Here is a 112,340-nt window from a genome sequence, read left to right as displayed (position 1 = left end):
CTACACCGCGGACGTGGGCGACCCCGGCGTCGAGGCCGAGCTCCCGCCGGCCACGGCAGGAGCCCCGGGCGGTCACTGACCGTTCCGGCCCGGCGCGACACTACATGTGGGGGCTGCCTCAATGGGCAGCCCCCACATGTATGCTCAAGCTCGCTGTCGCCGCAGGGGAATCCGGTGCGAATCCGGAACTGTCCCGCAACGGTGTGATCGGTGTGCTTTCGTGCACCGCGGAGTCCGAAGACCTGTCGACAGTGCGTCCGGCTCGACCGAACCGGACGCCGAGACGTCCGGGCCCCGCGGAGGGCCGGTGGACGCCGTGCGCACCGAGCCGCCCCCGGGTGTCCTGGTGCACGGCTGCCCCGCTCCCGCAGGCCCTCAGCCCAGCGAGGACAGCCCCAGTGACCATCGCGCCAGCCGATCCGGTTTCAGCCACGGAATACGAAGGCCGCACGACCGACGCACCCGGGACCGCGCTGCTCCGGACCCTGACCGGTCTGACAGCCGACCTGCCCGACACCGACCCCGGACGGGTCGCCGCCGCCGCGCTGCGCGGCCGCAACGCACGGTCGGACGAGGCGGAGCTGCGCTCACTGGCCACCGAGGCCGCCGCGGGTCTGATCTCCGAGGACCCGGCATACTCCCGGCTCGCCGCCCGGCTGCTCACCCGCTCCGTCGCGGACGAGGCGGCCGGCCAGGGCGCGGTCTCCTTCTCCTCGTCGGTCGCCGTGGGGCACCGTGAGGGCCTGATCGCGGACCGTACGGCGGAGTTCGTCACGCTGCACGCGGTCGCCCTCGACGCACTGGTCGAGCAGTCGCTCGCCGACGGCGCGGACGACCGCTTCGGCTACTTCGGACTGCGCACGCTGCACAGCCGCTACCTGCTGCGCCACCCGCTCACCCGGCAGGTCATCGAGACCCCGCAGCACTTCATGCTGCGGGTGGCCGCCGGGCTGGCCGAGGACAGCTCCGAGCGCGCCCTGGAGGAAGTGGCCGCGCTCTACCGCCTGATGAGCCGGCTCGACTACCTGCCGTCCTCGCCGACCCTCTTCAACTCCGGCACCAGGCACCCGCAGATGTCCTCCTGCTACCTGCTGGACTCGCCGCTGGACGAGCTCGACTCGATCTACGACCGTTACCACCAGGTGGCCCGGCTCTCCAAGCACGCGGGCGGCATCGGCCTCTCGTACTCCCGCATCCGGGCCCGGGGTTCGCTGATCCGGGGCACCAACGGCCACTCCAACGGCATCGTGCCGTTCCTCAAGACGCTGGACGCCTCGGTCGCGGCCGTCAACCAGGGCGGTCGCCGCAAGGGTGCGGCCGCCGTGTACCTGGAGACGTGGCACGCGGACATCGAGGAGTTCCTGGAGCTCCGCGACAACACGGGCGAGGACCAGCGCCGGACGCACAACCTCAACCTCGCGCACTGGATCCCGGACGAGTTCATGCGGCGGGTCGACGCCGACACCGAGTGGTCGCTGTTCTCCCCCGCCGAGGTGCCCGAGCTGGTCGACCTGTGGGGCGACGAGTTCGACGCGGCCTACCGCGCGGCCGAAGCCAGGGGGCTCGCCCGCAGGACGATGCCGGCGCGCGAGCTCTACGGCCGCATGATGCGCACCCTCGCGCAGACCGGCCAGGGCTGGATGACGTTCAAGGACGCCTCCAACCGGACCGCGAACCAGACGGCCGAGCCCGGCCGCGTCGTGCACTCCTCGAACCTGTGCACCGAGATCCTGGAAGTCACCGACGACGGCGAGACGGCCGTCTGCAACCTCGGTTCGGTCAACCTCGGCGCGTTCGTCGCCGACGGCACCATCGACTGGGAGCGGCTGGACGCCACCGTCCGCACCGCCGTGACCTTCCTGGACCGGGTCGTCGACATCAACTTCTACCCGACCGAGCAGGCCGGCCGCTCCAACGCCCGCTGGCGTCCGGTGGGCCTGGGCGCGATGGGCCTCCAGGACGTCTTCTTCCAGCTGCGGCTGCCGTTCGACTCCCCCGAGGCGCGGGCCCTGTCGACGAAGATCTCCGAGCGCATCATGCTCGCCGCCTACGAGGCCTCCTGCGAGCTCGCGGAGCGCCCCCGAGCATCTTCGACGGGCTCCGGCACGGAGGGGACCCCCAGGGGCCCGCTGCCCGCCTGGTCCGAGACCCGCACCGCCCGCGGTGTGCTGCACCCGGACCACTACGGCACCGAGCTGAACTGGCCCGAGCGCTGGGACGCGCTGCGCGCCCGGATCGCGAGGTCCGGGATGCGCAACTCCCTGCTGCTGGCCATCGCGCCGACGGCGACGATCGCCTCGATCGCGGGTGTGTACGAGTGCATCGAGCCGCAGGTCTCCAACCTCTTCAAGCGCGAGACGCTCAGCGGCGAGTTCCTCCAGGTCAACGGCTACCTGGTGGAGGAGCTGAAGCAGCTCGGCGTGTGGGACGCCCGCACCCGCGAGGCGCTGCGCGAGGCGAGCGGCTCCGTACAGGGCTTCGCCTGGATCCCCGAGGAGGTGCGGGCGCTGTACCGCACGGCGTGGGAGATCCCCCAGCGCGGCCTGATCGACATGGCCGCCGCCCGTACGCCGTTCCTCGACCAGAGCCAGTCGCTGAACCTGTTCCTGGAGACGCCGACGATCGGCAAGCTCTCCTCGATGTACGCGTACGCCTGGAAGCAGGGGCTGAAGACGACGTACTACCTGCGCTCGCGCCCCGCCACCCGGATCGCCCGCGCGGCGTCCGGGAAGGCTGCCGCCGCGCCCATTCCCGTACAGCAGGCTTCGGCGCCCGACGCGGACGCGCTCGCCTGCTCCCTCGAAAACCCCGAATCCTGCGAGGCCTGCCAGTAATGAGCTCGAACGAGAACAAGAACCTGCTCGACCCGGGCTTCGAGCTGACGCTGCGCCCCATGCGCTACCCGGACTTCTACGAGCGCTACCGGGACGCGATCAAGAACACCTGGACGGTCGAGGAGGTCGATCTCCACTCCGACGTCGCCGACCTCGCCAAGCTCTCACCGGGCGAACAGCACATGATCGGCCGGCTGGTCGCGTTCTTCGCGACGGGTGACTCGATCGTCTCCAACAACCTCGTGCTGACGCTCTACAAGCACATCAACTCGCCCGAGGCGAGGCTGTACCTGTCGCGCCAGCTGTTCGAGGAGGCCGTGCACGTCCAGTTCTACCTGACGCTGCTCGACACCTACCTGCCCGACCCGGCGGACCGTGCGGCGGCCTTCGACGCGGTCGAGGAGATCCCCTCGATCCGCGAGAAGGCGCAGTTCTGCTTCCGGTGGATGGACTCGGTGGAGAAGATCGACCGGCTGGGGACGCGGGCCGACCGCCGTCGCTTCCTGCTGAACCTCATCTGCTTCGCGGCGTGCATCGAGGGGCTCTTCTTCTACGGCGCGTTCGCCTACGTCTACTGGTTCCGCTCGCGCGGTCTGCTGCACGGTCTCGCCACGGGCACCAACTGGGTGTTCCGCGACGAGACGATGCACATGAACTTCGCGTTCGAGGTCGTGGACACGGTCCGCAAGGAGGAGCCGGACCTCTTCGACGACGAGCTCCAGCAGCAGGTCACCGACATGCTGAGGGAGGCGGTCGAGGCGGAGCTGCAGTTCGGCCGCGATCTGTGCGGCGAGGGCCTGCCGGGGATGAACACCGAGTCGATGCGCCAGTACCTGGAGTGCGTCGCCGACCAGCGGCTGACCCGGCTGGGCTTCCCGCCGCTCTACGGCTCGGAGAACCCCTTCTCGTTCATGGAGTTGCAGGGGGTGCAGGAGCTGACGAACTTCTTCGAGCGCCGGCCCTCCGCCTACCAGGTCGCGGTGGAGGGTTCCGTCGGCTTCGACGACGACTTCTAGATCCTCGCCCAGGACCTGATGTGCGGGTGCCGTGCGGCCGTGACCGGCCGCGCGGCGCCTGCCGTCCGCGGGGGTTCCGCCTGCCTCCGCCGTTGCGCGTCCCGCAGTTCACGGTCGATCCGGCGCTCCCGTGCCAGGCCGATCAGCGCGGGCAGCAGGACGAGGGCGAAAAGTGCTGCTATGACCAGGTAGCTCAGGAATGTGTTCATGCCTCTACTGTCGCCCTCGCGAAGGGATTCGGGCAGTGGCAGGACTGTCATACAGCATCGAATTACTGCCACACTGACGTCATGCTGAAGAATGTCGCCGTTCTACTGCTCGACGAGGTCCACCCCTTCGAACTCGGCGTGCTGTGCGAGGTGTTCGGGCTCGACCGCTCCGAAGACGGCCTGCCGGTACAGGACTTCGCGGTCGTGTCGGCCGAGGGCTCCGTCCTGCAGACACATGCCGGGTTCACCATCAGCACGTCCCACGGGCTGGACCGCCTGGAGGAGGCCGACCTCGTCGCCGTACCCGCGGGGAGCCACTTCGTGGACCGGGAGTACCCGGAGGAGGCCCTGGAGGCCCTGCGCCGGGCCGTGGCGCGCGGCGCGCGCGTCCTGAGCGTCTGCTCCGGCGCGTACGTCCTCGGCGCGGCGGGGCTCCTGGACGGCCGCCGCTGCACCACCCACTGGCGGCACGCCGAGGAGCTGGCCCGCCGCTACCCGAAGGCCTGCGTGCAGCCGGACGTGCTCTACGTCGACGACGGCCCCGTCATCACGTCGGCGGGCACGGCCGCCGGGATCGACGCCGCCCTGCACCTGGTGCGCCAGGCGCACGGCCCCGCCGTCGCCAACGCCATCGCCCGCCGCATGGTGGTCCCGCCGCACCGGGACGGCGGGCAGGCGCAGTACGTAAAGCGGCCACTGCCCCGCACCCGGTGCGACACCGTCGGGGACACACTCGCGTGGATGGAGCACCACCTCGACGAGGAGATGACCGTGGAGCAGCTGGCGGCGCAGACCCACATGTCGCCCCGCACCTTCGCCCGCCGCTTCCAGCAGGAGACCGGCACCACGCCGTACCGCTGGCTGCTCGGACAGCGCGTGCTGCTGGCACAGCACCTGCTGGAGACCTCGGACGAGACCATGGACACGATCGCGGGACGGGCGGGCTTCGGGACCGCGGCGGCGCTGCGCCATCAGTTCGTACGCTCGCTGGGTACGACGCCGAACGCGTACCGCCGGACCTTCCGGGGGCCGGACGTGCTGGCCGAGGCCTCCTGAGCGGCCGGCCCCCGGAACGCCGTCAGATGCCGCAGCCGGAGGCCGACCAGTAGTGGCTCGGTCCCTGGTTCACGTGGATGTGATCGCTGTGGCCGGGGTAGCCCGGGCCGAGGATGCCGTTGAAGCCGTGGTTGCGGGCCTGCTGGGCGATGGTGCACAGCGAGTGCGGCCCTGAACCGAGGTCGACGGCGTCGCCGTAGAGGTGCCGGCTGTTCGTGGCTCCGCCGACCGCCGAGTTGCAGGGGGTGGAGCGGAAGCCGCTGGTGACCCGGATGGACTGGTCACCGAGGGCGTGCCGCAGCGCCTCCAGCTTCCACATGCTGCTGAGGGCGTTGGCCTTGGCCGTGCCCGCGGCCACCGCGCCGCCCGCCCAGGTGCTGTTGCACTTGTTGAGCTCGGGGTAGGTGAAGTGGATCGGCGTGCAGTCGTCGTCCTGCAGCGCGTAGATCTTCGACTGCGTGGCCGCGCCGGCGACACCGTCCGCGGCGAGCCCGTAGGCGGACTGGAAGCGCTTGACGGCGGCCGTGGTGGCCGGGCCGTACGAGCCGTCGATGGCCAGGACGGAGTTGTATCCCGGGTAGCCGGAAACCCGGATCTGGAGCTGGGTGACGTCGGCGCCGGTGGCACCGGGCGACAGGGTGCGGGTCCAGGTGTAACAGCCGTCGGCCTGCGCGGTGCCCGCGGTGACGACGGCCCCGCCGACTGCGAAAGCCATGGTCATGACAAGGCCGAGCAACAGATGTGCGGTACGTCTGATCATGGGGGGTCTCCCTGCACGATGAGGTGTAGACGTCGGGTGCACGGGTGAGCCTGTCGGACGGGTCGACGCGCGTCAACTACGCACCGGGGAAGACTGGTTGGAGACCCAGTCGATCGCCGCGACGCCCCGTTCGCACGCCCCCGGCACGCCGGAGGGGCCCCGCCCGCGGCGAGGCCCCTCCGGCGGAGACGCGGGATCAGTCGTTGGGGACGACCTCGTAGCGGGGGGTCCCCTCCGCCATCTGCTTGAGCGCGTCCTTGCGCTCCCGCTTCGAGAGCCGGTCGATGTACAGGTAGCCGTACAGGTGGTCCGTCTCGTGCTGGAGGCACCGCGCGAAGTACCCGCTGCCGCGCACCTTCACGGCGTTGCCACGGGCGTCCTGACCGCGCACGACCGCGTAGTCGGGGCGCGCGAGTCCGGCGTACGCCGTCGGGACGGAGAGGCAGCCCTCGTTGGAGTCGTCGAGAATCCGCTGCTCCGGTGCCAGGTCCTCCAGCACCGGGTTGCAGATCGCACCGACGTGCCGCACACCGTCGTCGTCCATGCAGTCGTAGACGAAGACCTTGCGGTCCACACCGATCTGGTTGGCGGCCAGCCCCACGCCCTCGGCCGTCCGCTGGCTCGCGAACATGTCGTCGATCAGCCGCGCGAGCTCGTCGTCGAACTCCGTGACGTCGCTGCACTCCTTGTGCAGCACCGGGTTGCCCACGACCGTGATCGGACGGGAGGTGCCGCGCTCGCGGTACGCCGCCTCACGCGCCTCGCAGTCCTCGGTGTCCACGAGGAAGCCCTCGTCGTCCACACCGGTCCGCTCGTCCGTCTCCTGCTGCGACATGTCCGCCGTACGCCTTCCTGCAAACCTGAAACCCGTGAGTACCGCACCGGAATCGGTGCGCGTACAGCCTACGGGCACCGCTCAGCAGACTTCTTCCAGATCCCGCCATTCGCGACTGTCCGGGCTGTCCGCCACCCAGCCGTCCAGCAGCCCTCGCACCAGCCCGGCCGGCGCCGCTATCCCGCATTCGCGCTCCGCGACCCACAGCTCACCGGCGGTGCGGTGCCCCAGCGGGCCGGGATGGCCCGGCTCGCTGTGGTCGTGGGGATCCACGTGTTCGCCGTCGCCCTCGTCGCTCTCCATCCGGCTCTCCGAACAGGCGCGGCAGAGCAGCCGCACGGAGGACGACCAGTCCTCGGCGGCGAAGCCGGCGTCGGAGGCGAGCTGCTCCAGCGCGTCCCGGTCCGTCTCAGTGGCGGCCTCCAGGAGCACCACCCAGGTGGGGACGGGCGAGGGCGCCCACAGCTCGATCTCGTCGAAGACCGGGTAGGACGGCCCGGCCGCCGTGACCCGCTCGCCGTTCGGCACGCCGTCGTGCAGCACGACCTCGCCCCAGCGCCGCCCCGAGGACGGCAGGGGGATCGACAGGACCTCCAGCCGTGCCGGGTCGAGCCGGCGGCCCCACACGACCTCGGCCTCGCCCTCGGGCGAGAGCCGCACGGCGGCGCTGCCCAGCTCCATGTCCGTGGGCTCGCTGTTCGCCGCCGCGTTGTACTGGCCGCTGCCCGGCACCTTGAGGCCGTAGGCCTGCCAGGCCCGGCGCGCCAGCGGCCAGTCCTGGAGTGCGGTGGCGGCGATCCCGACGTTCCACCAGTCGGGAGCGCCGGACTCCCGGTCCAGCAGGGCCACCGCCCGCAGCCCCGCCGCCCTCGCCTGCTCCCAGTCGTGCCGGAACTTGTGCAGCAGCGCCAGATTGAACCAGGACTCGGCGAGCCAGGGCTCCAGGTCCGCCGCGCGCGTCAGCAGCGCCCCCGCGTCCTCGTACCGGCCGTCGCCGATCAGCGTGAACGCGCGGTCCGTGGCCTGCCGCCAAGAGGCGGACGGCCGATGCCGTACCTTCCCGAAGATCCTCACGATTCCCGCCTGTCCCGACTGGACACCCTCGTCTGCCACTCTCTTCGCATCCAACCATGCCGGGGCGGGCGCTCGCTCATTACCCGTGGGTTACCCGGCCCGTACCGGCAGCGGGCCGCCCCGCGCCAGGACCCTGGCCAGCGCTTCCACCACCTGTGGCTGGTAGTCGCGGCCGGTGCCGAGCCGCAGCTGCTCCAGCGCCTGCAGGGACCCCTTGCCGCCTTCCCCGCACAGGTCGTCGTACGCGTTGACCGCACGGACGATCCTGGCGGCGGTCCGCTGTTCCCGGTACGGATCCGCCTGCCGCTCCACCACCACGGCCACCGCGGGATCCACCCCGGTCTGCCGCACCACCGCCCCGCCGAGCAGTGCGATACGGCGCTGCTGGGACACCGGGAGCCCGGCGGTGGCCCCGTGCGGCACCGGATCGACGAGCGCCAGCTGACCGATGTCGTGCATGAGCGCCGCGTACTCCAGGACGGTCAGCTCGGGGCCGCCGAGCCCCAGCTCCCGCCCCACGGCCGTCGAGAGGTCGGCGACCCTGCGGGCATGGCCGTGCGGGGTGTAGCCCGCGATCTCCGTGGACCGGGCCAGCGAGGCGATGGTCTGCCGGTAGGTCGTACGGACGGCGGCGTACCGGCGGAACGACACCTGGGTGAGCAGCAGCGGGACGCAGAGCACGGGCAGCGCCCACAGCCCGGCGACGGCGACCCCGAGGGCCATCACCGCACCGGTGGCGCAGACGGCCGAGCCGATGCCGCTGAGCGCGCGGAGCTCGTCGCGGAGCCGCGGCCCGTACGGCCGGTCGGTGCCCGCCGTGAGGGCCGCGAGGACCGCGTCGCACAGGGCGGTGAGGAGCAGCAGCAGGAGAAGGAGGAGGGCGACGTACGGTCCCTCACCGAGCCAGCGCTCGGACAGGCCCGAATGGTGGAGCGGCTGGAAGCACACGGCGGCGAACGCCGCGGTCAGGACCCGGCGGGCTGCCTGGTCCGGCCCGGGGCCGCTGCCGCGCGCCAGGTGGGGCACGGAGGCGAGCAGCTGTGCGGCGACGACGACGGTGACCACCTGGAGGGCGCCGTGCGTCGTGGTCTGCCCGGCGCTCTGCCCGAGCAGGGCGTACGCCAGCGCCCCGGCCGCTCCCAGCGGCGCGGGCTCGCGCTCTCCCGGCAGCGCTCCCCAGCGGGCCAGCTCGCCGACGGCGACCAGCAGTCCGAAGGCGAGCGCGTGGCCGGGCTGGGCGACCCCGTTCCACAGGGTGTGCCCGAGCGCGACGGCGGCGAGGAGCAGCGCGGCCCCCCGGACCACGCGGGCGGCCGGCTGCCCCCGGCGGTCCGGGCTCACAGCCGGCTCTCCGGTGCCCCGGCGGGCGGCCGGTCCCCCGGCCGCTTCTGCCTCGGCAGCCCCGCCGGCTCCTCGTCGGCCGTGACGGTGTTGGCCGCCGCGGACCAGCCGTGGCGGTCGAGTGCGTGTGCCAGGGCCCGCACCATGCGCGGGTCGAACTGGCTTCCGGCGCAGCGCCGCAGCTCGTCGACGGCCGCGGGGACGGGCCGTCCGCGACGGTAGGAACGGGTCGAGGTCATCGCGTCGAAGGCGTCCGCGACGGCGACGACCCGGGCGAACTCGGGGATCTCGTCGCCGGTCAGGCCGTACGGATAGCCGCTGCCGTCCAGCCGCTCGTGGTGGTGCAGGATCGCCGCGCGCGCCTCGTCCAGGAAGCCGATGCCCCGTACGATCTCGTGCCCGTACTCGGGGTGCAGCTCGATGACCCGGCGCTCCTCGGGCGTGAGCGGCCCGTCCTTGCGCAGGACCCGGGTGGGGACGCCGAGCTTGCCGACGTCGTGCAGGATGCCCGCGAAGCGCAGGGCCTCCATCCGGCTCTCCTCCATGCCGAGTTCACGGGCGATGAGCTCGGAGGCACGGCCCACCCGCTCGCTGTGCCCTCGGGTGTACCTGTCCTTGATGTCGACCGCCTGGACGAGCGCCCTGATGGTGGCGCGGTGAGCGGCGTGCTGGCGGTGGTACTGCGCGAACACCCAGCAGGAGATGTACATCGGCAGCAGGACGACCAGCGCGGACAGCGGCCCGTACGAACTGCGCCACAGGACGGCCATCATCAGCCCGGCCAGCGCGTGCACCAGGTGGGGGGCGACCGAGCGGGCCGGCAGCCCGCGCCAGGCGTGTCCGACCGCCACGCGCTCGGCGGTGACGAGGATGCCGCCGTCCAGCGCGGCCAGTACGAGGCTGAAGACGAGCGCCGTCGCGCAGGCGGGGAGCAGGGCGTACGGGAGGTCGGGAACGGCGGCGTCCACCGCGCCTCCGAGGGTGGCGGGCCCGCCCAGGAAGGCGTAGGTCCACGAGGCCGCCCCCACGGTCAGGGCGAGTTGCGCGGCGCGCCAGACCCGGCGGGCCGCGGCGGGGGGCCGGTCGACCCGGCCCACAAGGGAGCCGGGTACGGCGACGAGGACGGCGGCCGAGGGCGGCAGCAGGAAGGCCGCGGCCAGCAGCAGCGGAAAGAACGATCCGGCACCCGCGGGCAGCCAGCTGCCGATCATCGGGACACGCCCCGCGAGCTCACAGGCCAGGTAGAGCGCGGCGAGGAGGGCGAGTGTGCCCCACGGGGTCGCGGCGCCGGGCGACAGCGTGTGCGACCCCCAGGCCGCGGCGCAGACGGCCACGCACAGGATGTGGACGCGCGCGGCCCCCGGTGTGCCCCTCACCCGTAACGCCCGCCCCCAGCCTGGTCGATGGAGGCGCCAGGCTAGCGAGTTGGACCCGGTGGAGGGCCGGAACGGGCCTGATTAGCACATTCGGGTGACAACGACCGGACAGCCGTGCTCAGCGCGAGAGGGCGTCGCGAGGGTCGTGGCCCGTCACTCCGCGGCGGCGGCCGGGCGGTCGGAACCACCGGCGCCGGCAGTCGACCGGTCGCCGCCGCCGACGGTCACGTCCTGTTCGGGAACGGCCTGCCCCGAACGGATGAGGTCGATCCGCCCCATCACCTTCGAGCGCAGGTCGGCGGGGACGTCGTCCTGCCCGCAGCAGCGCTTGACCAGCTTCTTCACGGCCTGCTCCAGGCCGTACTTCTCGAGGCACGGGGAGCACTCCTCGAAGTGCACCTCGAACTTGGTGCAGTCGCCCTCGGGCATCTCATGGTCGAGGAACTCGTAGAGATGATCGAGAACCTCTGAGCAATCCGTCTCGTGCGGCTCTCCGCAGCTCATGAGGCCGAGCCTTTCGTTTCGTCCGACTCACCGGCACCGGCCGGGACGAGTCCGCGCTCACGCGCGTAGTCCTCCAGCATGCCGCGCAGTTGACGGCGTCCCCGGTGCAGCCGGGACATCACCGTACCGATGGGGGTCCCCATGATGTCCGCGATCTCCTTGTACGCAAAGCCCTCGACGTCGGCGAGGTACACGGCGATCCGGAACTCCTCGGGGATCGCCTGCAGCGCCGACTTCACGTCGGAGTCGGGCAGGTGGTCGAGCGCCTGCGACTCCGCCGAGCGCAGACCGGTCGACATGTGCGACTCCGCACGCGCCAGCTGCCAGTCCTCGATCTCCTCGGCCGCGCTCCGCTGGGGTTCGCGCTGCTTCTTGCGGTACGAGTTGATGAAGGTGTTCGTGAGGATGCGGTACATCCACGCCTTGAGGTTCGTGCCCTCACGGAACTGGTGGAAGGAGCCGTACGCCTTCGCGTAGGTCTCCTGGACCAGGTCCTCGGCATCCGCCGGGTTGCGCGTCATGCGCAGCGCCGCGGAGTACATCTGGTCGAGATATCCGAGGGCGTCCCGCTCGAAGCGCGCGTTGCGCTCGGCGGTCGTCTCCTGCGCACGGCCGTCGTCGGTCCCTGTGTCGGTCCCTGTGACCGGACCCACCTCCTCCAACGATGTGGCGGGGCCGAGACCGGACCCACTCGCCTCGGAGAATAGTCGACCTTGCTGCTGAGCGGGCTGTCGCTCCGCCGCGCCCGGCTCACGCCCGGACGTGCTCCTGGCCGCGCGAAGCACCGTCCACTCGAGTTCGGCGGCGTTCGAGCGGCTCGGGCAGATGGTCGAACCCATGCGACGGACCCCTTCTCCACGTACGACGTTGTTGTACCGACACCAGCCACAACAGCCGCCCCGCATCCCGCATTCCCGGGGTCCGCGCGGGTGGCCGGAAGGACGCGGACCGAGGGGGACGGGCCTCAGCGCAGCCCTTCCAGCCACTCGGCCACCGCGCCGGTGAGCAGGTCCATCGCCCGGTCCTGGGTCAGCGGCGCCCTCTTCAGGACGGCGAAGCCGTGATCCGCGTACGGCACCTCGACGAGCCGGTGGTCCCCCGCCGGGAACTCCTCGGGGCGGCCGAACGGGTCACGGCCGCCCTGCACCACGAGGGTGGGTACACCCGCGCCGAGCAGTTCGTCCGCGCGGGACCTCTCCGGCTTCCCGGTGGGTCCTCCCCTGCTCGAACCGGGTCGAGAGCTCGGGGAAGGAGGGTGCAGCGGAAAGCTCAGCGCGAGCACGGCGCGGGCACCCAGGCCGGTCGCCGTGCGGCAGGCCACCCGGGCCCCCGCGCTGCGGCCCCCCGCGACGACGGGCAGCCGGGGCGCCGTCAGCGCGGGCCACAGGCCGCGCCATCCGGTGTCCAGGGTGCGGGGGGCCGGCGCGAGCTTCTTCCCGGCCACCCTCCACGGCTGCTCGACCAGGGCCACGGTCACCCCGCGGTCCGGAAGCACGCCGGCGAGGGCCTGGAGGTCGCGGGCCTCGACACCGCCACCGGCTCCGTGACCGACGGCGAGCACGAGACGCGCCTCCTTCGCCGGGAGCCAGGTGATCCTCGCCTCCCCGGCGTCCGTCGCGACGGTCTCTGTCCTCTTGGCTGTCCCTGCGGTACGGCTCACGGAGGCCATCCTGCCGGTTCAGAAGAGCGTGGCCACCTCAGGCGCGGCCAGCTCGTCCAGCAGTTCCGCGCCGTTGTTACGGACGTTGCTGACGGCGGTGGCCACCGGATAGGCGCGCATCAGCCCGCCGGGCGGCGGCTCCAGCAGCGCCCTCAGCTCCTCGACATCGGTGTGCGACGGGTCGAGCCAGTCGTCCCAGCGGTCGGGCGTGAGTATCAGCGGCATCCGGGGGTGGATGTCGGAGAGCGAGGCCGGGCCGTCGGCGGGGGCCACCGCGAGCGGCGCCGTCTCCGCCTCGGTGGTGATCACCGAGCAGGTCACCCACCAGGCCTGCGGATGGTCGTCGGGCAGCGTCCGGTCGCGCCAGAACTCGTACAGGCCGGCCATGGCGAACACGGAGCCGTCGGCGGGCGTCACGAAGTAGGGCTGCTTACGGGGGCGCTTCTTCCGCCCCTTCTCCTCCAACTGCCGCTCGTCCGCGCCCGTGACCCACTCGTAGTAGCCGTCGGCCGGGAGGATGCACCGTCTCGAAACGAAGGGGCGGCGGAAGGACGGCTTCTCGTGGACGGTCTCCGCGCGGGCGTTGATCATGCGCGCGCCGCCCTCCGGCGTCTTCGACCAGGACGGCACCAGCCCCCACTTCAGGGTGCGCAACTGGCGAACCGGCCGCTGGTCGTCCGCGTCCTTCACAGGACGGTCGAGGACCGCGTAGACCTCCTTGGTCGGCGCGACGTTCCAGTCGGGCTCCAGGGCCTCGGCCGGTTCCCACTTCTCGACACCGAAGAGCCCGGTCAGGTCCTCGGGCCGCCGACTCGCTGCATACCGTCCGCACATAAGTGCCAGACTGCCACGACCCGCCGGTCGGGTGGACGTGAATCCCTCGAGCATCCAAGGAGCCGCCCGCACATGGACAGCACCGAACTGGGCGATCTGTGGGATCGCGTCTTCGGCACCCAGTCCGCCCCCGAGCAGTGGCTGGTGGTCGTCACGGCCACCGTGGCGCTCGTCGCCGTGGTGCCCAACCTCCTGTGGAGGCTCTCCCGCAACGCGATCACCATCGCGCACGAGGGCGGCCACGGACTGGTCGCCCTGCTCACCGGGCGTCAGCTCTCCGGCATCCGTCTCCACTCGGACACCAGCGGGCTGACCGTCAGCCGCGGCAAGCCCACCGGCATCGGCATGATCCTCACCGCGGCGGCCGGATACACCGCGCCACCGCTGCTCGGTCTGGGCGGCGCGTGGCTGCTGGCCAACGGCCGGATCACCCTGCTCCTCTGGCTGGCGACCGCGCTCCTGGCCGTGATGCTGGTCATGATCCGCAATCTGTACGGGGCCCTGACGGTCATCCTCACGGGTACGGCCTTCCTGCTGGTGTCCTGGCTGACCTCGGCCGACGTCCAGGCGGCGTTCGCGTACACCGTGGTGTGGTTCCTGCTGCTCGGCGGCGTACGCCCGGCGTTCGAGCTGCAGTCCAAGCGCCGGCACGGCGGTGCTCCCGACTCCGACGCGGACCAGCTGGCCCGGCTGACACACGCACCGGCCGCGATCTGGCTGTTCCTCTTCCACGCGGTGTCGCTGTGCTCGCTGATCGGAGGCGGGCGCTGGCTGCTCGTCCTGTGAGGGCCCAGGAAGCCTCCGGCTGGGCACAGGCCCCGTACCATCCTTGTATTACGCCCCGGTTTCACGGCTTTTGATCAGGATCTGGTTTCTCGGTGAGCCACTAAAGTGAGGTCCATGACCGAAAGTGCCGTGCACCCTGCTCTCTGGCCCGCCCCCCGTGCGACCGGGGCCGTCGACGCGACCGTCACCGTGCCCGGATCGAAGTCGGTCACCAACCGCGCCCTGGTGCTCGCCTCGCTGTCCTCGGAACCCGGCTGGCTGCGCCGCCCGCTGCGGTCCCGCGACACCCTGCTGATGGCACAGGCACTGCGCGCGATGGGCGTCGGGATCGAGGAGGGTGTGGGCCCCGACGGCTCCGGCGAGGCCTGGCGCGTCATCCCGGCCGGCCTGCACGGCCCGGCCCGGGTGGACGTCGGCAACGCGGGCACGGTCATGCGCTTCCTTCCGCCGGTGGCCTGCCTCGCGGACGGACCCGTGCACTTCGACGGTGACCCCCGTTCCTACGAGCGCCCCCTGCACGGCGTGATCGACGCCCTGAAGGCGCTGGGCGCACGGATCGACGACGACGGCCGGGGCACGCTGCCGCTGACCGTGCACGGCGCGGGAGCGCTGGACGGCGGACCGGTGTCGATCGACGCCTCCTCGTCCTCCCAGTTCGTATCCGCGCTGCTGCTGTCCGCGCCCCGCTTCAACCAGGGGGTCGAGGTGCGCCACACCGGCTCGGCACTGCCCTCCATGCCACACATCCGGATGACCGTCGACATGCTGCGCTCGGTCGGCGCGCAGGTCGACGAGCCCGAGTCGGGCGGCGAGCCCGACGTCTGGCGGGTCTCGCCCTCCGCGCTGCTGGGCCGTGATCTGACCGTGGAGCCCGACCTCTCCAACGCACAGCCCTTCCTGGCCGCCGCACTGGTGACCGGTGGCCGCGTCACCGTCCCCGACTGGCCGCTGCGCACCACTCAGCCGGGTGACGCGCTGCGCGAGATCTTCACCGCGATGGGTGGCGTCTGCGAGCTGACCGAGCGCGGTCTCACCTTCACCGGCACGGGCTCGGTCCACGGCATCGACGTCGACCTGAGCGAGGTCGGCGAGCTGACGCCGGGCATCGCCGCCCTCGCCGCCCTCGCGGACTCCCCGTCCACGCTGAGCGGGGTCGCCCATCTGCGGCTGCACGAGACGGACCGGCTGGCCGCGCTCACCAAGGAGATCAACGGCCTCGGCGGTGACGTCACGGAGACGGCCGACGGACTGCGGATCAACCCGCGTCCGCTGCGGGGCGGCACCTTCCACACGTACGACGACCACAGGATGGCGACGGCCGGCGCGATCATCGGCCTCGCCGTGGCCGGGGTGGAGATCGAGAACGTCGCCACGACCGCGAAGACCCTGCCGGACTTCCCGGCGATGTGGACCGGCATGCTCGGGGAGCCCTCCGGTGCGGTCGGGGTCGCTCCCGGGGCGCTCGGCGTCTCCCCCGGAAGCCGCGGGGTCTGAGGCCATGCGCCGCTACGGGAAGAACCCCGACGAGGACGACATCCGCGTCCGCCCCAACCCCAAGGGCAACCGGCCCCGTACGCACACCCGCCCCAAGCACGAGGACGCCCAGGAGGGCATGGTCCTCACCGTCGACCGGGGCCGGCTCACCTGCCTGGTCGACGACCGCACCGTGATGGCCATGAAGGCCCGGGAACTGGGCCGCAAGGCCGCCGTGGTGGGCGACCGCGTCTCCCTGGTCGGTGACCTCTCCGGCGACAAGGACACCCTCGCCCGCATCGTCCGGATCAGCACCCGCACCTCGGTGCTCCGCCGCACGGCGGACGACGACGACCCGTTCGAGAGGGTGGTCGTCGCGAACGCCGACCAGCTGGCCATCGTGACGGCCCTGGCCGACCCCGAACCACGGCCCCGCATGATCGACCGCTGCCTGGTGGCGGCGTACGACGGCGGGCTCACCCCGCTCCTGGTGCTGACCAAGTCGGACCTGGCGTCGGCGGACAAGCTGCTGGAGGCGTACACCCCGCTGGGTGTTCCCTACATCGTGACCAGCCGTGAGGAGCTGGAGAACGGCAACGCCGCCGACCGGGTGCGCGAACTGCTGTACGACCGGGTGACCGCCTTCGTCGGGCACTCCGGGGTCGGCAAGACGACGCTGGTCAACGCCTTGGTCCCGAAGGACAGGCGCCGCACGACGGGCGTGGTCAACGCCGTCACCGGGCGTGGCCGGCACACCACCACGTCGGCTCTCGCCCTGCCGCTGCCGGACGACCGCGGCTGGGTGGTCGACACCCCGGGCGTGCGCTCCTTCGGTCTGCACCACGTCGACCCCTCCCGGGTCATCAACGCCTTCCCGGACCTGGAGCCGGGCACCGAGAACTGTCCGCGCGGCTGTACGCACGACGGCCAGGAGCCGGAGTGCGCCCTGGACGCCTGGGTAGCCGACGGACACGCCGATCCGGCCCGGCTGGATTCGCTGCGGAGACTCCTCGCGACCAGGGAGCGGCGCGAGGGCGACTGATCCGGGTCGTCGGCGCGGGCCGCCCGACTCGCGCACGTTTGCGAGGTCCCACGGCTGGTAAGGGCATAATCGCGTCGAGCGGGACGAAGCGTCACCTACGTGGGAGGCACCAGACGATGGCGTGGTTGCTGGTCGTGGTCGCCGGACTGCTCGAGACCGGCTTCGCCGTGTGTCTGAAGCTCTCGCACGGATTCACCCGGCTCTGGCCGACCCTGGCGTTCTGCGCGTTCGCACTCGGCAGCTTCGGTCTGCTCACGCTCTCGCTGAAGAAGCTCGACGTCGGCCCGGCGTACGCGGTGTGGACGGGCATCGGGGCCGCGGGTACGGCGATCTACGGCATGGTCTTCCTCGACGACGTGGTCTCCACACTCAAGCTGGTGTCGATCTCCCTGGTGGTCATCGGCGTGATCGGCCTCCAGCTGTCGGGCTCCTCGCACTGAGCCACCCGATCGCCCGGCGCCCAGCCCGTCACGGGGTCCGCCGGCACCAGCGCGTACGAGACGGCGAGCCGGAGCGCGATCTCGCAGCGCAGCTCCAGCTTCGCGGGGCCGTGCGGCGGGGAGCCGCCCGCCAGCGCGGCGACGGCCCGCTCCCGTACGAGTGACAGCAGTTCGCCCGGCGTCGGCAGTGCCGGAACGGAGCGCCGCCCCGTCGCGAGGGCTCCCGGGTCGAGCGCGCGGTCCTGCCAGACACCCGTGAGCAGCGCTTTGACCAGCATGTCCGCCCCGGCCGCCCGGACCGTCCAGCGGGCGAGCTCCGCAGGCCCGTCCCCCTGCCGGCGATCGGCACCCAGCGTCCGGTCCACACCTGCCAGGTAGCCGTCGGCCGCGCGCCGGATCACCGAGCGGGCCAGACCCTCCTTGCTCCCGAACTCGTTGTAGAGCGTCTGCCGGGACACCCCGGCACGGGCCGCCACGTCGACCATGCGCACCGACGTCCAGGGCTGGTTGGAGAGTGCCGAGTACGCGGCGTCCAGCAGGGCTTCTCGCGCTGTCGGCATCGTCGCCTCCCACGCCGGGATCCGCGATTCAGCGTCGACGCGCTCCGGGGCGCTGTCAAGGGTCCGCGCACCGGCGCTCCCAGGGGCCGCACGGGCCCGTGTAGCCCGGGCCGGGTGGCGGTGGATACTGTGACGACATGCCCGATTACCACGATGACCTGCGCCTGGCCCACGTACTGGCGGACGCCGCGGACGCTGCGACGACGGACCGGTTCAAGGCTCTGGACCTCAAGGTCGAGACCAAGCCGGACATGACCCCCGTGAGCGAGGCGGACAAGCACGCCGAGGAGCTGATCCGCGGTCATCTCCACCGTGCACGCCCGCGTGACGCGATCCTGGGCGAGGAGTACGGACTCGAGGGCACGGGTCCGCGGCGCTGGGTGGTGGACCCGATCGACGGCACCAAGAACTACGTTCGGGGCGTCCCCGTCTGGGCGACGCTGATCTCCTTGATGGAGGCGGACGAGGACGGCTTCCAGCCGGTGGTCGGCGTGGTCTCGGCCCCCGCGCTGAACCGGCGTTGGTGGGCGGCGAAGGGCGCGGGCGCCTTCACCGGCCGCAGTCTGACGTCCGCGACGCGGATGCGGGTGTCGAAGGTCGACCGGATCGCGGACTCCTCGTTCGCGTACGCCTCGATGACCGGCTGGGAGGAGCAGGGCCGGCTCGACGGCTTCATGGACCTGACCCGGGCCTGCTGGCGCACGCGGGGGTACGGGGACTTCTGGCCGTACATGATGGTCGCCGAGGGTTCGGTGGACATCTGCGCGGAGCCGGAGCTCTCCCTGTGGGACATGGCCGCGAACGCGATCATCGTCCAGGAGGCCGGCGGGCGCTTCACGGGCCTGGACGGGGTCTCGGGTCCCGGTGGCGGCAACGCGGCGGCGTCGAACGGGCTGCTGCACGACGAACTGCTCGGTTACCTGAACCAGCGCTACTGAACCTGCGGGTGGTGGCGGCCGGGGGGCGGGCCCGCAGCGCATCTCGTTCGTCCTCCGCAACGACACGGTCGGTCGTGTGCGCGCGGACGGCTCCCGCATCCGCTTGGTGGGGCAGATTCGGGCCGGATCTGCCCCACCCCTTCACCCGTCTGGCAGGCGGGAACGCCGTACAGCACTCCCGGACGGTTTCGGCCTCCATAACCCGCAGCCCGATCTACTGACAATGCGAGAAGGCCCAGCCCTGAAAGTATTACCGGCCCACAGCGACGGTATCCGACTCATGCGAGGCGGCCCACCGAGAACAACCTTGCCGGTCACGCTCCCCCGGGGTTGTCCAACCTCTTCTCGCAGTACTGCAACTGAGTATCGCCTTCATATGTCGCAACCTGAAGCACGATATTGCTTATTTTATTGTTCGCACCCGTCGGGTTCATGTACGTGGTCCAGCTCTTGTACGTGCCGTACCCGTCCGTGTTCTTCCGCCATGAGTAGTAAATCCTTTTGCCGGTCGTCCATTGCTCAGCAAGCCTGACGCGGACGTGGTGACCGTCAGACTTCTCGTCATAGAGCTTGATCGTGATGCCGGTGACCTGCCCCGCGTAAGGCCAGTTCGCGATATTCACAGATCCGCTCGAGCTGAGCGGAGAGGTGGCACAGGCCCCGTAGGCGGTAGCAGCACTTGCGGGGCCCACCCCGAGTGCCGAAAACAGGAGAGCCCCGCCGGTCAGCATGCCCATTTTAGCCGCTTTATTCATGAATCCCCCGATGAAACGAAGCACTCTCGACCCAGACTTCCAGATCGACCTCCACCAATCGATCCATTATATAATTGCCCTCTGAGTGCGTCAAGGTATTTAGTTTTACACCAATTTCGACATACTGAAAAAGCTGTCGCAGCGCGGCGTGCGGCGGGTCGCGGGCCAGGGGTCGCGAATCGCCTCCCACGGCCACCGCGGACGCTGCACCGAAGGAGTGGAGAGCGCGCTAAGCGGGATCTCGCGAGACACTACAGGGCGTCGATGCAGGCCCCCTTGCCCGGCCACCTCCGGGGTGCCACTCTGAGAGTCCCCCAGTTTGTGAACTTGTGAATCGGCTCACGAGGGCCGCTCCACGTTCGCGACCCGAAGGAGGTGGCTCCCTTCATGCTCGTCCGTGACGCCATGAGCACCCTGGTCCTCACGATCGGCCCAGCCCACACCCTCCGCCAGGCGGCCCGCCTGATGTCGGCCCGCCGTGTCGGAGCGGCCGTCGTCCACGATCCGGACACCTGCGGCCTCGGCATCATCACCGAACGCGACATCCTCAACGCGGTGGGCGCGGGGCAGGACCCCGACGTCGAGACCGCCTCCACCCACACCACCACGGACGTGGTCTTCGCCTCGCCCACCTGGACACTCGACGAGGCCGCGGCGGCCATGACGCACGGCGGGTTCCGCCACCTGATCGTGCTGGACGGCGACGGTCCCGTCGGCGTCGTCTCCGTGCGCGACATCATCCGCTGCTGGACCCCGGCCAGGCGGCACCCGGTCGAACTGGTGCCCTGAGGCAGCCCGACCAGGGGCCCGGACACGGCTGCGGGCCGGACCCCCGAACCTTCCGGAGATCCGACCCGCCCACCAGCGTCCGCGTCAGGCGCGCAGCGCCCGGACCGCGGCTTCCAGCCGCTTGCCGAAGTCACCGTCCGCCTGACGGAAGTTGCCGACGGCGCGCTCGGCGATGTCGTCACGCGATACCTGGGAGATGAACCCGGCGAGGTTGTCGACCAGCCGGACCTTCTCGTCCTCGGAGAGCAGCCGGTAGAGATCGCCCGCCTGCACGAAGTCGTCGTCCTCGGCGTGGAGCGGGGCCTCGTGGTTGCCCGTGCCGCCGGTGACGGGTACGGGCTGCCAGAGCGGCCGGCCGGTCTGGTCCGGACCGCCGAAGCTGTTCGGCTCGTAGTTCTTCGCACCCTTGTGGCGGCCGTCGTACAGGTGACCGTCACGGCTGTTGGTGCGCGCCTCGGTGGCGTGCGGGCGGTTCACGGGCAGGTGGTCGGCGTTGATCCCGACCCGGTAGCGGTGGGCGTCGCCGTACGCGAAGAGGCGCCCCTGGAGCATCTTGTCCGGGGACGGGCCGATGCCGGGCACGAAGTGTGCCGGGCTGAAGATCGACTGCTCGACCTCGGCGAAGATGTTCTCCGGGTTGCGGTTGAGCTCCAGCCTGCCGATCTCGATCGGCGGGTAGTCCTCGTGCGGCCACACCTTGGTGAGGTCGAACGGGTTGAAGCGGTAGCCCGCAGCCTCGGCCGCGGGCATGATCTGGACCTGCACGGTCCAGCTCGGGAAGTCACCCCGCTCGATCGACTCGCGCAGGTCACGCTGGTGGCTGTCCGGGTCGACACCGGAGAGGCGGACGGCCTCCTCGGTGGTGAGGCTCTTGATGCCCTGGTCGGTCTTGAAGTGGTACTTGACCCAGAAGACCTCACCGGCCTCGTTGTTCCACTGGAAGGTGTGCGAGCCGTAGCCGTTCATGTGACGGTACGAGGCCGGGATGCCGCGGTCACCGAAGAGCCAGGTCACCTGGTGTGTGGACTCCGGCGAGAGACCCCAGAAGTCCCAGACGTTGTCCGCCTCCTGGGACCCGGTGTAGGGGTCGCGCTTCTGAGTGTGGATGAAGTCGGGGAACTTGATGGCGTCCTTGATGAAGAACACCGGGGTGTTGTTGCCGACGAGGTCGTAGTTGCCCTCCTCGGTGTAGAACTTCAGCGCCCATCCACGGGGGTCCCGCGCCGCGTCCGCGGAGCCGAGGTTGCCCGCCACGGTGGAGAAGCGCAGGAAGGTCTCGGTCTGCTTGCCGACCTCCGAGAGGAACTTGGCCCGCGTCCACTGCGAGACGTCCCGGGTCAGCGTGAACGTGCCGTACGCGCCGGCGCCACGCGCGTGGACGATGCGCTCGGGGATGCGCTCGCGGTTGAAGTGGGCGAGCTTCTCCAGGAGCGCCTGGTCCTGGACCAGGACCGGTCCACCCGGGCCGGCGGTCTCACTGTTCTGGTTGTCGGCAACCGGAGCCCCGGCCTCCGTGGTGAGCGGTCCCTGAGTCACGCGCGCCTCCTGCGTCATTCCCCGCGCGGTGCGGTCGCCCCGCGCGGACTGTCCTGCCCAGTATCGAATTCGATCCTACAATGGACATTGTCCAAGTCAAGCAAAGATCTAAAGTCACACCGACTCGGGACTCGGTGCCTCCGCTGTTACGCTGGGGCCATGAGTGACCTCCTGGAACGACTTCGTGGACGCGGCTGGCGCATGACGGCACAGCGGCGCGTCGTGGCCGAGGTTCTCGAGGGGGACCATGTGCACCTGACGGCGGACGAGGTCCACGCGAGGGCCGTCGCCCGGCTGCCGGAGATCTCCCGCGCCACCGTGTACAACACGCTGGGCGAGATGGTGTCCCTGGGCGAGGTGATCGAGGTCTCCACGGACCGCCGGGCCAAGCGGTACGACCCCAACGCCCACCGCCCCCATCACCACCTGGTCTGCGGGCACTGCGGAGCGATCCGTGACGTACACCCGTCCGGCAACCCGCTGGCGGACCTGCCGACCGAGGAGCGTTTCGGCTTCAGCGTCTCGGGCGTCGAGGTGACCTACCGCGGCATCTGCCCGAACTGCGCCGCCACCGGCTGAAGCGGCGAACCGCACGGGACGGGACGGGCGCCGTCTCCACACGGCTGGACCTCGCGTCGGCCACCTTCGCGGCATCCGACCCCGGCGCGGGTTGTCTTCGCTTGGACATGCGACGCGGACATACGGCGTGTGGGCATACGGCGTATGCGGCGTGGGCATACGGCGTATGCGGCGTGGGCATACGGCGTATGCGGCGTGGGCATACGACCGAGGCCCGGATCCTTGGAAGGATCCGGGCCTCGGTCTTTCAGTAGCGGGGACAGGATTTGAACCTGCGACCTCTGGGTTATGAGCCCAGCGAGCTACCGAGCTGCTCCACCCCGCGTCGTTGTGATTGCAACTCTACGGCAACCCCACCGAGCAGGGCAAATTCATCTCCCGGCCCCGCAGCCGCCCTGCCCCGCACGAGCCCGGCCTGGTGCGGGGGGCCGACCGGGTAGGCCCCCGGGCCGGGCGTGTGCCCCGCGCGTCAGGTCACGCGGTGAGCTCCTGGTGCAGAGCGTCCAGCAGCCGCGCGGCCCGCTCGGCCACCTCCGCAGGGCCCAGCTCGACCGCGCGGGCGCACCAGCGCTGCCCCTCGGTGAGCTCGCCCCGGCGGGCGGCGAGCAGCGCGAGGCGCAGGGCCGCCCGGCCGTGGCCGTCGTTGGCCGCCCGGCTCCACCACAGGGCGGCCTCGCGCTCGCTCCCCTCCCTGGCGAGCAGCAGGCCGAGGTTGAAGGCACCGTTGCGACTGCCCGACTCGGCGGCCTCGCGGTACCACCGGGCGGCGTTGGCCATGTCGCCGCGCGCGGCCGCCAGCATCCCCGCCCGCACCTGTGCGCGTCGGTGGCCCTGCCCGGCCGCCCTCTCGTACCACTCCTCGCACTCGGTCTTCTCCGGCATCGGCTCCCCAAGTCCGGGAGCACCAGGCGCCGGACGGCGGAGGTCGAGCAGCCCGGCCAGCCGGAACGCGGCCTCGGCGCTGCCACCGCCGGCGGCGCAGCGCAGATGGCGCTCGGCCTCCTGCTCCTCGCCGTCCCTGAGCAGGGCCATGCCCACCTGGAGCGCGGCGTCGGTGTGCCCGGCGGACGCCGCGCGCTGGTACCAGCCGAAGGCCGTACGGTCCTCGTCACGCCCGGCGTGCAGGATGCCGAGATTGAAGGCGGCGTCCACGCTGCCCGCCTCGGCGGCCTTCGAGAACCAGGGCTCGGCCCCGCTCGCGTCCCCGGCCTGGAGGAGCAGCACAGCCAGCGCGTTCGCCGCCTCGCGGTGTCCCGCGTAGGCAGCCCTCCGGTACCACTGCTCCGCCTGCGGGATCCGGTCCTGGGCGGCACAGAGCAGGCCGAGGTTGTACGCGCCGTTGACGTCACCCGCGTCCATCGCGGCGCGGTACCAGCGCTCCGCGGTCTGCTGCTCGCCACGGGCGGCGTGCAGGGCACCGAGGGCGTTGGCGGCGTTGCCGTCGCCGTCCAGGGCGGCACGCAGCCACCACACGGCCGCGCTCTCCTCGTCGCCGGCGTCACGCAGCAGGAAGCCCAGGGCGCAGGCCGCGCGGGCCTCACCGTCCTTGGCCGCGCCGAGGTACCAGCGGCCGGCCTCCTTCAGCTCACCGCGCTGCTCGAGGATGGCACCGAGATGCAGGGCGGCGCGCCGGTGTCCCCGGGCGGCGGCCTGCCGGTACCACTGCTCGGCCTCGCCGACCCGGCCGGTGCCGGGGCCCGCGACGGGGCTGTCCCGCTTCACGACGGGACCGACCACCGGCCGCTCCTGCGGACCGCCGCCCACCACGCGCCCCGGGCCGAAGGCGTCGTACGCGTCACCTACGGCATTGCGCTCGACCGCGCGCGCCAGGCGGTAGGCGGCCTCCCGGTGCCCCTGCTCCGCGGCGGCGCGCAGCCAGCGCTCGGCCCCGGTGTCGCCGCGGTGCTCCAGCAGGTCGGCGAGGGCGTAGGCACCCAGCGCGTGGCCATGCTCGGCGGACTGGCGCAGCCAGTACTCGGCACCCGGCTCGTCGCCGCGCTCGCGGAAGTGCCGACCGAGGGCGTGTGCGGCAGCGGCGGAGCCCGCGACCGCCGCGATACGCCACCAGCCCGCGGCCTCGTCCGTGTAACCCCTCTGGTGCAGCAGGACGCCCAGGTTGTTGGCCGCCGCCCGGTCGCCCTCGGCGGTGGCCGCCCGCAGGTAGGCCTCGGCGCCGTCCAGGTCTCCGCGACGCAGCAGAAGGGCGCCGAGGACGCTCATCGACGTGGTGTCGCCGGCGTCCGCGGCACGACGGTGCCGCGCCTCGGTCTCGTCGGAGTGGTCCGCGGTGTCGGTGGTGTCGTTGGCGTCCGCACCCTCGACGCGCGCGGTCACCTCGGCGGCGTCCGCCGTCGCGTCGACGTCCGCCGCGGCGGATACGCGGGCGCGCTCGGCGGTCCCGGTCAGGGCAGCGGCGAATACCGCATCTGCCACGTTTTCCGCCGTCCGGCCGCGTCGCTGCACAAACCGCCCTGTCTCCAACAGAGTTGCCCTGTCCCCCATAAATACCATCGTCGCACCACCTGTAACCCGCGCACACCTGGTATATCGCGGCCAGTGAGGTCACTTCAGCGTTTTGTCGACTTGCCCACAGAGAGACAAGTCAAACACGTTTGGCCCAAACTGCCGGCCAGCGAACCGCACTTCGCCGCACATCTTGAGAAAGAGGCCCACGGCATGACGAAGGCCCGGATCCAAAAGGATCCGGGCCTTCGTCATTCAGTAGCGGGGACAGGATTTGAACCTGCGACCTCTGGGTTATGAGCCCAGCGAGCTACCGAGCTGCTCCACCCCGCGTCGTTGTGTTGAAACCGTACCACGACGCGGGGTGGAACATTCTCAGCTGCCCTGGTCCCCGCCCTCGTCACCGGACTTGTCCGCCGACCCGGCGCCCCCGCCGGCCCCCGGCTGGGCGGCTGCGGCCCTCTCCAGCGCGTCCTGGAGGTCCGCCTGGGCCTTGCCGTAGGCGGTCCAGTCCTGCTTCTGGAGAGCGTCCTCACCGGCCGTGTAGGCCTTCTGGGCGTCCGCGATGGCCTTCTTCAGCGCCGCGTCCCCCGTGGCGGGAGGCTCCGTGGTGTCACCCGGTGGCTCCGTCTCGGGCGGAGTCGTCGTATCGCCCTCGACCCCGAAGACGGCGTTCAACGCCTCACTCAGGCTGTTCTCGAAGACGATCTTCGACCCGTAGGAGGCGGCCACCTTGCGCAGCAGCGGGTAGTTCTGCGTGCCACCGCGCGTGTACACCGGTTCGATGTAGAGGAAGCCACCGTCGAGCGGCACGGTCAGGAGGTTTCCGTACTCGATGTCCGAGTCGGTGCCCTTGAGGTTTCTCACGAACTCGGCGACGTCGTCGTTGCCGTTGAGCTCGCTCTGCACCTGTCCGGGGCCCTTGACCGTGGTGGTGACTCTCAACAGCCTTATCGTGCCGTAGTCGTCACCTGCCGCGTCCGCGTCCACCGCCATGAACGCCCCCAGATTGGGCCGTCCCTTCGGTGTGAACGTGGTGGTGAGGGAGAACCTCTGCTGGTCCTGGCCGGGCATCTTCATGCTCAGGTAGTACGGCGGAACGGCCCCGGGCTCCTTGTTGGTGGGGTCGTCCGGCACCTGCCAGGCGTCACTCCCGCTGTAGAACTGCGCGGGGTCCTGCACGTGGTACCGCGTGAGCAGCTCGCGCTGGACCTTGAACAGGTCCTGCGGGTAGCGCAGGTGGTCCATCAGGTCCCGCGGGATGTCGCCCTTGGACTTCACGGTTCCGGGGAAGGCCTTGCGCCAGGTCTTGAGGACCGGGTCCTCGGTGTCCCACTCGTAGAGCTTCACCTTGCCGTCGTACGCGTCGACGGTGGCCTTCACCGAGTTGCGGATGTAGTTGACCTGGTTCTGCTGGGCGACGACCGCGCGCTGGTTGGTGGTCAGCGAGTCCGCCGTGGTGTCACCCAGGGTCGTACGCGAGGCGTACGGATAGCCGTTGGTCGTGGTGTACGCGTCGACGACCCACTGGATCCGTCCGCCCACGACCGCCGGGTAGGCGTCGCCGTCGATGGTCAGCCAGGGGGCGACCGCCTCGACGCGCTCCTTGGGGGTGCGGTTGTACAGGATCCGCGAACCGTCGCCGATGGCTCCCGAATACAGAATCTGCGGCTCGCTGAACGACACGGCGTAGGCAGCGCGGTTGAAAGCGCTGGCGAGACTGACCCCGCTGTCACCCTTGTAGCTGGTGGTCTTCTCGCCGTCCTCCTCGTAGTCGAGCTCCTTCTGGGGCCCTCCGACGATGGAGTACTGCTCGGTCTTCTCGCCGTAGTAGATCCGCTGCTCGTACTTCGGCAGCTCACCGCTGGTCGGCAGCCCGGACTCGGTGAAGTCCGGGGAGCCCGACGGGTTCGTGCCCGTCGTGGTACCCCTGGCCGCGATGGCGCCGTACCCGTGGGTGTACGTGAAGTGGTCGTTGATCCAGTTCCGCTTGGGCAGTCCTTCGAGGTTGAGCTCGCGCAGGCCGATGACGGTGTCCTGCTCCTTGCCGTCCTTGCCCTTGTAGCGGTCGACGTCCAGCGTCTTGGGGAACTGGTAGTAGTTCCTCTTCTGCTGGAGCTGCTGGAACGCCGGGGAGACCACGTTCGGGTCCATCACCCGGTAGCTGGCGGCGTCGTTCGCGGACGCGCGCAGCTTGGCCTCGTCGGTCGTCGTGCTCTTGCCGGAGTAGTCGTCCACCTTCGCGTCGTCGATGTCGTAGGCATCACGTGTCGCGTCGATGTTCTTCCGGATGAACGGCGCTTCCTTGGCCTGCTCGTTGGGCTGGACCTGGAACTTCTGCACGATCGCCGGGTAGAGCCCGCCGATCAGGATCGCCGACAGCACCATGAGGCCGAAGCCGATCACCGGCAGCTGCCAGGTCCGGCGCCAGAGGGTGGCGAAGAACAGCAGCGCGCAGATCACCGCGATGCAGAACAGGATCGTCTTCGCCGGCAGGTAGGCGTTCGCGTCGACGTACCGCAGGCCCGTCCAGTTGTCCGTGGCCTTGAAGTCGCTGGACTTCACGGCCAGGCCGTACCGGTCGAGCCAGTAGGCCACGGCCTTCAGCGCCACGAAGATGCCGAGCAGCACCGAGAGATGGCCGGTGGCCGCCCCGGTGGCCCGGGCGCCGGGGCTCGTGACCCGCAGTCCGCCGTACAGGTAGTGGGTCAGCGCCGCGGCGATCAGCGACAGCACGACAGCCGCGAAGCCGAACCCGAGCAGGAAGCGGTACCAGGGCAGGTCGAAGGCGTAGAAGGCCACGTCCAGCTTGAACTGGGGGTCCTTCTGGCCGAACGGCACGCCGTTGACGTACATCAGCCAGGTACGCCACTGGCCCGAGGCGGACGCCCCGGCGATCAGGCCGACGAGCGCGGTGACGGCGAGCAGTACCCACTTCTTGTGCGGGGCGACGCTCATCCGGTAGCGGTCGAGGCTCTGCTGCTCCAGCGACATCGCGCTCAGCGGCGGCCGGAGCCGGTGCGCGAGCCAGATGTTCACGCCGAGGGCGACGGCCATCAGCAGTCCGAAGACGAGGAACAGGCCGATCTTGGTCCACAGGGTGGTGGTGAAGACGGACGAATACGCGACCGACCTGTACCAGAGCCAGTCCGTCCAGAACCCGGCGAACATGACGAAGGCCATGGCGAGGACCGCCAGGACACCCAGTGTCATGAGCAGGGTACGGACGCGCCGGGACGGGCGGCCGACTCTGATCCGTGGCCCGGTCGGGCCTCCGCCGCGGTCCGGCATCTGGAAAGCCAACGTGCGCACCTCGAAGTTCGCGGTCGTGTGGAGCGGGCCCAGCGATCGTAGAGCCCACCTATGCAACTTACTCAGGCTTTACCTAGTTCCCGTTCCCGGGACGAAAGGAGGCAGGATGTTGGTCATGCCCAACGTTTCCCCTTCAGGACCGCCGATGGCCGCGAGTCCCCTCACCGTCGCCGTCCTCGAGATCGACGCCTATGCCGCGGGTCTCGGCTGGGACCAGCCCGCCCGGCTGTTCGCCCTGGTCGACACCGCGCGGCTGCGCACCCAGGAGCCTGGTCTCGCCGCCCAGCTCGGCCTCGACGACGCCGCTTCGGCACCCGCCGCCCTCACCCCCATCGAGCAGGAGGAGCTCCCCGACGGCACCGCGCTGGACGAGTTCCTCGCCACGATCGCCTGGCCCGACGCCGTGGTCGGCTGCGCCATGACCGTGGAGCGGCTGATGCTGCCGCCGTCCGCCGAGGCGTCCGTGCCGGAGGGCCTGAGCGACGCCCGGCTCACCAAGTGGGTCGCCGACCACCCGGACCGGCAGGAGGTGCGCATGACCGTGGCGGTGCTGCGGGACGGAGCCCGCGACTCGGCCGTCAGGCTGCGGGAGAAGGACTCCCCCACCGAGGTCCTGACCGGGGCGGGACTGGTTCCCGGGCTGTCCGACGCGCTCGCGGCCACGTTCGAGTCCTGATCGGCGGGGCGGGGGCCGGTCTCAGCTTGCCGAGCAGCTCGGCAGGCCGGCCGTGTCCCCCGTCCGGATCTTCTCCAGGGCCTTCGTGGCGTCGTCGAGGGTCTTCACCCGTACCAGGGTGAGGCCGCTCGGGGTGTCGGACGCCGCGGCGGCGCAGTTGTCGTCCGGCGTGAGGAAGTAGCGCGCACCCGCGTTGCGCGCGCCGACCAGTTTCATGTTGATGCCGCCGATGGGCCCGACCGTCCCGCTGTCGTCGATCGTTCCCGTGCCGGCGATGAACTTGCCGCCCGTCAGCTTGCCCGGCGTGAGCTTGTCGATGATGCCCAGCGAGAACATCAGTCCCGCGCTGGGGCCGCCGACGTCGGCGAGCTTGATGTCGATCTCGAACGGGAAGGTGTGGTCCGTCCCCGCCTGGATCCCGACGACGGCCCGGCCGTCCCCCGAGGGGTCGGCGGGATCCGCGGCGGCCTTGCGGGTGGTGAGGGTCACGTCGTGGGATCCCTGGGGCTCCTTGCCCGCCTTCTCGGCCGCGGCGGCGGCCTTGGCGGGGATCACCGTGAAGACGACGTCCTCGCCGGGCTCGTGCTTCGTGACGAGCTTCGCGACGTCCTCGGGCTCACGGACCGCCGTGCCGTCCACGGCCTTGATCACGTCGCCCGCGTGCAGCACGCCCTCGGCGGCGCTGTCCTTGACGACGGTGGAGACCACCACACGGGATGTGACGGGGATCTTCAGCTCTTCCAGGGCCGCGACCTTGGCGCTCTCCTGGGACTGGCTGAACTCCTCGGCGTTCTCCTGGGTGGACTGCTGCTCGGTCTTGCCGTCCGGGTAGAGGGTGTCGTGCGGGACGACCACGCTGTCGTGGGCCAGCCAGCCGTAGACGGCCTCGACGATGTTCATGTCGTAGTCCGCGCCGGTGACGCGCACGGTCGTCATGTTGAGGTTCCCGGACGTCGGGTACGTCTTGTGGCCGGTGATGTGCAGGACCGGCTCGCCACGGGCGTCACCGAGCGTGTTGACGGTCGGGCCGGGCGACATCTCCGAGTACGGCACCGGAATCAGCACGCCTGCGCAGAGCAGCGCGATCAGGATGAGGGTCGAGGCGAGCATCGTCGCGGTGCGGCGTGGCATGGAACGACAGTACGGGAAGGGCCTGTCAGTGCACCGCCGGGGCCGGTCCGTACGGGGCGGCACGACGTGGGTGGTCCGGCGCGGGCCGGAGACCGTCACGGCCGCTCGTGGCGCGTGTGCACGCGTGACGGGGAGGGACGGTGCGGAGTTGGCGACTGCGTTCGGCCGCCGGTGACTCAGACTGCCTCGGAACCGGAGTCCGACTTCTCCATCGCTTCACGGAACCTGGCGTACCCGGCGAGTTCGGTGACGTCGCCGGTCGTTCGATTGCGGGCTGCCCACCCTCCCCATATCGCCGCGCCGAGTGCGGCTATAAGCGGAATCAAAAGCCAAGCGAGTGCTGCCATCACGACCTCCCTACCCCATGAGCGACCGCAACTGACGATCAGAAGATTAACCACTTGCAGCACCAACGCTCGTGGCAGGGGGGCGGTTACGCAAATCGGGGCTGAATGCCCCCGGGGCGGTTTGCGCTCAGCAGGCGCCGACCCACTCCTCGGTGCCGTCGGAGAAACGCTGGTGCTTCCAGATCGGGACCTCGTGCTTGAGGTCGTCGATCAGCTTCCGGCAGGCCTCGAACGCCTCACCCCGATGGGCGCAGGAGACGGCGACGACCACGGCCAGATCGCCGACACCCAGTTCACCCACCCGGTGGACGGCGGCGAGGGCCCGCACCGGGAACTCCGCCACGACCTTCTCGGCCACTCTGCGGAGCTCGTCGACGGCCGTCGGATGGCAGGAGTACCCGAGTGAGCCGACGTCCTCCCCGCCGTCGTGGTCGCGCACCGTGCCGACGAAGAGCGCCGTGCCTCCGGCGGCGTCGTCCCCCACGGCGCGGAAGATCTCGTCGACGGAGAGCGGCGTGTCGCGGATGCCCAGGAGCCGGATGGGGTCCTGGGCAGCCTGCTCGCCCGGGTGATCGTGGATTCGTGCCATGGGGCCATCGTGCCGCACGGCACCGACAACCCCCAATAGCGTGTTCGACCGGTGGCCTGCCTTCGCGCTTGGAGCCTCCTACCAGGGCGGGGACGGGGGCGAGGGGAGAGCCGTTCAGAAGCGGCGGCGCGCCTTGCGTGCCCGCCTGACCAGTGCGGCCGTGCCGAGCAGGGCGACCGTGGCCCCGGCCGCGCCCGCCGCCGTGGCGTCCTTGCGCCCGAGTCGCCGGCCGGCGACCGTGTGGCGGCCCTCGACCTCTTCGAGGAGTGCCGCAAGTACCTCCTCGTTGGTCCAGCGGGGGCGCCATCCCGCGTCGTGGAGCCGGCTCACGCTGACGACCCAGGGGTGCATGGTGTAGGCGAGGTCGCCCGCCGGGGAGGGCGTGAGGCCGATCCTGTGGAGCCGGGCGGCCGCGCCGAGAGCCACGGCGGACGGCAGCTCCATGCGGCGCACCCCGGAGAGCTCCTCCACCTCCTCCTGCTCGAGCCAGCCGTCGCAGCCGACCGCGAACTCCCCCTCGATCTTCTCCAGCGCGGCGTACTCCAGCGCGCTCACCAGGTCGTCGACGTGGCAGAACTGCCAGGCCGGGCGGGATCCGGCGACGACGAGGAGCCTCGGGGACTCGAAGTACCTCGTGAGGGCCGTGTCCGTACCACCGACCAGGACGGTGGGTCGTACCACCGTGACGTTGAGACCGGGGTGGGCGCGGGGAGCACGGCGGCCGAGCCTCTCGATCTCCAGCAGGTCGCCGACGCCGGTGGCCTCCGCCGTGGCACGCAGCTCGGCGTCCTCGGAGAGCGGGATGTCGTTGTCCGGCAGGGCGCCGTAGACCATCGCCGAGGTGCAGAGGACGACCCGGTGGACCCCTACGGCGGCGGCCGCCGTCAGTACGGTCTGGGTACCGCGCACGTTGTACGCGGTACGGGCCGCGGCGTCGGTCTCCAGGTCGAGGTCGAGTGCCATGTGCACGACGACATCCGCACCCCGCAGCTTCTCGGCGATGGCGGGGTCCCGTACGTCCAGGATGTGCCAGGTCGCCTCGGAGACGTCACCGCGGCGCTCGTCGATGGCGATGACCTGCTTGATCTCGTCGGATGCGGCGAGGTGCGCGGTGAGCAGCTCGCCTACGCCGGACGCGGCACCGGTCACCGCGACGACTGGGCCGCGGCTCCGGGAGTTGTTTTTCGTGGGCTTGCTCTCGGTCGAGGGGTCGGCCAGGTTTCGCGCTGCGCGAACCTGTGGATCTGGGGAACTCACCGGGCGTCTCCAGCGGTTGTCTTCAGTACGTACCCGAATGACGCGTGCGTACCAGGTGGCGTCCATCCTGCCGCAGGCCGGGAGCCGGCGGAGCACTGAGGCCCCAAGCGGTCTTCGGTGTCTACGCTTGATGGTGATGTCGGGCAGTCGCCGTCGGTTCGAGCCGGCGGCCCTACGAGCCGAGGAAACCCGTGAGTGACACCCCATTCGGATTCGGCATTCCGCCGGAGGAGCCGGAAGACGGCGACGAAGGCAGGAAGAAGGACCCCACCGGTGGTGGGCAGGGCTCGGGCGGGCCGGCGAACCCACTCGGCTTCGGGCCCGGCGCGGGCGGGGACAACCCGTTCGCGGCGATGTTCGGCTCGATGAACCCGAACGACCTGGGTGCGGCCTTCCAGCAGCTCGGCCAGATGCTGAGCTACGAGGGCGGCCCGGTCAACTGGGACATGGCCAAGCAGATCGCCCGCCAGACCGTGTCGCAGGGCACGACGGACGGCAGCAAGGACGCGAGCGTCGGCCCCGCGGAGCGTTCCGCGGTGGACGAGGCACTGCGTCTCGCCGATCTCTGGCTGGACGGCGTGACGTCCCTGCCCTCCGGGTCCGTCTCGACCGTGGCGTGGAGCCGCGCCGAGTGGGTCGAGGCCTCGCTGCCCGCGTGGCAGCAGCTGGTGGACCCGGTGGCCGAGCGCGTCGGCCTGGCCATGGGCGACGTCCTGCCCGAGGAGATGCAGGCCATGGCGGGTCCGCTGATCGGGATGATGCGGTCCATGGGCGGTGCCATGTTCGGTCAGCAGATCGGACAGGCCGTGGGGGTGCTCGCGGGCGAGGTCGTCGGCTCGACCGACATCGGCCTGCCGCTGGCACCGGCCGGCAAGGCCGCGCTCCTCCCGCTGAACGTCGAGCGGTTCGGCAAGGACCTGAGCGTGCCGCAGGACGAGGTGCGGCTGTACCTGGCGCTGCGCGAGGCCGCTCACCAGCGGCTCTTCGCCCATGTGCCGTGGCTGCGGTCCCATCTGTTCGGCGCGGTCGAGGCGTACGCGCGCGGCATCAAGGTCGACACGAGCAAGCTCGAGGACGTCGTCGGCCAGTTCGACCCGTCGCAGCCCGAGCAGCTCCAGGACGCGCTGCAGCAGGGCATGTTCCAGCCGGAGGACACTCCGGAGCAGAAGGCGTCCCTGGCGCGTCTGGAGACGGCCCTCGCCCTCGTCGAGGGCTGGGTGGACGCCGTGGTCCACGAGGCCGCGAAGTCCCGGCTGACCTCGGCCGACGCGCTGCGCGAGACGATGCGCAGGCGCCGGGCGTCGGGCGGCCCCGCCGAACAGACCTTCGCCACGCTGATCGGGCTGCAGCTGCGGCCGCGCCGGCTGCGGGACGCGTCGCGGCTGTGGGCCTCGCTCACCGACGCCCGGGGCGTCGACGGCCGCGACGGCCTGTGGGGTCACCCGGACATGCTGCCCACCGCCCATGACCTGGACGACCCGGACGGCTTCGTCCACCACGAGCAGCTGGACTTCTCCGAGCTGGACAAGATGCTCGGGGAGGCGGCCAACGGCCCGCGGAAGCCCGCCGCGGATGACGTGGAGAAGGGCGGATCCGGAAAGGGTCCCGCGGACGACTCCGCAGGCGAGGACTCCGGCGACGACTCCGCGGACGACGGCAAGGACGACACCGGCAGGTGACCCTTCACGACGACGCGGTTCTCACGCTCAAGGGCTACGACACCGACGACGCGGGCCAGCAGGAGCTGCGGCAGGCCTATCTGGATCATCTGGCCGGGCACCCCGACGGCATGTGGAAGGCCTGCGGGGCCGGGCATCTGACGGCCAGCGCCCTGGTGATCGATCCGGAGCGCGGCCGGGTACTCCTGACCCTGCACAGGAAGCTTCGGATGTGGCTGCAGATGGGCGGGCACTGCGAGCAGCAGGACCCCACCCTTGAGGCCGCCGCCCTTCGGGAGGCCACGGAGGAGTCGGGGATCCCCGGGCTCACCCTGCTGCCGGGCGGGCCCGTGCGGCTCGACCGGCATCCCATCCCGGCACCGTGCAACTGGCATCTGGACGTCCAGTACGCGGCGACCGCGACGGCGGGGGCGACGGAGCGGATCAGCGAGGAGTCCCTCGATCTGCGCTGGTTCCCCTACGCCGAGGTGGCAGAGGTGGCCGACGCCTCTGTCGTACGCCTGCTGGAGAGCACCCGCGCACGACTGGGACAGGCAGGCTAGACGGCGGGCACGGGCGCCCCCGTACACGGGTGAGGGCGGACTCCGGTGGAGTCCGCCCTCACCCGTTGACCGCCGTGCGGCTCAGTTCCAGGAGTTGTTCTGGTTCTGACTGCGCGCACCGTGCTGGCCCACGCCGAACTGGGCCGCCGCGCCCTGTCCGATCTGGGCGCTCTGCGGAGGCAGCACCTCGCTCGGCTGGACGAGCGCGAAGCCTTGGCCCAGGAAGCTCAGCTCCCAGCCCTCCCCCGTGTTGCCACGCCTCCGCATGACTCCCGAGGAGTGGGTCTGGGCCTGCATCTGCACCCGCAGCCCGCTCGACCAGGCGACGATCGCGTCGGCGTCGGCGTTGACGTACTTGTCCGGCGTCACCTGCATCATCAGTGGCTGGCCGGAGGTCATCAGCGCGACCTTGCCGTTGCCCGTGATGTTGAGCTGGTACTTGCCGGTGCCCGAGATCCCGTACTGGCTGTCCACCGCGATGACCTCGGTGTGCAGCGAGGAGTCCAGGGCGAGGACGTAGGCGCTGTCGACCGTCATGCCCTCGTGGTCGACGTCGACCACGTGGATGTACTGGGCGAGGTTGGCCAGGTAGACCGTCCCCTGTCCCGAGCACCGCATGAGGTCGAGGCCCTCACCCGTGTTCCGCCGGGCACGACGCTGCCCCTGCGACTGGTACTCGCCGTCGAACTCCATGAGGCCCTGGTAGGCCACCATGGCGCCCTTCCGCGCGAGGACGTCGTCGTGGCCGGTCAGCGAGACCCGCAGGAGCTGCGGGTTCTGGACCGTGTACCGGTCCTGCGACTGCTGTTCGGTGTAGCTGAAAAGCGGACTCTGCATGATCTTCTTCTCCCCCCGCTCAGTTCCGGACCCGCAGGCGGTCGGTACTGTCCTCGCTCGGCTGGACCACGACGATGCCCTGCCCGGAGAAGGCCATCTGGTACGCCTCTCCGCTGCCCCGCCCTATGAGCGAGCCCGCCTTGAAGCTGCGCTTGCCCTTCACCTTGAGGTTCGGGGACCACGCGACGAGGGCGTCGGGGTCGACGTACGTCTCGTCCTCGCCCCTGCCGCAGTCGACGACGATCGGAGTGCCGCGCGAGGTGATGGCGACCCATCCGGTGCCCTGGACGGCGATGTTCCACAGGCCCTGGCCGGCGAACTTGGCCAGTCCCTTCACCCGCTCCACGCCCCAGGTGAGGTGGCTGTCGAAGGCGAGGAGGTTGGTGCCGTTGACCGACAGGGAGTCGTTGTCGAGGTTGATGACGACCACGTCCGCGCCGTAGTCAGCGAGGTAGAGCAGTCCGTCCCCGGCGCACTTCATCAGCGGCGTGCCCTCGCCGGTGATCCACTGCGAGGCGATCTGGCGGACGGCGGGCGGATTGGGCTCGTACTGGATGAAGCCCTCGTAGGCGACCATCGAACCGGTACGTGCGTAGAGGTCCTGGCCGGTGGCCATGGCGACCTTGAGCATCGTGCGGCCGTGGTTCTCCATCCGGGCCGTGACGGGGGTCGGGGCGAAGCCCGCGAGTTGCTGGTTCATGACGGGCTCCCTCAGACCTCGTAGGGCTGGACGACGACGAAGTTTCCGGGGGCTCCCCGGAACTGGAGGTTCACGGTCTCCCCGCTGTGCCCCGGGTAGGCGTTGCGGCGCAGCCGGACCTGGCTGGAGATGATCACCTGGGACGCGGACGACCAGGCCACCACGGCGTTGCAGTCGGCGAAGGTGGTCGGGGTGACCGGCAGGACGACCGGAACCCCGTGCGTCTTGACGACGACCGTGCCGGAGCCCTGGAACTGCATGGTGAACAGGGCGCCGCCGGGGATTCCGTGCCCCTCGATCCTGCGGACCTCGTACTGCAGGGTCTCGTCGAAGGCGAGGACGCTCTCGGCGGACACACAGATACCGTCGCCCTGCAGCTCGATGGGATGCAGATGCGATCCCTCCTCGGCGAGGAAGACCTGGCCGCGGCCGGTGCAGCGCATCAGCTGCATTTCCTGGCCGGTCGCGTTGCCGACCATACGGCCCGCGAACCCGGCGCCCTTGTAGCCGAAGTCGACCTTGCCCTGGTACATCACCATGCTGCCCTGCCGGGCCAGCACGGGGGTGCCGCCCATGGTGAGGTCGACGCGCATGAGCTGCTGGTTCTGCGAGGTCCAGCGCTGCCCGGTGGCCGTCTCCTTGTAGGGCCGCAGGGCTGCCTGCAGGCCCGCGCCGCCCTGCGGAACCCCTTGCGGCACTCCCTGCGGCATGCCCGGGGGCTGCTGGCCGAACGGCGCCGGGGGCTGCTGCCCGAACGGCGGAGCGGCGGGAGGCTGCTGGCCGAACGGCGCTGCCGGAGGCTGCTGCCCGTACGGCGGCGTGCCCTGTCCCGGGACCTGCCCGAACTGCGGCTGCTGGGGCGGCTGTCCGTACGGGGCGGGTGCCTGCGGCGCCATGGGCGCCGCGATCGTCGGCGCGGCGTGCATCGGCTGCTGCTGCGGTGCGGGTGCCGGAGCACCGAACGCCGGTGCGGGCTGGGGGGCGGCGGGCGCACCGAACGCGGGAGGCGCGGTGGCCTGGGCCGGCGGGGCGAATCCCGGAGCGGCACCCTGCTGCGGGGCGGCGGGAGCCTCCTCGGCGACCTCCCCGCCGAAGTTCTTCAGCAGCGCGTCGAGTCCGCCGTCGAAGCCCTGGCCCACCGCGGCGAAACGCCAGACGTCCTTCAGGTAGAAGTCGCCGAGCATCACCGCGCGCTCGGTGGTGAACTCCGAGCCGGTGAAGGCGTACTTCACCACTTCCTCGCCGCCGGCGACGATCCGGATGTATCCGGGGCCGACCTGGGACATCTGGCCGGCACCGTCGATCGTGGCGGTGAAGGACAGCTTGTGGACAGCCGCCGGAATACGGTCGAGGGTGACGCGGAACGATTCGGTGTCACCGGCCTGGGCGCCCAGAAGCTGAATGGACTCCTCGGGCGATTTCGGCTGATTGAAGAAGATGAAATAACGGTCGTCGGAGAGCTGCTCGTTGGCGTCGAGACCGAAGCAGCTGATGTCGAACGTCAGGCCGGGACCGGCCATCTGCACGCCTACGTACAGATCCGTCCCTGGCGTGAGATCACTGATCTTGGCCTTGTGGCCTCGCTGAAATTCCCTGGCCATGCGTAACGACCGTCCCCCATCCCGAAGGTGATTGCGTCGCGTCAGGCTATCCGCAAACCACGACATCGAGCCAAGCCGGTACAGATCCGGTACAGAACCGGCGACTCACTCCTCGCGCGCGGCGGGCAGGTGCGGGAGCCGTTCCGCCGCCGCGACGCCTTCGAGGTAGCCACGCGCCCGCTCCGTACGGGGGTACGCCTCCAGCAGGCGCCAGAAGCGCGGCCCGTGGCCCGGGACCAGCAGGTGTGCCAGCTCGTGGAGGAGGACGTAGTCGACGACGTACTCCGGCATGCCCTGCAGCCGGTGCGAGAGGCGGATGCTGCCCTCGGCGGGAGTGCAGGAGCCCCAGCGGGTGTTCTGGTTGGTCACCCAGCGCACCGACACGGGCCGGGCCCGGCCGCCCAGGTACTGGGTGGAGAGCCGCTCCGCGCGCTCGGCGAGCTCACCACCCCCGATGACACGCTTGCTCTCCTGCGCGGCGAGCTTGTCGAGCATCACGCCGATCCAGCGCTGTTCCTCGGCCTCCGACATCCTGGCCGGAATGAGCACGATGGTGCGGTCGCCCTCGCGGTAGGCGGAGACCGTTCTGCTGCGACGGGCGCTTCTGCGGACCTCGACCGCGCTCATCACGGATGTGCGGGGCGGCTGGGCGGCTGCGCTGCGCTGCTGGCGTCCTGCGCTGCGCGCGGGGGTCTCCCCGGCGAGACCGGGTGAGGATTCGGCGGACACGCCACGACGTTACCCGGTGGCGGCCAGGGAAGTCCCGCCTCCCCGACCGCACGGTATTGATCCACTTCTCGGCGCGCACCATTTGAACGACTAATGCCACGACCTGTGGATAACTTTCGACCCGTTTCGGCGCCACATTGCATTCTGGCAACGGATCTCGACACCGAACGGGGAGAAGTCATGCATCCGATGCTCAAGCCCGCACTCCGGCGCGCCTGGCGTGGGCGGAACACCGTGCAATTCGGTGTGACGCCGGCGCACGCGGTGACCCTGGGGCCGATGGATATCGCCACCGGCAGCTTTCTGGAACTCCTGGACGGAACACGTGGACTGCCTCTCCTGCGCGAGGAAGCCAGGGCTCTGGATCTGTCGGACCGTCATGTGGACATTCTCGTTTCTCGTCTCACGGAAGCCGGTCTGCTCGACGACCCGAGTGCGGGCGGCGTGGAAGCCGACGCGTTGCGCAGGCGTGCCGAGACCCTGGAGCGGCAACGCCCCGACGCCGCGTCGCTCTCCGTGGTCCACCCGGCACCGGGCGGCGCATTGCGCACACTCGCGGCACGGGGCGCCGTGCGGGTACAGGTGCGGGGCGCGGGCAGGGTCGGCGCGACGATCGCCGCGGTGCTGTCCGCGTCCGGGGTCGGCCGGGTCGACGTGCTGGACGGAGGCCGTACCGAGCCGTGGGACGTCGCGCCCGGTGGTCTTCCCGCGGCATCGGTGGGAGAGCGGCGGGACACGGCGGCCCGGCAGCTGGTGCGCCGGTCCGCGATCGGAGGGGCGCCCGGGACGGACCGGTCAGGCTCCGCGACGAAGGGCGGCGAACCCCCGCTGTCCCTGATCGTGGTGGCCCCGAGGGACGGCCTCGCGGTCCATGCCCCGGACCCCGGTGTCGCCGCGCCCTGGCTGGCCTCCGGCACACCGCACCTCTACGCGGGAGTGGTCGAAGCCACCGGGGTGGTCGGTCCGCTCGTCCTCCCTGGAGGCACGGGCTGCGCGGGCTGCCTGGCCCTGCACCGGGCGGAGCTGGATCCTCAGTGGCCACGGATGCTCGCGCAGTGGCAGTCCGGACGGCGCACGGCCGTACAGGCCTGCGATCTGGGTCTGGCGACCGCGGTGGCAGGCCTGGCCGCGGCCCACGCACTGTCCTTCATCGACGGAGATCTGCCCGGCAGCACGGGCACACGCTGGGAGACCGCCATGCCGCTGCTGGACTGGCGGTCGGAACCACTGGTACCCCACCTCGACTGCGCCTGCGGAGCCGCCGGGCACACTGAGGGGGAGCTCACCTCCGCGAACGCCGCCACGCAGGACACAATGGCGGGGTGACAGCCGCCGACGGAGCGGGCCGGACACATAACGCGCCACGGCGGTCTGGGAACTGGAGGGGCACATGTCTGATCTTCCCCGGAAGGCGGTCACCCGTACCGCGAAGCTGGCCGCTCTGCCGCTCGGCTTCGCCGGCCGCGCCACCTGGGGCCTGGGTAAGCGGATCGGCGGGAAGTCAGCGGAGATAGTGGCTCGCGAGGTGCAGCAGCGCACCGCGGACCAGCTCTTCAAGGTCCTCGGCGAGCTGAAGGGCGGTGCGATGAAGCTCGGCCAGGCACTGTCCGTCTTCGAGTCCGCTCTCCCCGAGGACGTCGCGGGCCCGTACCGGGCCGCTCTGACCAAGCTGCAGGAGGCCGCCCCGCCCATGCCGACCCGCACCGTCCATGGGGTGCTGGCCGAGCGGCTGGGCCAGGACTGGCGGGAGCTGTTCACCGAGTTCGATGACCAGCCCTCCGCCGCGGCGTCGATCGGGCAGGTCCACCGGGCTGTGTGGCACGACGGCCGCGTCGTGGCCGTGAAGGTGCAGTATCCGGGCGCCGGCGAGGCACTGCTCTCGGATCTCACGCAGCTCAGCCGGTTCGCACGGCTGCTCGGGCCGCTGGTGCCGGGGATGGACATCAAGCCGCTCATCACCGAGATGCGCGACCGGGTCTCCGAGGAACTCGACTACCAGCTGGAGGCCGGGGCCCAGCAGGAGCACGCGGCGGAGTTCGAGGGCGATCCCGACGTCGTGGTCCCGGGAGTGGTCCACCAGTCCGAACAGGTGCTGGTGACCGAGTGGATCGATGGAATACCGCTGTCGGAGGTGATCTCCGGTGGGACGAAGGAACAGCGGGACAGGGCAGGCCAGTTGCTGGCGCGCTTCCTCTTCTCCGGTCCGGCACGGACCGGCCTGCTGCACGCCGATCCCCATCCGGGCAACTTCCGGCTGCTGCCTCCCGCGGATCTCGTCGCCGCGGGCACCTACGCCGACACGGCGGAGGCCGAGGCCGGGGGCCACCTGGACGCCGAGGCCGGGGGCCTGGGCGCGGAAGACCTGGACGCAGGTGAACCGGAAGCAGGTGAACCGGAGACCGAGGACGTGACCGACGCGGGTACGGGCGCCGTCGAAGCGAACGGGTTCTACGGAGATCCCGGCCGATGGCGCCTGGGGGTGATGGACTTCGGGACGGTCGACCGCCTGCCGGGTGGCCTGCCGCAGACCATCGGTGACGCCCTGCGGATGACACTGGACGGTGACGCCGAGGGTGTCTACGCGATGCTGCGGGAGGACGGCTTCGTCAGGGAGTCGATCGAGCTGGAACCGGAGGCGGTGCTCGACTACCTCCTCCCGATCATCGAGCCGGCGCAGGTGGACGAATTCACCTTCACCCGCTCCTGGTTGCGCAGCCAGGCCGGACGGATCGCTGATCCGCGTTCGCCCGCGCACCAGTTGGGCAAGCAGCTGAACCTTCCCCCGTCGTATCTGCTGATCCACCGCGTCACGCTCAGCACGATCGGAGTGCTGTGCCAGCTGGGCGCGACCGTACGGCTGCGGGACGAACTGGAGTCCTGGCTGCCCGGGTTCGTCCCGGAGTACGAACAGGAGGAGGGCGAAGACGCCTCGGACGACGCACCGGAAGGCACGCAGGAGACGGCGCCGGTCGACGTCTGAAGGCTCCCTCGTTCCGGTCCTTGTTCCGGAAGGGCCGCCCCCCGTCCGGTCGGGGGCTTGGAGACCGCGCCGCACCACGGCACGGCCTCCCGGCTCCCGGCTCCCGGCTCCCGGCTCCCGGCTCCCGGCTCCCGGCCATCGGGCACCGCTGGCGACCGGTGTACGGGTTCTGCATCCGGGTTCGGCACCCGGGTTCAGATCGGATCGGCCCTGTGGCCCGGCGTGGTGAGCACCGGCGGTCACCACTAGTCGGCGTCGAGCCTGCCCTCGATGGCGCGGATATGGGTGCGGGCACATGCCTCGCAGCAGTACTGACGACTGCCGTTCTCCATGGAGCAGAGCCAGGTGGCAGGCGGGGCGTCGCCCTCGACGGTGGTGCCGCAGCGGACGCACGTCAGGTGGCCGTCGTCCGGGTCCGCGCGGTGGTGGGTCTCCTCGTCCACCCCGCGACGATAACGCCGTGGCGATGACGGCGCGCGGTGCAACGCACCGCGGGGCCGGCCTGTTCGGGCCGACCCCGCGGATGGGGAGGTGGCTGCCTGGGCGAGCGGTGCCCGGCAACCGTTTTTCGCCGTACCGCTGTTGAGCTGTTACTGCGTGACCGCCTTACTGCATGACGGCCATGGCGAGCGCGCGACGGGCACGCAGCGAGGCACGCTCCGCGCGGCGCTGCATCCGCCGGGCGGCGACCATGCGCACGGCCTGACGGCCTTCCTCGGCCTCCCGCAGGCGGTCGTGCATATGCGCACGGGCCAGGGCTTCTGGGATGAGTTGCATCTCGCGGGTCCTGTTCTGACGCGAGTCGCTCGCGCCAATGATGGTGACGTCCTGGGTAGCGGAGCCGACGGGCTCCCTCATGGGGGTGATCATTGGTGCCTGATTTCGGGGGTCATGGGTCTGGGGACGGTCGATGGTTCCGATGCGCTTCGTGTCTGTGGGGGACATGACCCCCAGGCCGGCGGTCACGCCGCGACCGGGTTCTTGCGGGGACGGCCACGCGGACGCTTCCGAGCGACGACGACGCCCTGGACGAAGAGCTCGCCACCCCAGACGCCCCAAGGCTCGCGCCGCTCCTTGGCGCCCGCGAGGCAGGCCTCGACGAGCGGGCAGGTCCGGCAGAGGGACTTGGCGTACTCGACGTCGGCCGGGGACTCGGCGAAGAAGACCTCCGGGTCGTACGAGCGGCAGGGGACGGGCACGCCGAGGTTCTCGATGGCGTCGTCGAGCGCGGTGAGCGCGGTGAGGGGGATCAAGGTGGAGTCCTTCGTGGAGCCGGGCGGGGCGATCGCGTCGGAAGGCGGTACTGACGGGGCGTGCGTCTCGAGTTGCACGGTGTTGTTGTCCTCGTCTGGTCTTGCCGGCCTGTGGGCCGGTTGGCGGCTGGTACCAGGTACTGCTCGTCCCGAGGCTCCTTCGTCTCGTCTCATCCGTTCGGACAAAACAAAAGGGCCGCGGATCCCGAGTGGGGTTCCGCGGCCCTGAAGGCGCCGGCCTGATTCCGGATCAGGCTGGATCGCTCCAGGGTTCAGGCCCGCGGAAGGCCCACATCGTGTGGTGCTGTGTCGTCTGCTTCTTGGCCGTCTGCTTCTTGGCGCCCGCACCGGCTGCCGCAAAGGCATAGGCCGAGGCCTGTCCCTTCGCTACTGCTGCTTCCGGTGCCTTGGTCGGTCGCTCATTGCGCTCCCGCACGGGCAGGCTTGCCAGGGGCAGAGCGCTGACGGCGGCGTTGCCGGACACACCGGTGCCACGAAGCGAGAGCTCCGAAGAGCGGGTGAGGCCGAGGACGCAGGTGGAGACGACCGACGGATCGGTCACTTCGGTGGTGTTGATGATGCTGATCACGACAATCGCCTCCTCTCGGCGTCTCAGGGGACCGGCCGGGGCCGGTCACGCGGTATTCGGATAAGTACAGCACGGGGCGAGGGCTTCAGAGAAGACGCTGTTCCCGTGGTTAAGAACCTATGGTGACGACTGGTGCGCGCGCAAACTATTTTTTCGACGAGTTCTTCTCACATGTCACCGTGCCCCTCCGCCAGGCCCGCGTCCACCGTCCGACCTGCGCAGATGGCCAGCACATCGGCCCCGAACCTGGTCAGCTTCCGGTTCCCGACACCGGGGATGACGACGAGTTCACCCTCGCTGCCCGGGACGGCCTCGGCGATCGCCATCATCGTCTTGTCGGTGAACACGCAGTAGGCGGGCTGGCTGATCTCCTTGGCCCGGTCCGCACGCCACTCGCGCAGCCGCTCGTACAACGCCTCGTCCATGTCCGAGGGGCAGTCCTCGCAGCGCATCAGCTTCATCTCGCCGGCCTCGGTGAGCGTCCTGCCGCAGACCCTGCACCTCACAGGTCCGCGTCGGGTCTTCCCGGCCGCCCGCGCCGCTCCGTCCCTGCCCGTACCGGTGCCGGAACCCCGGTCGATGCCGCCGCCTCCCCCGGCACCCGCGCGCATACCGGCCGCGGGCGAGCCGGGGCGCAGACCGTTCAGGAAGCGTGTCGGCCTACGACCGGCGCGTCCCCCGGGCGACCGTGACACGGCCCAGGACAGCGAGAGGTGGAAGCGGGCCCGGGTGACACCGACGTACAGCAGGCGGCGCTCCTCCTCGACCTGTTCGTCGGTCTTGGCGTAGGCGATGGGCATCATGCCCTCGGTGAGCCCGACGAGGAACGTGGCGTCCCATTCCAGGCCCTTGGCCGAGTGCAGCGATGCCAGGGTGACCCCCTGGACCGTGGGCGCGTGCTGGGCGGCGGCTCGCTCGTCGAGCTCCGCGACGAGATCGGAGAGCGTCGCGCCGGGTTTGGCCTGTTCGAAGTCCTCGGCGAGCCGCACCAGGGCGGCGAGCGACTCCCAGCGGTCCCGCACCGCGCCGGAACCGGCGGGAGGCTTGGAGGTCCAGCCCTTGGTGGAGAACACCGCCCGCACCTCGGAAGGCAGGTCATCGGCGGCGTCGAGCAGCGAGTCGTTGCCCCCTGCCCGGGCGGCACCGCGCAGCGCCACACCCGCCTCACGCACCTCGGGACGGTCGAAGAAGCGCTCGGCACCGCGCAGCTGATAGGGGACGCCGGCATCCGCCAGGGCCTGTTCGTAGACCTCGGACTGGGAGTTGACCCGGTAGAGCACGGCGATCTCGCCGGCCGGGACCCCGGCGGCGATCAGGTCGCGGATCCGGCGGGCTGTCCCCTCCGCCTCGGCGGGCTCGTCGGTGTACTCGGTGTAGACGGGCTCGGGGCCCTTGGCGCGCTGCGAGACCAGCTCCAGCCGGTGCTCGGCGGCCTTGCCGCGGGCCTGGCCCAGCAGCCCGTTGGCCAGACTCACGACCTGGGGGGTGGATCGGTAGTCGCGCACCAGCTTGACCACGGTGGCGTTCGGGTGTCGGGTGCGGAAATTCAGCAGGTGGTCGGGGGTGGCGCCGGTGAAGGAGTAGATCGTCTGACCGGCGTCGCCGACCACGCAGAGGTCGTCACGATCGCCGAGCCAGAGATCGAGGAGCCGCTGCTGGAGCGGGCTGACGTCCTGGTACTCGTCGACGACGAAGTGCTGGTACTGGCGGCGCACGTGCTCCGCGATGTCGTGCCGGTCCTGGAGGATGCCGACGGTGAGCAGCAGCACGTCCTCGAAGTCGATCACCGACCGGTCGCGCTTCAGCTGTTCGTACATCGCGTAGATCTGTGACAGCTCGGCCGGGTCGCGAGGCGCGTCCCGCTGGGTCTTGGCGACGGCGGCCGGATAGTCCGCGGGCACGGTCTGGGTGACCTTGGCCCACTCGATCTCGCTCGTGGCGTCGCGCAGCTCGTTGCGGTCGAGCCGGATCCCGCAGCGGGCGGCGGCCTCGGCCACCAGCTGGACCTTGCGCTCCACCAGGCGCGGAAGCTCGCCGCCGACCGCTTTCGGCCAGAAGTACTGGAGCTGGCGCAGGGCGGCGGAGTGGAAGGTACGGGCCTGGACGCCGGTCGCTCCGAGCTGACGGAGCCTGCCCCGCATCTCGCCGGCGGCGCGGTTGGTGAAGGTGACGGCGAGCACGGTCGTCGGCTGGAGGATCCCGGCCCGCACCCCGTAGGCGATGCGATGCGTGATCGCGCGCGTCTTGCCCGTACCTGCTCCGGCCAGCACGCACACGGGTCCGCCGAGGGCCAGCGCGACCTCGCGCTGCTCCGGGTCGAGCCCGTCGAGCACGGCGTCCGCGGAGTCGGGGACCTGAGGGAAGAGGGTGGAGTGCGTTGCTGCTGTCACCCCGCCATGCTGCCAGGTCGCGGGGGGCCGGTGCGGCGGTTGTCCACAGGGGCCGCCGTTCGTCGTACCGGCAGGGCGGGGCGGGCGGGCCGGCGTGGGAATGGTGGTCGCGTCAGGTGCGTTGCCCGTATGCGGGAAGCTGCGTGAGTGGACCTTCCCGCCTTCCCAGCGAGACGTACGAGACAAGGGAGCACCGACGACATGCCGGGCACTGTGACGATGTACAGCACCACGTGGTGCGGCTACTGCCGCCGGCTCAAGGGCCAGATGGACCGCGAGGGAATCGCGTACACCGAGGTCAACATCGAGCACGACCCGGATTCGGCGGCCTTCGTCGAGAAGGCGAACGGCGGGAACCAGACCGTGCCGACGCTTCTGGTCGTTCCGGCCCAGGGTGGCTCCGAGGTCGTCATGACGAACCCGAGCCTTGCCCAGGTCAAGCAGGCTCTCGGCGCCTGACTCCCGCGAGGACAGCCCCCGACCGGCCTGACGCCGATCGGGGGTTCTGTGCGCCCTGGGAACCCGCGCAGCAGGACAGGGCCCGCCCTCGGTACGGCCCCGTCACAGGCTGCCGCCGTGGTCGACAGGAGACCGTCGTCACCCGGTCTCCCGCACGTTTCCCACATGGCACGGGAGGCCGGGCACCAAGGCACGGGAGGCCGGCCGGGCACTCCGTCCGGCGGGCCAGCGCCGACAGGCGCAACCAGCGCCAAGCGGCGCCACAGATTCAGAGCGTGAGCACAGCCCGGGTGGAGCAGTCGTCGACGTCCTCACCGTCCGGGCCGTAGACGAACTCGGCCATGGACGGGTTGCGGTTGGCGGTGGCAAGGGGCAGCCATGCCAGCATGCGGCCGTAGCCGCCGCACACGGCCTCGCCGCCGTCCCCGCCGTGAACCGCGGTGGCGTCGCTGGTCAGCTCCGTACGGTAGGTGTCGTAGGCGATGCGCAGGCCGAGAGCGCTCAGCTGGTTCTGCGGGCCTGTGCGGTCCCCGTAGGGGATGCGGTCGAGGGGGCATTCGTCTCCCCACCGGAACAGGGTCTCCGCACCGGCTCCACAAGCGTGCTCCCACTCGTCGGAGCTCGGCATCCGCAGGCCACGAGCCGCGAGAACGGCCGGCATGTCAGCGGGAGACTCGGTCAGGACCTCGTCCTCCGCGGCCATGAGCACCGTGGCCAGGACGACGCTCCGGCGGGGGCTGAGCACCTGCGCGAGATGGGCCCGCAGGTCGGGTCCGTGGCCGAAGCCCTGTGCCAGGCTCTCGGCGTAGTCGGCGGTCTGCTGCGGAGTCGGCTGCCAGCCGTCCAGGTCGAAGCCGAGGGACACCGGTCCTCCGGGTATCAGGGCGAACTCCTGCTCGTCCCGCTCGATCCGGACGCGGTGCAACGGGGCACCGAGGTGCTCCGTGGTCCCGATGAGGGTCACCCGGCCGTTCACGGAGCCGGCGGCCTCCTCGGCGACGCGGCGTGCGGTGGGCAGGTCGAAGGACCGCCACTGGTCGAGAGTGAGATCCGCGAGAGGCATGGGCCGCAGTGTCGCACGCAGGTCCGACACGGCTCGCGACCACCTCGCACCGGAGCCGGGTCGTGGGCGTAGTCGTGAAGGCCTCGCCGCCCACGGCACCCGGAGAGCCCGAGCAGCTGGCACCGGCGGCGGGCAGTCGCCGCCCTTCCTCATTCGGGACGCCCATGTGTATGTCCCGGACAAGGCACTCCAGCCAGCGGGAGCGGCTGATCGGTAAGGCCTGCACCGTGGCCGGCTTCCGCCCGGCTCCCCCGCCGACCCGGGTCGCGAGCGGAAGGCCGGCGCCTGATCCGGCCCCGCCCGCGACGGAGGGCCCCCGCGATGCACCCGAGCGGGGGCCCTCCGTCGTACGCCTGGTCGCCGTAAGGCGGCTGCGTGCGCGTGCTGGCCGTCAGGCGGCGCTGCGCGGCCTGGGGAGCGGCTTGCCGTACCAGAGTTCGATCAGGCGCGCCGCGATCGAGACGCCGAACGGCGGCAGTACCGCGCCCGAGTCGAAGGCCTCCGCCAGGTCCTCGCGGGAGAACCAGCGGGCCTCCTCGATCTCCTCCCCGTCCACGGTGATCTCCGAGGAGGTGGCACGTGCCATGAAGCCGAGCATCAGGCTGGACGGGAACGGCCAGGGCTGGCTGGCGACGTATTCGACCTCGCCGACGGTGACCCCCGCCTCCTCGAACACCTCGCGGGCGACGGACTGCTCGATGGACTCACCCGGTTCGACGAAGCCGGCCAGGGTCGAGAAGCGGCCTTCCGGCCAGTGCACCTGGCGTCCCAGCAGCGCACGGTCCTGGTCGTCGGTGACCAGCATGATCACGGCGGGGTCGGTACGCGGATAGTGCTCGGCCCCGCAGGCCTGGCAGCGGCGGATGTGGCCGGCCGCGGCGATGACGGTGCGCTCGCCGCAGCGTGAGCAGAAGCGGTGCAGCCGCTGCCAGTTCTCCAGGGCCACCGCGTGCACCATCAGGCCTGCGTCGCGCGGGCCGAGGAGCATTCCCGCCTCGCGCAGGCCGGCGGGCCGTGCGGACTGGTCCATGCGGCCCGGCAGGGTGTCCTTCTGGAGGGCGAAGTAGCGCACGCCCTCCTCGTCCGTGCCCAGGAAGTAGCGGTGGGTCTCGGTGACGGGCGCCTCGAACGCCGGTGTCATGACGAGCTCGGTGCCGCCGTCCGCGGTGTCGTCGATGAGCGCCTGGCCCCCGGAGACCACGAAGACTCTGGTCGTCGGGTGACTCCAGGCCGCGGCGAGCCAGGCCTCGTCGAGCCGGTGGTGCGCGGCGCGGTCGATGCCGCTGGGCGCGGTGAGACCGATCGGGCGGTCTGCGGTGGCGTTGTCGAAGGTGCTCACAGGTGCTTCCTACTCCCCCGGGGGTGGGACGGGCGTTCAGAGGATTCAGCGGAGTGCGTCGGCCAGCTCGCCCCAGAGGTGGGCGGTGGTCTCCACGCCCTTGAGGAGGAGGTCGAGCTCGACCTTCTCGTCGGGGCCGTGCCAGCCGTCGGACGGCACGGAGATGCCCAGGAAGAGGACGGGTGCCCCCAGCACGTCCTGCAGGTCGGCGGCGGGCCCGGAGCCTCCCTCGCGAGTGAAGAGGATCCTGGTCCCGAAGGCCCGTCCCATCGCCCGGGCGACCGCCTGGAGGGCGGGGTGGTCCAGGGGCGTCAGACAGGGGCGGGTGGCCGGGGAGAAGGTGATCCGGTGCCGGACACCGTCCGGGACGCGTCCCTCGGCCCAGTCGCGGACCAAGCCCTGGACGCGGTCGGGATCCTGGCCCGCGACCAGCCGGAAGCTCAGCTTCACCAGGGCCGACGACGGGATGACGGTCTTGCTGCCCGCACCCTGGTAGCCGCCGCCGATGCCGTTGACCTCGGCGGTGGGCCGGGCCCAGACGCGCTCCAGGGTGGAGTAGCCGTTCTCACCCGCGGTGGCCCGGGACGAGGCCGTGCGGAGCCAGGTCGCCTCGTCGAAGGGCAGTTCGGCGAAGAGCGCCCGTTCCGTCTCGGTGAGCTCGGCCACCCCGTCGTAGAAGCCTGGGATCGCGACCCTGCCCTCCTCGTCGTGGAGTGCCGCGACGAGGCGTGCGAGCGCGGTCGCGGGGTTGGGCACGGCCCCGCCGAAAGATCCTGAGTGGATGTCCTGGCCGGGTCCGAACAGCTCGATCTCGCACTCGGCGAGGCCGCGCATGCCGGTGCAGACGGTGGGGGTGTTCTCGTCCCACATGCCGGTGTCGGAGACGATCACGGCGTCGGCGGCGAGACGGGCGGCGTGTTCCTCGGCCAGCGCGCGGAAGTGCGGCGAACCGGACTCCTCCTCACCCTCGACGAGCAGCTTGAGGTGCACGGCGGGGCTCGTACGGCCGGTCGCCGCGAGGTGGGCGCGTACGCCGAGGGTGTGGAAGAACACCTGGCCCTTGTCGTCGGCCGCTCCCCGTCCGTACATCCGGCCTTCGCGGATCACCGGTTCGAACGGGTCGGTGCTCCAGCCGTCCTCACGGGCCGCGGGCTGCACGTCGTGGTGGCCGTAGACCAGCACGACGGGTGCGCCGGGGTCGTCCGAGGGCCACTCGGCGAAGACCGCCGGGGCGCCGGGTGTCTCCCAGATCTCGGTGACCGGGAATCCGGTCTCGGCGAGCTTGGCGGACAGCCATCCGGCACTGCGCCGCACGTCCCCGTCGTGCTCCGGCTGAGCGGACACGGACGGGATGCGCAGCCACTCGGCGAGGTCGTCGAGGAAGGCCGCGCGGTGCTGCTGGGTGTACGTACGGACGACGCTGTCCGGGGTGTCGCTCATACGCATGAGCCTATCGGCCCCGCGGAGCCGGCTCGTCCAGCAGGAGCTTCTCCAGCTCCGCACGGCCGGGCAGACCGGCGGGCCGGACCGTGTCCCCGGTGCGTACGTAGAGGAAGGTAGCGGTCACCGCCTCCAGCGGCAGGCCGTGCAGTTCGGCCCAGGCCAGGCGGTACACGGCGAGCTGGAGCGGGTCGGCGGTGCGGTGCCGGGCCGTCTTCCAGTCGACGATCTCGTACGTCTCCCCCGTGCGGTAGACCGCGTCGATCCGGCCACGGATCACCCGGCCTCCGAGGGCGATCTGGAAGGGCTCCTCGACCCGGTACGGGGTGCGCCGGGCGTACGCGGTGCGCTCGAACGCCTCCTTCAGCTCGGCGAGGTCCCGCTCGTCGGCGATCTCCGCGTCGCTCGCGTCGCCCCCCGGGAGCTCGTCCGGTCCCAGCATGGGCAGCGGCAGTTCCTCGAAGCGTGACTCCACCCACGCGTGGAAGCGGGTCCCCCGGCGGGCGGCGGGCTGCGGGGGCCGGGGCATGGGGCGGGCGAGCTCCCGTGCGAAGCCGTCGGGGTCGTCGGCGAGGTGCAGCAGCTGGGTTGCGGAGAGGGTGGAGGGCACGACGACGTCGCGCACGGTGGCGCGGGCACGCCTCAGCTCTCCGGCGAGGGCGTCGAGGTCACGGTCCCAGGAGGCGAGGGTGCGGGACTCCTCCGGGGTGAGGTCCGCCCCCACGGGGGCGCGGGCGGCGGGAACGTGGGGGGCCGGAGCGGGAGCGGCAGGTTCGGCGGGCGGAGGGGACGGCTCACCGTCCGGGAACGGGTCGGCGTACGGCACGTCGGCCTCGTCGTACGGGGGCTCCTCGCCGCCCGGTGGCTCCTCGTCGTACGGGGGCTCCTCGCCGTAAGGGGGCTCGTTCGGGAAACCCCCGCCGGGCAGGGGCTCCTCGCCGTACGCCGATCCGTGCGGGCCCGCGTGCGTGGGTTCCGGCAGCGCGTCGTGCGGGTCCGGCGCAGGCTCGGCCGCCAGGGCCTTCAGGTGGGCCAGCACCGTGTCACGGGCTGCGCGGCGGCGGGCCATGGCGGTGTCGTCCAGCGGGAGCGGCCAGATCTGGTCGGCGTCCTCCTCCTGGAGCGCCGGGTTCTCCTCGCCCTCCTCGGGCTCGTCGGCCCAGGCCTCGATCTCGCCGTATCCGGCCACGCAGTGCTCGTACAGCGCGTCCAGGAAGGCGGACGGGCCGCGGGGCTTCTTCTGCGAGGGACCCCACCAGTGGCCGGAGCCGAGCAGCAGGGTGCGGGGGCGGGTGAAGGTGACGTAGCCGAGGCGGAGTTCCTCGGTGCGCTGGTGCTCCTTCATCTCCTCCTTGAACGCCTTGAGGCCCTTCGCGTCGAAGGAGTCGAGAGCGGGAAGCGTGGCCGTGTCGCCCCGCAGCGCGTGCGGGAGCACCTGCGGCTGCGAGGTCCACGCGTCCCGGGACTGCGTGCTGGGGAACTGGCCGGTGACCAGTCCCGGTACGGCGACGACATCCCACTCAAGGCCCTTGGACTTGTGCGCGGTGAGGACCTTCACGGTGTTCTCGCCTCCCGGCAGGGCGTTGTCCAGGCCCTTCTCGTACTGCGCGGCGGTGCGCAGGAAGCCGAGGAAGGCGAGCAGCGTCGCCTCCCCGTCCACAGCGGCGAAGCCGGCGGCGACGTCCAGGAAGTTGGCGAGGGTCTCGCGCCGGCGGGCGGCCAGGGCGTGGGGCGATGCGGAGAGCTCCACTTCGAGGCCGGTCGTCGAGAGGACCCGGTGCAGGACGTCCATGAGGGGATCGGCCAGCGAACGGCGCAGATCGCGGAGCTCGGCGGCGAGGCGGGCGAAGCGGACGCGTGCGTCGGCGGAAAACGGCAGCTGGTCGTCCTCGGATCCGCCGGACTCCAGGAAGGTGTCGAGGGCGTCGGCGAGCGAGATCACCTCGGCCGGGTCGATGCCCTCGACGGCCTCGGCGAGGCGCCGGTCCGGGTCGAGGCCGTCGTCGCCGGGCGAGTAGCGGTGGACGAGGAGGCGGGCGCGGCGCCCGAGGAGTGCGAGGTCACGGGCGCCGATCCGCCAGCGCGGGCCGGTGAGCAGCCGGACCAGGGAGGCGTTGGCCCCCGGGTCCTGGAGCACCTCGCAGACGGCGACGAGGTCGGCGACCTCGGGCAGGTGCAGCAGTCCGGACAGGCCGACGACCTCGACCGGGACGTCTCGGGCGACGAGAGCGGCCTGGATACGGGGGAAGTCCCCCGCGGTACGGCAGAGGACGGCGATCTCCCCGGGCGGTGTGCCGGTCCGTACGAGGTGGGCGAGCGAGTCGCCGAGCCAGTCGATCTCCTCGGCGTGCGTGCGCAGCAGGGCGCACCGGACCATGCCGTCCCGTTCGGCTCCCGGGGCGGGGCGCAGCGCCTCGACCCCTTCGTGCATCGCGCGCAGGGGCTCGGCGAGACCGTTGGCGAGGTGGAGGAGGCGGCCTCCGCTGCGGCGGTTCTCGCTGAGGGAGTAGCGGGTCGCCGGGGTGCCGTCGGCGTGCGGGAAGTGGTGCGGGAAGTCGTCGAGGTTGGCGACGGAGGCGCCGCGCCAGCCGTAGATGGCCTGGCAGGGGTCGCCGACCGCGGTGACGGCATGGCCGGCCGCGCCGCTTTCACCGCCGTCTCCTCCGGTGCCGCCCCCGCCGCCGAAGAGGGCGGCCAGGAGCAGCCGCTGGGCCACCGACGTGTCCTGGTACTCGTCGAGGAGTACGACCCTGAACTCGTCCCGCAGGATCTTGCCGGTCTCGGGCCGGGTGAGCGCGAGCTCGGCGGAGAGTGCGATCTGGTCGCCGAAGTCGAGGAGGTCGCGGCTGCGCTTGGCCGCCCGGTAGCGGCGGGTCAGTTCGAGCAGTTCGCGGCGGGCCGCGGACGTCTCGGGGATCTTACGGAGCTCGGCGTTGGTGAGCTTGGCCGTCGCGAGGGCGTCGAGCAGCCCGGAGTCGTGCTCCGCGAGCCGCTCGGGACGTACGAGGTGTTCGGCGAGCTCGGCGTCCAGGGCGAGCAGGTCGCTGACGAGGGTGGGGAAGGACCTGGTCAGCGCCGGGTAGGGGCCGGGGGCCTCGCGCAGCACCCGGGCCGCGAGCTGGTAGCGGGTGGCGTCGGCGAGGAGGCGGGTCGTGGGTTCGAGGCCGATCCGCAGGCCGTGCTCGGTCAGGAGGCGTCCGGCGAAGGCGTGATAGGTGGAGATGCTGGGCTCGCCGGGGGGGTTGTCCGGGTCGATGACGTCCGGGTCGGTGACCCCGGCGGCGACGAGTGCCCTGCGCACCCGTTCGGCGAGCTCGCCGGCCGCCTTGTTCGTGAACGTCAGGCCGAGGACCTGTTCGGGGGCGACCTGGCCGGTCCCGACCAGCCACACCACCCGGGCGGCCATCACCGTCGTCTTCCCCGAGCCGGCTCCGGCCACGATCACCTGCGGGGCGGGCGGCGCGGTGATGCACGCCGTCTGCTCCGGGGTGAAGGGGATCCCGAGGAGTTCCTTGAGCTGCTCGGGATCGGTGATGCGGGGGGACACTCCAGGAAGGCTAACCGGACGCACCGACAACGCCGTCCCGCACCGGTTCCACCGGGAAGATCATTCGATGATCTGACGGCCCTCGGGCTGTGCGCCGCACGAGGCCCGGAAGGAGCAGTGCGTGCAGTGCTGGCCCGTGGTGGGGGTGAACCGCTCGTCCAGGACCCGGCCCGCCGCCGTGGCCAGCAGGTCGGAGACCCATTCCCCGGAGAGGGGCTCCTGGGCCTGCACCTTGGGAAGCGCGTCGCCGCCCTCCTTCTTGGGGGCGGGTTGGCGGAGCTGCACCAGCTCGGCTCCGCCGGCTTCGGGGCGGCGGCCGTCGAAGACCTCGTCCACCGCGCCTTCCTCGACGGCCAGCTGGTAGACGGCGAGCTGGGGGTGGGTGGCCACCTCGTCCCGGGTCGGAGCCCCCTTGCCTGTCTTGAAGTCGACGACGTACGCCCGGCCCTCGGCGTCCTGCTCGACGCGGTCCATGGAGCCCCGGATGCGTACCGCGTACTCGCCCGCTTCGAGCGTGACGTCGAAGTCGTGCTCACTGGCCGTGGGGGTGCGGCCGGAACGGTCCAGGACGTGCCAGCGCAGGAAGCGTTCCAGTGCCGCGCGCGCCTGGTCCTTCTCCTGCCAGGACTTCCAGGGGGCGTCGAAGACCAGGCCGTCCCACACGGAGTCGAGGCGTTCCATCAGCACGTCCAGGTCGGCGGCGGTACGCCCGGAGGCCACCTCGTCGGCGAGGACGTGGACCACGTTGCCGAAGCCCTGCGCCGCCGTCGCGGGTGCGTCGGCCTTCACCTCTCTGCCCAGGAACCACTGGAGGGCGCAGGTGTTGGCCAGCTGGTCGAGCGCGCTCCCGGAGAGTGCGACGGGGCGGTCCCGGTCGCGCAGCGGTACCTCGGAGCGGGTCGGCTCGTTCAGCCCCCACCAGCGGTGGGGGTGGGCCGCCGGCACGAGCGGCTGGCCCTCCTCGTCCGTGAGCGCCGCGAGCCGGGCGAGCCGGTGGGCCGCGGCGTCGCGCAGGACGTCCGAGACGGCGGGGTCGACCGTGGTGGCCCGGAGTTCGGCGACGAGCGCGGCCACCGCGAGCGGACGGCGGGGCCGGCCGGTCACGTCCCTGGGCTCGACGCCGAGTTCGGTGAGGAAGCGGGAGGGCTGGTCACCGTCGTCGGCCGGGGCCTTCACGGCCGTGACGATCAGGCGGTCACGGGCGCGGGTCGCGGCGACGTAGAAGAGCCGCCGCTCCTCGGCCAGGAGGGCCCCGGGCGTGAGCGGCTCGGCCAGGCCGTCGCGTCCGATCCGGTCCGCCTCCAGGAGCGATCCGCGTCGGCGCAGGTCGGGCCAGAGCCCCTCCTGCACTCCGGCGACGACGACCAGGGGCCATTCCAGACCTTTGGAGCGGTGCGCGGTCATCAGGCGTACGGCGTCGGGGCGTACGGCGCGCCGGGACAGGGTGTCCGCGGCGATGTCCTGGGCGTCGACCTCCTCCAGGAAGTTGAGCGCGCCGCGTCCGCCGGTGCGTTCCTCGGCGCGGGCGGCGGTGTCGAAGAGGGCGCAGACGGCGTCGAGGTCCCGGTCGGCGTTCCGCCCGCCCGCGCCCCCGCGCAGCGCGGCGCGCTCCAGCCTGCCGGGCCAGGGAGTGCCGTTCCACAGGGTCCAGAGGGCCTCCTCGGCGGTGCCGCCGCCCTCCAGGAGTTCGCGCGCCTTGCGCAGGAGCGCCCCGAGGCGCTGCGCGCCTCGGGCGTACGCCGGATCATGGGTGACCAGGCGCTCGGGCTCGGCGAGTGCCAGGGCCAGCAGTTCCCCCGAGGGCGGTGGTACGCGGTTTCCGGCGGCCCGCTCCTCGTCGCGCAGGGCACGGCCGAGTCGGCGCAGGTCGGCGGCGTCCATGGAGCCGAGGGGCGAGGTGAGGAGCGTCAGGGCGGTGTCGGTGTCGAGCGGGCCGGACCGGGCGGCGTCCCCTTCGAGCCGCTCGTCGGTGTCCTCTTCGACCCGTTCGTCGGCGTCCCCTCCGCCACCCGCGTCCCCTGCCACGGCACCGGCCCCGTCCACGGCGGTCTCGGGCGCCGAGGGGTGGAGGGCAGCCGTGGCGACGGCCCGCAGTGCCGTCAGGAGCGGGGCGACCGCGGGCTCGTGGCGCAGCGGAAGATCGTCCCCGTCCACCTCCAGAGGGACACCGGCGGAGGTGAGCGCCCGGCGCATGGCGGGGAGCGAACGTCCGCCGGCGCGCACGAGGACCGCCATGTCCCGCCACGGCACGTCCTCCTCCAGGTGCGCGCGCCGGAGGAGATCGGCGATGTTCTCCAGCTCGGTGGAGGCCGTCGGATAGGTGTACGCCTCGACGCGGCCGCCGTCGCGCACGGCGGCCGGCTCCCGGTGGGCGCGGACCCGGTCGGCGGGCAGACGGGTCAGCGGCATCCGGCGGGTGAGCAGCCGGGTGGCGTCGAGGAGTTCCGCTCCGGAGCGGCGTGAGGTGGTGAGGACCCCGACGGGGGCGGGGGCTCCGTCGGCGCGCCGGAAGGTGTCCGGGAAGTCCAGGATGCCGTTCACGTCGGCTCCCCGGAAGGCGTAGATCGACTGGTCGGGGTCACCGAAGGCGACCAGGGTCCGTCCGCCGCCGGTGCCGGGCGCGGCGCTCCCCCGGTTGCCGGCGAGCGCGTGCAGCAGCCGCACCTGGGAGGGGTCCGTGTCCTGGTACTCGTCGACGAAGACGGCGTCGTAGCCGCGTGCCAGGACCGCCGCCACCTCGGGGCGCTCGGCGAGGAGGACCGCGCGGTGGACCAGTTCGGCGTAGTCGAGGACGCCCTGGGCGTCGAGGACGTCCAGGTACTCGGCGAGGAACTGCGCGGCGGCGCTCCAGTCCGGCCGGCCGGTGCGGCGGGCGAAGTCGGCGAGCGCGTCGGGGCCGAGGCCGAGTTCCCGGCTGCGGGCGAGCACCGCGCGTACCTCGTCGGCGAAGCCCCGGGTGGTCAGGCAGGCGCGCAGCTCGTCGGGCCAGCGGACGTGGCCGAGCCCGGCCTTCTCCAGGCCGACCTGGCCGGCGAGGAGCTCGCGGACGGTGACGTCCTGCTCCGGACCGGAGAGCAGGCGCAGCGGGTCGGCGAAGAGGTCGGCGTCCTGGTGCGCGCGGACCAGGGCGTAGCAGTACGAGTGGAAGGTGGTGGCCTGCGGGCCCCGGGCACCGCCCAGCCGGGCCGTCATCCGGTCGCGCAGTTCGACCGCGGCCTTACGGCTGAAGGTGAGGACCAGGATGCGGGCGGGGTCGGTGCCCCCGGCGACGCGCCGCGCGACCGCTTCGACCAGCGTCGTGGTCTTGCCGGTGCCCGGTCCCGCGAGGACCAGCAACGGGCCGCCCCGGTGGTCAACCACGGCGCGCTGCGCGGCGTCCAGGAGAGGAGGGTCGGTGTGTCCCGGCGGCGTGCGCACCAGCCGGTACGCGCCCGGAGCCCGCCGCCGTGTCTGACGGTGCGGGCTGCTGCGCGTGGTGGAGGAGGAGCTCACGTGGATCGCCGGTCCTGGTGGGTGTACTCGGTCTGCGCGGTGGGCCGGCCCGACGGTGCCGGCCCGGTGGTGAGGTCCGGGCGGGTGAAGGCCCGGTGGTGAGGGAAACGAACGAGGGAGCGGAGAGTGCCGCGTCCGGACGACGCTACGCCTGCGAGGGCGCCGATCGCAGCGAGTGGGCAGCGTCCGGCGCCGGGCGCGGACCCGGTGCGCCGTGTCCACCGGCCAGCCGCCTGTCCGACCGGGGCACGATGGCCGAAGCTGTCGGATGTGAGCTTTCTCGCCCCCGCCCGGAGCGTCGCCCTCGTCCGGACCCTAATCCGCGTCAGGCCCCTGCCCGTCTCCCGGATCCCGCCCCGGCTCCCCGCCCCGGCCGGGATCGCCGCCCGCACCCGGATCGCCGTCCCCGGTCGGCTCCCGGCGGCCTTCGGGAGCCCCGTCCCACCTGGCGCGCCTCATGTCCAGGCGCGGGACGTGGCCTTCCGCCGCGCGCGAGGCCCCGCGCAGCGGTGTGCCCTCGTCGCGGTAGTGGCCCAGCGCCCGCGGCTCGTGGCCCGGGAGCAGTGCGCCGTCGGCCCGCACCACCCGCCACCAGGGCGCGGCGGAGCCGTACAGCGCCATCGCCCGGCCGACCTGCCGTGGCCCGCCGTCGCCGAGCCACTCCGCGACATCGCCGTACGTCATGACCCGGCCGGGCGGGATCAGGTCCGCCACGTCCAGGACCCGCTCGGCGTAGGCGGGCAGCTCGGCGGTCGCGGGGGCGGTGTGCCCCGCCCGTACGCCGCTCCTCCGGTCTTCGCTCATCCGTCCCATCCTGCCGTACGCCACCGACAGCCGGGCTTGCCCGGTGTCATCCCGGTCACACACCGCGCACGCGGGGGCGGAGCAGCGTATGTTGCGCATCGCGCCCGCGCAATGCACCCTGATGCCCCCCTCTGTCTGCAGGCCGTGCCACCATCGTGCGGGCGGTGACCGGTGATACGAGAACACGAAGATCCATCAGAGGCGACGAAGGAGCAGGGCGTGCAGCCACCGAAGGCGGCGGACGCCTCTGACGCGGAGCCGCGCCCGGATTCCCCGGGTGCCGCGAGCGGTGCTCCGACCGGTGCGTCGGCCGGTGACCGTGACGGGTCCCCTCGTCCGGGGTCCCGCCCCGCGAGCGGCACCACGGAGGACGGGCCCCACAGCGACGCGGCCCCGGCCGAGGGGGCGTCGCAACCGCCCCGCAGGGCCGCCTCGGGCTCGACGCTGGCCTCCGCCGCCGCGCTGTCCGACCGGGTCTCGGGAGACGAGCCCCTGCTGCCGGCCAGGGTGCACCGCCCGTCCGACCTCCTGCGGCTCCTCATCGGTGTCCTCGCGATCGCCCTGCTGTTCTCCATCGCCGCCTTCGCGCAGGGAACGACCACCGGCCTCGAGGACGACATCTCCAAGGGCACCGACCAGGCGCCCGACCTGCTGATCAAGCTCGCCGGACTGGTGTCCAGCATCGCCGTGCTCCTCGTGCCGGTCGCCTTCGCGATCGAGCGCCTGGTGAAACGCGACGGGCTGCGGATCGCGGACGGCGTGCTCGCCGCCGTGCTGGCCCACGGGGTGACCCTGGCCACCGACCTCTGGGTCGCCCGCTCGGCTTCCGGGACGATCCGGGACGCCCTGACCCAGCCTCAGCCCGGGGACGCGCTCACCGACCCCGTGCACGGCTACCTCGCACCCGTGATCGCCTACATGACGGCGGTCGGGATGGCCCGCAGACCGCGCTGGCGGGTCGTGCTGTGGGTGGTGCTGCTCCTGGACGCCTTCGCAATGCTGGTCGGCGGCTACACGACGCCCTTCTCGATCGTCCTCACCGTGCTGATCGGCTGGACCGTGGCCTACGGCACGCTGTACGCGGTCGGCTCGCCGAACGTCCGCCCGACCGGCCAGCACCTGATGGCCGGTCTGCGCCACGTGGGCTTCCGTCCGGTGGCCGCGATGCGCACCGAGGACGCCCCCGACAACCTCGACCAGAGCGACCGGGGCCGCCGCTATCTGGTGACCCTGGAGGACGGTCCACCACTGGACGTCACGGTGGTCGACCGTGAGCAGCAGGCCCAGGGCTTCTTCTACCGGGTGTGGCGCAGGCTCACCCTGCGCACCATCACCCAGCGCCGCTCCATCCAGTCGCTGCGCCAGGCGCTGGAGCAGGAGGCGCTCCTTGCGTACGCGGCCATCGCTGCCGGGGCCAACGCGCCCAAGCTGATCGCCACCTCCGAGCTCGGACCCGACGCGGTGATGCTCGTGTACGAGCACATCGGCGGGCGCTCGCTGGACGCGATGGACGACGAGGAGATCACCGACGACCTGGTGCGGGGTGCCTGGCGACAGGTGCGCTCGCTCCAGTCCCGGCGGATCGCGCACCGCAGGCTCACCGGGGACGCGATCCTGGTGGATCGTTCCGGCAAGGTGTTCGTCACCGACCTGCGGGGCGGCGAGATCGCGGCCGGCGACCTGATCCTCCGCATGGACGTCGCCCAGTTGCTGACCACGACCGGGCTGCGGGTGGGCGCCGAGCGGGCCGTCGCCGGAGCCCTCGCGGTGCTCGGACCCGACGCCGTCGCCGACTGTCTCCCCCTGCTCCAGCCGATCGCGCTGAGCCGTTCCACCCGGGCGACGCTGCGCCGTCTCGCCCGGGAGCGGTCGCAGCGCGAGCGTGAGGCGGTACTCGAGGCCTCGCACGCGGCCAAGGAGGCCAAGGAGGAGGAGCACGACGCCTCGGAGGCCGGGGGCCGCAAGGCCGTACGCAAGTCGCTCCGCACCGAGAAGCAGGCGGAGAAGCGGGCGATGGACGATGCCCTCGATGAGGCCCGCGAGGAGGACATGCTGGCGCAGATCCGCCGCCAGGTGCTGCTGATCCGTCCGCAGGCACCCGTCGAGCCGGTCCGGCTGGAGCGCATCAAGCCGCGCACCCTCTTCAGCTTCATCGCGGGTTCCATCGCCGCCTACTTCCTGATCTCGCAGGTCACCGAGGCCGACTTCGGAACGGTCGTGGAGCAGGCTGAGTGGGGCTGGGTCGCGGCGGCGCTGGGCTTCTCCGCGCTGAGCTACATCGCCGCGGCGATGAGCCTGCTCGGCTTCGTGCCGGAGCGTGTGCCGTTCAGGAAGACCGTGCTGGCACAGGTGGCCGGGTCGTTCGTGAAGATCGTGGCACCCGCGGCGGTCGGTGGTGTCGCGCTGAACACCCGCTTCCTGCAACGCGCCGGGGTGCGCCCCGGGCTCGCGGTGGCGAGCGTCGGCGCCTCCCAGCTGTTCGGCCTCGGCTGCCACATCCTGCTGCTGGCGCTGTTCGGATACCTGACGGGCACGGAGAAGACCCCGGACTCGCTCACCCCGTCGAGGACGGTGATCGCGGGACTGCTCACGGTCGCGGTGCTCGTGCTCGTGGTGACCGCGATCCCGTTCCTGCGGAAGTTCGTCGTCACACGGGTGCGGTCACTCTTCGCGGGGGTCGTGCCGCGCATGCTCGACGTGGTCCAGCGCCCGCAGAAGCTGGTCACCGGCATCGGCGGGATGCTGCTGCTGACCGGTCTGTTCGTCCTCTGCCTGGACGCGTCGATCCGCGCGTTCAGCGGACCCGACGTCCCGCAGCTCAGCTACGCCAGCATCGCGGTGGTCTTCCTCGCGGGCAACGCCCTGGGATCGGCGGCGCCCACCCCGGGCGGCATGGGCGCGGTCGAGGGCGCTCTGACCCTGGGTCTGATCGCGGTCGGCCTGCCCAAGGAGGTCGCGGCCCCTGCGGTGCTCCTGTACCGCGTGATGACACTGTGGCTGCCGGTGCTCCCCGGCTGGATCTGCTTCAACCAGCTCACGCGCAAGGGGCAGCTCTAGAACATGCGCACGAGTACGTGCCACTCGCATGGACCGCGCCCCGCGCGGTCCACCGCGTCCCCCCGCACGATGGGGGCATGAGGACCTCCCCCGCCCTGCGCGCCGCCGCCCTCGCCACCACCGTGCTGCTGCCGCTGGTCGGCTGTTCGGACGGCGGGGACGGTGGATCGGGCAGTACGACGCCCTCGGCGGCCTCCACCGCGGCGCCCACCGCGACGGCGGGGAAACTGACCTCCCAGAAGCTCGACTGGAAACCCTGTCCGGCCCCCAGCGCCGCCCAGGGCACTTCCACGTCGCCCTCGCCCCTGCCCGGCGGCACGGCCTGGGAGTGCTCCTTCATGGACGTACCCCTCGACTACGCCGACCCGGACGGCCGCACCATCGAACTGGCCCTCATCCGCGCCGCCGCGAAGGGCCGGGACCGCCGGATCGGCTCACTGATCTTCAACTTCGGCGGACCGGGCGCCTCCGGTGTCGCGACGCTGCCGTCCTTCGGCACGGACTACGACACACTCCGCACGCGCTACGACCTGGTGAGCTTCGACCCACGCGGGGTCGGCCGGAGCGAAGGCGTCGAGTGCTCGGACGACGAGACGCTGGACGCGCGGTACGAGAAGGACGGCACACCCGACGACGCCGAGGAGGAGAAGGCCTTCGCCGAGGACCAGAAGGCCTACGTCGCGGACTGCGAGAAGAACTCCGGCGACGAACTGCGTTACGTCGGCACGACGAACGCGGCCCGCGACATGGACCTGCTGCGCCAGGTGCTCGGCGACGACAAGCTGTACTACTTCGGGATCTCCTACGGCACCGAACTGGGCGGTGTGTACGCGCACCTGTACCCGAAGAACGTCGGACGGGCCGTCCTGGACGCGGTCGTCGACCCCACGCAGGACGCCCTGGAGTCCTCGCTCGGCCAGGCCGAGGGTTTCCAGCTCGCCCTGGACAACTTCACCGCCGACTGCGCCGGGCGCGACGACTGCAAGCTCCCCGGAGCCACCTCCCAGGAGGTCCAGGACTGGATCGCCGCTCTTCTCGCGAAGCTGGAGAAGAAGCCCGTCCCGGGGCTCGGGGAACGGGAGCTGACGCAGACCCAGGCCACGACCGGCATCGCCGCGGCCCTCTACTCCAAGGAGACCTGGCCGCTGCTGGAGCAGGGGCTCGACGAGGCCGACGGCGGCAACGGCGGACTGCTGCTCGCGCTCGCCGACTCGCTGAACGGCCGCTCCGAGGACGGCCGCTACGACAACTCCAACGCGGCCAACGCGGCCGTCAACTGCGCCGACAGCAAGCAGCGGTTCACCCTGGAGCAGACCAGGAAGGCGCTGCCCCGGTTCCGCGAGGCCTCCCCCGTGTTCGGCGACTACCTGGGCTGGGGCCTGATGTCCTGCACCGGCTGGCCCGTCGCCGGGGCCTGGGAGACACCGGACGTCAGCGCACCCGGTTCGGCGCCGATCCTGGTCATCGGCAACACCGGCGACCCGGCCACGCCCTACGCCGGGGCGAAGGCGATGGCCGCCGAACTCGGCAAGGGCGTCGGGATCGAGCTCACGTACAAGGGCGAGGGCCACGGCGCGTACAACGGCGGCAGCGCCTGTGTGCAGAAGGCCGTGGACGGCTATCTGCTGGAGGGGAGGGTTCCGGAGTCCGGGACGGTCTGCCGGTGACCCCTCTCCCGCCGGGACACCGGCGCCCCTCCCGGGTTCCGGAAGCCGCTGACGTCCGGGTGCGCGAAAGGGCCGGCTCCCGCGCGGAGCCGGCCCTTTCGTGAGTACGCCGGTACGACGCCACGCCGGCTAGTAGACCGGCTTCTCCGGCTCGATCTGGTGGACCCAGCCGATGACGCCGCCGCCGACGTGCACCGCGTCGGCGAAGCCCGCCGACTTGAGGACCGCGAGGACCTCGGCGCTGCGGACGCCCGTCTTGCAGTTGAGGACGATGCGCCTGTCCTGCGGAAGGTCCTGGAGGGCGTTGCCCATCAGGAACTCGTTCTTCGGGATCAGCCGGGAGCCCGGGATCGAGACGATCTCGTACTCGTTCGGCTCGCGGACGTCGATGATCTCGATCTTCTCGTCCCCGTCGATCCACTCCTTGAGCTGCTTGGGAGTGATCGTGGAACCGGCCGCGGCCTCCTGGGCCTCCTCGGACACGACGCCGCAGAAGGCCTCGTAGTCGATGAGTTCGGTGACGGTGGGGTTCTCTCCGCAGATCGCGCAGTCGGGGTCCTTGCGGACCTTCACCTGGCGGTACTGCATCTCCAGCGCGTCGTAGATCATCAGACGGCCGACCAGCGGGTCACCGATACCGGCGAGCAGCTTGATGGCCTCGTTGACCTGGATGGAGCCGATGGACGCGCAGAGCACGCCCAGGACCCCGCCCTCGGCGCAGGAGGGAACCATGCCGGGGGGCGGCGGCTCCGGGTAGAGGCAGCGGTAGCAGGGGCCGTGCTCGGACCAGAAGACGGACGCCTGGCCGTCGAAACGGTAGATCGATCCCCAGACGTACGGCTTGTTCAGCAGGACCGCGGCGTCGTTGACGAGATAGCGGGTGGCGAAGTTGTCCGTGCCGTCCACGATCAGGTCGTACTGCGCGAAGATGTCCATCACGTTGTCGGCTTCGAGCCGCTCCTCGTGAAGGACCACGTTCACCAGGGGGTTGATCCCCTGCACGGTCTCCTTGGCCGACTGGGCCTTGGACCTGCCGATGTCGGCCTGGCTGTGGATGACCTGGCGCTGCAGGTTCGACTCGTCGACCTCGTCGAACTCGACGATACCGAGCGTGCCGACACCGGCTGCGGCCATGTACATCAGGGCCGGCGAGCCGAGGCCGCCCGCTCCGACACAGAGCACCTTCGCGTTCTTCAGCCGCTTCTGTCCGTCCATCCCGACATCCGGGATGATCAGGTGGCGGGAGTACCTGCGGACCTCGTCGACGGTGAGCTCAGCAGCTGGCTCGACCAGGGGTGGCAGCGACACAGGAACCTCAACAATGCAGGTGGTCGGTTTCTACGTACTTCATCTACGTACGGTTGTTCTCCCGTAACACTGCCACGCCGCCCCTCATTCCGAGATACCGGGTCCGATCCGCGAGACGAATTCGTCCCAGTAGCTGGGCAGTGCCGCGAATGGGTCGGTTTGCCCCCTCGCGCCGTCCCGGTCCGTGAAGAAGATCGTGCCGGCCCCCTGCCAGCGGGCGATGCGCATGGCCTCCACGAGGTGGGTGCGCGGGACCCCGTGCACGAAGTGCGCGAAGCGGCCCGGCGCGTAGCCCGCGGTCCACTCGGCCACCTGCGACCAGCGGTAGTCGGTCCACGCCCCGCGGAAGGTGACCAGTTGGTCGGCCGCCTCCGCGTAGCCCGGGTACGGGTGGGTGCCGTGCCCCAGGACGAGGCGCCCGCCCTCCGGGTCCGTGCTGTCGCTGTCGGCGAGCAGCGCGTAGAGGGTGCTGGTCAGCCGGCGGACGGGCGGCAGCAGGTCGCGCTCGCCGGGACAGCGGTCCAGGTAGAAGCCGCCGACGCGGTACCAGTCGAGGTAGGACCGGGCGTCGTCGACCAGCTCGCCGAACGGGCGGGTGCCGTAGGCCAGGTCGAGGTGGCCCAGCAGCCTGCCGCCCGAGGCCCGGACCGCGTCGTCGGGCGCCTCCCCGTGCAGGGCGCGCTCGCGGGCGTTGCGCAGCCGGCCGGCCACCTCCAGGCAGTGCGGGTCGGGCCCGGCCCCCGGCCCGTTGTCGATGTTCAGGACCGCCCAGTGCAGCGGTGTGCCCGGGCGGCTGAGCCCCGCCCACTCGGCGGGCGCGAGCAGCGGATGGGCGTATCCGGGTACCCCCACGCCGAGCCGCTCGGCCCCGCCGGTCCGGACGGCGGGGCCGGTACTGGTCAGATGCGGCACGCCGCCTCCATCCAGATGTCGGCGAGCGACTCCTCCAGGTTGATGCGGGGGCGCCAGCCCAGGCGGTCCCTGGCGGTGCGGACGTCTGCCTGCTGCCAGGTGCCGCAGCCGTCCGGGTAGGGCGACGGGTTGACCGCGATCTGCTCGACGACGGACTCCGTGGAGGACCGGGGGGAACCGATCGGCAGCCGGGCGGGAGGCATGTCGAGCTCGTGGAGCGCGCCCGCGTATCCGGCCACCCTGGCCAGCACCGCCGCGGCGTCGCGCAGCCGGACGGCCCGGCCCGTGCCGATGTTGACGACCCCCTGGGCGGCGGAGAGCGAGGCCGCGTGCACGGCGCGCGCCACGTCGCGTACGTCGACGAAGTCCCGCTGCACCCCGAGGCCGCTGAGCTTGAGCTCCGGATCACCGGACTGCATGGCGCGGCGCATCGTCTCGGCGAGCCTGCCGAGGGGGGAGCCCGCCGGGGTCCCGGGGCCCACCGGCGAGAAGACCCGGAGCACGACCGCGTCCAGGCCGGAGCCGAGGACGAGTTCGGTGGCGGCCAGCTTGCTGACGCCGTACGGGCCGCCCGGACGGGGCACCGCGTCCTCGGCGGTGGACGAGCCGGGCTGCGAGGGCCCGTACTCGGAGGCGCAGCCGACCTGGACGAGCCGGGCGCTGCAGTTGCTGCGGCGCATGGCCTCGCAGACCGTGGCGACGGCGACGGTGTTGTGGCGCGTCAGGTCCCGGGCGCCGCCCCGGGTCGCTCCGGCGCAGTTGACGACGACCCCGGGGTGGACGGCGTCCATGAAGCGGGTGAGCGCTCCGGGGCTGCCGCCCGCGAGGTCGAACCGCACGTCGGCGTCGTCGCCCCGGCCCAGTGCCGTGAGGTGCACGGCCGGGTCGGCGAGCAGGCGGTCGGCGACGAAACGTCCGAGGAATCCGTTGGCTCCGAGCAGCAGAACCCTCATCGCGCGCCCTTTCGGTGCCGACGGCACGAGGCCGGTGCGGAGGATTGGGGGGTCATGTCCGGTGTCTCCTTGAGGAAGGTGTGGCGAGGGAATACCCGCGGCGTCGGCTCCGCGGGGACGGGACGGGTCCGGCTACGCCGAGGCGTGGGCGGAGGCCCGGGTGAGGGTGACCGATGCGTGGAGCAGCAGCGCGAGGGCCGCTGCTCCACAGGCGATGGCGGGTACGCCGCCGGGTCCTGCCGCGGCGACGACGGAGTCGACCGGCCGGGCGAGGATGTCGAGGCCGGGCAGCCGCCCGGAGAGGACCAGGAAGGGGGCGGCCACCTCGACGGCGCAGGCGGCGGCCAGCCCGGTGGCCGCGGGTTCGGGGAAGCCGTGGACGGCCAGCAGGCGTGCCAGGAAGAGCAGGAGCCCGAGCGCGGCGGCGGACACGGGGACGCCGTTCGCGCCGCCGTATCCGAGGTCGGCGAGGAACAGCAGGGCGGTCAGCGCGCAGAGGAAGAGCGCGACGGCACCGAGGAGCAGCGGGCGTGCGCCGGCGCCGAAGTCCGACAGGGCGTGGGACCCGGCGAGCCGGTGGCGCGCCCGCGCCGAGAACAGGTGTGCGCACCAGACCGCCGCCACCGGCGCCAGCGCCAGTCCCAGCAGGGGTGCGGGCGTGGCCGCCCAGTCGCCGTCGGGGCCGCCGCTGATGACCTGGGCGAGCAGGTCGTCGCCGTACACGGTGTATCCGAGGAGCCAGCAGACGTACGGCGTGACTCCCCCGGTGCCGGCCGGGACACGCAGCGGGCCGTCGCGCAGGCAGAGCCGGAGCCCGAGGAGCACGAGCAGTGCTCCCGCCGCGGTCACCGCGAACCTGGCCTCCCCGCCGAGCACCCCCTCGGTCGCCCTGAGCGCTCCGGCGGTCGCGAGGCAGGCGGCGCCCGGCAGCAGCGCGGACAGCGTCCAGCCGGCCCGCCCCTCGGCGCCGGGTCCGGGCCGGGGCCCCGGCGGACGGGGTGCGGACCTGGTGGTGACGGGGACGCGGGCGTAGAGCTCCTCGGCGAGCGAGAAGACGTCGCGGTGGCGGTAGCGGGCCGCCGCCCGGTCGGTGAGGCCGTGCGCCTCCAGACCGGCGGCGATCTCCAGGGGGTCGACGGCCCGCTCACAGAGTTCGCGGTGCCGGTGCATGAGCACCTTGACGGGGTCCGCGGGTCCGCGCCGTGCGGCGGTCCTGCGCGTGGGGTGGTAGGCGATCTCGGGCGCGCGGACGGTGGAACGGACCGTCCCGGGACCGTCGTCCGCCGGCTCGGGCCCGGCGTCCGGGGCGTCGGTCGGTCTGCCCATGGGGGCACCTCCGTGGTCGTGGCCGCTCGTCTCGTCACGCATCGCCGTCCCCCGCTCCGCGTGCGCCCGCGCACACGCCTTCGGCGCCGATGGCCCAGCTCGGCAGCCTGGCCGCGCCGGAGGCGACGGGTTCGGGAGGCGCCGCCGCCAGTACGTGGGCCTCCGGGGGCGTGGCGAAGGGGCGCGGTGGGGCGGCCGGGTCCGCGGGGGCGGCCCGGTCCGTCCAGCGGTCCGGGGTGTGGCCCACGAGATCGAGGTAGATGCCGCGGAACGCCGCGAGGTTCTGCTCGACGGTGAAGAGTTCGAGCGCCCTGGCGCGCGCGGCGGCGCCCAGGCGCGCCCGGCGCTCGGGGTCGCGCAACAGCGCGACGCACGCGTCGGCGAGCGCGCGCGGATTGCGCGGGGGCACCACCACCCCCGTGCCGCCGACGATCTCGACCACGGCGCCGACATCCGTCGAGACGGTGGCCCGGCCGCAGAACATGGACTCGACGAGGCTGATGGGGAAGCCCTCGACGACACTGGACAGCACGACGACGCCGCCCGCCGCGTAGGCCTCCGCCAGGTCGGGGACCTCGGGTCCGCCGATCTCCTCGAAGGTGACGGGGTTGCAGCCCACGGCGTGCGCGTCCGTGGCCTCGTCGGGGAAGAGCTGGGCGGCTAGCGCCCTGCACTGGGCCAGGTACGCCTCGCCCTCGGCACCCTGGACGGGGGCGCCGAAGACGCGCAGCCGGGCGTCCGGTTCGGCCCGGAGCACCTCGGCGAAGGCGTGCAGCAGGGCGACCAGGTCCTTGGCGGGCTCGATCCGCCCGATCCACACCAGCGTGCCGGGGCCGCCGCCGTCGTCGTCCTCCCCCACGTCCTCGAACCGCCCCGCCTCCATCCCCGGGTAGACGGTGCGCAGCTTGCGCCGGTCGGCCCCGAACCGCTCCTGCCAGCGGCGGACATGGGTGTTGCCGGGCGTGATGAGCGCGGCCTGGCGGTACACCTCGGAGGCGAGCAGCCCGTGGAAGCCGGCCAGCAGGGTGCGCACCGGCGCGCCGAGCGGGGCCTCGGGCGCGGCGAGGTAGTGGGCGCGCAGCGGCACGCCGTGCTCGGTCACGAGCAGCGGTACGCCGAAGAAGCGTTTGGCCAGCAGTCCCGGAAGGGCCGCCGCGCCGCCGGAGGCGGCATGGCAGAGGTCGACCGCGCCGAGGCCGTCCTCGTCGTACCAGTCCAGGGACAGCGGGCGCAGGGCGCGCTCCAGCCCCGCCGCGAAGGCGAGGTGGTCGGGAACCGTGGCGCCGTGCACGGTCCTTCCCGAGCCCGGGGCGCGGCAGGCCGATTCCACGACGCGCACGGTCGCCTCGGAGCGCAGCGCGGCGTGCAGGCCGCCGCGGTCCCGGGCCAGTTCGGCGAGCCCGTAGAGGCCCTCGGCGAACCGCCCGGCGGCGCCGGTGCCGACGGCACCGCCCGGCTCCGGCCGGGTGTCGGCGCCGGCGCAGACCGCACCGACCAGCTCCGTCACATGGGCCGTGAAGCGGCGCCGGTCCCGCCGTCCGTAGGAGCGCCCGAGGCCGGTCGCGAATCTGCCCGGCAGGCTGCGCGGACGGCCGCCGTGCGGGGTGTCGTCACCACGCCTCCACAGCGGCGCGGTGCGTACCCGGCCGACCCGGTCGGGGAGCCTGACCCAGCCCTGTTGTTCCTGGTCGGCGGAGCGGCTGAGCGCGAAGAGGTCGAACTCGTGCCGGGGCAGGCCGCGCACCAGACGGTCGCACCAGAGTCTGGACTCACCGGTCGCATACGGATAGCCACCGTCCGTGAGGAGTCCGATCCGCACGAGCACCCCCCGATCTCCCTTGTGGACGGCCGCCGTTGATCGGCGACTCACAGCGGGACGACCGTAAGCGGATATGCGGGTGGTGCGACGGACGGTTGTCCGTCGCACCACCGAAAGGGGTGAACCGGCGTAACTTTCCCGCTCTCGTCGCGTTCAGTTGCGACAATGACCCCTGCGATTACTCAGGGGTCAGGCCGCGGCCAGTTCCTGGCGGGTCGCCCGGCGTACCGCGGCGAGCGCGGGATCGAGCGCGGGCACCGCCGCGAGGAGCTGCTGGGTGTACGGGTCCCGGGGCGATCCGTAGACCTCGTCCACCGGGCCCTGCTCGACGATCCGGCCCTCCCTCATCACCGCCACCCTGTCGCTGACCTGGCGTACGACGGCCAGGTCGTGGGCGATGAAGACGAGGCCGATGCCCAGCTCCCGCTGGAGCTCCGCGAGCAGCGCGATCACCTGGGCCTGTGTCGTCACGTCCAGCGCGGAGACCGGCTCGTCGCACACGATCAGCCTCGGACCGGCGGCGAGAGCGCGCGCGATGCCGATCCGCTGCCGCTGTCCGCCGCTGAACTCGTGCGGATAGCGCTCGTACCGGCCGGTGTCGAGGCCGACGCGTTCGAGCAGTTCGCCCACGCGGTCGCGGATCCGGGTCTCATCGGTCTCCCCGGCGGCCCGGAGCGGGTCGGCCACGGACTCGCCTACCGATCGGCGCGGGTTGAGCGAGGCGACCGGGTCCTGGAAGACCATCTGGATCTCGCGGCGGACGGGGCGCAGCGCCTTCTCCGACAGTGAGCCGATCTCCCTGCCCCCGTACCGGATGCGGCCGGCCGTCGGATCGAGCAGCCGCACGAGCATGCGCCCCAGGGTCGTCTTTCCGCTGCCGCTCTCGCCCACGATGCCGAGTGTCTCGCCGGCGTGGATCGTGAGCGAGACACCGTCCACGGCGGTGACCCGGCCGGAGCCCCTGCCGAACTCGCGGCGCAGGCCGACGGCTTCGAGCAGCGGCTCGCCGTCGGCGGGCACGGCCCTGGGGGCCGGGACGGCTGCGGCGGCCCCCTCGGCCGGCCCGCGTGCGTCGGCCGACCCGGTGTCCGGCCGGTCCGTGCCCGCCGATCCGACGTCCGGCCGGTTCCTGTCCGGCCGGTCCGTGTCCAGCCGGGGCACCGCCGCCAGCAGCTCGCGGGTGTACGGCTGCCGGGGCGACCCCAGCACCTCGGCGACGGGACCGCGCTCCACCACCCGGCCGTGCCGCATCACCAGTACGTCGTCGACGCTCTCCGCCGCGACGCCCACGTCGTGGGTGACCAGCAGCAGTCCCGTGCCCGTCTCCCGGCGCAGGTCGTGCAGCAGGTCGAGGATCTGGGCCTGCACGGTGACGTCCAGGGCGGTGGTCGGCTCGTCCGCCACGATCAGCCGGGGCTCGCAGGCCAGGGCCATCGCGATCAGGGCACGCTGGCGCATCCCTCCGGAGAACTCGTGCGGCCGGAACCGGGCCCGGCGCGCCGCGTCCGCGATCCCGACGCGGTCCAGGACCTCGACCGCCCTGGCCCGCGCCGCCCTCCTGGAGACGGGGTTGTGCACCCGGTACACCTCGGCGATCTGGTCGCCGACGGTGTAGTACGGATCGAGGGAGGAGAGCGGGTCCTGGAAGACCATCGCGGCCTTCGCCCCCCGCAGCGCCCGCAACCCGGCCTCGTCCGCGGAGCCGACGTCGGTGCCCGCGACCATGACGGTCCCGGTGACCCGGGCCCCCGTGCCGCGGTGCAGCCCGAGCAGCGCGGACGCCGACGCGCTCTTGCCGGAGCCGGACTCGCCCACCACACCGAGGGCGGCACCCGCCTCCAGGGTGAAGGAGAGCCCGTCCACGGCGCGTACGGTGCCGAAGTCGACGGTGAGGTCCTCGACCCGCACCAGCGGTGACGTCATGTCAGGACCACCCTTCGGTCGGCCAGCGCGTACAGCATGTCCGCGACGGCGTTGGCGAGCACCACGAAGAACCCGGTCACCAGCACCATGCCGACGACCACCGGCAGGTCGACGACCTTGACGGCGTGGACCAGTTCGCGCCCGATCCCCGGGATCCCGAAGAGGGACTCGGTCAGGACCGCGCCGCCGAACATGCTGCCGACGTCGAGGGCGCTGAGCGCGATCACGGGCGCGAGAGCACCGCGCAGGGCGTGCCTGCCGATTACGGCCCGCTCGCCGACGCCGTACGCGCGGAAGGTGCGCACATGGTCCTCCGCGAGCGTCTCCAGCATGGAACTCCTGGTGAGACGGGCGTACTTGGCCGACTCGATGAGGGCCAGGGACACCCAGGGCAGCAGCAGCCCCCAGGCCCACTGCTCGGGGTCCTCGGTGAACGGCACGTAGGTGGGCGACGGCAGCCACTGCAGGGTGGAGCAGAAGATGATGATGAGCAGCAGCCCGATGACGAAGACGGGGGTGGCGGTACCGGCCAGGGTCAGCCAGGTGAGCACGCGCTCGGTGACCCTGCCCCGCCGCAGGACGGACAGCACTCCCGTACCGACGCCGAGCAGGATCCAGGCGGCGAACGCGCCGACGACGAGCGAGCCGGTGGCCGGCAGTTTGGCCAGGATCAGCAGGGTGACCTGCTGGTCGCTCTGGTACGAGACCCCGAGGCACGGCGCGGAGCAGTGCTCGGTACCCGTGCCGGTGGAGAGGTCGCGTCCGGCGACGATCCCCTGGAGGAAGTGCCAGTACTGCGTGTACACGGGGTCGTCGAGCCGGAGCTGGTCGGTGACCTGGGCGACCTGGGCCGGTGAGCAGCGCGGGCCGCAGGCGATCTGCGCCACGTCGCCGGGGGCGACGTAGAAGACCGCGTACAGGATGACGGTCAGGGAGACGAGGACGAAGACGGCGCCGCCGAGCCGCCGCAGCAGGAATCCGGTCACGACGCCCGCTCCTTCGTACGTTCCCGGCGGCCGGTGCCGATCCGCAGCCGGGACGCGGCCCTCGGGTCGAGCGCCGTACGGACGCCCTCGCCGAGGACCGTCAGGGCGAGCACGGTCACGAACAGCAGCAGCGCGGGCAGCAGGAGGTAGGTCGGCGCCGACTGGTACCAGACGTCGGCCTCGGTGAGCATCTGGCCCCAGGACGGGGTGGGCGGTTTGATGCCGACGCCGAGGAAGGACAGCGCCGCCTCGACGGTGACGTTGACGGGGAAGAGCAGCGCGGCGTACGTGATGACGGGCGCGGCGAGCGAGGGCAGCAGTTCGCGCCGGGCGATGCTCCACCGTCCGCGTCCGGCGAGCCGGGCCGCCGCGACGAAGTCGAGCGACTTCAGGGCGAGCGCCTGGGCACGCACGATCTTCGACGTCCCCGCCCAGTTGATGCCGCCGATGACCAGCGCGATCAGGACGGGCCGGGGGAAGGAGGGCGGGACGATCGCGAGCAGCCCGAGGGCGATGACCATGAGCGGCAGCGCGACGTTGATGTCGGTGACACGGCTGAGGACCTGGTCGACCCAGCGGTTGCCGAGGGCCGCGGCGAGCCCCACCCCCACGCCGATCGCGACCTGGAGGAGGGTGGCCGCGACGGCCACGCCCAGTGAGACCCGGGCCCCGTACACGATGCGGGCGAACAGGTCGCGGCCGGTCTGCGGTTCGACGCCGAGCCAGTGCTCCGCGCCGATGCCCCCGAGGGGGCCTGTGGGGACTCCGCCGGCCGCCGAGTCGACGAGGTCGGGGTGGTAGGTGTTCGGGTCCTGGCCGGCCAGTGCGGTGAGCAGCGGCGCGGCGAGCGCGGCCAGGACGAGCAGGAGGACCACGGCCGCCGCGACGGTGGCCGCGCGCTGTGCGCGCAGCCGCCGCCAGAACAGCCGGGCCCCCGAGGCGGGGGCGGCGACCGGCGCCGCTCCCGCCTCCTGGACCAGGAGTGCTTCCGACATGGCTACTTGACCGCTGCCTGCGAGATGTCGAGGACACCGGTCCAGTCACTGATGACGACGTTTCTGACGTCCTGGCCGAACAGCCGCTTGTACACCGGGTGGAAGAGCGGCACGGTCAGCGCCTGCTCGCCGATCTTCTTGTCGAGTGCGCCCCAGCGCCGGGCGGCGGCGTCCAGGTCGGTGAGCTTGTTGATCTCGTCGATCTCCTTGTTGACCGACGGGTCGTTCAGGAAACCGGTGTTGAAGTTGGCGCCGTCCTTCACGATCTGGCGGCCGTCGAAGATCGGCGCGAGGAACGGGCCGCCGGAGGGCCAGTCGGCACCCCAGTGCGCGAGGAAGAAGCCCGGCTCCTTGGACGCGCTGTGGATGGTGTCGGAGTAGTCGTTGCCCTCCAGGCCCTTGAGCTCGACGGTGATGCCGGCCTTCTTGAGCGCGGCCTGGAGCGCGGTGGCGATCTCCGGGCTGGTCTCGAAGTCCTTGTCGTTGGAGTGCGTGAGGGTGATCTTCAGCCCGTCGGGGTGACCGGCCTCCTTCAGCAGTTCCCTGGCCTTCGCGGCGTTGCCCGTCCCACCGGCCGGGAAGTGGTCGTAGGCCGTGTAGCCGAAGGACTTCTGGTCGGGCAGGTAGGTGGTCGCCGGCTCGGCGAGCGAGGAACCGCCGGCCGCGTTGACCACCGAGGAGCGGTCGACTGCGTACGAGATGGCCTGGCGGACCTTCGGGTCGTCGAAGGGCTTCACCCTCGGGTTGAAGGCTATGTAGTTCGTGTAGCCGAAGTGCCCGGTGCCGACGCGGGCGGCGAGCTTCTTGTCGCCGGACACCTTGGCGAGCTCGGCCGGGCCGAGGTTCGTGTCGGTGGTGACGGCGGCGGCGTCCACGCCCTGCGAGGCGGAGAGCCGCTGGTTGATGACGGCGGAGTCCAGGCCGGAACGCACGTCGATCCTGTCCGGGTAGGCCTTGCGCTCCTCGTCGGTGGCCGCCGACCAGTGCGGGTTGCGCTCCAGAACGAGCCGCTCGCCGTCGTTCTCGTTCGAGACGACCTTGTACGGCCCTGAGGAGACGGGGTGCTCCTCGTACTTGGTGCCCTTGTCCCGGGCCTGCGGCACCGGGGTCGTCTGGGTCTGCGTCGCGAGGTACGGGAACTCGCCCTCGGGCTTGTCCAGGTGGAAGACGATGGTCCTGTCGTCCGGCACCTCGATCGAGTCGAGGCCCTTCTTGTCCTTGTAGGGGCCCTGGTAGTCGGCCCCGCCGATCAGCCAGTCGCGCAGGTAGGGCGCGCCGCCGGACAGTTCGGGGGCGAAGGACCGCTCGATGCCGTACTTGATGTCCGCGCTGGTGATCGCGGTGCCGTCCTCGTACTTCAGCCCTTCCTTGAGGGTGTACGTCCAGACGGTGGCGTTCTTGCTCGGCCTGCCCAGGTCGGTCGCCAGGTCGGGGACCACCTCGGCGCCCGCCGCGCCGTTCTCACGGTTGCGGGTGGTGAGTGTGCGGAAGACGAGGGAGGGGACGTTGCCGCCGCCGGAGGTGTAGAGCCGCGCCGGGTCGAAGTCCTCCTGCGGGTTGCTGTTGAGGACCGTGAGGGTGCCGCCCTCGGCCGGCTCGCCCGAGGCGCCGGAACCGCCGTCGCTTCCTCCGCCACCGTTGTCCTGGGGGCCCGCGCAGGCCGCGAGCCCTGCGACCAGGGCGAGACTGACGGCGGCTGCGGTTGCCACGCGGCGCGATATGACGGACGGCTGACTCATCGGAAGATGACCTCTCGGTGTGCTGCGGGGGAAGGGGGGTGAACATTCCGCCCGGGCGCAGCGAGGCCCGCCCCGGTGAGGGGAGGGGCCTGGGACCGAAGTGCCGCGCCTGCGGACGGAGTACGCCCGGGCGCGGAGTCATGGAGGGCCGAGGAGCCCGTACAGGGGGTCCTCGGGGTGCCGACGCGCGCTCGAGCAGGCGTCAGCGACAGAGAACGTCGGCTACGCAGTGCCCGGCCACGCCGAGGAGCGCCAGCTCAAGGGCGGCGCGCTCGGAGGATGCGGGGCTGCGTGACATGCGGAGAAATATGGACGACCCCTCCCCCGATGTCAACGCGCAATGAGACGCCCGTCCCACGATGTGGACGGGTCGCCCCCTCCGCGTCTCAACTGCCTGGGTGCACCCAGGGGTTGGGCCGGCACTTGACGCCGTCCAGGTCCAGGGTCTTGGTCTGCTGCTGCATCACGGGCGCGAGCGCACCCGGCGTGCGGCAGCTCACATGGTTGTGCCCGAGCCGGTGGCCGACCTCGTGGTTGATCAGCATCTGACGGTACGACAGGAGCTTGTCCGCGCCGAAGGTCGAGGCGCCCTGCGCCCAGCGGTAGGCGTTGATCATCACGCGGTCGGTGGCGGCGGAGTCGCAGGAGACGTTGTCCTCGGTGGTGTCCAGACCGGACTTCTCGCACCAGACGCCCGTGGTCCCCGGACTCGCGAGGGTGATCACGAAGTCGGGCTCGCCGGAGGAGATCCGCTCGAAGGTCATGGCACCGTTGTGGGCCCAACTGCGGTCGTCGTTCAGCGTCTTCTGCACGGCCTCGGCGAACAGCCCGGAGTCGAGACCCAGCCCCTGCTCGACGTCGATCCGGTACCGGTACTTGTGCCCCTTGCCCGGCGCCTTCGCCAGCCCCGGCACCGCCTGGAACTTCCCGGACGCCTTGAGGTCGGGCGTCAGCGGGAAGGGGGTCGCCATCTTCTCGGCGTACGACATGGTCCTGACCTCGGGCCGGTGCGCCTGCGGGGTCGGCCGGTCCACCGAGCGGGAGGCGTCCTCGGAACCCTCCCGGTCGACGCCCGCAGGCGGCGGGTTCCCGGACCCGGACCCGGAGTCCCGCGCGACCTGTCCGGCCACCACGACGGCGAGCACGGTGGTCACGGCGGCGGCCGCGATCCCGGTGAACGCCCGACCCTTGCCGCCCTTCGCCGCACGCTTGTCCCCGCCGTCCGGGGAACGGCCGGATCCGCCGCGCTCCGACTCGGCCCCGGTCTCCGGAGCCGAGTCGGCCGGCGAGGACGGCGCGGGGTGCGCGGGCTCGGTGTCGAACGCCTCCAGGAACTCCTTGCGCGGGCCCGGTACGAGCGGGGCCTCACCGGTCCGCGTCCCCTGCGCCCGGCCGGAGGTCCGCTGGGCCGCCTGCTGTCGCGCAACCGCCTGCCGGACGCTGAACGCCTCGTGCGCGGCGGGGGCGGAGCGGGCCGGCGGGCCGTCGTACCGCGGCTGCGGTCCGGTCCCCCAGCCGCCACCCGGCTCACGCTGCTCGGGATGCCCGCCGCGCACCTGCGGGGCGTCCCTGAACGGGCCGCGGCCACCGCCATCGGCGGGGCCGGCGGAGTCCCGCCCGCGCCCGTCCGCCGCCGGGGCCCCGGCGGCACGCCCGACGGCGGCCCCCGTGTCGCGCTTCGTGGCCTCGGGGCCCTTTCGACTGTGTCGTCCCACGCCCCGGATCAGCTCCTGCCGCGTTCGTCGAGCAGCTCCCGGAAGGCCTGGGCGACCGCCTCCGGGTACTCCATCATCGCCACGTGCCCGGCGTCGGGCAGTGTCAGCAGGCGCGAGTCGCGGAAGGCCGCGGACGCCCTGCGTGCCATCCGGTACGAGACGAGCTGGTCCTTCGCGCCGTACACCAGGAGGGTCGGTGCGAGCACCCGCTCGGCCTGGCGCCACAGTCCGTGCTGCCCGCCCAGCGTGTAGGCATCGACGATGCCTCGTGCCGAGCGTGTCATGGCGTCCCAGAAGTACGGCAGTTCCAGCCGTCGCTCCATCTCGGCCACCGCGTTGCGGAATGCCTCGTCGGAGATACGTGTCGGATCGCCGTAACAGAGTGCCATGGCGCCGCGGGTCCGCTGCTCCGCGGTCCACCCCCGGGTGAGCCGGACGAACAGCGCGGCCACGCCCGGGACAGCGAGCAGCGCCGTCGGAACGGCGGGCCGCTGCACCCGGATCTCGGGCAGCGCCGGGGAGACGAGGGTGAGCGTGCGGACCAGATCGGGCCGGACGGCCGCGACCCGGGTGGCGACGGCGCCGCCCAGGGAATTACCGAAAAGGTGGACGGGCCCGCGCCCGCCGGCGTCGAGGAACCGGATGACCGCCCGGGCGTGTCCGGTGACGGAGTAGTTCCCGTCGTCCGGCGGCGGGGAGTCGCCGAAGCCGGGCAGATCGACCGCCTCGCTGTCGAGCGTGTCCGCCAGCAGCGGCATCAGGGCGGACCAGTTCTGCGAGGAACCGCCCAGACCGTGCACGAAGAGGGCGGGAGCCGCTCCCTCCGTGTCCGACGGGCGCGCACGGACGGTCAGGGTGAGACCGGGCAGTTCGACGGAGCGCAGATCCTCGCCCTCCGCGACCTTCACGGCACTGACCGTGGGTGCCACCGCGGCGGCGGCGGCGCTGATACCGGGCAGCTCGGTCGAAGACATGCGGCAATATTACGAGACGATCACGCGCTGATTCATGTGTTCGCGGTCACAGGCCGCATAGCGCCCCCGGAAGGTTGCTCCTAGGCTGCAAGGGAAGGAAGGGAGCCACCCCATGACGGTCGACCCGAGCGACCCGGAGACCTTCGAGGACCCGCAGCCGGACGAATCCGGCCCGGAAGCACCCGAAGCCGACACCGCCGAACAGCGGACCGCGGTCCGGCACGAGCACGACGAACCGCTCACGGGGCTGGACGGGGAAGAGGCCGACGAGGCGGATGCGGCCGAACAGGCCCGCGTCGTCGCACTGGATGAGGACGATTACCGGTAGAACGCACCGCTTTGCGGGATCCGCCCGCGCATCGGCGGCTACCGGAGTCGTCCGGTCCGTGAAATTCTGCGTCCGCGCCGCGCACACCCGGGTTACTCAAAAGTACGATGGACCCACGGCGCAGCGTGCACGGTACGGCTGTGTTCGATCACGAATTTGGGAGGCGGCGTGACAGCCATCGAGCAGACAGAGACGGCGCGCCCACGAGGCACCCGGCTCCCCCGTCGCGCCCGACGCAACCAGCTGCTGGGCGCCGCACAGGAGGTCTTCGTCGCGCAGGGCTACCACTCCGCCGCGATGGACGACATCGCCGAGCGCGCGGGCGTCAGCAAGCCGGTGCTCTACCAGCACTTCCCCGGGAAGCTGGAGCTCTACCTGGCCCTGCTCGACCAGCACTGCGAGTCACTGCTCCAGGCGGTCCGTACGGCGCTCGCCTCGACGACGGACAACAAGCTGCGCGTCGAGGCGACCATGGACGCCTACTTCGCGTACGTGCAGGACGAGGGCGGCGCCTTCCGCCTGGTGTTCGAGTCCGACCTGACCAACGAGCCGGCGGTGCGCGAGCGCGTCGACCGGGTCTCGCTGCAGTGCGCGGAGGCCATCTCCGACGTCATCGCGGGCGACACGGGTCTGTCCAAGGACGAATCGATGCTGCTCGCGGTGGGCCTCGGCGGGGTGTCCCAGGTCGTGGCGCGCTACTGGCTCTCCAGCCCGTCCGGCATCCCGCGCGAATCCGCCGTGCAGCTGCTGACCTCGCTCGCCTGGCGCGGCATCGCGGGATTCCCGCTGCACGGAGCCGATCAGCACTGAGTCCGGCCCGGGCCTCGGCCGGTGTTCGCTGCGGGCGTTGCCGGTCGACCCGTGGTCCGTCCCTTCACCGGGCTAATGTGTGCTGCGTACGGCGCGGTTCACCGCGCGCAGACGGACCGTCGGAGGGACATAGCCGTGGAGGTCAAGATCGGGGTGCAGCACACGCCCCGCGAGATCGTGCTGGAGAGCGGGCTTTCCGCCGAAGAGGTCGAGAGCGCGGTCGGCGAGGCGCTCAGCGGCAAGGCGCAGCTGCTCAGCCTCACGGACGACAAGGGCCGCAAGGTCCTGGTGCCGGCCGACCGGATCGCGTACGTGGAGATCGGCGAGCCCAGCACCCGACGGGTGGGATTCGGCGCGCTGTAGCCCGCGCGACACAGCGGAACAGGTGGAGGCCCGGCGGATGTCCGCCGGGCCTCCACCTGTTCCGCTCCGGATTCACCCGGGACGTTCCCTCGGTGGGGTTCCCGTGGGCACGGGAGGGTTGCGTTCCGCGGGCCACGGGTAGGACGGGCTACGACCGACCGACCGCCGCGCCATCAAGCGAGGTGACCCGCAGTGCTCTGGGAATCCATCAGCTCCGTCGTGCTCGGACTCGCCCTGTCGTGGGTCGCGCTCCGCACGCTTCCCGGCCGGCTCCCGTCCCTTCGCGTCGTGTACGTCACGGGTGCGCTCGGCGCCCTGTTCGGCGCGTATCTGACCCACTCGACGGTGGGCTCCGGCCACTCGCTCGCCACGCCGGCCGGCGCAGTGCTGGTGGGGGCGGTCACCCTGTCCCTGCTGATCCGCCCGCACGGCAGCCGACCGGTCCGCTCGGCCGCGGCCCAGTAGGGCCCGCCCTTCAGGCCGCGAGGCCGAGTGCGGCCATCCGCTTGGTGTGCGCCTCGGTGATCCTCGAGAACATCCGGCCGACCTCGGCCAGGTCGAAGCCGTCCGCCACGCCGCCGACGAGCATGGTGGACAGGGAGTCCCGGTCCGCCACCACCCGCTGCGCCTGCGACAGGGCCTCGCCCATCAGCCGGCGCGCCCACAGGGCGAGCCGCCCGCCGACGCGGGGCTCGGCCTCGATGGCGGCCCGGACCTTCTCGACGGCGAAGTTCCCGTGCCCCGTGTCGTCGAGCACGGAGAGCACGAGTGAGCGGGTGTCCGTGTCGAGCCTGGCGGCGATCTCGCGGTAGAAGTCACTGGCGATCGAGTCGCCGACGTATGCCTTGACCAGGCCTTCCAGCCAGTCCGACGGTGCGGTCTGGCGGTGGAAGTCGTCCAGCGCCTTGCCGAACGGCTCCATGGCGGCGGTCGGCTCCTCATCGATGGCGGTGAGCCGGTCGGTGATCTGCTCGAAATGATGGAATTCGGCGGACGCCATCTTTGCCAGGGCCGCCTTGTCACCGAGAGTGGGCGCGAGTTTGGCATCCTCGGCGAGCCGCTCGAAGGCCGCGAGTTCGCCGTAGGCGAGCGCGCCGAGCAGATCCACGACCGCCGCGCGGTACTGCGGCTCGGCCGAGGCGGTGACCCAGTCCTGGGCGGCGATTCCGGTCGGTGCGGGCGCTTCTTCGGATGCTTCAGTGGCGTTGTCAGGCGTCTCCATGGAGCGCAGAATAGCCCGACCCGCCGACGGCGGAAGGGCCTGGCCGTCCGGAGACATCACACCGATCCAATGAATTCGCCCAACACACATGCGCGAATCCGAGGTACAGTGGTATTGCGCTTGCTGAGCATTTTGCTGTGCCACGAGCGCGACCTTGAATGAGGATGCCCGGTCGGTGGCCCGATCGGCTCCGACCTGACAGCCCTCCACGCGGGGCGTACACCACGTACGACCGCCAGGGAGGGACCCCCTCAGCGGCACGAGCGCTCGAGCGACGGCAGTGGTCCCGCGCCACCCGGCCCATCCACGGCCGGATGAAGAACCCCGGCACGGTACGACCCCCAGCGTTCGCCTCGGTCCGCGTCTCACAGAAGAGGCAGCACACTGACTACGTTCCGCGACCTCGGGATCCTTACCGAGACGGCCGAAGCCCTCGAGGCTGTCGGCATCATGTCCCCCTTCCCGATCCAGGAGATGACGCTCCCCGTGGCGCTCTCCGGGTCCGACGTCATCGGCCAGGCCAAGACGGGCACCGGCAAGACGCTCGGTTTCGGCCTGCCGCTCCTGGAGCGGGTGACCGTCCCCGCCGACGTCGAGGCGGGCCGGGCGGCCCCCGACAAGCTGACGGACGCGCCCCAGGCCCTGATCGTCGTCCCCACCCGCGAGCTGTGCCAGCAGGTCACCAACGACCTGCTGACCGCCGGCAAGGTCCGTAACGTCCGCGTTCTCGCGATCTACGGCGGCCGGGCGTACGAGCCCCAGGTCGAGGCCCTCAAGAAGGGCGTCGACGTGGTCGTCGGCACCCCGGGCCGACTGCTCGACCTGGCCGGCCAGCGCAAGCTCGACCTGTCGCACATCCGCGTCCTCGTCCTGGACGAGGCCGACGAGATGCTCGACCTGGGCTTCCTGCCCGACGTCGAGCGCATCCTCACCATGCTGCCGGCGAAGCGCCAGACGATGCTGTTCTCGGCCACCATGCCCGGTGCCGTCATCAGCCTCGCGCGCCGCTACATGTCGCAGCCGACGCACATCAACGCCACCTCGCCCGACGACGAGGGGCGGACCGTCAAGAACACGGCGCAGTTCGTCTACCGCGCCCACTCGATGGACAAGCCCGAGATGGTCTCGCGGATCCTGCAGGCCGAGGGCCGCGGTCTCGCGATGATCTTCTGCCGTACCAAGCGCACGGCCGCCGACATCGCGGAGCAGCTGGAGAAGCGCGGCTTCGCGTCCGGCGCGGTCCACGGCGACCTCGGCCAGGGCGCCCGCGAGCAGGCGCTGCGCGCCTTCCGCAACGGCAAGGTCGACGTCCTGGTCTGCACCGACGTCGCCGCGCGCGGCATCGACGTCGAGGGTGTGACCCACGTCATCAACTACCAGTCGCCGGAGGAGGAGAAAACGTACCTCCACCGCATCGGCCGTACCGGCCGCGCGGGTGCCAAGGGCATCGCGATCACACTGGTCGACTGGGACGACATCCCGCGCTGGCAGCTGATCAACAAGGCGCTGGACCTGAAGTTCCCGGACCCCGTCGAGACGTACTCCACCTCGCCGCACCTGTACGAGGAGCTCGGCATCCCCGCGGGCACCAAGGGTGTCCTGCCGCGCACCGAGCGGACCCGTGCGGGTCTGCGCGCGGAGGAGATCGAGGACCTCGGTGAGACGGGTGGCCGCGGCCGCAAGTCCGCCGCCTCCGCTCCGGCGCCCCGCGAGGAGCGGCCGCCGCGTGCGCCGCGCCAGCGTCGTCGCACCCGCAGCGGCGGTGCCCAGGACGAGGCGGCACTCACGGTGCCCGCCCCGGCGGCCGAGCCGGCCGCCGAGGACTCCACCGAGCCGCGCACCCCGCGCCGCCGTCGCCGTACCCGCGCCGTCGTGCCCGAGGGTGTCGCGGAGACCGCGGTGGCCGTGACCGAGGCCCCGGCCGTCGAGACCGCGCCCGCTCCGGAGGCCGAGCCGGCCGCCGAGGCGAAGCCGCGTCGCCGCCGTGCGCCGCGCGCCGCCGCCACCACGCAGCCGGCCGTCGCACCGGCACCGGCCGCCGAGCCCGTGGTCGACTTCCAGACCGTGGCCGTCTCGGCACCGGTGGCGGAGCCCGTGGCCACCAAGCCGCGCCGCCGCACCCGGGTCGTGAAGCCGGTCGACGAGGTCGACTTCCAGATCGCACCGGCCTCGGAGCCCGTCCCGGAGGCCAAGGCGCGCCGCAGGCCCCGTGCAGCCACCAAGCCGAAGGCCGACGTCGCGGTCGCTCCGGCGGCCACCGCCGGGGACGTCGCGGAGACCAAGCCGCGCCGCCGTCGGCCGCGTGCCGCCGAGAAGGTCGAGAGCGCGGCCGGATCCGAGGCCGTGGTGGAGGGCGCCGCCGCCGCGAAGCCGCGCCGACGCCGGTCCCGCGCGACGGCCACGGCCGAGTCGACCGAGGGCTGATCCGCTTCTGCGACGTACGGCCCCGGTTCCCGCCTGGCGGGGGCCGGGGCCGTACGCGTTGCCTGCCCGGGCGCGGTCCGGCGCCCGGCGATAGCCTCGGGCCCATGAGTCGGCCGCCCACCTTCACCCCGCCCCCGTGCGCCCGTGCCCGCGTCCTGCGTACCGAGCGCGGGGACTTCGCCGTGCTGGACGCCGCACCGCGTACCGCCGCGCACTCCACCGCTCTCCTCCTGCCCGGGTACACCGGCAGCAAGGAGGACTTCATCGCACTGCTCGAACCTCTCGCCGACGCCGGTTTCCGGGTCCTGACCGTGGACGGCCGGGGGCAGTACGAGACCGAGGGTCCGGACGACCAGAAGGCTTACGCCCAGGCCGAGTTGGCCCGCGACGTACTGGCCCAGGCCGCCGCTCTCGACGATGCGTCACCGACCGGGGGCATCCATCTGCTCGGGCATTCCCTGGGCGGCCAGATCGCACGCGCCGCGGTACTGCTGGACGCCGCGCCCTTCCGTTCGCTGACGCTGATGTCGTCCGGTCCCGCCGAGATCTCCATGGACCAGCAGAAGAAGGCTCAGCTGCTCTGCGACGCGCTCGGCCGCTGGACCATGGACGACGTCTGGCAGGCGATGCGGGCGCTGGACCCGCCGCAGGACGCGGACACCGGGGACGGCGAGGACCTGCGCCGGCGATGGATGCGCCACAACCCGGCGCAGCTGATCGCCACGGGCGCGCAGCTCGCGGCCGAGCCCGACCGGGTGGCCGAGCTGGCGGCGCTGCCCCTCCCCGTGCATGTGGTCTCGGGCGAGCTCGACGATGTCTGGCCGGTGGCCCTGTTCGACGACATGGCGCAGCGGCTGGGCGCCCGCCGCACGGTGATCGGAGGGGCCGAGCACTCCCCCAACACGGCGCGCCCGCTGGAGACGGCGGCGGCGCTCGCGGCGTTCTGGAAGAGCCTCTGAGGCGGCGCGCACCGCTCGGGGCCGCCGGCGCCCTGTCCGGCGGCCCGCCCCGTCAGTACTGCGCCTGGAGGTGCTGCCAGAAGCCGTCGCGCAGGGCGCGACGCAGATGGGCGTGGCCGCGCAGCGAGTGCTGGAGGAGGCGTTCGGCCTCGACGAGCAGGTCCTGGTCGACCGAGCCAGGAAGGTAGGGGTGGCCCGGGAGCAGGTCGGCGAGGGCTTCGCGGCCTCGTGAGGAGAGCCAGCCCGCGGCGATCTGCGCGCCGACGAAGCGGACGTCCTCGCGTGCGGGAGCCGGGCTCTCGTCGTCGTACATCGTGACGGAGCGCCTGGTCACGTACGGGCGGCAGAAGTCGAGGTCGAAGGTGCGCTGGCTGTCCACCTCCCAGAGCAGCGGCTCGGCCTGGTTGCGGCCCTCGCCCGCCTCGATGCCCCAGAGGTGGACGCGGGCTCCGTAACCCTGCGCGGCCTCGACGGCCGACACGAGGTCCTCGTCGCCGCCGACGAGTGCGGCGTCGCTGATGGCCCGGTGCCGGGCGAGTGACTCCAGGTCGGTGCGGATGAGCGAGTCGACGCCCTTCTGCTGGTTGTTGGCGTTGAGGTTGCCCAGCCTGACCTTGACGTCGGGGAGTTCGGCGATGGACTGCTGCTCGACGGTGTGGATCCGGCGCCTGGCACCGTCGTACCAGTACACGCGCAGCAGCCTGCTGTCCGCGAAGATCGTGCGGGCCTTGTCGATGAAGGCCTCGATCAGCCCTTCCGCGTCCAGGTCGAAGGAGCGGCGGTCCTCGGTGCCGGTGACGAGCAGCCCCCCGGCGGCGTAGACGTAGCCGGCGTCCACGAAGATCGCGTGGGTGGAGGGGGTCTTCGACACCTCGGCGAGTACGCGCTGGAGCAGCTCGTTGGTGCGGTCCAGCTGTTCGCGGATGTCCGGCCCTTCGTCCGTCCGCGTGTCCGCGTGGTTCATGCGGTCCTCATCGTGTGCGCATGGCTGATTACCGACGGGTACTTAGACATCCAAAAAATTTCCTTAGCGTAGGGAATGTTTGCACCAGGCAAGCCGTTGTAACCCCTGTGGAGCGCGAGGCGCGGACGCCTTGCGCTCCTCATCCGTGCGGACGGCCAGCCCGTCCCCCAGTAGTTCTCCAGCAGGAGGATCAGACGAAGGGAAGCCATATGCGCTTCGAGATCATGCGACTCGACGATGTCGACGGTACCGCCGTGGACAGCACCGTCGTGGACGCCGCCTCCGTCAACCGGATCGTGCAGCAGGCCGCGGCAATAGGCCAGCGCATCTACATCCGGCCGGCCGACACGTCGGCTTCGTGACACCTTTTCCCTCTTCGAGTCGCTGAGCGAAAGCGCATGAAGAGCTGACGACGAGGCGCCCCCGCACGGAAGGTCCGTACGGGGGCGCTGTGGCGTCCGGAGCCCGCCCCTGCCCGGTGGATGCCGGTGCCGGTCCCGCCCCGGACGCGTCGACGGGCTCAGGAGTTCTGGACGACCTGGGTGACGCCGTTGATGATCTGCTGTACGGCGATGGCCGAGAGCATCATCCCCGCGAGCCGGGTCACCAGCACCACGCCCCCGTCCCTGATGACGCGGATGATCAGCAGCGAGTACCGCATGGTCACCCAGAGGACGACGTGCATGGCGACGATCGCCGCCCAGACGGAGATCTGCCCGCCGGTCCCGTCCGCGTTCTGCACCGCGAGGATCACCGAGACGATCGCGCCAGGTCCGGCGAGCAGCGGCATGCCCAGCGGCACGAGGGCCACGTTGACGTCCTTGGTCTGCGTCGGCTCGTCCGTCTTGCCGGTGAGCAGGTCCAGGGCGATGAGCAGCAGCAGAAGACCGCCCGCGATCATCAGCGCCGGTACGGAGACGTGCAGGTAGTCCAGGATCTGCTGGCCCAGCAGGCCGAAGACGGCGATCACGCCGAAGGCGACGGAGACCGCCTGGAGCGCCATCCTGCGCTGCACCTTGGCGGGACGGCCCGCGGTGAGGGCCAGGAAGATCGGGGTGATTCCGGGCGGATCCATGATCACGAAGAGCGTGAGGAAGAGGGATCCGAAGACAGCGATGTCGAACACGGTGAGCCTTGCGAGAGAAGAGCGGGCCGAACAGGGAGGTGCGCGCCCCGGCAGGTCATGACGACGGCCGGGCAGGCGGTGACGCGCCACCGGGAGTGGCGCACGGATGGGGACGGGAAGCGACGTCGCGTTCGAGGCGGAGGGCTCACACGCGGCGGGACCGGTCAGGCGTGCGGGGGTCCACCGGCGCCCGGCACGGGGAAGGCCCCCGTCGCGCGCCGGGTGATCTCGCCGTAGATCTCCGGGTCGGTGGTGTACTCGCCGAGCCGCACGGTCTTGCGGGTGCCGTGGTAGTCGCTGGACCCCGTGGGCAGCAGCCCCAGTTCGGCGGCGAGTCCCCGCAGCCGGGCCCTGGTGGGCTCGTCGTGGTCCATGTGGTCCACCTCGATACCGTCGAGCCCTGCCGAGGAGAGCCGGGCGATCGCGGCCTCGGGCACCACGGCGCCACGCTTGACGGCGAGTGGGTGGGCGAGGACGGTGGCGCCGCCCGCGGCCTTGACCAGCCGGATCGCGTCGAACGGGTCGAGTTCGTGCTTGCCCGCGTACGCGCGCCCGCCGTCGGCCAGCCAGTCCGGGGTGAAGGCGTCGGAGACCGAGCCGACCACACCGAGCTCGACCAGCGCGGTCGCGATGTGCGGGCGGCCGACCGAGCCGTCCCCGGCGATCCTCGCGACCTGCTCCCAGGCGATCGGGACGCCGAGCTCCTGGAGCTTGCGCACCATCGTCCGCGCACGCGGCACCCGGTCGTCCCGGACGAGCTCGCGCTCGCGGGCGAACTCGGGCTCCGAAGGGTCGAAGAGGTAGGCCAGCATGTGGAGACCGACGCCGTCGATACGGCAGGAGAGCTCGGCACCCGTGACGAGGGTGAGGCCGGCGGGGAGTGCGGCGATCGCCTCCGCGTGACCGCCTACCGTGTCGTGGTCGGTCAGTGCCACGACGTCGAGTCCCGCCGCGGCGGCCTCGGCCACCAGCTCCGCGGGGGTGTCCGTACCGTCCGACGCGGTGGAGTGGGTGTGCAGATCGATGCGCACGACGCTCACTCCAGTGCTGGCGGACGGACAGGGACCGGTCAAGGATAACCGCCGGGCGCCACCCCTCCGGCCGCCCTCAGGGCCGGGTGAGCAGGCGGGGCGTGAGCGCCCCGCAGGGCACCAGGTCTACTTCGGCGCCGGCGTCGCGCAGGTCGGTCAGCACCAGTTCGTCATACATCAGGATCCCGGACCGCTCCGGCCACACGATCGCCCAGAGCCACAGGCCGAGGGCCTCACCCGCGAAGACGGCCCGGTCGGCCGGGGCGTCCTTGACGTGCCAGAGCGCGGTGGGGCGGCCCGCGGCGAGCACCTTGGCGTCCGGCGCCGTGTCGACGCGCAGGGCGGAACCGGGGTCGGGCCCCTCGATGCCGGCGTAGCGGGCGCCGAGCCCGACGCCGAGCTCCTCCGCGACGAGCAGCAGCTCGCCCATGCCTCCGAGCGGCCCGGGACCCGAGCACGCGACGGCGGTGGCACGGCCGCCGCTGCGGTCGTCGCCGGCGTACGCGGCGCCGGTGAACAGCCAGCCCACCGGGAGCGGCCAGGGCATCCACACCGGCACCTGTGCCCGGTGCACCACCACGCCCAGCGCCTCGACGCCGGGCGGCACGACCGGCTGCATCGGCTGGACCTGGCCGTGTGCGGAGCACTGCCAGGCATCGGCGAACAGGCCGGGCGCCCTGACCCGGCCACCGCACTTCGGGCAACTGGGTTCGCCCCTCATACCGCCCAACGGTCCTCCCCGGTCGCCCCCGCGTCAAGGACGATCACCCTTCCGCAGCGCGGCTCCGACCAGCCAGAATAGATGCAGCTTGCACTTATTAGAACGTCTAACTTATTCTGTGCATAACGCAACGATCTAGCGGAGAGCGAGAGAACCCATGCGAGGAGAGGATCCGTTCGACGAGGGAGCGACCAGCATCCTGCGTCAGCCGAAGGCCGTGTGGGCCACGGCGGGCGCCTCGGTCGTCGCCTTCATGGGGATCGGGCTGGTGGACCCGATCCTGCCGTCCATCGCGAAGGGACTGGAGGCCACGCCCAGCCAGGTCTCCCTGCTGTTCACCTCGTACTTCCTGATCACCGCGGTCGCGATGCTGGTCACCGGCTTCGTCTCCAGCCGCATCGGCGGCCGCAAGACCCTGCTGGCCGGCCTCGCGCTCGTCGTCGTCTTCGCCGCGCTCTCCGGCACCTCCTCGTCCGTCGCCGAACTGGTCGGCTTCCGCGCGGGGTGGGGACTGGGCAACGCGCTGTTCGTCTCCACGGCCCTCGCGGTCATCGTCGGAGCTGCCGCCGGCGGCAGCGCGGCCGCGATCCTGCTGTACGAGTCTGCGCTCGGCCTCGGCATGGCGTGCGGGCCTCTGGTCGGCGCCCTGCTCGGTGACGCGAGCTGGCGCTACCCGTTCTTCGGCACCGCGGCGCTGATGGCGATCGGCTTCCTCTGCATCGCCGCGTTCCTCAAGGAGCAGCCGAGGCCCGCCCGGAAGACCTCGCTGCTGGACCCGGTCAGGGCGCTCGGACACGGCGGGCTGGCCTCGGTCGCCGCCTCGGCCTTCTTCTACAACTACGCGTTCTTCACGATCCTGGCGTTCACACCGTTCGTACTCGACATGTCGCCGTACAGGTCGGGTGCGGTGTTCTTCGCCTGGGGCCTGCTGCTCGCCGTCTTCTCCGTCCTCGTGGCCCCGCGCCTGCAACGGCGCTTCGGCTCGCTGAAGGTCGTCGGCGGTTCACTGGTGCTGCTCGCCGCCGACCTGGTGCTCCTCGGATACGGCGGCCACACGACGGCCATCGTCTGCACCATCGTCTCCGGCGCCTTCATCGGCATGAACAACACCGTCTACACGGAACTCGCGCTCGGCGTCTCGGACGCGCCGCGCCCGGTGGCGAGTGCCGGTTACAACTTCGTCCGCTGGTTCGCCGCGGCCGCGGCCCCGTTCCTCGCCCCGAAGATCGAGGAGTGGAGCGACATTCACATCCCGTTCGTGGTCGCGGCGATCGCCGCCCTCGCCGGAGCGGCCGTCGTATGGGCGCGGCGCACGGCACTGACCACCGAGGCACAGGAGCTGGAACCGCGCCACGCCGCCGAGGACGGCGTCACGGTCTTCGCCGACTGACCTAGCGGTCACCCCGCTCCACCCCGCCGCGCGACCGCCCCTCCCCGGACGCGCGGCGGGGTTCCGCGGAACCGGCCACTCGCCGTTCGTCCGGGGCGCACGGTCGGCGGCTCAGTCCAGCGGCACGGACGTACGCAGCGGGTCCCGCAGGTCCGTACCCTGCGACAGCCAGCGCTCCTGGAGCTCCTGCGCCCCACGGACCCGCTTCCAGGCCGCCTCGTTGTGCGTCATCGGCAGCAGCGGCAGGAAACGCACCGGCTCCATGGGGTCGTCCAGCGCCAGGTCCTCGACCAGACCTCCCGGTTCGGCGACCAGGACGGAGCTGAACGGCGCGCCGGGCCACAACGGCTGCCCGATGTCCAGCGACGCGCCGGGGGCCACGATCAGCCCCTCGACCTGCGGGGAGGCCGCCAGCACCGCGAGGGGACGCAGCACCTGGTCGGTGTCCGCGAGCCCCGCCCGCACCGACAGGACCAGTTCGGCGCGCGGCCCCTTCACGGGGTCGGCGAGCGGCGAGGTGGGATCGGCCATCGGCTGGGCGGACATGCCGAGCGTGGCGTAACGCACCACGTCGCCGTCGACGAAGCGGAGCACCTCGATTCGGTCCGTGCCGATGAACGTCACCTCGGCGCGCGCGTCCGGCTCCCCCAGCGCCGTACGGAGCCGGGCCTGGACCAGATCAAGAATTTCTCCCATGGCGCGAGCATAGAACGCGTTAGGAACGGGCAAAGGGAGGAATTGGCCCTGAGCCGGACTGATAGCGTGGGCCGTCGGTCGGGACAGCACGCAGAAGCGCGCTCTCAGTCCTGACAACACGTGATCCCCCAAGGGGGACCGGCCGGAGGAGGTGGGGCCGCGGTGGATCCAAGTCGACCGTGCAGTACCAGCCGCTCTTCCGCACGACGCATTCCTCCTGTGGTCTGACTCCCCTCACCGGCGTCACCACGGCAGTTCGCGCAACGGAAGAGCCCCCCGTTTTTACCTGTCTGTAGCGAACGCCGTCATCGTGCCCGCGCGGTGCCGCCCGCTTTGCGGACGTGAGCGCACGTCCCCATTCCGGGCTGTTCCACGCCCCCGCCGACGGCCCTCCGTGAAGAGGAGCCAGCCATGTCGATGATCCGTGACCTGCGCGCCGCCGTGCGCCCGTCCCTGCGCAAGAGCAGCAACCCGTACAACAGCTACGACGCCACCCGTGACCCGTCCGCCTCCAGCGCCGTCGTCGACTGCGCGGTCTACCGCGACGGGCGCAGGGTCACCGAGGCCTCCTGCCTGACACCGCGTGAGGCCATGCTGCGGGTGCGCGAGGAGGGCGGCTTCGCCTGGATCGGTCTGCACGAGCCGACCGAGGAGGAGTTCTCCGACATCGCACGGGAGTTCGGTCTCCACCCGCTCGCCGTGGAGGACGCCGTCCACGCCCACCAGCGGCCGAAGCTGGAACGCTACGACGACACCCTGTTCACGGTCTTCAAGACGATCCACTACGTCGAGCACGCCGAACTGACCGCGACCAGCGAGGTCGTCGAGACCGGTGAGGTGATGTGCTTCACCGGGCGGGACTTCGTGATCACCGTCCGGCACGGCGGTCAGGGCTCGCTGCGCGCCCTGCGCCACCGCCTCCAGGAGGACCCGGAGCTGCTCGCCAAGGGCCCCTCCGCCGTACTGCACTCCATCGCCGACCATGTCGTGGACGGCTACATCGCGGTGGCGGCCTCGGTGCAGGACGACATCGACGAGGTGGAGATCGAAGTGTTCTCCACCCCGGCCAAGGGCAGTGCGCGCGGCACGGACGCGGGCAGGATCTACCAGTTGAAGCGCGAGGTACTGGAGTTCAAGCGCGCCGTGTCGCCTCTGCTGCGGCCGATGCAGCTGCTGAGCGAGCGCCCGATGCGGCTGATCGACCCCGACATCCAGAAGTACTTCCGCGACGTGGCGGACCACCTGGCCCGGGTGCACGAGGAGGTCATCGGCTTCGACGAGCTCCTCAACTCCATCCTCCAGGCCAATCTGGCGCAGGCGACCGTCACCCAGAACGAGGACATGCGCAAGATCACGTCCTGGGCGGCCATCATCGCCGTACCGACGATGATCTGCGGCGTGTACGGCATGAACTTCAAGCACATGCCGGAACTCGGGTGGACGTACGGCTATCCGATGGTGCTGGCGCTGATCGGCGTCGTCTGTTTCTCCATCCACCGGACCCTCAAGCGCAACGGCTGGCTCTAATACAGTTCGGGCATGACTACTGCTGACGTGTCGCTTGCCCGGGCTCTCGTCGAGGAGGCCACGAAGAAGTCCGGCCTGATCTGGGTCCGGGGCACCGGCCCCGCCCGAGCGCTGTGGCACGTGTGGCACGAGGGCGCGGCCGTGCTCGTCGGGGACGGCGGGGAGCAGCCGCTCCCGGCCGGGGTGGAGGCCGGGGCCGCCGCCGAGGTGACCGTGCGCAGCAAGGACAAGGGCGGCAGGCTCGTGACCTGGACCGCGGCCGTCACCGTGCCGGAGCCGCACTCCGAGGAGTGGGAGGCGGCCGTCGGCGAGCTCAAGGGAAAGCGGCTGAACGCGCCGGACGCCGAGGGGCTGACCGAACGCTGGGCGCGCGAGTCACGGATCGTACGGCTCACGCCGACGGCCTGGAGCACCGATCTGCCGGACACCTCGCAGGCCGCGCCGCCGCTGCCGTCCGGGGCGACCACCCGGCGGGCGGCGCCCGCCGCACTCCCCCGGCTGCTGCTGAAGCGCCGGGGGAGGCGCTGACCGCCTGGGGCCGTCCGCGCGGATCGGGTCCCGCGAGCCGTGCGTGGTCCGGAGGCGGGGATCCGGCTCAGCCGGAGGACCTGGGCAGTTCGCCGCCGTAGTCCACGGTGTCGTCGTCGGCCGGCGGCTCCAGCGCGAACGTCTCGCCCCAGTCGGCCAGGGTGACTGTGCCGCCACCGCCGCCGCGTGCCACGCGCAGGGGGTAGGGGGTGCCCTGGAGCGAGACGTCCAGGGCACCTCCCTCACCCTTCCCGCCCACGATCTGCACGGTGCGCACCCCGCCGACGGTGTCCCGGTCGCCCTTGTCGACCTTCCCGTGCAGCGCCAGCATCCCGTCGAGCAGCGTCTTCTTCTCCGTGAAGCCGCGCAGCTGCTGATAGGTCGGGTCGTCCTCGGGCACCTTCACGAACTTGCCGCCGAGCTTGTCCGCCGCCTGCGAACTTCCGTCGTCGCCCTGCTCGTCCGCCCAGAAGCCCGGGTCGGCCTTGAGGAAGAGGTCGTCACCGATCCGCAGCAGGGCGAAGGTGTACTGCTTCGAGGTGACCGACCCCGTACCGCCCTCGGCGCTGAGCCGCATGTTCAGGCTGTACGTACCGCCCTTGCTGACCAGCTTGCCCGTCAGCCGCACCGCGTCGGCGGCGTCGGCGGCGGCCCGCGCCTTCTTGTCGATCTGCGCGGCCGTCAGTTTGCCGACGCCGTTGGTCCCCTTGTCCGGATCCTCTCCGGCACAGGCCGTGAGCGCGGCGGTCAGCCCCGCGCAGAGCACCACGGCGATAGCGGTCCGGCGGCGGGCGCGGACGGCCGGGACGGAAGAGGTCACGGGCGCACTGCCTCTCATCTGTGTGTCGGGGGTGGCAGACGGCAGCGTACCCGTGCCGCGTACGCCGTTCGGCAGAGCTCCGCACGGACGGTCCGCGAGGGCACCCCGGACCGGGACGGGCTAGCCTGATCACGGCCAGGAGGAAGCAGGGACAGAGGGAGGCGCACAGCATGGCGGCAGGCGCTCCCAGGGTTTTCGTCTCGCACCTCTCCGGCGTACCGGTGTTCGATCCCAACGGCGACCAGGTGGGACGCGTCCGCGATCTGGTCGCGATGCTCCGGGTCGGCGGCAAGCCGCCACGCCTGCTCGGCATGGTCGTCGAGGTCGTGAGCCGGCGGCGGATCTTCCTGCCGATGACCCGGGTCACGGGGGTCGAGTCCGGCCAGGTCATCACCACCGGCGTGGTCAACATGCGGCGCTTCGAGCAGCGCCCGACCGAGCGACTCGTCCTCGGCGAGTTCCTTGACAGGCGGGTCCGCCTCACGGAGACGGACGAGGAGGTGACCGTGCTCGACGTCGCCATCCAGCAGCTCCCGGCACGCCGCGACTGGGAGATCGACAAGTTCTTCGTACGCAAGGGTCGTGGCGGTGCGCTGCGCCGCAAGGGCGAGACCCTGACCGTGGAGTGGTCGGCCATCAGCGGCTTCTCGCTGGAGGAGGACGGTCAGGGCGCCGAGAGCCTCGTGGCCACCTTCGAACGGCTGCGGCCCACGGACGTCGCCAACGCCCTGCACCATCTGACGCCCAAGCGCCGGGCCGAGGTCGCGGCCGCCCTGGACGACGATCGGCTCGCCGACGTCCTGGAGGAGCTCCCCGGGGACGACCAGGTGGAGATCATCGGCAAGCTCGAGGAGGACCGCGCCGCGGACGTCCTGGAGGCGATGGACCCGGACGACGCGGCGGACCTGCTCTCGGAGCTGCCGGAGGCCGACAAGGAGCGCCTGCTGGCGCTGATGCGCCCGGACGACGCGGCCGACGTGCGCCGTCTGCTGTCGTACGAGGAGCGGACCGCGGGCGGTCTGATGACGACCGAGCCGATCATCCTGCGGCCCGACGCCACGGTCGCGGACGCGCTGGCCAGGGTGCGCCAGCAGGACCTCTCCCCCGCGCTGGCGGCCCAGGTGTACGTCTGCCGGTCGCCCGACGAGACGCCCACCGGCAAGTACCTGGGCACGGTGCACTTCCAGCGGCTGCTGCGGGACCCGCCGTACACGCTGGTCAGCTCGATCGTCGACAGCGACCTCGTCCCGCTGGCGCCGGACACCCCGCTGCCCGCCGTGACCAGCTACCTGGCCGCGTACAACATGGTCTCGGTGCCCGTCGTGGACGAGAGCGGATCGCTGCTGGGCGCGGTGACCGTCGACGACGTGCTGGACCACCTGCTCCCCGAGGACTGGCGCGAGACCGACTTCCTGGGCGAGGAGGGGACCACCGATGGCGGCTGAGGACCGTTCACGGGGCGGATCGACGGGCGCCTCGGGCATCGTGCGCCCGCCGCGGCCCCGGCTCGACCAGCCGAAGGACCCGCGCCGCCGGCTGCTGCCCGAGTACGACCCGGAGGCGTTCGGCCGCTTCTCGGAGCGCATCGCCCGGTTCCTGGGCACCGGGCGGTTCATCGTCTGGATGACGCTGATCATCATCCTGTGGGTGGTGTGGAACATCTTCGCGCCCGAGGACCTGCGCTTCGACCAGTACCCGTTCATCTTCCTGACCCTGATGCTGTCGCTCCAGGCCTCCTACGCGGCGCCGCTCATCCTGCTCGCGCAGAACCGCCAGGACGACCGCGACCGGGTCACCCACGAACAGGACCGCAAGCAGAACGAGCGCTCGATCGCGGACACCGAGTTCCTCAGCCGCGAGATCGCCGCGCTCCGGATGAACCTGGGCGAGGTCGCCACCCGGGACTGGATCCGCTCGGAGCTGGAGGTCATGGTGAAGGACATGGAGGAGCGCCGGATCCTCCTGCCCGCCGAGAGTCCGGATCCTCCTTCCCGCCGAGAGTGACGAAGGCGACCACGGAGGGGCTACCCGCGCGTAGGTACCGCGCCGCAACCGCCCCCGTCGCCCACCACCACCCTTTCGAGGAGCGCCGCGCGCACCCGTACTATCGGGGGTATGGCTACGGAAGACGCGGTGCGTGAAGCACTGGCGACAGTGAACGACCCGGAGATCCACCGACCGATCACCGAGCTCGGCATGGTGAAGTCGGTCGAGATCGATCCTGACGGTGTGGTCGCTGTCACCGTGTATCTCACGGTCTCCGGCTGCCCGATGCGCGAGACGATCACCAAGAACGTGACCGACGCGGTGGCCCGTGTCGAGGGCGTGTCGCGGGTCGAGGTCACCCTCGACGTGATGAGCGACGAGCAGCGCAAGGAGCTCGCCTCGTCGCTGCGCGGCGGCACCGCCGAGCGCGAGGTGCCGTTCGCCAAGCCCGGCTCCCTGACCCGGGTCTACGCTGTCGCGTCCGGCAAGGGCGGCGTCGGCAAGTCGTCGGTGACGGTGAACCTCGCGGCGGCGATGGCGGCCGACGGGCTGAAGGTCGGAGTCGTGGACGCGGACATCTACGGGCACAGCGTGCCCCGGATGCTGGGCGCCGACGGCAAGCCCACCCAGGTCGAGAACATGATCATGCCGCCGTCCGCGCACGGCGTGAAGGTGATCTCCATCGGGATGTTCACGCCGGGCAACGCCCCCGTGGTGTGGCGCGGACCCATGCTGCACCGCGCGCTGCAGCAGTTCCTCGCCGACGTGTACTGGGGCGACCTCGACGTCCTGCTGCTCGATCTCCCGCCGGGCACGGGGGACATCGCGATCTCCGTCGCCCAGCTGGTGCCCAATGCCGAGATCCTCGTCGTCACGACCCCGCAGCAGGCCGCGGCCGAGGTCGCCGAGCGGGCCGGCTCCATCGCCGTGCAGACCCACCAGAAGATCGTCGGCGTCGTCGAGAACATGTCGGGCATGCCGTGCCCGCACTGCGACGAGATGGTCGACGTGTTCGGTTCGGGCGGCGGTCAGCGCGTCGCGGACGGTCTGACCAGGACGGTGGGCGCCGAGGTGCCCGTCCTCGGGTCCATCCCGATCGACGTACGGCTGCGCGAGGGCGGCGACGAGGGCAAGCCCGTCGTCCTGAGCGACCCGGACTCACCCGCGGGCTCCGCGCTGCGCTCCATCGCGGAGAAGCTGAGCGGCCGTCAGCGCGGCCTCTCCGGCATGTCGTTGGGTCTCACCCCGCGCAACAAGTTCTGAGCGCGACCGCGGGCGGGTACGGCCTTCGTAGGGGCCGGACCCGCCCGCGCGTCGGTCAGCCCTCGTACGAGGCGATGTCGCCGATCACCGCGAAGCCGAGGCCGTAGGCGCTCATACCGCGGCCGTAGGCACCGATGTGGACCCCGTCGGGCGCCGATCCGGCCAGCACCCAGCCGAACTCCGACTCGCGGTAGTGGAACTCCACCGGCACCCCGTCCACCGGGAGCGACAACGTCGACCAGGGCTCCCGGCCCAGGTCGTGGGCCAGCTCGAAAGCGGTCTCCGTCTGCTGGTTCAGCCATTCGCCACGCAGGGTGTGATCCATCTGCGGCGGCCACGTGCAGTCCAGCAGGCCCGAGCCCGCAAGCCAGGCCGCCGACGAGACCGTGGTGGCGTCCAGCACCCCCGTACCGTCGTCGCTGTCCCTCACGGGGTTGTTGCCCACGGTCACGACCGCCGCGAAGCGTGCCTTCTCCGCCCCGGCGTCGGCCCGTACGACGGGCTCCTCGCCGTGCCCGGTGGAACCGTGCTGCACCGTGTCGTCAGCCGACGCGGTGACGTGCATCAGCCAGCGCGGCCCGCTGAAGGCCCCGTCCAGCCCGTACCAGGGGAACGGCGCCTTGAGATAGCCGTCGACAGTACGCCGGGTCACCGGCACCCCCTCTGCGGTGTCCGCGCTGGGCGCGTCGTCCGCCCCTACCCGACTCGTCGTCTCCATCTGTCCGGCCGCCTCCTCGATCTTGCACTGATCCGGAGCGGCCCTCCCCCCGTGGGCATGGGCAACCTCGCAACCGGACAGATGGAGGATAGCCATACCGTCCGGACGAGTCGGGATTGACCGGGCTCAGGTGGCGTCTGCGTCGAAGGGCGGGCGCTCGTCCTTGGCGGGCTGCGCGGGCTTCTTGAGGAGATCGGGCGTGCTCGCCGCGCCGGTCGCCGTCGCGGCGGCGGACGCAGCTGCCGCACTGGCGCCGCCGGTGGACGAGGTGCTCTCCCGGCCGTTCACCGCGTCGGTGACGTCGGCCATCTCCTTGCGGAGGTCGAAGCTCTCGCGGATCTCCTTGAGCCCCAGTTCGTCGTTCCCGTCCATGAGCTGCTTGCGGACGAACGTCTTGGGGTTGAGGTCCTCGAACTCGAAGTCCTTGAACTGGGGACCGAGCTCGGAGCGGATGTCCTCCTTGGCGCTGTCCGAGAACTCACGGATCTTGCGGATGGTGCGCGTGACGTCCTGGATGACCTTCGGCAGCTTCTCCGGGCCGAATACGAGAACGGCGAGAACCACGAGCGTCAGCAGCTCGAGTGCGCCTATGTCATTGAACACCTTGCTGCTCCTCGTGTTCTCCGCGTGTACTCCGCCGTCGGCTCGCCAGGGGCCCGGACCGCTCCACGGTACCCGCCGAAGCCGTCGACGCGGTACCTGCGGGTGGCCGTCAGGTGCCGCTCGCCGAACCCAGCGTCAGAGTCTTGGACAGGTCCTTTCCACCGCGGGTCAGCCGCAGACCGAGCGAGTCGCCCGGCCGGTGGGCGCGGATCTTGACGATCAGCTCCTCGCCGCTGTGCACCCGCCGGCCCTCCACCTCCGTGATGACGTCGCCCGCCCGGATGCCCGCCTTGTCGGCCGGGCCACCCTTGGTCACCGCCGCTCCGCCGGCGTCGGCCTTCCCTCCGACCTTGGCTCCGTCGCCGGTGAACTCCATGTCCAGCGTGACGCCGATCACCGGGTGGGTGGCCTTACCGGTGTTGATCAGCTCCTCCGCGACCCGCTTGCCCTGGTTGATCGGTATCGCGAAGCCGAGGCCGATGGAACCGGACTGGCCGCCGTCGAGGCCGGAGGCGCTGTCGGCGGCCCGGATGGCGCTGTTGATGCCGATGACCCTGGCCTGCGTGTCGACGAGAGGCCCGCCGGAGTTGCCGGGGTTGATCGGGGCGTCGGTCTGGAGGGCGTCGACGTAGCTGACGTCCGTGCCGTCGCCCTTCTCGCCGCCGGCGGTGATGGGGCGCTGCTTGGCGCTGATGATCCCGGACGTCACCGTGTTGGAGAGGTCGAAGGGGGCTCCGATGGCCACCACGGGGTCGCCCACCCGCACGTTGTCGGAGTTCCCGAGCGGCAGCGGCTTGAGCCCGGAGACACCGGAGACCTTGACGACGGCCAGGTCGTAGCCGCTGTCCTTGCCGACGATCTCGGCGGGCGCGCTCTCGCCCCCGCTGAACGTGACGGTGATGTCCCCCGTCGACCCGGCCGGGGCGACCACGTGGTTGTTGGTGAGGATGTGGCCCCTGTCGTCGAGGACGAAGCCGGTACCGGTGCCCGACTCCGCGGAGCCGTTGACGTGCAGGGTGACCACGCTGGGCAGCGCGCTGGAGGCGATACCGGCGACGCTGTCGGGGGCCCGGCCGCCGCTGTCCGGGCCCGACTGGGGGAGTTCGACGGTGGTCAGTCCGCCGTTGCGCTCGACGTAGGCACCGATCCCGCCGCCGATCCCGCCCGCGACGAGGGCGAGCAGCGCGGCGCCGACGAGCACGGACCCCCGACGCCCCCCGCGCGGGCGCCCGGCGTCCGCCACGACCGCGGGGCCGGGGTGGCTCAGGGGTTGACGGGGCGCGCCCCACGGGTCGTACCGCAGCCACTGCGAGGGCTGCGGGCCCGACAGGTCCTGTGCGGGGGCCGGGGCGGGCTGGTGCGGCCCGGACGGCGGCGTGCCGTGCTGCCGCACGCCGTTCGGCGGGGGTGTCGGAGCGTACGCCTCCGCGGGGCCCTGCCCTCCCTGTCCGCCCTGGGCGGGTACGGCGGCGGGCGGCGCCGTGAGGTGGCCGCCTGGTCCCGCGTACGGCGGCGGCACGGGGGTCCCGTGGGCGGGGGTCGGCAGGGGCCGCTGCACGGGCGGTGCGGGCGCCCATGGCCCGGGGCCGCCGTAGGGCGGGGTGCTGTACTCGTCGGGCGCGTGCAGCGGCTGCACGCGCCCGCCGGCGACCGGTTCGACGGCCGGTGGCGCGGCGGTGGGCGGCGCGGGGGTGTAGTCCTCGGGCGGTGGCGGTACGGGCGCATCGTCGGCCCGGGCCGCGGAAGCGGGTGGCGCGACGGCAGGTGGTGCCGGCCGGTAGTCCTCGGGCTCGGCTCCACGGCCCGTATCCGCCTCGGGGTGTGCGGCCGCGGTCTTGCCGGTAGCGGTGGTGTCCTCCGGAGCGTCGGGGACGCCTGCCGCGTCGTCCGGTCCAGTCCGGCCGGAGGGTCCTGTCGAAGGACGGCTCCACCACTTCGTCCTCGGCCCGCTGGGCTTACCGTCGTCCATGCTCTCCCCGCCGCAACTGGCCCTTGCACGCCCCACAGAGGCGTCCCTGCGGGAATTCAACCAGGTTTGCGAATCCGTGCGCAGGTTCCCGGTCAGCGCAGCGGAGTCAGCGGCATCGCGCGGTCGTGCAGAGCCGGAGCGGAAGCAGTGGCGGAAGGCGCGGAGGCCGTCGCGCTCGGCGCCGTCGGTACCGCACCCCCGCCGAGCGTGGCCGAGTACAGCGGGCCGGCGTCGGTAGGACGTATCAGCGGCGGCACGGTGACGTTCAGCACGGGGTAGGCGAGCGTGCCCCCGCCGGTGAGTGCGGACGTGCTCAGCAAGGACGGCGCGGCGGCGAACACGGGCCTGGCGGACGGGGACGGGGCGTAGGAGGGCCGGTTGCCCGGTCCGACCGGGGCCGCGAGCGCACCGCCACCACTGCGGCGGGCCGCGGTACCGGCGCCGCCGGCCCGCTCCTCGGCCTTCAGCGCGGTGGCGCTGGTGCCCGTCTCCTCGGCGGCGCTGAACGGCGCGTCCGGGGTGTAGTCGAGAGGGAGCGCGCCGCCGAGCGCGATGGCCGCGAGCGAGACGGCCCCGGCCGCGGCGAACGCGAAGCGCCGGGCGCGCCAGGGTGAACGTTCGGCCTCGCGCCCCACGGCGTGGATACGGAAGGTGGAGCCGGACGGTCCGCCCGGCAGCACGGCGGTCGAGCCGTGGGCGGTGGGCAGGTATCCGAGGCCTCGCAGCGGGGAGCGTCCCGAGTCCGCGGGCACACCACCCGGTCGCGTCACGGGGAAGACTCCCTCACCGAAGCGCCGGCCGTCGCCGAAGGCGTCACCCGGACCGGAGCCGTCCCCGCCAGGGCCCGCGGGAAGCCCTTGCAGGCGCGCGAGGAACCCCTCGGAGGGTGAGGGTGCGGCGGACGTCGCGAAGGCGCTCTTCAGCCGGCGCTGGACGTCTGCCTCCGCCTTGCACCTGGTACAGGTCGCCAGATGGGCCAGGACCCGCTCCCGGGCGTCGTGTTTGAGCTCGCCGTCGACAAGCGCGGCGAGTCGGTCCCCCAGATGCTGCTCCGCGGGGGTCGGACCTGTGCCACTCACGCCGAACCTCCCTCCCCCGCCAGGACCGCGTCCGCCAGGGAGCGCTGCTCGGCGCGAGCCTCGGGCGAACGGTGCTGGAGTGCCTTGCGCAGGTGGGAGCGCCCACGGTGGATGCGGCTGCGCACGGTGCCGAGCTTGACGCCGAGTGTCGCGGCGATCTCCTCGTAGGAGAGGCCCTCGATGTCGCAGAGCACGACCGCCGCGCGGAACTCGGGTGCGAGGGTGTCGAGCGCCTGCTGGACGTCGGCGTCGAAGTGCGTGTCGTTGAAGACCTGCTGCGGGGAGGGTTCACGGCTCGGAAGCCGCTCCGCGGCGTCGTCACCGAGGGAGTCGAAGCGGATCCGCTGCTTTCGGCGGACCATGTCCAGGAAGAGATTCGTCGTGATTCTGTGCAGCCAGCCCTCGAAAGTACCGGGCGTATAGGTCGACAGGGACCTGAAGACGCGGACGAAGACCTCCTGGGTGAGGTCTTCGGCGTCGTGCTGGTTCCCCGTCAGCCGGTAGGCGAGTCGGTACACGCGGCCGCTGTGCGTGCTGACGATCTCTTCCCATGAGGGCGGGGTCCACGCCTGATCCGCATCTGAGGCGAAGGTCGCGGTCGGTGCGGAGTCGTTGGAAGAACGGTCAGCGGTGTTGGTCACGGATTTCGGCTCACCCGCCGACCCGAGAAAGCGCCGCAGCACTCCTCCCCGATCCACAGGCGCAGCCGCACCTCCCCTATCGGCTCTGGTGGTGTCCAGTGGAGCCCCTACCATAGCCACCCCGCCCGTTAGCTCCGGATAAGCCTTTTACCTGCTCATGCCCGGGTGTCCCCGGGGGAAAGAGGCACATTCCGGGCCCGGCCCCACGGCCCGGTCCGGCTGTTCTCCTCCACCCCCACATAACGCCCGGTCCCATCTGCGGGTTCCCGGGTGCAGCGGATACAGTCACCGTTGCGCCAACTACGGGGACAGGAGAGGGTCATTACCGCCAACCGGCAGACGAGCTGGGCATTCGCAGACGCCTTTGTCGCCGAGGAAGAGGCTCTGCTCTGGGCCCGGGACCGGGCCCACGAGACGGGGCTCCGCCCGGTGTCATCAGGCACCGGCGCGGCGCTGCGCCTGCTCGCTGCCACCGCGGACGCCAAATCGGTGGCCGAGATCGGCACCGGAACGGGCGTGTCGGGCATCTACCTGCTGCAGGGCATGCGCCCGGACGGCGTACTGACCACGGTCGACCCGGAACCCGAGCGCCAGCAGTTCGCCCGCGAGGCGTTCCGGGCGGCCGGCTTCGCCACCAACCGGGCCCGCTTCATCCCCGGGCGCGCCCTCGACGTCCTGCCGCGGCTCGCGGACGGCGGATACGACCTCGTCTTCTGCGACGGCGACCGGCTGGAGAGCCTCGACTGCCTGGCTGAATCGTTGCGCCTGCTCCGGCCCGGCGGCCTGGTGTGTTTCGAGGGGGTCTTCGCGGACGGCCGCACCATCGACTCCGCCGCGCAGCCGGCCGAGGTGCTGCGGCTGCGCGAACTGCTGCGGGCGGTGCGCGAGAGCCAGGAACTCATGGCGACACTGCTCCCGGTGGGCGACGGCCTGCTGTGCGCGGTACGGCGCGGCTGAGCGCCCGTCCGGCGCCCGCCGCGGGGAGCCAGGCTCCACCACCCGTCCTCCGTGAACAGCCGGCCGCACCCCGCCGCCTGCCCTGGGCCGTCCCCGGACGCACCACTGCCCCGGCACGGAGTGCGTGCCGGGGCAGTGGTGAAGTGTGGGCGTCTCCGCGTCAGCCGACAACCTTCTTCAGCGCGTCACCGAGTGCGTTCGCCTCGTCCGGAGTCAGCTCGACGACCAGCCGACCGCCGCCTTCGAGCGGAACGCGCATGACGATGCCCCGCCCCTCCTTTGTCACCTCGAGCGGGCCGTCGCCCGTCCGCGGCTTCATGGCCGCCATGCTCGTTCCCCTTCCTGAAACCAGCTCATCGCAGCCGGCGGCTCCATGACAGGCGCTGCCTCACCGGCGTCGAACACAATGCTTCCTCCGCATTATCCCGCATCAGGGACCCCGATGACCAACATCGGTCGGCATCGCTTGCGCAACGCGCTTTCCCAAAACCACCTAATTCGGCGATCCAGCTGCGATACTGCGCCGCGTTCCGCCCCTGGTCGAGGTCCAATCGTTAGACGCAGGTCACATGTCCTGCCCGCCCGAAGTCCGCCATGCTTGCCCCGACAGGCACAACGACGGAGCCGTAAGGGGAAAAAGGAATGGCCGACACCATGGCCGATGCCGTGCTCACGGACCTGGACGACGGGCTCGCGACGATCACGATCAACCGCCCCGACGCGATGAACGCCATGAACACCGCCGCCAAGGTCGCCCTTCGCGACGCGCTCGGCGCGGTCGCCGACGACCCCGCCGTGCGGGCGGTCCTCCTCACCGCCACCGGGCGCGCCTTCTGCGTCGGCCAGGACCTGAAGGAGCACGTCTCCAAGCTCTCCGAGGCGCGCGAGTCGGGCGGCGGCAACGCGCTGAGCACGGTGCGGGAGCACTACAACCCCATCGTGCGCACCCTGACCGAGATGGAGAAGCCCGTGGTCGCGGGGGTCAACGGGGTCGCCGCGGGGGCGGGATTCGGATTCGCGCTCGCCGCCGACTACCGCGTGGTCGCCGACACGGCCTCCTTCAACACGTCCTTCGCGGGCGTGGCGCTGACCGCCGACTCGGGGGTCTCCTGGACGCTGCCGCGGCTGATCGGCGCGAGCCGCGCCGCCGACCTGCTGTTCTTCCCGCGTTCGATCTCCGCCCAGGACGCGTACGAGCTGGGTATCGCCAACAAGGTGGTGCCCGCCGCCGACCTCGCGAAGGAGGCGCTGGCGGTGGCCCGCGCCCTCGCGGACGGACCGACGGTGGCATACGCGGCGCTGAAGGCGTCCGTGGCGTACGGCGCGGCGCACTCCCTCTCCGAGACGCTGGAGAAGGAGGACGAACTCCAGACGCGGGCGGGCGCGTCGCAGGACCACACGATCGCGGTCGAGGCCTTCCTCGCCAAGCAGCGGCCGAAGTACCTCGGCAGGTAGGGCTGCTGCCTACCGGCTCACCTGCCGGCCGCCCCGGGCCACGCAGTCGGCCAGGTGGTCGTCGACCAGGCCGCAGGCCTGCATCAGCGCGTACGCCGTCGTGGGACCGACGAACCGGATGGACCGCTTCTTCAGGTCCTTGGCCAGCGCGGTGGACTCCGGGGTGGTCGCCGGGACGTCACCGAGGGTGCGCGGGACGGTCCTGGAGGCCGGATCGGGGGCGTACGACCAGATGAGCGCGTCCAGCTCGCCCGGACCCCAGCCCGCCAGCACCTCGGCGTTGGCCAGCGTCGCGTCGATCTTCGCGCGGTTGCGGATGATCCCGGCGTCGGCGAGGAGCCGTTCCTTGTCGGCGTCGGTGAACTCCGCGACCGCGGAGATCCTGAACCCGGCGAAGGCGGTGCGGAAGCCTTCACGACGGCGCAGGATCGTCAGCCACGACAGCCCCGACTGGAAGGCCTCCAGGCAGAGCCGCTCGAAGAGGGCGTCGTCGCCGTGGACGGGACGGCCCCACTCGGTGTCGTGATAGGCGAGGTAGTCCTCCGTGGCCAGGCCCCACGGGCAGCGGGGAAGCCCGTCCGCCGCGGGTTCGGCTCCGCTCAACGCCCGTCCTCCTCGTCCCGCGCGTGGCCGCTCCCCCCGGTGAGCGGCTCGCCGGGCCGTTTGAAGAGGTCGGGTCCGGTCACGGCCGTCGCCTGGGCACCGGCCAGTGCCGACTCCAGTTCGGCGATGTGGGCGTCCCGCTCGGCGAGCTCGGCGCCCAGCCTGCCGAGTGCCTCGTCGACGTCCGCCATGCGGTAGCCGCGCACGGCCATGGGCAGGCGCATGGCCTCGACGTCGGCGCGGCCGACCGGGCGGTTCGCGGGCAGCGGGTCGGTGAGCCGCTCGGGCTCGACGTCCTGCAGCACCGCGCTTTTGCCTCCGCCGACCACCGCGAGCGTCACCGCGGCCACCACGACGGCCATCGTGAGCAGCAAGAACCAGAACACGTGCATCTCCCAGGAAGCGGAACAGCTGTTCAGGTCAGATCGTGCCACGTGCCACCGACAGTCAGGGGTTCTCGTCCGGGTCGGCACGCGCCCGGACGCCCCGCACCGGGGCCCCACGTGATCCGGGGAGGGCCTAAAGTCGCAGGCGGGCTACAGGAAGGAAGCAGGGATGCGAAGCGGGGCGCTCAGGCTGGGGCGGCGGGAGTTCGGGCCGCACGAGCCGGTGGTGATGGCCATCGTGAACCGGACTCCCGACTCCTTCTACGACCAGGGCGCGACGTTCCACGACGAACCCGCGCTCTCCCGGGTCGAGCAGGCCGTGGCGGAGGGCGCCGCGATCATCGACATCGGCGGGGTGAAGGCCGGCCCCGGCGAGGAGGTCACCGCCGAGGAGGAGGCGCGCCGCACGGTCGGGTTCGTCGCCGAGGTACGCCGCCGCCACCCCGACGTGGTGATCAGCGTGGACACCTGGCGGCACGACGTGGGCGAGGCGGTCTGCGAGGCCGGGGCCGACCTGCTGAACGACGCGTGGGGCGGTGTCGACCCCGAGCTGGCGGAGGTCGCCGCACGGTACGGCGCGGGGCTGGTGTGCACGCACGCCGGCGGCGCGGAGCCCCGCACGCGGCCGCACCGGATCGCCTACGACGACGTGATGGCCGACATCCTGCGGGTGACCGTGGGGCTGGCGGAGCGGGCCGTGGAGCTCGGGGTCAGGCCGGACGGGATCATGATCGACCCGGGGCACGACTTCGGCAAGAACACGCGGCACTCGCTGGAGGCGACGCGCCGGCTGGGCGAGATGACCGCCACGGGCTGGCCGGTGCTGGTCTCCCTCTCCAACAAGGACTTCGTCGGGGAGACGCTCGACAGGCCGGTGAAGGAGCGGGTGGTCGGCACCCTCGCGACGACGGCGGTGTCGGCGTGGCTGGGGGCGCAGGTGTACCGGGTGCACGAGGTGGCCGAGACGCGGCAGGTCCTGGACATGGTGGCGTCCATCGCGGGCCACCGGCCGCCCGCGGTGGCGCGCCGGGGGCTGGCCTAGAGCCGCGGGGCCGTGAGCCGCAGGGCGGGCCGCGAGGGGCACCCCTCCCGCCCTCCCCGGGGCGGGAGGGGTGCCGTCCGGACCGGGCGGGACGGGGGAGCCGGGGGCTCCTACCGGCCCACTTCCTTCGTCACCAGCCGGACGGCCTCGTCGACGTCGTCCGTGATGTGGAAGAGCATCAGGTCCCGCTCCGAGGCCTTGCCCCCGGCGACCACCGTGTCCCGCAGCCAGTCCACCAGTCCGCCCCAGTAGGCCGAGCCGAACAGGACGATCGGGAAGCGTGTGACCTTGCCCGTCTGCACCAGGGTCAGCGCCTCGAAGAGCTCGTCCAGCGTGCCCAGGCCGCCGGGCAGGACGACGAACCCCTGGGCGTACTTGACGAACATCGTCTTGCGGACGAAGAAGTAGCGGAAGTTGACGCCGATGTCGACGTGCGGGTTCAGACCCGACTCGAACGGCAGCTCGATGCCGAGCCCGACGGACACGCCCTTGGCGTCCCGCGCGCCCTTGTTCGCCGCTTCCATGGCACCGGGGCCGCCGCCCGTGATGACCGCGAACCCGGCCTCGACCAGCGCCCTGCCGATGCGTACGCCCGCCTCGTAGTCCGGCCCGCCGACCGGGGTGCGGGCGGAGCCGAAGACACTGATGGCGCTGGGGAGTTCGGCCAGCGCGCCGAAGCCCTCCACGAACTCGGACTGGATCCGCATGACCCGCCAGGGGTCGGTGTGCACCCACTCGGAGTCGCCCTCCGAGTCCAGCAGCCGCTGGTCGGTCGTGCCCGGCTGGATCTGGTCCCTGCGGCGCAGTACCGGACCCAGTCGCTGTTCCTCGGGCTTCACCGCGCCCTCGGGAATCTGCGCGCCCTCGGGGATCCGTGCGTCCTCCGGGTTGCCCATGACCTGCTCCCTTCGCCGACCTGCGATGTGCGTGTGTCGCTTCAGCGTAGATCGGCGGAGGTTACACGCAGGGGAATGCCGTGAGTCAGCTGGTGAGCCAGGAGCGGAGGCGCTCCTCGCAGTGGGTGATCCGGTCGATCGACACGTGCTCGTCCCGCTTGTGCGCGAAGAGCGCGTCGCCCGGTCCGTAGTTCACCGCGGGGACACCGAGCGCGCCGAACCGGGACACGTCGGTCCAGCCGAACTTCGGCTGGGCCGTGCCGCCGACCGCCTCCATGAACGCCTTGGCCGCGGGGTGCGAGAGTCCGGGCATCGCGGCGCCGGAGTGGTCGTCGAGGGTGAAGTCGACGACGCCGCAGTCCGCGAAGACCTCCCGGACGTGCGCCTCGGCCTCCTCGGGGGTGAGGTCGGGTGCGTAGCGGTAGTTGACCACCACGGTGCAGGAGTCCGGGATGACGTTGGTGGCGACGCCGCCCTCGATGCCCACGGCGTTGAGCCCCTCGTGGTACTCCAGGCCGTCGATCACCGGTCGGCGCGGCTCGTACGCGGCGAGCCTGGCCAGCACCGGCGCGGCGGCGTGGATCGCGTTGGAGCCCATCCAGCTGCGCGCGGAGTGGGCCCGCTCCCCCGCGAGCCGCAGGTGCACCCGGATCGTGCCCTGGCAGCCGCCCTCCACCTGCGCGTCGGAGGGTTCGAGCAGGACGGCGAAGTCCGCGTCGAGCCAGTCGGGGTGCGCGTCGGCCACCTGCCCGAGGCCGTTGAGGTGGGCGGCGACCTCTTCGTTGTCGTAGAAGATGAAGGTGAGGTCGCGGTTGGGCTCCGGCACCGTGGCCGCGATCCGCAGCTGGACGGCGACGCCCGACTTCATGTCGGTGGTCCCGCATCCCCACAGCACGCCGTCGTCGTCGAGCCTGGACGGCACGTTGTCCGCGATCGGCACGGTGTCGATGTGCCCGGCCAGTACGACGCGTTCGGCCCGGCCCAGTCGCGTCCTCGCCACGATGTTGTTGCCGTGGCGTTCCACGGTCAGGTGCGGCAGGGGGCGCAGGGCCGCCTCGATGGCGTCGGCGAGGTCCTTCTCCTGCCCGCTGACCGACGGGAAGTCGACCAGCCGGGCGGTGAGCGCCGGGCCGTCGAGTGCGAGGTCGATCCTGTGTCCGTCCATGGCCACGAGCCTAAGGGACTTCGGTCTCGGCCCCGGTCGTACCCTCCAGTACGGTGGGCCACGTGCCCAGGACCGTCTCCACCCCCCGCCGCAGCCGCCTGTTCCGTGTAGCGGCCGCGTTCGCCGTGCTCGCGGCCCTGGCCGGCTATCTGGCCGTGCAGTACGTCTCCGGCCACAGGGGCGCCCCCCGCTGCACCGTGGTCTCCGCGGACGGCGGCGAGCGCACGTACGAGCTCAGTCCGGACCAGGCCGCCAACGCCGCGACGATCTCCGCCGTGGGCACCACGCGCGGGCTGCCGGAGCGCGCGGTGACCATCGCGCTGGCGACCGCGCTGCAGGAGTCCGCGCTGCGCAACATCGATCACGGCGACCGCGACTCGCTCGGGCTCTTCCAGCAGCGTCCCTCGCAGGGCTGGGGGACCCCGGAGCAGATCCTGGACCCGGTCTACTCGTCCGGGAGGTTCTACGAGCACCTCGCCGAGGTCCCGGGGTACTCGCGGCTGCCCCTGACCGTCGCGGCACAGCGCGTCCAGAAGAGCGGGTTCCCGCAGGCGTACGCCAAGCACGAGCCGGACGCCACTCTGCTGTCCGCCGCGCTGACCGGTCGCGCGCCGGCCTCGCTGACCTGCTCCTCGTCGACGGCCGCCGCCCCGGGGCCCGGGGACGCGACCGAGGTGCGGGCCGATCTGGTGCGCGCCTTCGGCAAGGACGTCCTGCCATCGGCGGCCTCCGCGGGCGCGGCGGCGGCGAGCGTGGTGTCGGTGCCCGTACGGGGCCGGGACGACGCGTCCGCCCTGCGCGGCTGGGAGCTCGCCCACTGGGCGGTCGCACGGGCCGGCACCCTGCGGATCGACGAGGTCTCCTACGCCGGCCGGATCTGGACCGCCGACACGGGCTGGCGGACGGAACGTAAGGAATCGGACGCCGGGAGCGTCCGAATGCGGCTCGCTCAGTAGTACGGCCCGTCGCTCGTACGGGCCGCGCCGCCGTCGTCCGGTCCGGTCCCGCCGAGCCCCTTCCGCACCCGCCCCGCCCGGGGTGATCGCCTTACGGGGCAAGTGAAGTGACGGTTCATCAGGTCGCTGCCGAATACACCCTTCGCCCGGGTTCCTCCTTTACGGATTATCCGACGCATTGCGCAGTCTTTACCTCGGTGCCCCGCAACCTCCCCCGCCCCCGGACCTGTTGTTCAGTGCGTCCGATCGCCGGACAGGCGGATTCCTTGTCCGCCGGACCGTTGACGTCCCGTCGAAGGAGCATCATGTCCCTCCCCCTGACCCGCAGGATCGCCCGTGCCGCGCTGCTGATCGCCGCGGGTGCGGCACCCGTGGTCGGCGCGGCCGGTGCCGCAGGCGCCGCGGGGCTCCCGCAGACCCCCGCGCTCGGCGGCCTGTCCTCGCTCGACGGCGCGGGCCTGAGCAGCACGCTGGACTCCGCCTCGAAGCAGGGTTCCGGCGTCGCGAACGAGACCGGCGGCAAGGTCGTCGGCACGACCCTTCCCGCCGCGGGCAAGACCCTTCAGACGGCCGGCACCGTGGCCGACGGCGAGCTGACCGATGACACCCTGCCGACCAAGAGCCTGCCGACCAAGGGCCTGCCGATCGGCTGATCCACCGGAGCACGCGTCGCACGGACGCGCCGAGGGGCCCCGGGAGTGCGCACTCCCGGGGCCCCTCGGCGTCTCCCCGCCGTCAGGACAGCCGCTCGACCGCCGCGTCCACCCGCTCGTCCGTGGCGGTCAGCGCCACCCGCACGAAGCGGTCCCCGGCCGGCCCGTAGAAGTCCCCCGGCGCCACCAGGACTCCGAGCTCCGCGAGGTGCGCCACGGTGTCCCAGCACGGCTCGTCGCGGGTGGCCCAGAGGTAGAGGCTGGCCTCGCTGTGCTCGATCCGGAAGCCGTGGGCCTCCAGCGCCGCCCTCAGCGCCGTACGCCGCCGCGCGTACCGCGCCCGCTGCCGCGCCACATGCGCGTCGTCGCCGAGTGCCGCGACCGTCGCCGCCTGGACCGGCGCGGGGGTCATCATCCCGCCGTGCTTGCGGATCTGGAGCAGCTCGTCGAGGACGGCCGCGTCCCCCGCGATGAAGGCCGCACGGTATCCGGCGAGGTTGGAGCGCTTGGAGAGCGAGTGCACGGCGACGAGGCCCTCGTACGAACCGCCGCAGACGTCCGCGTGCAGCACGGAGACGGGTTCGGCCTCCCAGCCGAGCTCCAGGTAGCACTCGTCGCTGAAGACCAGCACCCCGTGCTCGCGTGCCCAGGCCACGATCCGGACGAGCTCGTCCTTCGGCAGGACCCGGCCGGTCGGGTTGGAGGGCGAGTTGAGCCAGAGGAGCTTCAGCCCCTCCGGGTCCAGCTCCGTCGGGTCGTCGTACGCGACGGGCTCGGCGCCGCAGAGCCGCGCGCCGACCTCGTACGTCGGGTAGGCGAGCCGCGGGTGGGCGACCTTGTCGCCCGCGCCGAGACCCAGCTGGGTCGGCAGCCAGGCGACGAGCTCCTTGGAGCCGACGACCGGCAGCACGTTCTCGTGGGCCACGCGGCCCGCGCCGAGCCTGCGCTCCACCCAGCCGGCCAGGGCGTCCCGCAGCGCCTCGGTGCCCCACACCGTCGGATAGCCGGGGCTGTCCGACGCGGCGGCCAGCGCCCGCTGGATCAGCTCGGGCACCGGGTCGACCGGTGTGCCGACCGACAGGTCCACGATGCCGTCCGGGTGGGCAGCGGCCGTCGACTTGTACGGCGCGAGCCTGTCCCAGGGGAAGACCGGGAGGCGGGAGGAGACGGGGAGTGCTGCGGACACGGAACTCTGCTTTCTCGTACGGGCCTGGCTGCCGGAAAACACCTCGGCCCCGCACGGTGACGAGCCGTACGGGACCGGGCGGCGCTGTGCGGGCTGCTACTGGTTCTGCGGCGGCAGCGCGGCGATGAACGCGTGGTCGCGCTCGATAAGACCCAGCTTGGAGGCGCCACCCGGGGAACCGAGGTCGTCGAAGAACTCGACGTTGGCCTTGTAGTAGTCCTTCCACTCCTCCGGGGTGTCGTCCTCGTAGAAGATGGCCTCGACCGGGCAGACCGGCTCACAGGCTCCGCAGTCGACGCACTCGTCCGGATGGATGTACAAGGACCTGGAGCCCTCGTAGATGCAGTCGACGGGGCACTCTTCGATGCAGGCCTTGTCCTTCACGTCGACACAAGGCTGCGCGATGACGTAAGTCACGCTGTCGTTCCTCCTCGGTAGGGCGTTGGCTCTCGCGCGGGAGCGCGGCGTCGTCGATGCCCGCCCCTAGTATCTCCGTTCCGGGGCACGATCCGAACAGGAGGGGCGTACAGAGCTGTGGAATTCACCATCGGCGGACAACTCGAGGTTCGCATGACGCCCGCTGACGTGGGCAAACGCGTATCCGTGCGGCGCGTCGCCGAAACCCCGGTGGAGGGTGCCAGGTTCACCGACATCCTCGGCGTTCTCACATCGTGGGACGACGGTGTGCTCTCGGTCACGACGCGGCACGGCCGGATTGTCCGCATTCCAGAATCCTCCCTGGTGGCGGGGAAGATCGTACCCCCGGCCCCGGCGCGCCGCCGAGGGCCCGCGGCCTCCTTCGAGGAACTCGCCCTGGCCACCGCGCGCGCCTGGCAGCCCGTGGAGAGCGAACGCCTCGGCGACTGGCGGCTCCGCGCGGCGGGCGGATTCACCCGCCGCGCCAACTCCGCGCTGCCGCTCGGCGATCCGGGGCTTCCGCTCGGCGAGGCGCTCGGCCGGGTCCGGGAGTGGTACGCGGAACGGGATCTGCCCGCGTACGTCCAGGCCGCGACGGGCGCCGAGGGCACCCAGGAGCGGCTCTGCGCGGGCCTGGAGGAGCACGGGTGGCGGCGCGAGGTGTCGGCCGAGGTGCGGATCGCGGCGCTGGCACCGGTGGGCGACCTGGACGCGGACGTCTCCGCCGTCCGGACGGCGCGCCAGGCGGACGCCGCGTGGCTCTCCCGTTACCAGCGCTTCGAAACCCCTGGGCCACATGTGCTGAAGGTGCTGGGCAGCGGCCCCTCGGTGTGGTTCGCCTCCGTGCCGGGCGAGGACCCCGACGGGAGGCCCGCCGCGATCGGGCGCTGCGTGGTGGACGGCCGGTGGGCCGGCTTCATGGCCGTGGAGGTCGACCCGGAGTACCGGCGGCGCGGTCTCGCCACGGCCGTCATGACGGCACTGGCACGCACCGCGTCGGACGAGGGCGCCTCGGCCGCGTGGCTCCAGGTGGAGGCGGACAATGGAGGGGCCCGTGCGCTGTACGACGGCATGGGCTTCGCGACCCACCACATCTACCACCACTTCCGGCCCGCGTAGCGGGGACAGCAGCAGGGGTACGTGTCATATGAGCACTCAGGATTCCGGCACGGCCGAACGTCGGCGGCGGTTCGCCGAGGAGGCGCGCGCCGAGCGCCCGGACCTCGCACTGCTCTGCCTGCTGCTGGGCGCGGAGGCGTACCCGGCGCCCGGCCCGGCGGCGGAGAGCGATCCGTACGGCATCGACGCCGCGCAGATCGAGCTGGACCGGCTGGCGGGCCTCCTGCCGTACGGTGCCCGCGACGCCCGCGGCTGGGCGTCCGCACTCGCGGAACTGCTCGGCGAGCGCTGCGGGTTCGCGGGCTCCACGCGGGACTACCAGCGTCTGGACGCCTCGCTGCTCCAGCAGGTCCTGCGGCGCCGCAGAGGCCTGCCGATCCTGCTGTCCGTGGTCTGGATCGAGGTGGCGCGGCGGGCCGGCGCCCCCGTGTACGGGGTGGCGCTCCCCGGTCACTACGTGGTCGGCTTCGGCGACCCGGCGGAGCGGGTACTGGCCGATCCCTTCGCCGGGGGCGCCCCGCTGAGCGGCGAGGACGCCGAACTCATGGTGAGCGGGACGACGGGGGCGGCACCGGACGCGTCGATGCCGCTGCCCGCCAGGCCGCTGGAGACGGTGCTGCGGATCCTGAACAACGTACGGGCCTGGGCGACGGCCCGGCCCGAGCGCACCGATGTGGCGCTGTGGGCGCTCGAACTCTCCCTGCTGCTGCCCTCGCACCCGGCCAGGCTGCGCTACGAGCGGGCCCAGCTCCTGGTGCAGCGCGGGGAGTTCATGCGCGGAGCCGCGGAGATGGACGAGTACGCGGAGATCGTCGACGGCATCGAGCCGACGGCGGCGGAGGCCATCCGCCACCGGGCCCAGGCCGCCAGGGCACTGCTGAACTGAAGCCCCTCCCGGGTGTGGGGTCATTGTGCTCAGAACGCCCGATCACCCCACACCCGCCGTCACTTGTTGCCGGCAGGACGGCCGATCGAGGCTCCTGACGCACACCTCTTGACGTGTCCAGGGCGACAGCGGTTACATCAGCAATGCGGGAGAGCGCTCTCTCGTCTCTCGCAGGTTCTGTCGTGCACCCGTACCACGACTCAGGAGACGTCACACATGCAAGTTCCCCCCACGAACTCCGAGCCCCCCACCGCTCGTCGCTCGCCCCGCCGCTCCAGGGCGATCGGTTTCGCCGCACTCGCCGTCTCGCTGCTCATGGCCGTCCCCACCGGCCAGTCGGCGTTCGCCGAGGACGCGGCGGAGCTGCCCGGCGGTGGTGACCTCGGGCCCAACGTGCTGGTCTTCGACCCCTCGACGCCGAACATCCAGGGCAAGGTCGACGAGATCTTCAAGAAGCAGGA

104 protein-coding genes, 2 tRNA genes, 1 pseudogene and 1 riboswitch (1 of these 108 running past the window's edge) are annotated in these 112,340 nt (G+C 71.7%); of the genes and pseudogenes, 40 read left to right on the top strand and 67 right to left on the bottom strand.

Annotation, left to right across the window (positions count from 1 at the left end; genetic code table 11):
- From mctP to AB0I83_RS06775, 3 genes are all read left to right on the top strand, one after another.
- Nucleotides 1-79: the end of a monocarboxylate uptake permease MctP gene (gene mctP / locus AB0I83_RS06785; protein WP_363303858.1), read on the top strand. It extends 1,556 nt beyond the left edge of the window; 79 of the gene's 1,635 nt are visible here — the last part of the coding sequence; its start codon lies off the left edge, out of view; the stop codon is at nt 77-79.
- 86 nt (nt 80-165) lie between these two features.
- Nucleotides 166-243, top strand: a riboswitch (cobalamin riboswitch).
- Between the two features lie 155 nt (nt 244-398).
- Nucleotides 399-2,834 (top strand): ribonucleoside-diphosphate reductase subunit alpha, encoded by a 2,436-nt coding sequence (locus AB0I83_RS06780; protein ID WP_363303857.1) that lies wholly within the window; start codon nt 399-401, stop codon nt 2,832-2,834.
- Nucleotides 2,834-3,850 (top strand): ribonucleotide-diphosphate reductase subunit beta, encoded by a 1,017-nt coding sequence (locus tag AB0I83_RS06775; protein WP_356534279.1) that lies wholly within the window; start codon nt 2,834-2,836, stop codon nt 3,848-3,850. The genes AB0I83_RS06780 and AB0I83_RS06775 overlap by 1 nt, the downstream gene beginning before the upstream one ends.
- Here AB0I83_RS06775 and AB0I83_RS06770 read toward each other — a convergent pair.
- On the bottom strand, nt 3,847-4,059 hold the full coding sequence (locus tag AB0I83_RS06770; RefSeq protein ID WP_356534280.1) for a hypothetical protein: 213 nt from the start codon (nt 4,057-4,059) through the stop codon (nt 3,847-3,849). The genes AB0I83_RS06775 and AB0I83_RS06770 overlap by 4 nt on opposite strands.
- An 81-nt stretch (nt 4,060-4,140) precedes the next feature.
- Between AB0I83_RS06770 and AB0I83_RS06765 the strand changes: the two genes are divergently transcribed.
- On the top strand, nt 4,141-5,115 hold the full coding sequence (locus tag AB0I83_RS06765) for a helix-turn-helix domain-containing protein (protein ID WP_356534281.1): 975 nt from the start codon (nt 4,141-4,143) through the stop codon (nt 5,113-5,115).
- 22 nt (nt 5,116-5,137) lie between these two features.
- Here the strand turns inward: AB0I83_RS06765 and AB0I83_RS06760 are convergent, their stop codons facing one another.
- From AB0I83_RS06760 to AB0I83_RS06720, 9 genes are all read right to left on the bottom strand, one after another.
- Nucleotides 5,138-5,875 carry a D-Ala-D-Ala carboxypeptidase family metallohydrolase gene (locus AB0I83_RS06760; RefSeq protein WP_356534283.1) on the bottom strand — a complete coding sequence of 246 codons (738 nt, stop codon included), beginning with the start codon at nt 5,873-5,875 and terminating at the stop codon, nt 5,138-5,140.
- 196 nt (nt 5,876-6,071) lie between these two features.
- A complete protein-coding gene (gene def / locus AB0I83_RS06755) occupies nt 6,072-6,710 on the bottom strand; it encodes a peptide deformylase (protein WP_356841422.1) in 639 nt (212 codons plus the stop codon).
- A gap of 81 nt (nt 6,711-6,791) precedes the next feature.
- Complete coding sequence (locus AB0I83_RS06750; RefSeq protein ID WP_356534287.1) at nt 6,792-7,784, bottom strand: hypothetical protein; 993 nt, start codon at nt 7,782-7,784, stop codon at nt 6,792-6,794.
- A 90-nt stretch (nt 7,785-7,874) separates the two neighbouring features.
- Nucleotides 7,875-9,125: a metal-dependent phosphohydrolase gene (locus AB0I83_RS06745; protein WP_363303856.1), complete on the bottom strand. Its 1,251-nt coding sequence runs from the start codon at nt 9,123-9,125 to the stop codon at nt 7,875-7,877.
- The gene (locus AB0I83_RS06740; RefSeq protein WP_356841426.1) at nt 9,122-10,501 is read right to left on the bottom strand and encodes an HD-GYP domain-containing protein; all 1,380 of its coding nucleotides are present in this window, start codon (nt 10,499-10,501) and stop codon (nt 9,122-9,124) included. Before AB0I83_RS06740 ends, AB0I83_RS06745 begins: the two co-directional genes overlap by 4 nt.
- Before the next feature lie 153 nt (nt 10,502-10,654).
- Nucleotides 10,655-11,005, bottom strand: coding sequence for a mycothiol system anti-sigma-R factor (rsrA, locus tag AB0I83_RS06735; RefSeq protein WP_356841428.1), 351 nt, complete (start codon nt 11,003-11,005; stop codon nt 10,655-10,657).
- The gene (locus AB0I83_RS06730) at nt 11,002-11,658 is read right to left on the bottom strand and encodes a sigma-70 family RNA polymerase sigma factor (protein WP_356534295.1); all 657 of its coding nucleotides are present in this window, start codon (nt 11,656-11,658) and stop codon (nt 11,002-11,004) included. The genes rsrA and AB0I83_RS06730 overlap by 4 nt, the downstream gene beginning before the upstream one ends.
- Before the next feature lie 311 nt (nt 11,659-11,969).
- Entirely contained in the window at nt 11,970-12,665 is a 696-nt protein-coding gene (locus AB0I83_RS06725) for an alpha/beta family hydrolase (RefSeq protein ID WP_363303855.1), read from the bottom strand.
- An 18-nt stretch (nt 12,666-12,683) separates the two neighbouring features.
- On the bottom strand, nt 12,684-13,499 hold the full coding sequence (locus tag AB0I83_RS06720; protein ID WP_363303854.1) for an SOS response-associated peptidase: 816 nt from the start codon (nt 13,497-13,499) through the stop codon (nt 12,684-12,686).
- A gap of 72 nt (nt 13,500-13,571) precedes the next feature.
- On the opposite strand from AB0I83_RS06720, the gene AB0I83_RS06715 reads away from it, so the two are divergent.
- The 4 genes from AB0I83_RS06715 to AB0I83_RS06700 all read left to right on the top strand — a co-directional run bounded on the left by AB0I83_RS06715 (nt 13,572) and on the right by AB0I83_RS06700 (nt 17,240).
- Nucleotides 13,572-14,285, top strand: coding sequence for a M50 family metallopeptidase (locus AB0I83_RS06715; protein WP_363303853.1), 714 nt, complete (start codon nt 13,572-13,574; stop codon nt 14,283-14,285).
- 114 nt (nt 14,286-14,399) lie between these two features.
- Nucleotides 14,400-15,779, top strand: a complete 1,380-nt coding sequence (gene aroA, locus AB0I83_RS06710) for a 3-phosphoshikimate 1-carboxyvinyltransferase (protein WP_356534300.1) — start codon at nt 14,400-14,402, stop codon at nt 15,777-15,779.
- 4 nt (nt 15,780-15,783) lie between these two features.
- On the top strand, nt 15,784-16,800 hold the full coding sequence (rsgA, locus tag AB0I83_RS06705) for a ribosome small subunit-dependent GTPase A (protein WP_363303852.1): 1,017 nt from the start codon (nt 15,784-15,786) through the stop codon (nt 16,798-16,800).
- 116 nt (nt 16,801-16,916) lie between these two features.
- Nucleotides 16,917-17,240, top strand: coding sequence for a multidrug efflux SMR transporter (locus AB0I83_RS06700; protein WP_356534304.1), 324 nt, complete (start codon nt 16,917-16,919; stop codon nt 17,238-17,240).
- Here the strand turns inward: AB0I83_RS06700 and AB0I83_RS06695 are convergent.
- Nucleotides 17,132-17,800, bottom strand: coding sequence for a TetR/AcrR family transcriptional regulator (locus tag AB0I83_RS06695; RefSeq protein ID WP_363303851.1), 669 nt, complete (start codon nt 17,798-17,800; stop codon nt 17,132-17,134). The two genes, AB0I83_RS06700 and AB0I83_RS06695, sit on opposite strands and share 109 nt — an antisense overlap.
- 137 nt (nt 17,801-17,937) lie before the next feature.
- On the opposite strand from AB0I83_RS06695, the gene hisN reads away from it, so the two are divergent.
- Nucleotides 17,938-18,738 (top strand): histidinol-phosphatase, encoded by an 801-nt coding sequence (gene hisN / locus AB0I83_RS06690; RefSeq protein ID WP_363303850.1) that lies wholly within the window; start codon nt 17,938-17,940, stop codon nt 18,736-18,738.
- A 314-nt stretch (nt 18,739-19,052) separates the two neighbouring features.
- Here the strand turns inward: hisN and AB0I83_RS06685 are convergent, their stop codons facing one another.
- Complete coding sequence (locus AB0I83_RS06685; protein ID WP_363303849.1) at nt 19,053-19,475, bottom strand: hypothetical protein; 423 nt, start codon at nt 19,473-19,475, stop codon at nt 19,053-19,055.
- 405 nt (nt 19,476-19,880) lie between these two features.
- Here AB0I83_RS06685 and AB0I83_RS06680 point away from each other — a divergent pair, with 405 nt between their 5' ends.
- A complete protein-coding gene (locus AB0I83_RS06680; RefSeq protein ID WP_356534308.1) occupies nt 19,881-20,282 on the top strand; it encodes a CBS domain-containing protein in 402 nt (133 codons plus the stop codon).
- A gap of 84 nt (nt 20,283-20,366) precedes the next feature.
- Here AB0I83_RS06680 and AB0I83_RS06675 read toward each other — a convergent pair whose 3' ends face one another.
- Nucleotides 20,367-21,836 carry a catalase gene (locus AB0I83_RS06675; RefSeq protein WP_363303848.1) on the bottom strand — a complete coding sequence of 490 codons (1,470 nt, stop codon included), beginning with the start codon at nt 21,834-21,836 and terminating at the stop codon, nt 20,367-20,369.
- A gap of 141 nt (nt 21,837-21,977) precedes the next feature.
- Here AB0I83_RS06675 and AB0I83_RS06670 point away from each other — a divergent pair, with 141 nt between their 5' ends.
- Nucleotides 21,978-22,397 carry a Fur family transcriptional regulator gene (locus AB0I83_RS06670; protein ID WP_356534312.1) on the top strand — a complete coding sequence of 140 codons (420 nt, stop codon included), beginning with the start codon at nt 21,978-21,980 and terminating at the stop codon, nt 22,395-22,397.
- Nucleotides 22,398-22,648: 251 nt separating this feature from the next.
- Here AB0I83_RS06670 and AB0I83_RS06665 read toward each other — a convergent pair.
- The 4 genes from AB0I83_RS06665 to AB0I83_RS06650 all read right to left on the bottom strand — a co-directional run bounded on the left by AB0I83_RS06665 (nt 22,649) and on the right by AB0I83_RS06650 (nt 28,151).
- A tRNA-Met gene (locus AB0I83_RS06665) sits at nt 22,649-22,722 on the bottom strand.
- 149 nt (nt 22,723-22,871) lie between these two features.
- On the bottom strand, nt 22,872-24,908 hold the full coding sequence (locus tag AB0I83_RS06660; RefSeq protein WP_363303847.1) for a tetratricopeptide repeat protein: 2,037 nt from the start codon (nt 24,906-24,908) through the stop codon (nt 22,872-22,874).
- Between the two features lie 211 nt (nt 24,909-25,119).
- Nucleotides 25,120-25,193: transfer RNA gene (locus AB0I83_RS06655), tRNA-Met, on the bottom strand.
- 42 nt (nt 25,194-25,235) lie between these two features.
- Nucleotides 25,236-28,151 (bottom strand): UPF0182 family protein, encoded by a 2,916-nt coding sequence (locus tag AB0I83_RS06650; RefSeq protein ID WP_356536737.1) that lies wholly within the window; start codon nt 28,149-28,151, stop codon nt 25,236-25,238.
- Between the two features lie 127 nt (nt 28,152-28,278).
- Here AB0I83_RS06650 and AB0I83_RS06645 point away from each other — a divergent pair, with 127 nt between their 5' ends.
- Complete coding sequence (locus AB0I83_RS06645) at nt 28,279-28,848, top strand: PPA1309 family protein (RefSeq protein WP_363303846.1); 570 nt, start codon at nt 28,279-28,281, stop codon at nt 28,846-28,848.
- A 21-nt stretch (nt 28,849-28,869) separates the two neighbouring features.
- Here AB0I83_RS06645 and AB0I83_RS06640 read toward each other — a convergent pair whose 3' ends face one another.
- The 4 genes from AB0I83_RS06640 to AB0I83_RS06625 all read right to left on the bottom strand — a co-directional run bounded on the left by AB0I83_RS06640 (nt 28,870) and on the right by AB0I83_RS06625 (nt 32,172).
- The gene (locus AB0I83_RS06640; protein ID WP_363303845.1) at nt 28,870-29,979 is read right to left on the bottom strand and encodes a PDZ domain-containing protein; all 1,110 of its coding nucleotides are present in this window, start codon (nt 29,977-29,979) and stop codon (nt 28,870-28,872) included.
- A 176-nt stretch (nt 29,980-30,155) separates the two neighbouring features.
- On the bottom strand, nt 30,156-30,326 hold the full coding sequence (locus AB0I83_RS06635; RefSeq protein WP_203182358.1) for a hypothetical protein: 171 nt from the start codon (nt 30,324-30,326) through the stop codon (nt 30,156-30,158).
- Nucleotides 30,327-30,453: 127 nt separating this feature from the next.
- Nucleotides 30,454-30,915, bottom strand: a complete 462-nt coding sequence (locus AB0I83_RS06630) for a molybdenum cofactor biosynthesis protein MoaE (RefSeq protein ID WP_363303844.1) — start codon at nt 30,913-30,915, stop codon at nt 30,454-30,456.
- A 114-nt stretch (nt 30,916-31,029) separates the two neighbouring features.
- Nucleotides 31,030-32,172 (bottom strand): SDR family oxidoreductase, encoded by a 1,143-nt coding sequence (locus tag AB0I83_RS06625; protein ID WP_356536689.1) that lies wholly within the window; start codon nt 32,170-32,172, stop codon nt 31,030-31,032.
- Between the two features lie 191 nt (nt 32,173-32,363).
- On the opposite strand from AB0I83_RS06625, the gene AB0I83_RS06620 reads away from it, so the two are divergent.
- Together AB0I83_RS06620 and AB0I83_RS06615 are read left to right on the top strand one after the other, a co-directional pair.
- Entirely contained in the window at nt 32,364-33,851 is a 1,488-nt protein-coding gene (locus tag AB0I83_RS06620) for a zinc-dependent metalloprotease (RefSeq protein ID WP_356536690.1), read from the top strand.
- The gene (locus AB0I83_RS06615; protein WP_356536692.1) at nt 33,848-34,393 is read left to right on the top strand and encodes an NUDIX hydrolase; all 546 of its coding nucleotides are present in this window, start codon (nt 33,848-33,850) and stop codon (nt 34,391-34,393) included. The genes AB0I83_RS06620 and AB0I83_RS06615 overlap by 4 nt, the downstream gene beginning before the upstream one ends.
- Nucleotides 34,394-34,474: 81 nt before the next feature.
- On the opposite strand, the gene AB0I83_RS06610 is transcribed toward AB0I83_RS06615, so the two are convergent.
- The 4 genes from AB0I83_RS06610 to AB0I83_RS06595 form a co-directional block, all read right to left on the bottom strand.
- Nucleotides 34,475-35,230: an AIM24 family protein gene (locus AB0I83_RS06610; protein ID WP_356536694.1), complete on the bottom strand. Its 756-nt coding sequence runs from the start codon at nt 35,228-35,230 to the stop codon at nt 34,475-34,477.
- Nucleotides 35,231-35,249: 19 nt separating this feature from the next.
- Nucleotides 35,250-35,930 carry an AIM24 family protein gene (locus AB0I83_RS06605; RefSeq protein WP_356536695.1) on the bottom strand — a complete coding sequence of 227 codons (681 nt, stop codon included), beginning with the start codon at nt 35,928-35,930 and terminating at the stop codon, nt 35,250-35,252.
- An 11-nt stretch (nt 35,931-35,941) separates the two neighbouring features.
- Nucleotides 35,942-37,531, bottom strand: coding sequence for a TerD family protein (locus AB0I83_RS06600; RefSeq protein WP_363303843.1), 1,590 nt, complete (start codon nt 37,529-37,531; stop codon nt 35,942-35,944).
- A gap of 105 nt (nt 37,532-37,636) precedes the next feature.
- The gene (locus AB0I83_RS06595) at nt 37,637-38,260 is read right to left on the bottom strand and encodes a M48 family metallopeptidase (RefSeq protein ID WP_363303842.1); all 624 of its coding nucleotides are present in this window, start codon (nt 38,258-38,260) and stop codon (nt 37,637-37,639) included.
- Between the two features lie 180 nt (nt 38,261-38,440).
- Between AB0I83_RS06595 and AB0I83_RS06590 the strand changes: the two genes are divergently transcribed.
- Together AB0I83_RS06590 and AB0I83_RS06585 are read left to right on the top strand one after the other, a co-directional pair.
- Nucleotides 38,441-39,586 carry a ThiF family adenylyltransferase gene (locus AB0I83_RS06590; protein WP_356841443.1) on the top strand — a complete coding sequence of 382 codons (1,146 nt, stop codon included), beginning with the start codon at nt 38,441-38,443 and terminating at the stop codon, nt 39,584-39,586.
- A 64-nt stretch (nt 39,587-39,650) separates the two neighbouring features.
- Nucleotides 39,651-41,240, top strand: coding sequence for an AarF/UbiB family protein (locus AB0I83_RS06585; RefSeq protein ID WP_363303841.1), 1,590 nt, complete (start codon nt 39,651-39,653; stop codon nt 41,238-41,240).
- A 245-nt stretch (nt 41,241-41,485) separates the two neighbouring features.
- On the opposite strand, the gene AB0I83_RS06580 is transcribed toward AB0I83_RS06585, so the two are convergent.
- The 5 genes from AB0I83_RS06580 to AB0I83_RS06560 form a co-directional block, all read right to left on the bottom strand.
- Nucleotides 41,486-41,683, bottom strand: a complete 198-nt coding sequence (locus tag AB0I83_RS06580; protein ID WP_363303840.1) for a hypothetical protein — start codon at nt 41,681-41,683, stop codon at nt 41,486-41,488.
- 163 nt (nt 41,684-41,846) lie between these two features.
- Nucleotides 41,847-42,206: a hypothetical protein gene (locus AB0I83_RS06575; protein WP_363303839.1), complete on the bottom strand. Its 360-nt coding sequence runs from the start codon at nt 42,204-42,206 to the stop codon at nt 41,847-41,849.
- Nucleotides 42,203-42,571, bottom strand: a complete 369-nt coding sequence (locus AB0I83_RS06570; protein ID WP_356536708.1) for a WhiB family transcriptional regulator — start codon at nt 42,569-42,571, stop codon at nt 42,203-42,205. The genes AB0I83_RS06575 and AB0I83_RS06570 overlap by 4 nt, the downstream gene beginning before the upstream one ends.
- A 172-nt stretch (nt 42,572-42,743) precedes the next feature.
- Nucleotides 42,744-43,082: a hypothetical protein gene (locus tag AB0I83_RS06565; protein ID WP_363303838.1), complete on the bottom strand. Its 339-nt coding sequence runs from the start codon at nt 43,080-43,082 to the stop codon at nt 42,744-42,746.
- 167 nt (nt 43,083-43,249) lie between these two features.
- Entirely contained in the window at nt 43,250-45,472 is a 2,223-nt protein-coding gene (locus tag AB0I83_RS06560) for an ATP-dependent DNA helicase UvrD2 (RefSeq protein ID WP_363303836.1), read from the bottom strand.
- Nucleotides 45,473-45,673: 201 nt separating this feature from the next.
- Between AB0I83_RS06560 and AB0I83_RS06555 the strand changes: the two genes are divergently transcribed.
- Nucleotides 45,674-45,931 carry a glutaredoxin domain-containing protein gene (locus tag AB0I83_RS06555; protein WP_356536713.1) on the top strand — a complete coding sequence of 86 codons (258 nt, stop codon included), beginning with the start codon at nt 45,674-45,676 and terminating at the stop codon, nt 45,929-45,931.
- A gap of 268 nt (nt 45,932-46,199) precedes the next feature.
- Here AB0I83_RS06555 and AB0I83_RS06550 read toward each other — a convergent pair whose 3' ends face one another.
- The 6 genes from AB0I83_RS06550 to AB0I83_RS06525 form a co-directional block, all read right to left on the bottom strand.
- Nucleotides 46,200-46,994, bottom strand: coding sequence for a hypothetical protein (locus AB0I83_RS06550; RefSeq protein WP_363303835.1), 795 nt, complete (start codon nt 46,992-46,994; stop codon nt 46,200-46,202).
- 391 nt (nt 46,995-47,385) lie between these two features.
- On the bottom strand, nt 47,386-48,333 hold the full coding sequence (gene nudC / locus AB0I83_RS06545) for an NAD(+) diphosphatase (RefSeq protein WP_363303834.1): 948 nt from the start codon (nt 48,331-48,333) through the stop codon (nt 47,386-47,388).
- 45 nt (nt 48,334-48,378) lie between these two features.
- Nucleotides 48,379-49,773: a dipeptidase gene (locus AB0I83_RS06540; RefSeq protein ID WP_363303833.1), complete on the bottom strand. Its 1,395-nt coding sequence runs from the start codon at nt 49,771-49,773 to the stop codon at nt 48,379-48,381.
- Between the two features lie 10 nt (nt 49,774-49,783).
- On the bottom strand, nt 49,784-53,320 hold the full coding sequence (locus AB0I83_RS06535) for an ATP-dependent DNA helicase (RefSeq protein WP_363303832.1): 3,537 nt from the start codon (nt 53,318-53,320) through the stop codon (nt 49,784-49,786).
- Between the two features lie 60 nt (nt 53,321-53,380).
- Nucleotides 53,381-56,812 carry an ATP-dependent DNA helicase gene (locus AB0I83_RS06530; RefSeq protein ID WP_363303831.1) on the bottom strand — a complete coding sequence of 1,144 codons (3,432 nt, stop codon included), beginning with the start codon at nt 56,810-56,812 and terminating at the stop codon, nt 53,381-53,383.
- Nucleotides 56,813-57,127: 315 nt separating this feature from the next.
- A complete protein-coding gene (locus AB0I83_RS06525) occupies nt 57,128-57,616 on the bottom strand; it encodes an MGMT family protein (RefSeq protein WP_363303830.1) in 489 nt (162 codons plus the stop codon).
- Between the two features lie 219 nt (nt 57,617-57,835).
- Here AB0I83_RS06525 and AB0I83_RS06520 point away from each other — a divergent pair, with 219 nt between their 5' ends.
- Nucleotides 57,836-60,673, top strand: a complete 2,838-nt coding sequence (locus AB0I83_RS06520; RefSeq protein ID WP_363303829.1) for a lysylphosphatidylglycerol synthase domain-containing protein — start codon at nt 57,836-57,838, stop codon at nt 60,671-60,673.
- Between the two features lie 77 nt (nt 60,674-60,750).
- Nucleotides 60,751-62,340 (top strand): alpha/beta hydrolase, encoded by a 1,590-nt coding sequence (locus tag AB0I83_RS06515; RefSeq protein ID WP_363303828.1) that lies wholly within the window; start codon nt 60,751-60,753, stop codon nt 62,338-62,340.
- 129 nt (nt 62,341-62,469) lie between these two features.
- On the opposite strand, the gene moeZ is transcribed toward AB0I83_RS06515, so the two are convergent.
- The 12 genes from moeZ to AB0I83_RS06455 all read right to left on the bottom strand — a co-directional run bounded on the left by moeZ (nt 62,470) and on the right by AB0I83_RS06455 (nt 76,990).
- Nucleotides 62,470-63,648 (bottom strand): adenylyltransferase/sulfurtransferase MoeZ, encoded by a 1,179-nt coding sequence (moeZ, locus tag AB0I83_RS06510; RefSeq protein WP_356536730.1) that lies wholly within the window; start codon nt 63,646-63,648, stop codon nt 62,470-62,472.
- Between the two features lie 84 nt (nt 63,649-63,732).
- Nucleotides 63,733-64,560 carry a spherulation-specific family 4 protein gene (locus AB0I83_RS06505; protein ID WP_363303826.1) on the bottom strand — a complete coding sequence of 276 codons (828 nt, stop codon included), beginning with the start codon at nt 64,558-64,560 and terminating at the stop codon, nt 63,733-63,735.
- Nucleotides 64,548-65,513 (bottom strand): NAD-dependent epimerase/dehydratase, encoded by a 966-nt coding sequence (locus AB0I83_RS06500; protein WP_363303825.1) that lies wholly within the window; start codon nt 65,511-65,513, stop codon nt 64,548-64,550. Before AB0I83_RS06500 ends, AB0I83_RS06505 begins: the two co-directional genes overlap by 13 nt.
- A 132-nt stretch (nt 65,514-65,645) precedes the next feature.
- Nucleotides 65,646-66,839, bottom strand: a complete 1,194-nt coding sequence (locus AB0I83_RS06495) for a hypothetical protein (RefSeq protein ID WP_363303823.1) — start codon at nt 66,837-66,839, stop codon at nt 65,646-65,648.
- 34 nt (nt 66,840-66,873) lie between these two features.
- Complete coding sequence (locus AB0I83_RS06490; RefSeq protein ID WP_363304088.1) at nt 66,874-68,658, bottom strand: DUF3492 domain-containing protein; 1,785 nt, start codon at nt 68,656-68,658, stop codon at nt 66,874-66,876.
- A 189-nt stretch (nt 68,659-68,847) separates the two neighbouring features.
- Nucleotides 68,848-70,581, bottom strand: coding sequence for an ABC transporter ATP-binding protein (locus AB0I83_RS06485; RefSeq protein ID WP_363303822.1), 1,734 nt, complete (start codon nt 70,579-70,581; stop codon nt 68,848-68,850).
- Entirely contained in the window at nt 70,578-71,567 is a 990-nt protein-coding gene (locus AB0I83_RS06480) for an ABC transporter permease (RefSeq protein WP_363303821.1), read from the bottom strand. The genes AB0I83_RS06485 and AB0I83_RS06480 overlap by 4 nt, the downstream gene beginning before the upstream one ends.
- A complete protein-coding gene (locus AB0I83_RS06475) occupies nt 71,564-72,562 on the bottom strand; it encodes an ABC transporter permease (RefSeq protein WP_356536593.1) in 999 nt (332 codons plus the stop codon). Before AB0I83_RS06475 ends, AB0I83_RS06480 begins: the two co-directional genes overlap by 4 nt.
- Before the next feature lie 2 nt (nt 72,563-72,564).
- Nucleotides 72,565-74,301, bottom strand: coding sequence for an ABC transporter substrate-binding protein (locus AB0I83_RS06470; RefSeq protein WP_363303819.1), 1,737 nt, complete (start codon nt 74,299-74,301; stop codon nt 72,565-72,567).
- 202 nt (nt 74,302-74,503) lie between these two features.
- Nucleotides 74,504-74,599 (bottom strand): Ms4533A family Cys-rich leader peptide, encoded by a 96-nt coding sequence (locus tag AB0I83_RS06465; RefSeq protein ID WP_324605360.1) that lies wholly within the window; start codon nt 74,597-74,599, stop codon nt 74,504-74,506.
- A gap of 88 nt (nt 74,600-74,687) precedes the next feature.
- Nucleotides 74,688-76,016 (bottom strand): DUF3152 domain-containing protein, encoded by a 1,329-nt coding sequence (locus AB0I83_RS06460; RefSeq protein WP_363303818.1) that lies wholly within the window; start codon nt 76,014-76,016, stop codon nt 74,688-74,690.
- Nucleotides 76,017-76,024: 8 nt separating this feature from the next.
- A complete protein-coding gene (locus tag AB0I83_RS06455) occupies nt 76,025-76,990 on the bottom strand; it encodes an alpha/beta hydrolase (RefSeq protein ID WP_356536587.1) in 966 nt (321 codons plus the stop codon).
- A 112-nt stretch (nt 76,991-77,102) separates the two neighbouring features.
- On the opposite strand from AB0I83_RS06455, the gene AB0I83_RS06450 reads away from it, so the two are divergent.
- From AB0I83_RS06450 to AB0I83_RS06435, 4 genes are all read left to right on the top strand, one after another.
- Nucleotides 77,103-77,318, top strand: coding sequence for a hypothetical protein (locus AB0I83_RS06450; RefSeq protein WP_356536585.1), 216 nt, complete (start codon nt 77,103-77,105; stop codon nt 77,316-77,318).
- A gap of 168 nt (nt 77,319-77,486) precedes the next feature.
- Nucleotides 77,487-78,128: a TetR/AcrR family transcriptional regulator gene (locus tag AB0I83_RS06445; protein WP_356536583.1), complete on the top strand. Its 642-nt coding sequence runs from the start codon at nt 77,487-77,489 to the stop codon at nt 78,126-78,128.
- 135 nt (nt 78,129-78,263) lie between these two features.
- Nucleotides 78,264-78,491: a DUF3107 domain-containing protein gene (locus tag AB0I83_RS06440; protein WP_056793994.1), complete on the top strand. Its 228-nt coding sequence runs from the start codon at nt 78,264-78,266 to the stop codon at nt 78,489-78,491.
- A 192-nt stretch (nt 78,492-78,683) separates the two neighbouring features.
- Nucleotides 78,684-78,956, top strand: coding sequence for a hypothetical protein (locus tag AB0I83_RS06435; RefSeq protein ID WP_363303817.1), 273 nt, complete (start codon nt 78,684-78,686; stop codon nt 78,954-78,956).
- Nucleotides 78,957-78,966: 10 nt separating this feature from the next.
- Here AB0I83_RS06435 and AB0I83_RS06430 read toward each other — a convergent pair whose 3' ends face one another.
- A complete protein-coding gene (locus AB0I83_RS06430; protein WP_356841470.1) occupies nt 78,967-79,713 on the bottom strand; it encodes a ferritin-like fold-containing protein in 747 nt (248 codons plus the stop codon).
- Nucleotides 79,714-80,163: 450 nt separating this feature from the next.
- On the opposite strand from AB0I83_RS06430, the gene AB0I83_RS06425 reads away from it, so the two are divergent.
- Both AB0I83_RS06425 and AB0I83_RS06420 read left to right on the top strand, forming a co-directional pair.
- Nucleotides 80,164-82,137: a DEAD/DEAH box helicase gene (locus AB0I83_RS06425; protein WP_363303816.1), complete on the top strand. Its 1,974-nt coding sequence runs from the start codon at nt 80,164-80,166 to the stop codon at nt 82,135-82,137.
- A gap of 104 nt (nt 82,138-82,241) precedes the next feature.
- On the top strand, nt 82,242-83,096 hold the full coding sequence (locus tag AB0I83_RS06420; protein ID WP_356536575.1) for an alpha/beta fold hydrolase: 855 nt from the start codon (nt 82,242-82,244) through the stop codon (nt 83,094-83,096).
- 52 nt (nt 83,097-83,148) lie between these two features.
- Here AB0I83_RS06420 and AB0I83_RS06415 read toward each other — a convergent pair whose 3' ends face one another.
- Nucleotides 83,149-84,060, bottom strand: coding sequence for an NYN domain-containing protein (locus AB0I83_RS06415; protein WP_356841476.1), 912 nt, complete (start codon nt 84,058-84,060; stop codon nt 83,149-83,151).
- Between the two features lie 209 nt (nt 84,061-84,269).
- Here AB0I83_RS06415 and AB0I83_RS06410 point away from each other — a divergent pair, with 209 nt between their 5' ends.
- Entirely contained in the window at nt 84,270-84,422 is a 153-nt protein-coding gene (locus AB0I83_RS06410) for a hypothetical protein (protein ID WP_167359504.1), read from the top strand.
- Between the two features lie 158 nt (nt 84,423-84,580).
- On the opposite strand, the gene AB0I83_RS06405 is transcribed toward AB0I83_RS06410, so the two are convergent.
- From AB0I83_RS06405 to AB0I83_RS06395, 3 genes are all read right to left on the bottom strand, one after another.
- Nucleotides 84,581-85,186 (bottom strand): MarC family protein, encoded by a 606-nt coding sequence (locus AB0I83_RS06405; RefSeq protein WP_356536571.1) that lies wholly within the window; start codon nt 85,184-85,186, stop codon nt 84,581-84,583.
- A gap of 164 nt (nt 85,187-85,350) precedes the next feature.
- On the bottom strand, nt 85,351-86,217 hold the full coding sequence (locus AB0I83_RS06400) for a PHP domain-containing protein (RefSeq protein ID WP_363303815.1): 867 nt from the start codon (nt 86,215-86,217) through the stop codon (nt 85,351-85,353).
- A gap of 76 nt (nt 86,218-86,293) precedes the next feature.
- The gene (locus AB0I83_RS06395) at nt 86,294-86,938 is read right to left on the bottom strand and encodes a DUF6758 family protein (protein WP_356536567.1); all 645 of its coding nucleotides are present in this window, start codon (nt 86,936-86,938) and stop codon (nt 86,294-86,296) included.
- A gap of 157 nt (nt 86,939-87,095) precedes the next feature.
- Here AB0I83_RS06395 and AB0I83_RS06390 point away from each other — a divergent pair, with 157 nt between their 5' ends.
- Complete coding sequence (locus AB0I83_RS06390) at nt 87,096-88,328, top strand: MFS transporter (RefSeq protein ID WP_356536565.1); 1,233 nt, start codon at nt 87,096-87,098, stop codon at nt 88,326-88,328.
- A gap of 111 nt (nt 88,329-88,439) precedes the next feature.
- Here AB0I83_RS06390 and AB0I83_RS06385 read toward each other — a convergent pair whose 3' ends face one another.
- A complete protein-coding gene (locus AB0I83_RS06385; protein ID WP_356536563.1) occupies nt 88,440-89,024 on the bottom strand; it encodes a suppressor of fused domain protein in 585 nt (194 codons plus the stop codon).
- Between the two features lie 411 nt (nt 89,025-89,435).
- Between AB0I83_RS06385 and AB0I83_RS06380 the strand changes: the two genes are divergently transcribed.
- Nucleotides 89,436-90,551: a magnesium and cobalt transport protein CorA gene (locus AB0I83_RS06380; RefSeq protein WP_356536561.1), complete on the top strand. Its 1,116-nt coding sequence runs from the start codon at nt 89,436-89,438 to the stop codon at nt 90,549-90,551.
- A gap of 12 nt (nt 90,552-90,563) precedes the next feature.
- On the top strand, nt 90,564-91,079 hold the full coding sequence (locus AB0I83_RS06375; protein WP_363303814.1) for a hypothetical protein: 516 nt from the start codon (nt 90,564-90,566) through the stop codon (nt 91,077-91,079).
- Nucleotides 91,080-91,146: 67 nt separating this feature from the next.
- Here the strand turns inward: AB0I83_RS06375 and AB0I83_RS06370 are convergent, their stop codons facing one another.
- Nucleotides 91,147-91,899: a hypothetical protein gene (locus tag AB0I83_RS06370; protein WP_356536547.1), complete on the bottom strand. Its 753-nt coding sequence runs from the start codon at nt 91,897-91,899 to the stop codon at nt 91,147-91,149.
- 170 nt (nt 91,900-92,069) lie between these two features.
- Here AB0I83_RS06370 and AB0I83_RS06365 point away from each other — a divergent pair, with 170 nt between their 5' ends.
- From AB0I83_RS06365 to AB0I83_RS06355, 3 genes are all read left to right on the top strand, one after another.
- Entirely contained in the window at nt 92,070-93,344 is a 1,275-nt protein-coding gene (locus tag AB0I83_RS06365; RefSeq protein ID WP_356536545.1) for a CBS domain-containing protein, read from the top strand.
- Nucleotides 93,334-93,903, top strand: a complete 570-nt coding sequence (locus AB0I83_RS06360; RefSeq protein WP_356536543.1) for a DUF1003 domain-containing protein — start codon at nt 93,334-93,336, stop codon at nt 93,901-93,903. The genes AB0I83_RS06365 and AB0I83_RS06360 overlap by 11 nt, the downstream gene beginning before the upstream one ends.
- 111 nt (nt 93,904-94,014) lie before the next feature.
- A complete protein-coding gene (locus AB0I83_RS06355; protein ID WP_356536541.1) occupies nt 94,015-95,148 on the top strand; it encodes an Mrp/NBP35 family ATP-binding protein in 1,134 nt (377 codons plus the stop codon).
- A 55-nt stretch (nt 95,149-95,203) separates the two neighbouring features.
- Here AB0I83_RS06355 and AB0I83_RS06350 read toward each other — a convergent pair whose 3' ends face one another.
- The 5 genes from AB0I83_RS06350 to sigE form a co-directional block, all read right to left on the bottom strand.
- Entirely contained in the window at nt 95,204-95,866 is a 663-nt protein-coding gene (locus AB0I83_RS06350) for a hypothetical protein (protein ID WP_356536539.1), read from the bottom strand.
- A gap of 126 nt (nt 95,867-95,992) precedes the next feature.
- Entirely contained in the window at nt 95,993-96,469 is a 477-nt protein-coding gene (locus AB0I83_RS06345; protein WP_363303813.1) for a sec-independent translocase, read from the bottom strand.
- Nucleotides 96,470-96,578: 109 nt separating this feature from the next.
- On the bottom strand, nt 96,579-98,438 hold the full coding sequence (locus AB0I83_RS06340; protein WP_363303812.1) for a trypsin-like peptidase domain-containing protein: 1,860 nt from the start codon (nt 98,436-98,438) through the stop codon (nt 96,579-96,581).
- A 92-nt stretch (nt 98,439-98,530) separates the two neighbouring features.
- Nucleotides 98,531-99,517 carry a zf-HC2 domain-containing protein gene (locus tag AB0I83_RS06335; protein ID WP_363303811.1) on the bottom strand — a complete coding sequence of 329 codons (987 nt, stop codon included), beginning with the start codon at nt 99,515-99,517 and terminating at the stop codon, nt 98,531-98,533.
- Nucleotides 99,514-100,272 carry an RNA polymerase sigma factor SigE gene (gene sigE, locus AB0I83_RS06330; protein WP_356536600.1) on the bottom strand — a complete coding sequence of 253 codons (759 nt, stop codon included), beginning with the start codon at nt 100,270-100,272 and terminating at the stop codon, nt 99,514-99,516. The genes AB0I83_RS06335 and sigE overlap by 4 nt, the downstream gene beginning before the upstream one ends.
- A gap of 177 nt (nt 100,273-100,449) precedes the next feature.
- Here sigE and AB0I83_RS06325 point away from each other — a divergent pair, with 177 nt between their 5' ends.
- The gene (locus AB0I83_RS06325; protein ID WP_356536532.1) at nt 100,450-101,115 is read left to right on the top strand and encodes an O-methyltransferase; all 666 of its coding nucleotides are present in this window, start codon (nt 100,450-100,452) and stop codon (nt 101,113-101,115) included.
- Between the two features lie 160 nt (nt 101,116-101,275).
- On the opposite strand, the gene AB0I83_RS06320 is transcribed toward AB0I83_RS06325, so the two are convergent.
- Nucleotides 101,276-101,443, bottom strand: a complete 168-nt coding sequence (locus AB0I83_RS06320; protein WP_184573330.1) for a DUF3117 domain-containing protein — start codon at nt 101,441-101,443, stop codon at nt 101,276-101,278.
- 314 nt (nt 101,444-101,757) lie between these two features.
- Between AB0I83_RS06320 and AB0I83_RS06315 the strand changes: the two genes are divergently transcribed.
- A complete protein-coding gene (locus AB0I83_RS06315) occupies nt 101,758-102,570 on the top strand; it encodes an enoyl-CoA hydratase-related protein (RefSeq protein ID WP_356536530.1) in 813 nt (270 codons plus the stop codon).
- A gap of 9 nt (nt 102,571-102,579) precedes the next feature.
- Here AB0I83_RS06315 and AB0I83_RS06310 read toward each other — a convergent pair whose 3' ends face one another.
- Nucleotides 102,580-103,173, bottom strand: a complete 594-nt coding sequence (locus AB0I83_RS06310; RefSeq protein ID WP_363303810.1) for a DNA-3-methyladenine glycosylase I — start codon at nt 103,171-103,173, stop codon at nt 102,580-102,582.
- Complete coding sequence (locus AB0I83_RS06305; RefSeq protein WP_356536598.1) at nt 103,170-103,565, bottom strand: DivIVA domain-containing protein; 396 nt, start codon at nt 103,563-103,565, stop codon at nt 103,170-103,172. The genes AB0I83_RS06310 and AB0I83_RS06305 overlap by 4 nt, the downstream gene beginning before the upstream one ends.
- 163 nt (nt 103,566-103,728) lie before the next feature.
- On the opposite strand from AB0I83_RS06305, the gene folP reads away from it, so the two are divergent.
- On the top strand, nt 103,729-104,601 hold the full coding sequence (folP, locus tag AB0I83_RS06300; RefSeq protein ID WP_356536526.1) for a dihydropteroate synthase: 873 nt from the start codon (nt 103,729-103,731) through the stop codon (nt 104,599-104,601).
- 110 nt (nt 104,602-104,711) lie between these two features.
- Here folP and AB0I83_RS06295 read toward each other — a convergent pair whose 3' ends face one another.
- Together AB0I83_RS06295 and dapE are read right to left on the bottom strand one after the other, a co-directional pair.
- Entirely contained in the window at nt 104,712-105,497 is a 786-nt protein-coding gene (locus AB0I83_RS06295) for a TIGR00730 family Rossman fold protein (protein ID WP_356536525.1), read from the bottom strand.
- Nucleotides 105,498-105,582: 85 nt separating this feature from the next.
- Nucleotides 105,583-106,662 (bottom strand): succinyl-diaminopimelate desuccinylase, encoded by a 1,080-nt coding sequence (gene dapE, locus AB0I83_RS06290; protein ID WP_356536523.1) that lies wholly within the window; start codon nt 106,660-106,662, stop codon nt 105,583-105,585.
- A gap of 62 nt (nt 106,663-106,724) precedes the next feature.
- Between dapE and AB0I83_RS06285 the strand changes: the two genes are divergently transcribed.
- Both AB0I83_RS06285 and AB0I83_RS06280 read left to right on the top strand, forming a co-directional pair.
- Complete coding sequence (locus tag AB0I83_RS06285; protein WP_363303809.1) at nt 106,725-107,618, top strand: hypothetical protein; 894 nt, start codon at nt 106,725-106,727, stop codon at nt 107,616-107,618.
- 305 nt (nt 107,619-107,923) lie between these two features.
- A complete protein-coding gene (locus AB0I83_RS06280) occupies nt 107,924-108,271 on the top strand; it encodes an ATP-binding protein (protein WP_363303808.1) in 348 nt (115 codons plus the stop codon).
- 82 nt (nt 108,272-108,353) lie between these two features.
- Here the strand turns inward: AB0I83_RS06280 and dapC are convergent, their stop codons facing one another.
- Both dapC and fdxA read right to left on the bottom strand, forming a co-directional pair.
- Nucleotides 108,354-109,457 carry a succinyldiaminopimelate transaminase gene (gene dapC / locus AB0I83_RS06275; RefSeq protein WP_356844374.1) on the bottom strand — a complete coding sequence of 368 codons (1,104 nt, stop codon included), beginning with the start codon at nt 109,455-109,457 and terminating at the stop codon, nt 108,354-108,356.
- Between the two features lie 96 nt (nt 109,458-109,553).
- Nucleotides 109,554-109,874, bottom strand: coding sequence for a ferredoxin (gene fdxA, locus AB0I83_RS06270; protein ID WP_014154250.1), 321 nt, complete (start codon nt 109,872-109,874; stop codon nt 109,554-109,556).
- A gap of 117 nt (nt 109,875-109,991) precedes the next feature.
- Between fdxA and AB0I83_RS06265 the strand changes: the two genes are divergently transcribed.
- The 3 genes and pseudogenes from AB0I83_RS06265 to AB0I83_RS06255 all read left to right on the top strand — a co-directional run.
- Nucleotides 109,992-110,993 (top strand): GNAT family N-acetyltransferase, encoded by a 1,002-nt coding sequence (locus AB0I83_RS06265; protein WP_363303807.1) that lies wholly within the window; start codon nt 109,992-109,994, stop codon nt 110,991-110,993.
- Between the two features lie 28 nt (nt 110,994-111,021).
- A complete protein-coding gene (locus AB0I83_RS06260) occupies nt 111,022-111,879 on the top strand; it encodes a transglutaminase-like domain-containing protein (RefSeq protein ID WP_363303806.1) in 858 nt (285 codons plus the stop codon).
- A gap of 177 nt (nt 111,880-112,056) precedes the next feature.
- Nucleotides 112,057-112,340, top strand: a pseudogene (locus tag AB0I83_RS06255) (coagulation factor 5/8 type domain-containing protein); the annotation flags it as partial.

The sequence above is a fragment of the Streptomyces sp. NPDC049970 genome (assembly GCF_040660235.1).
Classification (GTDB): Bacteria; Actinomycetota; Actinomycetes; order Streptomycetales; family Streptomycetaceae; genus Streptomyces.
This window is presented reverse-complemented; position numbering and strand designations above follow the sequence as displayed.

What these genes read in the sequence shown, in the direction of transcription:
- AB0I83_RS06775 (WP_356534279.1), top strand. Translation starts at nt 2,834, where the DNA reads ATGAGCTCGAACGAGAACAAGAACCTGCTCGACCCGGGCTTCGAGCTG.
- AB0I83_RS06770 (WP_356534280.1), bottom strand. Translation starts at nt 4,059, where the DNA reads ATGAACACATTCCTGAGCTACCTGGTCATAGCAGCACTTTTCGCCCTC.
- AB0I83_RS06765 (WP_356534281.1), top strand. Translation starts at nt 4,141, where the DNA reads ATGCTGAAGAATGTCGCCGTTCTACTGCTCGACGAGGTCCACCCCTTC.
- AB0I83_RS06760 (WP_356534283.1), bottom strand. Translation starts at nt 5,875, where the DNA reads ATGATCAGACGTACCGCACATCTGTTGCTCGGCCTTGTCATGACCATG.
- def (WP_356841422.1), bottom strand. Translation starts at nt 6,710, where the DNA reads ATGTCGCAGCAGGAGACGGACGAGCGGACCGGTGTGGACGACGAGGGC.
- rsrA (WP_356841428.1), bottom strand. Translation starts at nt 11,005, where the DNA reads ATGAGCTGCGGAGAGCCGCACGAGACGGATTGCTCAGAGGTTCTCGAT.
- AB0I83_RS06720 (WP_363303854.1), bottom strand. Translation starts at nt 13,499, where the DNA reads ATGTGCGGACGGTATGCAGCGAGTCGGCGGCCCGAGGACCTGACCGGG.
- AB0I83_RS06715 (WP_363303853.1), top strand. Translation starts at nt 13,572, where the DNA reads ATGGACAGCACCGAACTGGGCGATCTGTGGGATCGCGTCTTCGGCACC.
- aroA (WP_356534300.1), top strand. Translation starts at nt 14,400, where the DNA reads ATGACCGAAAGTGCCGTGCACCCTGCTCTCTGGCCCGCCCCCCGTGCG.
- rsgA (WP_363303852.1), top strand. Translation starts at nt 15,784, where the DNA reads ATGCGCCGCTACGGGAAGAACCCCGACGAGGACGACATCCGCGTCCGC.
- AB0I83_RS06700 (WP_356534304.1), top strand. Translation starts at nt 16,917, where the DNA reads ATGGCGTGGTTGCTGGTCGTGGTCGCCGGACTGCTCGAGACCGGCTTC.
- AB0I83_RS06695 (WP_363303851.1), bottom strand. Translation starts at nt 17,800, where the DNA reads ATGCCGACAGCGCGAGAAGCCCTGCTGGACGCCGCGTACTCGGCACTC.
- hisN (WP_363303850.1), top strand. Translation starts at nt 17,938, where the DNA reads ATGCCCGATTACCACGATGACCTGCGCCTGGCCCACGTACTGGCGGAC.
- AB0I83_RS06685 (WP_363303849.1), bottom strand. Translation starts at nt 19,475, where the DNA reads ATGGGCATGCTGACCGGCGGGGCTCTCCTGTTTTCGGCACTCGGGGTG.
- AB0I83_RS06680 (WP_356534308.1), top strand. Translation starts at nt 19,881, where the DNA reads ATGCTCGTCCGTGACGCCATGAGCACCCTGGTCCTCACGATCGGCCCA.
- AB0I83_RS06675 (WP_363303848.1), bottom strand. Translation starts at nt 21,836, where the DNA reads ATGACGCAGGAGGCGCGCGTGACTCAGGGACCGCTCACCACGGAGGCC.
- AB0I83_RS06670 (WP_356534312.1), top strand. Translation starts at nt 21,978, where the DNA reads ATGAGTGACCTCCTGGAACGACTTCGTGGACGCGGCTGGCGCATGACG.
- AB0I83_RS06660 (WP_363303847.1), bottom strand. Translation starts at nt 24,908, where the DNA reads ATGGTATTTATGGGGGACAGGGCAACTCTGTTGGAGACAGGGCGGTTT.
- AB0I83_RS06650 (WP_356536737.1), bottom strand. Translation starts at nt 28,151, where the DNA reads ATGCCGGACCGCGGCGGAGGCCCGACCGGGCCACGGATCAGAGTCGGC.
- AB0I83_RS06645 (WP_363303846.1), top strand. Translation starts at nt 28,279, where the DNA reads ATGTTGGTCATGCCCAACGTTTCCCCTTCAGGACCGCCGATGGCCGCG.
- AB0I83_RS06640 (WP_363303845.1), bottom strand. Translation starts at nt 29,979, where the DNA reads ATGCCACGCCGCACCGCGACGATGCTCGCCTCGACCCTCATCCTGATC.
- AB0I83_RS06635 (WP_203182358.1), bottom strand. Translation starts at nt 30,326, where the DNA reads ATGGCAGCACTCGCTTGGCTTTTGATTCCGCTTATAGCCGCACTCGGC.
- AB0I83_RS06630 (WP_363303844.1), bottom strand. Translation starts at nt 30,915, where the DNA reads ATGGCACGAATCCACGATCACCCGGGCGAGCAGGCTGCCCAGGACCCC.
- AB0I83_RS06610 (WP_356536694.1), bottom strand. Translation starts at nt 35,230, where the DNA reads ATGCAGAGTCCGCTTTTCAGCTACACCGAACAGCAGTCGCAGGACCGG.
- AB0I83_RS06605 (WP_356536695.1), bottom strand. Translation starts at nt 35,930, where the DNA reads ATGAACCAGCAACTCGCGGGCTTCGCCCCGACCCCCGTCACGGCCCGG.
- AB0I83_RS06600 (WP_363303843.1), bottom strand. Translation starts at nt 37,531, where the DNA reads ATGGCCAGGGAATTTCAGCGAGGCCACAAGGCCAAGATCAGTGATCTC.
- AB0I83_RS06590 (WP_356841443.1), top strand. Translation starts at nt 38,441, where the DNA reads ATGCATCCGATGCTCAAGCCCGCACTCCGGCGCGCCTGGCGTGGGCGG.
- AB0I83_RS06585 (WP_363303841.1), top strand. Translation starts at nt 39,651, where the DNA reads ATGTCTGATCTTCCCCGGAAGGCGGTCACCCGTACCGCGAAGCTGGCC.
- AB0I83_RS06555 (WP_356536713.1), top strand. Translation starts at nt 45,674, where the DNA reads ATGCCGGGCACTGTGACGATGTACAGCACCACGTGGTGCGGCTACTGC.
- AB0I83_RS06550 (WP_363303835.1), bottom strand. Translation starts at nt 46,994, where the DNA reads ATGCCTCTCGCGGATCTCACTCTCGACCAGTGGCGGTCCTTCGACCTG.
- AB0I83_RS06540 (WP_363303833.1), bottom strand. Translation starts at nt 49,773, where the DNA reads ATGAGCGACACCCCGGACAGCGTCGTCCGTACGTACACCCAGCAGCAC.
- AB0I83_RS06525 (WP_363303830.1), bottom strand. Translation starts at nt 57,616, where the DNA reads ATGAGCGAAGACCGGAGGAGCGGCGTACGGGCGGGGCACACCGCCCCC.
- AB0I83_RS06515 (WP_363303828.1), top strand. Translation starts at nt 60,751, where the DNA reads ATGAGGACCTCCCCCGCCCTGCGCGCCGCCGCCCTCGCCACCACCGTG.
- AB0I83_RS06500 (WP_363303825.1), bottom strand. Translation starts at nt 65,513, where the DNA reads ATGAGGGTTCTGCTGCTCGGAGCCAACGGATTCCTCGGACGTTTCGTC.
- AB0I83_RS06495 (WP_363303823.1), bottom strand. Translation starts at nt 66,839, where the DNA reads ATGGGCAGACCGACCGACGCCCCGGACGCCGGGCCCGAGCCGGCGGAC.
- AB0I83_RS06485 (WP_363303822.1), bottom strand. Translation starts at nt 70,581, where the DNA reads ATGACGTCACCGCTGGTGCGGGTCGAGGACCTCACCGTCGACTTCGGC.
- AB0I83_RS06475 (WP_356536593.1), bottom strand. Translation starts at nt 72,562, where the DNA reads ATGTCGGAAGCACTCCTGGTCCAGGAGGCGGGAGCGGCGCCGGTCGCC.
- AB0I83_RS06470 (WP_363303819.1), bottom strand. Translation starts at nt 74,301, where the DNA reads ATGAGTCAGCCGTCCGTCATATCGCGCCGCGTGGCAACCGCAGCCGCC.
- AB0I83_RS06465 (WP_324605360.1), bottom strand. Translation starts at nt 74,599, where the DNA reads ATGTCACGCAGCCCCGCATCCTCCGAGCGCGCCGCCCTTGAGCTGGCG.
- AB0I83_RS06455 (WP_356536587.1), bottom strand. Translation starts at nt 76,990, where the DNA reads ATGTCTTCGACCGAGCTGCCCGGTATCAGCGCCGCCGCCGCCGCGGTG.
- AB0I83_RS06450 (WP_356536585.1), top strand. Translation starts at nt 77,103, where the DNA reads ATGACGGTCGACCCGAGCGACCCGGAGACCTTCGAGGACCCGCAGCCG.
- AB0I83_RS06430 (WP_356841470.1), bottom strand. Translation starts at nt 79,713, where the DNA reads ATGGAGACGCCTGACAACGCCACTGAAGCATCCGAAGAAGCGCCCGCA.
- AB0I83_RS06425 (WP_363303816.1), top strand. Translation starts at nt 80,164, where the DNA reads ATGTCCCCCTTCCCGATCCAGGAGATGACGCTCCCCGTGGCGCTCTCC.
- AB0I83_RS06420 (WP_356536575.1), top strand. Translation starts at nt 82,242, where the DNA reads ATGAGTCGGCCGCCCACCTTCACCCCGCCCCCGTGCGCCCGTGCCCGC.
- AB0I83_RS06415 (WP_356841476.1), bottom strand. Translation starts at nt 84,060, where the DNA reads ATGAACCACGCGGACACGCGGACGGACGAAGGGCCGGACATCCGCGAA.
- AB0I83_RS06410 (WP_167359504.1), top strand. Translation starts at nt 84,270, where the DNA reads ATGCGCTTCGAGATCATGCGACTCGACGATGTCGACGGTACCGCCGTG.
- AB0I83_RS06395 (WP_356536567.1), bottom strand. Translation starts at nt 86,938, where the DNA reads ATGAGGGGCGAACCCAGTTGCCCGAAGTGCGGTGGCCGGGTCAGGGCG.
- AB0I83_RS06390 (WP_356536565.1), top strand. Translation starts at nt 87,096, where the DNA reads ATGCGAGGAGAGGATCCGTTCGACGAGGGAGCGACCAGCATCCTGCGT.
- AB0I83_RS06385 (WP_356536563.1), bottom strand. Translation starts at nt 89,024, where the DNA reads ATGGGAGAAATTCTTGATCTGGTCCAGGCCCGGCTCCGTACGGCGCTG.
- AB0I83_RS06380 (WP_356536561.1), top strand. Translation starts at nt 89,436, where the DNA reads ATGTCGATGATCCGTGACCTGCGCGCCGCCGTGCGCCCGTCCCTGCGC.
- AB0I83_RS06375 (WP_363303814.1), top strand. Translation starts at nt 90,564, where the DNA reads ATGACTACTGCTGACGTGTCGCTTGCCCGGGCTCTCGTCGAGGAGGCC.
- AB0I83_RS06365 (WP_356536545.1), top strand. Translation starts at nt 92,070, where the DNA reads ATGGCGGCAGGCGCTCCCAGGGTTTTCGTCTCGCACCTCTCCGGCGTA.
- AB0I83_RS06360 (WP_356536543.1), top strand. Translation starts at nt 93,334, where the DNA reads ATGGCGGCTGAGGACCGTTCACGGGGCGGATCGACGGGCGCCTCGGGC.
- AB0I83_RS06355 (WP_356536541.1), top strand. Translation starts at nt 94,015, where the DNA reads ATGGCTACGGAAGACGCGGTGCGTGAAGCACTGGCGACAGTGAACGAC.
- AB0I83_RS06350 (WP_356536539.1), bottom strand. Translation starts at nt 95,866, where the DNA reads ATGGAGACGACGAGTCGGGTAGGGGCGGACGACGCGCCCAGCGCGGAC.
- AB0I83_RS06340 (WP_363303812.1), bottom strand. Translation starts at nt 98,438, where the DNA reads ATGGACGACGGTAAGCCCAGCGGGCCGAGGACGAAGTGGTGGAGCCGT.
- sigE (WP_356536600.1), bottom strand. Translation starts at nt 100,272, where the DNA reads ATGGTAGGGGCTCCACTGGACACCACCAGAGCCGATAGGGGAGGTGCG.
- AB0I83_RS06320 (WP_184573330.1), bottom strand. Translation starts at nt 101,443, where the DNA reads ATGGCGGCCATGAAGCCGCGGACGGGCGACGGCCCGCTCGAGGTGACA.
- AB0I83_RS06315 (WP_356536530.1), top strand. Translation starts at nt 101,758, where the DNA reads ATGGCCGACACCATGGCCGATGCCGTGCTCACGGACCTGGACGACGGG.
- AB0I83_RS06305 (WP_356536598.1), bottom strand. Translation starts at nt 103,565, where the DNA reads ATGCACGTGTTCTGGTTCTTGCTGCTCACGATGGCCGTCGTGGTGGCC.
- folP (WP_356536526.1), top strand. Translation starts at nt 103,729, where the DNA reads ATGCGAAGCGGGGCGCTCAGGCTGGGGCGGCGGGAGTTCGGGCCGCAC.
- AB0I83_RS06295 (WP_356536525.1), bottom strand. Translation starts at nt 105,497, where the DNA reads ATGGGCAACCCGGAGGACGCACGGATCCCCGAGGGCGCGCAGATTCCC.
- dapE (WP_356536523.1), bottom strand. Translation starts at nt 106,662, where the DNA reads ATGGACGGACACAGGATCGACCTCGCACTCGACGGCCCGGCGCTCACC.
- AB0I83_RS06280 (WP_363303808.1), top strand. Translation starts at nt 107,924, where the DNA reads ATGTCCCTCCCCCTGACCCGCAGGATCGCCCGTGCCGCGCTGCTGATC.
- AB0I83_RS06260 (WP_363303806.1), top strand. Translation starts at nt 111,022, where the DNA reads ATGAGCACTCAGGATTCCGGCACGGCCGAACGTCGGCGGCGGTTCGCC.